Origin of the sequence: Nonomuraea sp. NPDC052116 (genome assembly GCF_040680035.1) — a bacterium.
GTDB lineage: Bacteria > Actinomycetota > Actinomycetes > Streptosporangiales > Streptosporangiaceae > Nonomuraea > Nonomuraea angiospora_A.
The window spans coordinates 169,714-280,998 of the sequence record NZ_JBFAWA010000006.1 but is presented as its reverse complement, the minus strand read 5'-3'; the positions used below and the strand labels follow the sequence as shown (position 1 = coordinate 280,998).

General features: G+C 70.0%; 113 protein-coding genes and 1 tRNA gene (2 of these 114 cut by a window edge). 55 read left to right on the top strand and 59 right to left on the bottom strand.

The window, feature by feature from the left end:
• The 4 genes from efeU to AB0L65_RS13865 form a co-directional block, all read left to right on the top strand.
• Positions 1–737: the 3' portion of an iron uptake transporter permease EfeU gene (efeU, locus tag AB0L65_RS13880; protein WP_364244441.1), read on the top strand. Its footprint begins 97 nt before the window's first position; only the last 737 of its 834 coding nucleotides appear in the window; its start codon lies off the left edge, out of view; the stop codon is at positions 735–737.
• A gap of 11 nt (positions 738–748) precedes the next feature.
• Entirely contained in the window at positions 749–1,894 is a 1,146-nt protein-coding gene (gene efeO, locus AB0L65_RS13875) for an iron uptake system protein EfeO (RefSeq protein ID WP_364244438.1), read from the top strand.
• A 15-nt stretch (positions 1,895–1,909) separates the two neighbouring features.
• Positions 1,910–3,163 carry an iron uptake transporter deferrochelatase/peroxidase subunit gene (efeB, locus tag AB0L65_RS13870; RefSeq protein WP_364244435.1) on the top strand — a complete coding sequence of 418 codons (1,254 nt, stop codon included), beginning with the start codon at positions 1,910–1,912 and terminating at the stop codon, positions 3,161–3,163.
• Between the two features lie 566 nt (positions 3,164–3,729).
• Positions 3,730–4,962 (top strand): ATP-binding protein, encoded by a 1,233-nt coding sequence (locus AB0L65_RS13865; protein WP_364244432.1) that lies wholly within the window; start codon positions 3,730–3,732, stop codon positions 4,960–4,962.
• Between the two features lie 183 nt (positions 4,963–5,145).
• Here the strand turns inward: AB0L65_RS13865 and AB0L65_RS13860 are convergent, their stop codons facing one another.
• Positions 5,146–5,280 (bottom strand): CGNR zinc finger domain-containing protein, encoded by a 135-nt coding sequence (locus tag AB0L65_RS13860; RefSeq protein ID WP_364244812.1) that lies wholly within the window; start codon positions 5,278–5,280, stop codon positions 5,146–5,148.
• A gap of 267 nt (positions 5,281–5,547) precedes the next feature.
• Here AB0L65_RS13860 and AB0L65_RS13855 point away from each other — a divergent pair, with 267 nt between their 5' ends.
• Complete coding sequence (locus AB0L65_RS13855) at positions 5,548–6,033, top strand: hypothetical protein (RefSeq protein ID WP_364244429.1); 486 nt, start codon at positions 5,548–5,550, stop codon at positions 6,031–6,033.
• A gap of 244 nt (positions 6,034–6,277) precedes the next feature.
• On the opposite strand, the gene AB0L65_RS13850 is transcribed toward AB0L65_RS13855, so the two are convergent.
• The 3 genes from AB0L65_RS13850 to AB0L65_RS13840 all read right to left on the bottom strand — a co-directional run bounded on the left by AB0L65_RS13850 (position 6,278) and on the right by AB0L65_RS13840 (position 8,163).
• Positions 6,278–6,496 (bottom strand): hypothetical protein, encoded by a 219-nt coding sequence (locus tag AB0L65_RS13850; protein WP_364244426.1) that lies wholly within the window; start codon positions 6,494–6,496, stop codon positions 6,278–6,280.
• Positions 6,497–6,621: 125 nt separating this feature from the next.
• Positions 6,622–7,083, bottom strand: coding sequence for a hypothetical protein (locus tag AB0L65_RS13845; protein ID WP_364244424.1), 462 nt, complete (start codon positions 7,081–7,083; stop codon positions 6,622–6,624).
• Positions 7,084–7,251: 168 nt separating this feature from the next.
• On the bottom strand, positions 7,252–8,163 hold the full coding sequence (locus tag AB0L65_RS13840) for a hypothetical protein (protein WP_364244422.1): 912 nt from the start codon (positions 8,161–8,163) through the stop codon (positions 7,252–7,254).
• Between the two features lie 112 nt (positions 8,164–8,275).
• Here AB0L65_RS13840 and AB0L65_RS13835 point away from each other — a divergent pair, with 112 nt between their 5' ends.
• Genes AB0L65_RS13835 through AB0L65_RS13810 form a run of 6 tightly spaced genes read left to right on the top strand, consistent with a single transcriptional unit; the run spans position 8,276 to position 14,119 of the window.
• Positions 8,276–9,238: an STM4015 family protein gene (locus tag AB0L65_RS13835; RefSeq protein ID WP_364244419.1), complete on the top strand. Its 963-nt coding sequence runs from the start codon at positions 8,276–8,278 to the stop codon at positions 9,236–9,238.
• Entirely contained in the window at positions 9,238–10,182 is a 945-nt protein-coding gene (locus AB0L65_RS13830) for an STM4015 family protein (RefSeq protein ID WP_364244417.1), read from the top strand. Before AB0L65_RS13835 ends, AB0L65_RS13830 begins: the two co-directional genes overlap by 1 nt.
• Positions 10,183–10,187: 5 nt before the next feature.
• Positions 10,188–11,228 (top strand): STM4014 family protein, encoded by a 1,041-nt coding sequence (locus AB0L65_RS13825; protein WP_364244414.1) that lies wholly within the window; start codon positions 10,188–10,190, stop codon positions 11,226–11,228.
• Between the two features lie 23 nt (positions 11,229–11,251).
• A complete protein-coding gene (locus AB0L65_RS13820; protein WP_364244809.1) occupies positions 11,252–12,043 on the top strand; it encodes an STM4013/SEN3800 family hydrolase in 792 nt (263 codons plus the stop codon).
• Complete coding sequence (locus AB0L65_RS13815; RefSeq protein ID WP_364244411.1) at positions 12,030–13,295, top strand: STM4012 family radical SAM protein; 1,266 nt, start codon at positions 12,030–12,032, stop codon at positions 13,293–13,295. Before AB0L65_RS13820 ends, AB0L65_RS13815 begins: the two co-directional genes overlap by 14 nt.
• Positions 13,289–14,119, top strand: coding sequence for an STM4011 family radical SAM protein (locus AB0L65_RS13810; protein WP_364244409.1), 831 nt, complete (start codon positions 13,289–13,291; stop codon positions 14,117–14,119). Before AB0L65_RS13815 ends, AB0L65_RS13810 begins: the two co-directional genes overlap by 7 nt.
• A 2-nt stretch (positions 14,120–14,121) precedes the next feature.
• Here AB0L65_RS13810 and AB0L65_RS13805 read toward each other — a convergent pair whose 3' ends face one another.
• Positions 14,122–15,393 (bottom strand): DUF6745 domain-containing protein, encoded by a 1,272-nt coding sequence (locus AB0L65_RS13805; protein ID WP_364244406.1) that lies wholly within the window; start codon positions 15,391–15,393, stop codon positions 14,122–14,124.
• Positions 15,393–15,689 (bottom strand): hypothetical protein, encoded by a 297-nt coding sequence (locus AB0L65_RS13800; protein WP_350728630.1) that lies wholly within the window; start codon positions 15,687–15,689, stop codon positions 15,393–15,395. The genes AB0L65_RS13805 and AB0L65_RS13800 overlap by 1 nt, the downstream gene beginning before the upstream one ends.
• 645 nt (positions 15,690–16,334) lie before the next feature.
• Here AB0L65_RS13800 and AB0L65_RS13795 point away from each other — a divergent pair.
• Positions 16,335–16,922: a hypothetical protein gene (locus AB0L65_RS13795; RefSeq protein ID WP_364244403.1), complete on the top strand. Its 588-nt coding sequence runs from the start codon at positions 16,335–16,337 to the stop codon at positions 16,920–16,922.
• 291 nt (positions 16,923–17,213) lie between these two features.
• Here the strand turns inward: AB0L65_RS13795 and AB0L65_RS13790 are convergent, their stop codons facing one another.
• Complete coding sequence (locus AB0L65_RS13790) at positions 17,214–18,002, bottom strand: CGNR zinc finger domain-containing protein (RefSeq protein ID WP_364244400.1); 789 nt, start codon at positions 18,000–18,002, stop codon at positions 17,214–17,216.
• A gap of 28 nt (positions 18,003–18,030) precedes the next feature.
• Between AB0L65_RS13790 and AB0L65_RS13785 the strand changes: the two genes are divergently transcribed.
• Positions 18,031–18,912, top strand: a complete 882-nt coding sequence (locus AB0L65_RS13785) for an arginase family protein (RefSeq protein WP_364244397.1) — start codon at positions 18,031–18,033, stop codon at positions 18,910–18,912.
• 43 nt (positions 18,913–18,955) lie between these two features.
• Here the strand turns inward: AB0L65_RS13785 and AB0L65_RS13780 are convergent, their stop codons facing one another.
• Complete coding sequence (locus AB0L65_RS13780; RefSeq protein WP_364244394.1) at positions 18,956–20,512, bottom strand: DUF4434 domain-containing protein; 1,557 nt, start codon at positions 20,510–20,512, stop codon at positions 18,956–18,958.
• A gap of 96 nt (positions 20,513–20,608) precedes the next feature.
• On the opposite strand from AB0L65_RS13780, the gene AB0L65_RS13775 reads away from it, so the two are divergent.
• Positions 20,609–21,391, top strand: coding sequence for an SDR family oxidoreductase (locus AB0L65_RS13775; protein WP_364244391.1), 783 nt, complete (start codon positions 20,609–20,611; stop codon positions 21,389–21,391).
• Between the two features lie 39 nt (positions 21,392–21,430).
• Here the strand turns inward: AB0L65_RS13775 and AB0L65_RS13770 are convergent, their stop codons facing one another.
• The gene (locus AB0L65_RS13770; protein ID WP_364244389.1) at positions 21,431–21,847 is read right to left on the bottom strand and encodes a VOC family protein; all 417 of its coding nucleotides are present in this window, start codon (positions 21,845–21,847) and stop codon (positions 21,431–21,433) included.
• 44 nt (positions 21,848–21,891) lie between these two features.
• Here AB0L65_RS13770 and AB0L65_RS13765 point away from each other — a divergent pair, with 44 nt between their 5' ends.
• The 7 genes from AB0L65_RS13765 (at position 21,892) to AB0L65_RS13735 (ending at position 28,474) form a co-directional block, all read left to right on the top strand.
• On the top strand, positions 21,892–22,338 hold the full coding sequence (locus tag AB0L65_RS13765) for a MarR family winged helix-turn-helix transcriptional regulator (RefSeq protein ID WP_364244386.1): 447 nt from the start codon (positions 21,892–21,894) through the stop codon (positions 22,336–22,338).
• A gap of 109 nt (positions 22,339–22,447) precedes the next feature.
• Positions 22,448–23,602 (top strand): ABC transporter ATP-binding protein, encoded by a 1,155-nt coding sequence (locus tag AB0L65_RS13760; RefSeq protein ID WP_364244383.1) that lies wholly within the window; start codon positions 22,448–22,450, stop codon positions 23,600–23,602.
• Positions 23,595–24,689, top strand: coding sequence for an ABC transporter ATP-binding protein (locus AB0L65_RS13755; protein ID WP_364244381.1), 1,095 nt, complete (start codon positions 23,595–23,597; stop codon positions 24,687–24,689). The genes AB0L65_RS13760 and AB0L65_RS13755 overlap by 8 nt, the downstream gene beginning before the upstream one ends.
• On the top strand, positions 24,686–25,582 hold the full coding sequence (locus AB0L65_RS13750) for a sugar ABC transporter permease (RefSeq protein WP_364244379.1): 897 nt from the start codon (positions 24,686–24,688) through the stop codon (positions 25,580–25,582). The genes AB0L65_RS13755 and AB0L65_RS13750 overlap by 4 nt, the downstream gene beginning before the upstream one ends.
• Positions 25,583–25,586: 4 nt before the next feature.
• Positions 25,587–26,408, top strand: coding sequence for a carbohydrate ABC transporter permease (locus AB0L65_RS13745; protein ID WP_192790434.1), 822 nt, complete (start codon positions 25,587–25,589; stop codon positions 26,406–26,408).
• 2 nt (positions 26,409–26,410) lie between these two features.
• A complete protein-coding gene (locus tag AB0L65_RS13740; RefSeq protein ID WP_350728620.1) occupies positions 26,411–26,686 on the top strand; it encodes a DUF2160 family membrane protein in 276 nt (91 codons plus the stop codon).
• An 18-nt stretch (positions 26,687–26,704) separates the two neighbouring features.
• Entirely contained in the window at positions 26,705–28,474 is a 1,770-nt protein-coding gene (locus tag AB0L65_RS13735; RefSeq protein ID WP_350728619.1) for an ABC transporter substrate-binding protein, read from the top strand.
• A gap of 53 nt (positions 28,475–28,527) precedes the next feature.
• On the opposite strand, the gene AB0L65_RS13730 is transcribed toward AB0L65_RS13735, so the two are convergent.
• The 6 genes from AB0L65_RS13730 to AB0L65_RS13705 form a co-directional block, all read right to left on the bottom strand.
• A complete protein-coding gene (locus tag AB0L65_RS13730; RefSeq protein ID WP_364244377.1) occupies positions 28,528–29,553 on the bottom strand; it encodes a dienelactone hydrolase family protein in 1,026 nt (341 codons plus the stop codon).
• The gene (locus tag AB0L65_RS13725) at positions 29,543–30,823 is read right to left on the bottom strand and encodes a Gfo/Idh/MocA family oxidoreductase (protein ID WP_364244374.1); all 1,281 of its coding nucleotides are present in this window, start codon (positions 30,821–30,823) and stop codon (positions 29,543–29,545) included. The genes AB0L65_RS13730 and AB0L65_RS13725 overlap by 11 nt, the downstream gene beginning before the upstream one ends.
• 9 nt (positions 30,824–30,832) lie before the next feature.
• The gene (locus tag AB0L65_RS13720; protein ID WP_364244372.1) at positions 30,833–32,116 is read right to left on the bottom strand and encodes an extracellular solute-binding protein; all 1,284 of its coding nucleotides are present in this window, start codon (positions 32,114–32,116) and stop codon (positions 30,833–30,835) included.
• A 46-nt stretch (positions 32,117–32,162) separates the two neighbouring features.
• On the bottom strand, positions 32,163–33,029 hold the full coding sequence (locus tag AB0L65_RS13715) for a carbohydrate ABC transporter permease (protein WP_350728615.1): 867 nt from the start codon (positions 33,027–33,029) through the stop codon (positions 32,163–32,165).
• Complete coding sequence (locus AB0L65_RS13710) at positions 33,013–33,978, bottom strand: sugar ABC transporter permease (protein ID WP_364244369.1); 966 nt, start codon at positions 33,976–33,978, stop codon at positions 33,013–33,015. The genes AB0L65_RS13715 and AB0L65_RS13710 overlap by 17 nt, the downstream gene beginning before the upstream one ends.
• Positions 33,979–34,192: 214 nt before the next feature.
• Positions 34,193–35,146: a LacI family DNA-binding transcriptional regulator gene (locus AB0L65_RS13705; protein WP_364244367.1), complete on the bottom strand. Its 954-nt coding sequence runs from the start codon at positions 35,144–35,146 to the stop codon at positions 34,193–34,195.
• Positions 35,147–35,325: 179 nt separating this feature from the next.
• Between AB0L65_RS13705 and AB0L65_RS13700 the strand changes: the two genes are divergently transcribed.
• From AB0L65_RS13700 to AB0L65_RS13675, 6 genes are read left to right on the top strand one after another with little or no spacing between them, the layout of a single operon-like run.
• On the top strand, positions 35,326–36,216 hold the full coding sequence (locus AB0L65_RS13700; RefSeq protein ID WP_364244364.1) for an NAD(P)-dependent oxidoreductase: 891 nt from the start codon (positions 35,326–35,328) through the stop codon (positions 36,214–36,216).
• On the top strand, positions 36,213–37,085 hold the full coding sequence (locus AB0L65_RS13695; RefSeq protein ID WP_364244361.1) for a 5-dehydro-4-deoxyglucarate dehydratase: 873 nt from the start codon (positions 36,213–36,215) through the stop codon (positions 37,083–37,085). The genes AB0L65_RS13700 and AB0L65_RS13695 overlap by 4 nt, the downstream gene beginning before the upstream one ends.
• Entirely contained in the window at positions 37,082–38,137 is a 1,056-nt protein-coding gene (locus AB0L65_RS13690) for a mandelate racemase/muconate lactonizing enzyme family protein (protein ID WP_364244358.1), read from the top strand. The genes AB0L65_RS13695 and AB0L65_RS13690 overlap by 4 nt, the downstream gene beginning before the upstream one ends.
• Positions 38,134–40,068, top strand: a complete 1,935-nt coding sequence (locus AB0L65_RS13685) for a DUF6807 family protein (RefSeq protein ID WP_364244355.1) — start codon at positions 38,134–38,136, stop codon at positions 40,066–40,068. Before AB0L65_RS13690 ends, AB0L65_RS13685 begins: the two co-directional genes overlap by 4 nt.
• A gap of 56 nt (positions 40,069–40,124) precedes the next feature.
• Complete coding sequence (locus AB0L65_RS13680; protein ID WP_364244352.1) at positions 40,125–41,123, top strand: acyltransferase family protein; 999 nt, start codon at positions 40,125–40,127, stop codon at positions 41,121–41,123.
• A gap of 13 nt (positions 41,124–41,136) precedes the next feature.
• Entirely contained in the window at positions 41,137–42,360 is a 1,224-nt protein-coding gene (locus AB0L65_RS13675; protein ID WP_364244350.1) for an acyl-CoA dehydrogenase family protein, read from the top strand.
• 25 nt (positions 42,361–42,385) lie between these two features.
• Here the strand turns inward: AB0L65_RS13675 and AB0L65_RS13670 are convergent, their stop codons facing one another.
• Positions 42,386–42,976 carry a DUF6879 family protein gene (locus AB0L65_RS13670; RefSeq protein WP_364244348.1) on the bottom strand — a complete coding sequence of 197 codons (591 nt, stop codon included), beginning with the start codon at positions 42,974–42,976 and terminating at the stop codon, positions 42,386–42,388.
• A gap of 74 nt (positions 42,977–43,050) precedes the next feature.
• Here AB0L65_RS13670 and AB0L65_RS13665 point away from each other — a divergent pair, with 74 nt between their 5' ends.
• Positions 43,051–43,599 carry a kinase gene (locus tag AB0L65_RS13665; RefSeq protein WP_364244345.1) on the top strand — a complete coding sequence of 183 codons (549 nt, stop codon included), beginning with the start codon at positions 43,051–43,053 and terminating at the stop codon, positions 43,597–43,599.
• Positions 43,600–43,617: 18 nt separating this feature from the next.
• Here the strand turns inward: AB0L65_RS13665 and AB0L65_RS13660 are convergent, their stop codons facing one another.
• Positions 43,618–44,439 (bottom strand): helix-turn-helix domain-containing protein, encoded by an 822-nt coding sequence (locus AB0L65_RS13660; protein ID WP_364244342.1) that lies wholly within the window; start codon positions 44,437–44,439, stop codon positions 43,618–43,620.
• Between AB0L65_RS13660 and AB0L65_RS13655 the strand changes: the two genes are divergently transcribed.
• Positions 44,438–44,980: a TIGR03086 family metal-binding protein gene (locus tag AB0L65_RS13655; protein WP_364244339.1), complete on the top strand. Its 543-nt coding sequence runs from the start codon at positions 44,438–44,440 to the stop codon at positions 44,978–44,980. The two genes, AB0L65_RS13660 and AB0L65_RS13655, sit on opposite strands and share 2 nt — an antisense overlap.
• A gap of 275 nt (positions 44,981–45,255) precedes the next feature.
• Here AB0L65_RS13655 and AB0L65_RS13650 read toward each other — a convergent pair whose 3' ends face one another.
• From AB0L65_RS13650 to AB0L65_RS13630, 5 genes are all read right to left on the bottom strand, one after another.
• The gene (locus tag AB0L65_RS13650; protein ID WP_364244337.1) at positions 45,256–46,170 is read right to left on the bottom strand and encodes a polyphosphate polymerase domain-containing protein; all 915 of its coding nucleotides are present in this window, start codon (positions 46,168–46,170) and stop codon (positions 45,256–45,258) included.
• A 44-nt stretch (positions 46,171–46,214) separates the two neighbouring features.
• Positions 46,215–46,754, bottom strand: coding sequence for a DUF4956 domain-containing protein (locus AB0L65_RS13645; protein ID WP_355191456.1), 540 nt, complete (start codon positions 46,752–46,754; stop codon positions 46,215–46,217).
• 87 nt (positions 46,755–46,841) lie between these two features.
• Positions 46,842–47,510, bottom strand: a complete 669-nt coding sequence (locus AB0L65_RS13640; RefSeq protein WP_350728600.1) for a response regulator transcription factor — start codon at positions 47,508–47,510, stop codon at positions 46,842–46,844.
• Positions 47,507–48,910 carry an ATP-binding protein gene (locus AB0L65_RS13635; RefSeq protein ID WP_364244334.1) on the bottom strand — a complete coding sequence of 468 codons (1,404 nt, stop codon included), beginning with the start codon at positions 48,908–48,910 and terminating at the stop codon, positions 47,507–47,509. The genes AB0L65_RS13640 and AB0L65_RS13635 overlap by 4 nt, the downstream gene beginning before the upstream one ends.
• Positions 48,911–48,928: 18 nt before the next feature.
• The gene (locus AB0L65_RS13630; RefSeq protein ID WP_364244331.1) at positions 48,929–49,618 is read right to left on the bottom strand and encodes a hypothetical protein; all 690 of its coding nucleotides are present in this window, start codon (positions 49,616–49,618) and stop codon (positions 48,929–48,931) included.
• A gap of 446 nt (positions 49,619–50,064) precedes the next feature.
• On the opposite strand from AB0L65_RS13630, the gene AB0L65_RS13625 reads away from it, so the two are divergent.
• Entirely contained in the window at positions 50,065–50,853 is a 789-nt protein-coding gene (locus tag AB0L65_RS13625) for an SDR family NAD(P)-dependent oxidoreductase (RefSeq protein ID WP_364244328.1), read from the top strand.
• 297 nt (positions 50,854–51,150) lie between these two features.
• On the opposite strand, the gene AB0L65_RS13620 is transcribed toward AB0L65_RS13625, so the two are convergent.
• Positions 51,151–51,816, bottom strand: coding sequence for an alpha/beta fold hydrolase (locus AB0L65_RS13620; RefSeq protein ID WP_364244325.1), 666 nt, complete (start codon positions 51,814–51,816; stop codon positions 51,151–51,153).
• Positions 51,817–51,852: 36 nt separating this feature from the next.
• The gene (locus AB0L65_RS13615; protein ID WP_364244322.1) at positions 51,853–52,803 is read right to left on the bottom strand and encodes a zinc-binding dehydrogenase; all 951 of its coding nucleotides are present in this window, start codon (positions 52,801–52,803) and stop codon (positions 51,853–51,855) included.
• Between the two features lie 80 nt (positions 52,804–52,883).
• On the opposite strand from AB0L65_RS13615, the gene AB0L65_RS13610 reads away from it, so the two are divergent.
• From AB0L65_RS13610 to AB0L65_RS13600, 3 genes are all read left to right on the top strand, one after another.
• A complete protein-coding gene (locus AB0L65_RS13610; RefSeq protein WP_364244319.1) occupies positions 52,884–53,489 on the top strand; it encodes a TetR family transcriptional regulator in 606 nt (201 codons plus the stop codon).
• Between the two features lie 176 nt (positions 53,490–53,665).
• A complete protein-coding gene (locus AB0L65_RS13605) occupies positions 53,666–54,577 on the top strand; it encodes a hypothetical protein (protein ID WP_364244316.1) in 912 nt (303 codons plus the stop codon).
• Positions 54,574–55,581, top strand: coding sequence for a hypothetical protein (locus AB0L65_RS13600; protein WP_364244313.1), 1,008 nt, complete (start codon positions 54,574–54,576; stop codon positions 55,579–55,581). The genes AB0L65_RS13605 and AB0L65_RS13600 overlap by 4 nt, the downstream gene beginning before the upstream one ends.
• Before the next feature lie 16 nt (positions 55,582–55,597).
• Here the strand turns inward: AB0L65_RS13600 and AB0L65_RS13595 are convergent, their stop codons facing one another.
• On the bottom strand, positions 55,598–56,299 hold the full coding sequence (locus AB0L65_RS13595) for a helix-turn-helix domain-containing protein (protein ID WP_364244310.1): 702 nt from the start codon (positions 56,297–56,299) through the stop codon (positions 55,598–55,600).
• Positions 56,300–56,414: 115 nt separating this feature from the next.
• Between AB0L65_RS13595 and AB0L65_RS13590 the strand changes: the two genes are divergently transcribed.
• A complete protein-coding gene (locus tag AB0L65_RS13590; protein WP_364244307.1) occupies positions 56,415–57,572 on the top strand; it encodes an FAD-dependent monooxygenase in 1,158 nt (385 codons plus the stop codon).
• Between the two features lie 18 nt (positions 57,573–57,590).
• Here the strand turns inward: AB0L65_RS13590 and AB0L65_RS13585 are convergent, their stop codons facing one another.
• Positions 57,591–58,286 (bottom strand): class I SAM-dependent methyltransferase, encoded by a 696-nt coding sequence (locus AB0L65_RS13585; RefSeq protein ID WP_364244304.1) that lies wholly within the window; start codon positions 58,284–58,286, stop codon positions 57,591–57,593.
• 84 nt (positions 58,287–58,370) lie between these two features.
• Here AB0L65_RS13585 and AB0L65_RS13580 point away from each other — a divergent pair, with 84 nt between their 5' ends.
• From AB0L65_RS13580 to AB0L65_RS13565, 4 genes are all read left to right on the top strand, one after another.
• Positions 58,371–58,565: a hypothetical protein gene (locus AB0L65_RS13580; RefSeq protein WP_185079465.1), complete on the top strand. Its 195-nt coding sequence runs from the start codon at positions 58,371–58,373 to the stop codon at positions 58,563–58,565.
• A 3-nt stretch (positions 58,566–58,568) separates the two neighbouring features.
• On the top strand, positions 58,569–59,669 hold the full coding sequence (locus tag AB0L65_RS13575) for a histidine kinase (protein WP_364244301.1): 1,101 nt from the start codon (positions 58,569–58,571) through the stop codon (positions 59,667–59,669).
• Positions 59,666–60,298 (top strand): response regulator transcription factor, encoded by a 633-nt coding sequence (locus AB0L65_RS13570; RefSeq protein WP_364244298.1) that lies wholly within the window; start codon positions 59,666–59,668, stop codon positions 60,296–60,298. The genes AB0L65_RS13575 and AB0L65_RS13570 overlap by 4 nt, the downstream gene beginning before the upstream one ends.
• Before the next feature lie 84 nt (positions 60,299–60,382).
• Complete coding sequence (locus tag AB0L65_RS13565; RefSeq protein WP_364244295.1) at positions 60,383–62,929, top strand: tetratricopeptide repeat protein; 2,547 nt, start codon at positions 60,383–60,385, stop codon at positions 62,927–62,929.
• Here AB0L65_RS13565 and AB0L65_RS13560 read toward each other — a convergent pair.
• Positions 62,891–63,097, bottom strand: coding sequence for a hypothetical protein (locus AB0L65_RS13560; RefSeq protein ID WP_364244293.1), 207 nt, complete (start codon positions 63,095–63,097; stop codon positions 62,891–62,893). The genes AB0L65_RS13565 and AB0L65_RS13560 overlap by 39 nt on opposite strands.
• Before the next feature lie 148 nt (positions 63,098–63,245).
• On the opposite strand from AB0L65_RS13560, the gene AB0L65_RS13555 reads away from it, so the two are divergent.
• Complete coding sequence (locus AB0L65_RS13555; protein WP_364244290.1) at positions 63,246–63,959, top strand: expansin EXLX1 family cellulose-binding protein; 714 nt, start codon at positions 63,246–63,248, stop codon at positions 63,957–63,959.
• Here the strand turns inward: AB0L65_RS13555 and AB0L65_RS13550 are convergent, their stop codons facing one another.
• The 3 genes from AB0L65_RS13550 to AB0L65_RS13540 all read right to left on the bottom strand — a co-directional run bounded on the left by AB0L65_RS13550 (position 63,960) and on the right by AB0L65_RS13540 (position 66,366).
• Positions 63,960–64,364, bottom strand: a complete 405-nt coding sequence (locus AB0L65_RS13550) for a helix-turn-helix domain-containing protein (protein ID WP_364244287.1) — start codon at positions 64,362–64,364, stop codon at positions 63,960–63,962. It abuts the gene before it with no gap.
• A 203-nt stretch (positions 64,365–64,567) separates the two neighbouring features.
• Positions 64,568–65,398 (bottom strand): maleylpyruvate isomerase family mycothiol-dependent enzyme, encoded by an 831-nt coding sequence (locus tag AB0L65_RS13545; RefSeq protein ID WP_364244284.1) that lies wholly within the window; start codon positions 65,396–65,398, stop codon positions 64,568–64,570.
• 59 nt (positions 65,399–65,457) lie between these two features.
• Entirely contained in the window at positions 65,458–66,366 is a 909-nt protein-coding gene (locus AB0L65_RS13540) for an MBL fold metallo-hydrolase (protein WP_364244282.1), read from the bottom strand.
• 54 nt (positions 66,367–66,420) lie between these two features.
• On the opposite strand from AB0L65_RS13540, the gene AB0L65_RS13535 reads away from it, so the two are divergent.
• The gene (locus AB0L65_RS13535) at positions 66,421–66,570 is read left to right on the top strand and encodes a hypothetical protein (protein WP_364244280.1); all 150 of its coding nucleotides are present in this window, start codon (positions 66,421–66,423) and stop codon (positions 66,568–66,570) included.
• Here the strand turns inward: AB0L65_RS13535 and AB0L65_RS13530 are convergent.
• A complete protein-coding gene (locus AB0L65_RS13530) occupies positions 66,563–67,408 on the bottom strand; it encodes a helix-turn-helix domain-containing protein (protein ID WP_364244277.1) in 846 nt (281 codons plus the stop codon). The two genes, AB0L65_RS13535 and AB0L65_RS13530, sit on opposite strands and share 8 nt — an antisense overlap.
• Positions 67,409–67,467: 59 nt before the next feature.
• Between AB0L65_RS13530 and AB0L65_RS13525 the strand changes: the two genes are divergently transcribed.
• Positions 67,468–69,039, top strand: a complete 1,572-nt coding sequence (locus AB0L65_RS13525) for an FAD-dependent oxidoreductase (RefSeq protein WP_364244274.1) — start codon at positions 67,468–67,470, stop codon at positions 69,037–69,039.
• Positions 69,040–69,068: 29 nt separating this feature from the next.
• Here AB0L65_RS13525 and AB0L65_RS13520 read toward each other — a convergent pair whose 3' ends face one another.
• The 9 genes from AB0L65_RS13520 to AB0L65_RS13480 all read right to left on the bottom strand — a co-directional run bounded on the left by AB0L65_RS13520 (position 69,069) and on the right by AB0L65_RS13480 (position 82,003).
• Complete coding sequence (locus AB0L65_RS13520; RefSeq protein ID WP_364244271.1) at positions 69,069–70,682, bottom strand: FAD-dependent oxidoreductase; 1,614 nt, start codon at positions 70,680–70,682, stop codon at positions 69,069–69,071.
• Positions 70,682–71,794, bottom strand: coding sequence for a hypothetical protein (locus AB0L65_RS13515; protein WP_364244269.1), 1,113 nt, complete (start codon positions 71,792–71,794; stop codon positions 70,682–70,684). Before AB0L65_RS13515 ends, AB0L65_RS13520 begins: the two co-directional genes overlap by 1 nt.
• The gene (locus tag AB0L65_RS13510; RefSeq protein ID WP_364244266.1) at positions 71,791–72,759 is read right to left on the bottom strand and encodes an acetylxylan esterase; all 969 of its coding nucleotides are present in this window, start codon (positions 72,757–72,759) and stop codon (positions 71,791–71,793) included. Before AB0L65_RS13510 ends, AB0L65_RS13515 begins: the two co-directional genes overlap by 4 nt.
• A 36-nt stretch (positions 72,760–72,795) precedes the next feature.
• On the bottom strand, positions 72,796–73,692 hold the full coding sequence (locus AB0L65_RS13505) for a carbohydrate ABC transporter permease (RefSeq protein WP_364244263.1): 897 nt from the start codon (positions 73,690–73,692) through the stop codon (positions 72,796–72,798).
• Positions 73,689–74,609: a sugar ABC transporter permease gene (locus tag AB0L65_RS13500; RefSeq protein ID WP_364244261.1), complete on the bottom strand. Its 921-nt coding sequence runs from the start codon at positions 74,607–74,609 to the stop codon at positions 73,689–73,691. The genes AB0L65_RS13505 and AB0L65_RS13500 overlap by 4 nt, the downstream gene beginning before the upstream one ends.
• A gap of 78 nt (positions 74,610–74,687) precedes the next feature.
• On the bottom strand, positions 74,688–76,052 hold the full coding sequence (locus AB0L65_RS13495; RefSeq protein ID WP_364244258.1) for an extracellular solute-binding protein: 1,365 nt from the start codon (positions 76,050–76,052) through the stop codon (positions 74,688–74,690).
• Positions 76,053–76,095: 43 nt separating this feature from the next.
• Positions 76,096–77,361 (bottom strand): enolase C-terminal domain-like protein, encoded by a 1,266-nt coding sequence (locus AB0L65_RS13490; RefSeq protein WP_364244255.1) that lies wholly within the window; start codon positions 77,359–77,361, stop codon positions 76,096–76,098.
• Positions 77,358–78,275: an NAD(P)-dependent oxidoreductase gene (locus AB0L65_RS13485; protein ID WP_364244252.1), complete on the bottom strand. Its 918-nt coding sequence runs from the start codon at positions 78,273–78,275 to the stop codon at positions 77,358–77,360. The genes AB0L65_RS13490 and AB0L65_RS13485 overlap by 4 nt, the downstream gene beginning before the upstream one ends.
• Positions 78,276–78,457: 182 nt before the next feature.
• Positions 78,458–82,003, bottom strand: coding sequence for a hypothetical protein (locus AB0L65_RS13480; RefSeq protein ID WP_364244249.1), 3,546 nt, complete (start codon positions 82,001–82,003; stop codon positions 78,458–78,460).
• A gap of 194 nt (positions 82,004–82,197) precedes the next feature.
• Here AB0L65_RS13480 and AB0L65_RS13475 point away from each other — a divergent pair, with 194 nt between their 5' ends.
• Complete coding sequence (locus tag AB0L65_RS13475) at positions 82,198–83,202, top strand: LacI family DNA-binding transcriptional regulator (protein WP_364244247.1); 1,005 nt, start codon at positions 82,198–82,200, stop codon at positions 83,200–83,202.
• A 50-nt stretch (positions 83,203–83,252) separates the two neighbouring features.
• Here the strand turns inward: AB0L65_RS13475 and AB0L65_RS13470 are convergent, their stop codons facing one another.
• Entirely contained in the window at positions 83,253–83,633 is a 381-nt protein-coding gene (locus AB0L65_RS13470; protein WP_350728579.1) for a helix-turn-helix domain-containing protein, read from the bottom strand.
• A gap of 144 nt (positions 83,634–83,777) precedes the next feature.
• Between AB0L65_RS13470 and AB0L65_RS13465 the strand changes: the two genes are divergently transcribed.
• Complete coding sequence (locus tag AB0L65_RS13465) at positions 83,778–84,182, top strand: RidA family protein (protein ID WP_364244245.1); 405 nt, start codon at positions 83,778–83,780, stop codon at positions 84,180–84,182.
• Positions 84,183–84,256: 74 nt separating this feature from the next.
• On the opposite strand, the gene AB0L65_RS13460 is transcribed toward AB0L65_RS13465, so the two are convergent.
• Positions 84,257–85,393: a LuxR C-terminal-related transcriptional regulator gene (locus AB0L65_RS13460; RefSeq protein WP_364244242.1), complete on the bottom strand. Its 1,137-nt coding sequence runs from the start codon at positions 85,391–85,393 to the stop codon at positions 84,257–84,259.
• A 520-nt stretch (positions 85,394–85,913) separates the two neighbouring features.
• Between AB0L65_RS13460 and AB0L65_RS13455 the strand changes: the two genes are divergently transcribed.
• Entirely contained in the window at positions 85,914–86,765 is an 852-nt protein-coding gene (locus AB0L65_RS13455; RefSeq protein ID WP_364244240.1) for an aminoglycoside phosphotransferase family protein, read from the top strand.
• A 193-nt stretch (positions 86,766–86,958) separates the two neighbouring features.
• Positions 86,959–87,360: a DUF1801 domain-containing protein gene (locus AB0L65_RS13450; protein ID WP_364244237.1), complete on the top strand. Its 402-nt coding sequence runs from the start codon at positions 86,959–86,961 to the stop codon at positions 87,358–87,360.
• Positions 87,361–87,728: 368 nt separating this feature from the next.
• Here the strand turns inward: AB0L65_RS13450 and AB0L65_RS13445 are convergent, their stop codons facing one another.
• On the bottom strand, positions 87,729–89,039 hold the full coding sequence (locus AB0L65_RS13445) for an FAD-binding protein (RefSeq protein ID WP_364244235.1): 1,311 nt from the start codon (positions 89,037–89,039) through the stop codon (positions 87,729–87,731).
• On the opposite strand from AB0L65_RS13445, the gene AB0L65_RS13440 reads away from it, so the two are divergent.
• Positions 89,029–89,208: a hypothetical protein gene (locus AB0L65_RS13440; RefSeq protein WP_364244233.1), complete on the top strand. Its 180-nt coding sequence runs from the start codon at positions 89,029–89,031 to the stop codon at positions 89,206–89,208. The genes AB0L65_RS13445 and AB0L65_RS13440 overlap by 11 nt on opposite strands.
• A 34-nt stretch (positions 89,209–89,242) precedes the next feature.
• Here AB0L65_RS13440 and AB0L65_RS13435 read toward each other — a convergent pair whose 3' ends face one another.
• A complete protein-coding gene (locus AB0L65_RS13435) occupies positions 89,243–89,668 on the bottom strand; it encodes a DUF4267 domain-containing protein (protein WP_357738901.1) in 426 nt (141 codons plus the stop codon).
• 26 nt (positions 89,669–89,694) lie between these two features.
• Positions 89,695–90,102, bottom strand: a complete 408-nt coding sequence (locus tag AB0L65_RS13430) for a hemerythrin domain-containing protein (protein WP_364244231.1) — start codon at positions 90,100–90,102, stop codon at positions 89,695–89,697.
• 102 nt (positions 90,103–90,204) lie between these two features.
• Between AB0L65_RS13430 and AB0L65_RS13425 the strand changes: the two genes are divergently transcribed.
• A complete protein-coding gene (locus AB0L65_RS13425; RefSeq protein ID WP_364244228.1) occupies positions 90,205–93,417 on the top strand; it encodes a BTAD domain-containing putative transcriptional regulator in 3,213 nt (1,070 codons plus the stop codon).
• A gap of 291 nt (positions 93,418–93,708) precedes the next feature.
• Here AB0L65_RS13425 and AB0L65_RS13420 read toward each other — a convergent pair.
• A tRNA-Arg gene (locus AB0L65_RS13420) sits at positions 93,709–93,780 on the bottom strand.
• A 116-nt stretch (positions 93,781–93,896) separates the two neighbouring features.
• Here AB0L65_RS13420 and AB0L65_RS13415 point away from each other — a divergent pair.
• The 5 genes from AB0L65_RS13415 to AB0L65_RS13395 all read left to right on the top strand — a co-directional run bounded on the left by AB0L65_RS13415 (position 93,897) and on the right by AB0L65_RS13395 (position 96,525).
• Positions 93,897–94,286: a response regulator gene (locus tag AB0L65_RS13415; RefSeq protein ID WP_364244225.1), complete on the top strand. Its 390-nt coding sequence runs from the start codon at positions 93,897–93,899 to the stop codon at positions 94,284–94,286.
• A gap of 48 nt (positions 94,287–94,334) precedes the next feature.
• Positions 94,335–94,973, top strand: a complete 639-nt coding sequence (locus tag AB0L65_RS13410; RefSeq protein ID WP_364244223.1) for a tetratricopeptide repeat protein — start codon at positions 94,335–94,337, stop codon at positions 94,971–94,973.
• 75 nt (positions 94,974–95,048) lie between these two features.
• Positions 95,049–95,711 carry an AIM24 family protein gene (locus AB0L65_RS13405; RefSeq protein ID WP_364244221.1) on the top strand — a complete coding sequence of 221 codons (663 nt, stop codon included), beginning with the start codon at positions 95,049–95,051 and terminating at the stop codon, positions 95,709–95,711.
• A 36-nt stretch (positions 95,712–95,747) separates the two neighbouring features.
• Entirely contained in the window at positions 95,748–96,050 is a 303-nt protein-coding gene (locus tag AB0L65_RS13400) for a winged helix-turn-helix domain-containing protein (protein ID WP_185071156.1), read from the top strand.
• The gene (locus AB0L65_RS13395) at positions 96,040–96,525 is read left to right on the top strand and encodes a YbaK/prolyl-tRNA synthetase associated domain-containing protein (RefSeq protein WP_364244217.1); all 486 of its coding nucleotides are present in this window, start codon (positions 96,040–96,042) and stop codon (positions 96,523–96,525) included. Before AB0L65_RS13400 ends, AB0L65_RS13395 begins: the two co-directional genes overlap by 11 nt.
• On the opposite strand, the gene AB0L65_RS13390 is transcribed toward AB0L65_RS13395, so the two are convergent.
• From AB0L65_RS13390 to AB0L65_RS13380, 3 genes are all read right to left on the bottom strand, one after another.
• Positions 96,522–97,574, bottom strand: coding sequence for a cellulose binding domain-containing protein (locus AB0L65_RS13390; RefSeq protein WP_364244215.1), 1,053 nt, complete (start codon positions 97,572–97,574; stop codon positions 96,522–96,524). The genes AB0L65_RS13395 and AB0L65_RS13390 overlap by 4 nt on opposite strands.
• A 118-nt stretch (positions 97,575–97,692) precedes the next feature.
• Positions 97,693–98,535, bottom strand: a complete 843-nt coding sequence (locus AB0L65_RS13385) for a universal stress protein (RefSeq protein ID WP_364244212.1) — start codon at positions 98,533–98,535, stop codon at positions 97,693–97,695.
• Positions 98,536–98,547: 12 nt separating this feature from the next.
• Positions 98,548–98,895, bottom strand: a complete 348-nt coding sequence (locus AB0L65_RS13380) for a hypothetical protein (protein ID WP_364244210.1) — start codon at positions 98,893–98,895, stop codon at positions 98,548–98,550.
• Between the two features lie 155 nt (positions 98,896–99,050).
• Between AB0L65_RS13380 and AB0L65_RS13375 the strand changes: the two genes are divergently transcribed.
• From AB0L65_RS13375 to AB0L65_RS13365, 3 genes are all read left to right on the top strand, one after another.
• Entirely contained in the window at positions 99,051–99,446 is a 396-nt protein-coding gene (locus AB0L65_RS13375; protein ID WP_364244806.1) for a CBS domain-containing protein, read from the top strand.
• Positions 99,447–99,568: 122 nt separating this feature from the next.
• On the top strand, positions 99,569–100,075 hold the full coding sequence (locus tag AB0L65_RS13370; protein ID WP_364244207.1) for a SigE family RNA polymerase sigma factor: 507 nt from the start codon (positions 99,569–99,571) through the stop codon (positions 100,073–100,075).
• Positions 100,072–101,169 (top strand): hypothetical protein, encoded by a 1,098-nt coding sequence (locus AB0L65_RS13365; RefSeq protein WP_364244204.1) that lies wholly within the window; start codon positions 100,072–100,074, stop codon positions 101,167–101,169. Before AB0L65_RS13370 ends, AB0L65_RS13365 begins: the two co-directional genes overlap by 4 nt.
• 42 nt (positions 101,170–101,211) lie before the next feature.
• Here AB0L65_RS13365 and AB0L65_RS13360 read toward each other — a convergent pair whose 3' ends face one another.
• The 10 genes from AB0L65_RS13360 to AB0L65_RS13315 all read right to left on the bottom strand — a co-directional run.
• Positions 101,212–102,342, bottom strand: coding sequence for a hypothetical protein (locus AB0L65_RS13360; RefSeq protein ID WP_364244202.1), 1,131 nt, complete (start codon positions 102,340–102,342; stop codon positions 101,212–101,214).
• Positions 102,339–102,839, bottom strand: coding sequence for a SigE family RNA polymerase sigma factor (locus AB0L65_RS13355; RefSeq protein WP_350728558.1), 501 nt, complete (start codon positions 102,837–102,839; stop codon positions 102,339–102,341). Before AB0L65_RS13355 ends, AB0L65_RS13360 begins: the two co-directional genes overlap by 4 nt.
• 78 nt (positions 102,840–102,917) lie before the next feature.
• Complete coding sequence (locus AB0L65_RS13350) at positions 102,918–103,763, bottom strand: geranyl diphosphate 2-C-methyltransferase (RefSeq protein WP_350728557.1); 846 nt, start codon at positions 103,761–103,763, stop codon at positions 102,918–102,920.
• Between the two features lie 17 nt (positions 103,764–103,780).
• A complete protein-coding gene (locus AB0L65_RS13345; protein ID WP_364244198.1) occupies positions 103,781–104,947 on the bottom strand; it encodes a family 2 encapsulin nanocompartment cargo protein terpene cyclase in 1,167 nt (388 codons plus the stop codon).
• A gap of 38 nt (positions 104,948–104,985) precedes the next feature.
• Positions 104,986–106,371: a family 2B encapsulin nanocompartment shell protein gene (locus AB0L65_RS13340; RefSeq protein WP_364244196.1), complete on the bottom strand. Its 1,386-nt coding sequence runs from the start codon at positions 106,369–106,371 to the stop codon at positions 104,986–104,988.
• A 129-nt stretch (positions 106,372–106,500) separates the two neighbouring features.
• Positions 106,501–107,520, bottom strand: coding sequence for an iron chelate uptake ABC transporter family permease subunit (locus AB0L65_RS13335; RefSeq protein WP_364244193.1), 1,020 nt, complete (start codon positions 107,518–107,520; stop codon positions 106,501–106,503).
• On the bottom strand, positions 107,517–108,515 hold the full coding sequence (locus AB0L65_RS13330) for an iron ABC transporter permease (protein ID WP_364244190.1): 999 nt from the start codon (positions 108,513–108,515) through the stop codon (positions 107,517–107,519). The genes AB0L65_RS13335 and AB0L65_RS13330 overlap by 4 nt, the downstream gene beginning before the upstream one ends.
• Positions 108,512–109,528, bottom strand: coding sequence for an iron-siderophore ABC transporter substrate-binding protein (locus AB0L65_RS13325; protein WP_364244188.1), 1,017 nt, complete (start codon positions 109,526–109,528; stop codon positions 108,512–108,514). The genes AB0L65_RS13330 and AB0L65_RS13325 overlap by 4 nt, the downstream gene beginning before the upstream one ends.
• A 10-nt stretch (positions 109,529–109,538) precedes the next feature.
• Entirely contained in the window at positions 109,539–110,414 is an 876-nt protein-coding gene (locus AB0L65_RS13320) for a siderophore-interacting protein (RefSeq protein WP_364244186.1), read from the bottom strand.
• A 100-nt stretch (positions 110,415–110,514) separates the two neighbouring features.
• Positions 110,515–111,285, bottom strand: the 3' portion of a protein-coding gene (locus AB0L65_RS13315; protein ID WP_350728550.1) for an alpha/beta hydrolase. The gene runs 78 nt beyond the window's last position; the window shows 771 of its 849 coding nt (coding positions 79–849); its start codon lies off the right edge, out of view — the gene reads right to left on this strand; it ends in the stop codon at positions 110,515–110,517.

Here is a 111,285-nt window from a genome sequence, read left to right as displayed (position 1 = left end):
ACAAGCTCCCGCAAGTGTGGACGGGAGTCGGCGCGGCCGTCGCGCTGTCCGTGGGGTTCGGGGCACTGCTGACGTTCACCGCCGCCAATCTGGGACACACCGGGCAGGAGCTGTTCGACGCGATCACCTCGCTGCTCGCCGTCGTGTTCGTCACCTGGATGATCTTCTGGATGCGGCGGGCGGCCCGCGCGCTCTCCGGCGAGCTGCGGGGCAAGCTCTCCGAAGCGCTGGAGCTCGGCTCGATCGCGGTGGTCGTGATGGCGTTCCTCGCCGTCGCCCGCGAGGGGCTGGAGACGGCGATCCTGTTCTTCGCCTCCGTGCAGGGCGCCGTCACCACGCCGAAGCCGCTCATCGGCATCAGCCTGGGGCTGCTCACCTCCGTACTCATCGGCTGGGGCCTCTACCGCAGCGCCGTGAAGATCAACCTCACCAAGTTCTTCACCTGGACGGGACTGCTGCTGATCCTCGTGGCCGCGGGCATCTTCAAGTACGGCGTGCACGACCTGCAGGAGGCCAACATCCTGCCCGGCCTGAGCACGTACGCCTTCGACATCAGCGGCGTCATCCCCGCCGACTCCTGGTACGGCACCCTGCTGTCGGGCATGTTGAACATCACGCCCCAGCCCAGCGTCGCCGAGGTCATCGCCTGGGCCTGCTACCTCGTCCCCACCCTTTTCTTCTTCCTGCGCAACACGCGGGTGAAGTCCACGCCGTCGCCCGCTTCCTCCGCGGCCTGAACAGGAGCATCATGCGCACCCCCATCCGCCTGTCCTTCGGGGCGCTCGCCCTGGCGACGCTGGCCGCCTGCGGCTCGGGCAACACCCCCGCCGCCTCCCCCGCCTCCGGCTCCGCCCCCGCCAAACCGGGCAAGATCACCGTGGCGGCGTCCGACACGGAGTGCAAGGTCGGCGCGTCCGAGGTCGCGGCGGGCACCACGACGTTCACGATCACGAACGGCGGCACCAAGGTGACCGAGTTCTACGTGTTCGCCCCCGGTGACCGGGTCATGGCCGAGGTCGAGAACATCGTGCCCGGGCTGACCAGAGAGCTCATCGCCGAACTGCCGGCTGGCGCGTACGAGACCGCCTGCAAGCCCGGCATGGTCGGCAAGGGCATCCGCAACGCGTTCAAGGTGACCGGCGAGCACAAGGCGCTCACCGAGGACGCCAAGCTCGCCGACGCGGTCGCCAGCTACAAGCGCTACATCAAGTCGCAGAGCGACACGCTGCTGGTCAAAACGCAGGAGTTCGTGGACGCGGTCAAGGGCGGGAAGATCGACCAGGCCAAGGAGCTGTTCCCGGTCGCCCGTACGTACTGGGAGCGCATCGAGCCGGTGGCCGAGATCTTCGGCGACCTCGACCCGGCCATCGACGCCCGCGAGGCGGACCTGGCCGACGGCGAGGAGTGGACCGGCTTCCACAGGATCGAGAAGGACCTGTGGATCAAGAAGGACATCAGCAAGGACGGCCCCATCGCGGACAAGCTGATCGCCGACGTCAAGACGATCGTGGACAAGTCGAACGCCGCCGAGCTGACCCCCCTGAACCTGGCCAACGGCGCCAAGGAACTGCTCGACGAGGTCGCCACCGGCAAGATCACCGGCGAGGAGGACATCTGGTCGCACACCGACCTGTGGGACTTCGACGCCAACCTCGAAGGCTCCAAGGCGGCCGTGCAGTCGCTCAGGCCGGTGCTGGAGGATCGGGCTCCCGACCTGGTCAAGACGCTGGACGAGAAGTTCACGGCGGCCGAGGCGGCGCTGGACGCGCACCAGAAGGGCGACGGCTGGCAGCTGCACAACGAGCTGTCCAAGGCCGAGCTGAAGACCTTGTCGGACGCGATCAACGCGCTGGCCGAGCCGATCAGCAAGATCGCGCCGGTCATCACCAAGTAGCGGGAGGGGCCGGCAATGAGCCAGCGGGTGAGCCGCAGGGGACTGTTCGGGCTGGGAGCCGCGGGCGCCGCCGTGGTCGGGGCCGGGGTCGTGGCCGCGAACACACTCTTCGAGGAGCCGCCGGTCGCGCACGCCTCCTCGACCTCCGACCCGTTCCCCTTCTATGGCGAGTACCAGTCGGGCATCGTCACTCCGGCGCAGGACCGGCTGCACTTCGTGGCGTTCGACGTCACCACGGACAAGCGCGCCGAGCTGGTCGAGCTGCTGCAGGAGTGGACGGCGGCGGCCGCGCGGCTCACGCAGGGCAAGGAGGCGGGGTCGTACGGTGCGGTGGGCGGCGCGCCGGAGGCCGCGCCCGACGACACGGGCGAGGCGCTGGGGCTGCCCGCGTCGGGGCTGACGCTGACGATCGGGTTCGGGGCGTCGCTGTTCGACGAGCGCTTCGGGCTGAAGGACAAGCGGCCGGCCGCTCTCGCCGACCTGCCGAAATTTCCGGGAGAGCAGCTCATTCCGGAAATTTCCGGTGGGGACATCTGCGTGCAGGCGTGCGCCCACGACCCCCAGGTCGCCGTGCACGCCATCCGCAACCTGGCCAGGATCGGCTTCGGCAAGGTCTCCGTACGCTGGTCGCAGCTCGGCTTCGGCCGTACGTCGTCCACGTCCCGCTCCCAGACGACCCCCCGCAACCTGATGGGCTTCAAGGACGGCACCAACAACCTCAAGCTGGAGGACGCCGCCCTGCTCCGCGACCAGCTGTGGGCCGCCGCGCAGGACGGCAGCGACTGGATGGCGGGCGGCTCGTACATGGTGACCAGGAAGATCCGGATGGCGATCGAGACCTGGGACCGCACGTCGCTCGTGGAGCAGGAGCAGATCTTCGGCCGGGACAAGGGCGAGGGGGCTCCGCTGGGCAAGAAGGCCGAGTTCGACCTGGTGGACTTCGCGTCCAAGGGGGCCGACGGGCAGCCGCACATCAAGAACGACGCCCACGTACGGCTCGCCCACCCGACCTCCAACAGCAACGCGCACCTGCTGCGCCGCGGCTACAACTTCGTGGACGGCTCCGACGGCCTCGGCCGCCTGGACGCGGGCCTGTTCTTCATCGCCTACCAGCGCGACCCGCGCAAGCAGTTCGTACCGGTACAGATGAACCTGGCCAAGAACGACGCCCTCAACGAGTACATCAAACACGTCTCCAGCGGCGTGTTCGCCTGCCCACCCGGGGTCCGCGACGCCGGCGACTACTGGGGCCGCACCCTCTTCGGATAGCCAGCAGTAGGTTGCGCGGCAGCACCCACCCCTTGCCCAGTTACCGGCTTGGCCTGCTGGAGCCCACCCCGAGCGGTCCTCGCTGCCGCTCGGGCGCCTTCCCGGGGCGCGCCTGACGGCGCACAAGGTCTTCGCAAGGGGCGCTTCCAGTCGGGCCAAGCCCCGACCCCTGTAGGGCTTCGCTCCGCTCAGACGCCCTCGTCAAGGCGCAGGCTTCGCCTGCGCGTTCCGGTCGTCGAAGAGTGGCAGCGTCGGCCAATGCGGGTGTGAATAGCACGTCCGGCCCCTGAACTCCTGGACTGATCCGGAACCGACAACAGCGCCCCGACCCGCCTTTTTGAGCGCCGCAGTGGGCGGGTGACCTGAACACTTCGCTGGGACGCTCTTCGGCAAAGCGCCCACACAGGCATCGGCAGAACGCCCACGCATCTTGCGGCAGAACGTCCACGTAATGTCCGGCAGAACGCCCACACAGCTAGCGGCAAACTGCCCACACAACCGGTTGACCTCCGGTAATCTCCGTCAGTGTGACACAGCCAGCTCTGTTCTCTCGCCGCGCCCAAGCCATGACCCTGGAAGCACTGGCGGACACGCGGGTGGTCGTCGTCAACGGCGCTCGGCAAGTTGGAAAGAGCACGCTGGCGAGCTTGATCGCCAGCCAGGTGGACAACCCCCGCCAGCTCTACCTGGATGACCCTGCGATCCTGGCCGCAGCCGAAGAGGATCCCGTCGGCTTCGTCCGGCACGACGCACTTCTGCTGATCGATGAGATCCAGCGTGCCCCGCAACTACTCCTGCCGATCAAGCACGAGGTTGATCGGGATCCGCGAGCAGGCCGTTATCTCCTCACCGGTTCCGCACGCCTACTGGACCTACGCGATCTGCCAGACGCCCTGCCGGGCAGGACGGAGACCATCGAGTTGTGGCCACTGTCCCAGGGGGAGATCGACAGCGCTCCGGACGGCTTCGTGGATTACGTCTTCACACATGGCGCCGACGTTCCCATGCATCCCTGCTCGCTCCATAAGCCTGACTACGTCGACAGGGCGCTGCGCGGCGGCTACCCGGAGGCGGTCCGGCGGGACCCGGGACGCCGGCGCAACAGGTTCTTCGACTCCTACATAACCGATCTGATCACCAGAGACGTCCGCCAGATCTCCGACATCGAGCGTCCGGCAGAGATGCGCAGGCTTCTCAGCGTCATAGCGGCCCGGATGGGAGGACTGGCGGTGGTCCAGTCGATCGCCGGCGACGTGGGTCTTCCTCGGGTAACGCTCTCCCGCTATTTGGACCTCCTGGAACTGGTCTTCGTGATCAAGCGCATACCGGCCTGGTCGTCGAATCTCACTCGCCGCGCCATATCCACACCCAAGCTGCTCGTCACAGACAGCGGACTCGGCGGCCAGCTCATCGGCATGTCACCCGAACGCGCTAGAGACGTCACCGCCCCCCTTGGCCCACTGCTCGAGAATTTCGCGATCGGTGAGGTGGCACGTCAGCTCACCTGGGCCAACGAACCCGTCCAGCTGTTCCACTACCGAGACCGCGACAAAGTGGAGGTGGACATCGTCCTGGAGCACGCATCCGGCGAAGTGATCGGCATTGAGATCAAAGCCGCCGAAACCGTCCGAGGCGACGACTTCCGTGGACTGCGCCACCTGGCCGACCGGCTCGGAGCAAGATTTCGCGCTGGGTTCGTCCTCTATACCGGCGAACAGGTCCTGCCTTTCGGCGAGCGGCTGCGCGCACTCCCCATGGCATCCTTGTGGACGCTCGGCAACACGACCGAGAAGGAATAGCCGGGTCAGCGCGCCAAAGCACGTATTTCCCTGTACGGGGCGGGCGGATCTGGGGCCGAACCGGTGGCCCCAGATCTGTTGAGCACACCACGAGAGTCACAATCGCCTCCCGGCCTGCCGCCATTACTCGCCCTTCGTACGGACAGCCTCTGGTCCGTTGCTGGAGAAGGGCAGCCCTTGGGACTATCCGCTGGCGCAGCGGGTCGAGCAGAACTGGCGCTTGCCCGGGCGACTGTGGTCCACGAAAGCGTCCTTACAAGGGTCGGCTGTGCAGAGGCGCGGGTGTTCCCAGTCGCCCGTGGCGGCGAGGTCGAGCAACTCGGCGACGGATCGTACGGCGAGCTGTTCAGCCAGGTCGGGCACCATCCGGAGCGGTGAGCCGCTGGCGTGGTATTCCACCCGCGTCCTCCACCACCAGCGGTCCTCGTTGCCGCTCGGTCGCCTTCCTGGGGCGCGCCTGACGCGCACCATGATCTGCCTGAGTCGTTGGTGTGCGATCACCGCACCCACCTCGCAGAACGGCCCGACACCACCGCTCCGTTAATGGTTGTACGTCCCGGGAGCCGGCCTGGAACCATGACGGCCATGAAACGAGTCGTGATCCTGGGGCGTGGCGGTTCAGGAAAGTCGACCCTCGCAGCCCGCCTGGGCACAATCACCGGACTCCCCGTCATCGAGCTGGACAAGCACTTCTGGCGGCCAGATCTTGAAGCGACCCCTCCCGACCAGTGGGCTGCCATCCAGGGTGAACTCGTTCGGGCCGAGACTTGGATCATGGACGGCGACCTCGGTCCCTACGACGTCTTGGACGTCCGACTCCAAGCGGCGGACACCGTCATCCTGCTGGACTTCTCGTTCTGGCGCTGCGCCTGGCGAGCGATCCGACGCTCTCGGGAACGCGCCGACTTCTGGTTGTGGGTATGGGCCTACCGGCGCCGGAGCCGACCGCTTCTCCTCACGGCGATCGCGACTCACGCCGGTGATGCGAAGCTGCACGTGATCAGGAATCCGTACGCGCTGAGACGCTTCATAGCCCAGGTCACGGCCGATCAGGTCTCGGGCCGACCGTGAATACATCCATGGCAGCCGAGCACCAGTGCCACACCCACTTGCCCGCTGCGCCGGGGCGTGTGGTCAAAGCATTTCTGGCCAGAAGCGTGAAAACCTCGGACGCGGATTTCGAGACTGACGTCGCGGCAGCCCGCAAGGCGATCAATGACGAAGACGGTTCCCTAAGCGTCCCCAAAGAGGAATTTGGCCAACTGGGATCGCTCAGATCGCCGTAGAAGACGCGGATCCGAGTCCGGAGGCCTGGTCAACGTCTCTGGTCCGTCTGCTTTGGGTGTCCTGTCCCAGCACGCGTGATCCACAAGGTGCGTTCCTCGTCGTCGATCGCGTACCACAGCCGACCACCGGACGTGGCTTCGTACTGCCACTGTTCGAGTGCTGCGCCGGCCACTTTCACGATGCCGAGCGCACCTTTGAGCGGGTGCTGGCGGCAGTCCACACGTCGAGGATCGCTGGTGATGGCCACCCATGCCCGGTCCAGGTTTTCCGGAGCCTGAGCGAGCAGATGTGTCCACCCCTCGGCGGCACGCCGATCGGCGAATCGAACGCGCCATGGGTTGGGACGCGGAACGTCGTCTCCCCGGCCTCCCATCAGGAATCGTCTTTCGGGCGTGCGACCTCAGGCCCGTCGCCGGGGAAGGGTCCCTGCAACTCGTCGGCAAGGCGCGGATCGCTCCAGATCACCGCGGTGGAGCGCCACGAGGTCAACGACCTCCCGAACGGCAGCAACTCCCCCGTGTCCGCGCCCGCCATCAAGTGGCTGAGCAGCTCACGTACACACTCCTGGCGTTCCGTTTCGGGCAGCCAGGTGAGCCAGGGAAGCTCCTCCGCGAGGACTTCCTCCGCGAGTGCGCTGTTGCGGCGGGCCACGATGGCCAGCGCGCGAGCGGCGATACGCAGGCTGGTCATCCCCGCCTGGAATCGCTCGGCGCGCATCAGGATGAGGTTCTCGTCATCGCGTCGTTCGAGGATGACATCGGCGTTGTCCAGTGTGGGAAGCACCTCTGAGGGGCCCCTGAGGAACGCGCTGTACGGAAAGCTCTTGGTCGTCACCTCAACAGGTTATCTGAAGTAGTTCAGATGTCGATCCCATTGCTCTGGCGGTCGCCGCCGTGGCCAGGATGGTGGTAGGGCGGGTGAGGCCCGGCGGGCCCCGCCGGAACGTTTCCGGCTTCGTCCACCGCGACGTGATGGACATGCCACAGGACGTACACCTTCACGCTACTCATCCCCGTCGAGGTCGAAGGCGACGTCGGCGAGCCGGACCGTTCGCACCTCCGAGTCGTCCAGGAGCTTGCGCACGTCGGCGAGTTCCCAGCTGTCTACGACAAGCCCGTACACGAAGCCTTCCAGGGCCGCCGCGTCGAGCCACCCATAGTCCAGCATGAACGCGCTGAGATCGTATCCCTCGTCGAGCTGCCCGACCCACCTGCGGAACTCCGCCAGTGCCGGCTCGGGCTCGGTCTCGCACTGATAGGTGAGTTCGCCCTGGAGGAGGTCCTCGGTCATGTCGCGGTTCCAGACGACCGCGTTCAACGGGGGATCGTTGCTGGAGTCGTCGTAGTCGGACCAGGACGGGGCGTAGACGTAGGAGACGTCCCGTCCTCCGCAGATCTTGTGCCTGCGGTTGAAGGCGATGAGCCGCTCGCTGGTCATCGGCTCCGCGAACTGCACGACCGCGACCGCGTCGAGCGTCTGGGGAAGCGCGTCGATGGTCTTCCGAACATCTGCCGGGACGACTTCGGGGTCCGCCTCCAGGACGGAGATCGCGGAGGAGAAGCTGCCGGACGGCCCGTCGAGGGAGGGGGCCCGGACGGTGCCGAACCAGTTCGGCGTGATCTCGTACTCCTTCCAGCCCGCGCTGAAACCGGCCCGGCGCGCTTCGCCCCGCAGGGTGTAGGTGGTGTTCAGCAGCCATCCGGCGTCGCCGTGACCGTCCGACAGGCGTTTGTCCGGGTTCGCGACGCGGGCGGCCGTGCCGTACACCAGGGCCGTCCGCTCGTCGGCGTAGTCGACGAACACCCACAGAACCCGGTCGATCGCGCTCAAGGCCAGGTACAGCGCCGTGGTGACGGCCAGGACCTTGATGAGGGACCGGGTCACGTACGCCCAGTCGGGCTCCCTCACGTTCATCGGCACGCTCCTAGATCAAATCGGGTACGGCGCACCATAGCCGGTGGGACGGAAGTGTCGGCAGGGTCTGGTAGGACAGGACGCGTCAGGCCCCCCGACCCGAGGATCATCCGTGACCGACGACGACAATCCGAGCTGCTCGGACCGCTACACCGGCACCTACGCCGGCCTGCCCGTGGCCGAGGTGCCCGAGGACGAGGACGGGCCGTGGCCCGACGCCGGTTCCGTGGCGTGGCGGCTCAGCGCCGGCTGGGACGGCAGCCGCATCGCCGAGTGCTTCGACCGGTTCTTCGCGCACGTCGACACCGCGAAGGTCACGGCCATCGTGATCGGCGCGTGGGAAGACTGCTATAGCGACAGCAGCGCGCCCATCGTCCGCCGCCTGGCCGACGAGGCCGGCCGGCTGCCCGAGCTGCGCTCGCTCTTCCTCGGTGCGATCTCGTCGGAGGAGTCCGAGATCTCCTGGATCCAGCAGTCCGACATCACGCCGCTGCTGGAGGCGTACCCGAGGCTTGAACGGCTGGAGGTGCGCGGCGGCTCCGGTCTCCGGATGCGGCCGGTGCGGCACGAGGCGCTGAAGAAGCTGCGGTTCGAGTCGGGCGGCCTGGACGGCTCGCTGGTCCGCGCCGTGGCCGCCAGCGACCTGCCCGCGCTGGAGCACCTGGAGCTCTGGCTGGGCGTCCCCGAGTACGGCGGCGACGGCAACGTCACCGACGTCGATCCCATCCTCAGGGGCGAGCGGCTGCCCGCGCTGCGTCATCTGGGGCTGCAGGACAGCGAGATCCAGGACGAGCTCGCCGCCGCCGTGGCCACCGCGCCGATCGTGGCCAGGCTCGAGACGCTGCGCCTGTCGATGGGCGTGCTCACCGACGCCGGGGCGGAGGCGCTGCTCAGCGGCCAGCCGCTGACCCATCTGCGCGTGCTCGACCTGCACCACCACTACATGTCCGACGAGATGATGCGGCGGGTGACCGAGGCCCTGCCCGGGGTGGAGGTCGACGTGTCCGAGAACGAGGAGCCGGACGTGGACGAAGAGGACGGCGAGACGTGGCGTTACGTGGCGGTGGACGAGTGATGCGGGAGTTCGACGAGCAGCCCAGCCACTACGAGACCTACGACCGGAGCTACGCCGGCCTGCCGGTGGCCGAGGTCCCCTGGCAGGGCGACGACAAGCCGCCCGAGGCCGGGTCCGCGGCCTGGCGGCTCAGCGCCCACACCTACGACGACGGCCTCCCCGACCACATCGCCGAGTGCTTCGACTGGTTCTTCGAGCACATCGACACCTCGCAGGTCACCGCCGTCGTGATCGGCAGTTGGGAGAACCCCTACGGCGGCGACAGCAGTCACCTCGTCCGCCGCCTGGCCGACGAGGCCGAAAGGCTGCCCGAGCTGCGCTCGCTCTTCCTGGGCGCGATGTCGCCGGAGGACTGCGAGATCTCCTGGATCCAGCAGTCGGACGTCACGCCGCTGCTGGAGGCGTACCCGAAGCTGGAGCGGCTGGAGGTGCGCGGCGGCACCCGTCTGCGGTTCTCGCCGGTGCGGCACGAGTCGCTGAAGGTGCTGCGGTTCGAGACGGGAGGGCTGCCGGAAGAGGTGGTTCACGGCGTCGGCGCGTGCGACCTGCCCGCGCTGGAGCACCTCGACATGTGGTTCGGGGTCGACGAGTACGGCGGTGACGCCACGGTCGGCGACGTCGCCGGGATCCTGGGCGGGGAGCGGTTGCCCCGGCTGCGCCACCTGGGGCTGCAGAACAGCCAGCTCCAGGACGAGCTCGCCGCCGCCGTGGCCACCGCGCCGATCGTGGCCGGGCTGGAGACGCTGAGCCTGGCGATGGGCGGGCTCACCGACGCCGGCGCGGAGGCGCTGCTCAGCGGCCAGCCGCTGACCCACCTGCGCCGGCTGGACCTCTCTCACCACGACATCGGCCTCGAGATGAGGGCCCGCCTGACCGCGGCGCTGCCGGGCGTCGACGTCGACCTGTCCGGCCCGGGCACGGGCTACGTGGCCGTGACGGAGTGAGTGGCGTGCGGTTCGCCGTGGCCGGGACGCCCGGGGATCGGCGGGTGACGATGTTCCGGGACGCCGCGGTGGCCGCCGGGCTGGCTGAGCCCCACGTGATCCCGTGGCGGGACGTGCTGGCCGGGCGGGAGATCGGCGCGCCTGAGGGTTCGTTGCTGCGCGTGGACTCGCCGGGTGAGGACGCCGGGGCCGACGAGCTGCTGCGCGGGCCCGGGGATCCCGCGCGCGTCGGCGGCGGGGCGGCCTGGTTCAAGGCGTTCACGGCGGGGCTGTCGCGGGTGGCCGCCATCCCGGGTGTGCGGCTGCTCGGCGACGTCGAGGAGATCTCGGTGATGTTCGACAAGCGGCGCTGCCACGCCGTGCTGGCCGGGGCGGGGGTGCCGGTGCCGCCCGCGTTCGAGGCCGGTTCGTACGACGGGCTGCGGGCGGAGATGGAGCGTCACGGCTGGTCCCGGGTGTTCGTCAAGCCCGCGCACGGTTCGTCGGCGTCCGGGGTGATCGCGTTCCAGGCGCACGGCGACCGGGTGCGGGCCGTCACGTCGGCGGCCTGGGTCGAGGGGGTGCTGTGCAACTCGCTGCGGGTGCGCACGTACACCTCCGCCGGTGACGTGCGGCGGATCGTCGACTTCCTCGCCGGCGACGGGCTGCACGTCGAGCGGTGGTTTCCGAAGGCGTCCACCGGCGGGAGGGTGTTCGACCTGCGGGTGGTGACCGTGGCCGGGGTCCCGACGCACGCGGTGCTGCGGGCCGGCCGCAGCCCGATGACCAACCTGCACCTCGGCGGGTCGCGGGGCGATCTGGACGCCGTACGGTCGCGGCCGGACCTGTGGGAGCGGGTGCTGGAGGCGTGCTCGCGGGCGGCGGCCTGCTTTCCGCGGAGCCTCAGCACGGGGGTGGACGTCATGGTGGGGGCGGATTGGCGGTCGGTGGCGGTGGCCGAGGTGAACGCGTTCGGGGATCTGCTGCCGGGGTTGGGGGATCTCGCGGGGAACGGGCGTGACACGTACGCCGAGCAGGTACGCGCGGTCCTGGCGGGGGCGTGGTGAGCACAGGCGAGCCGGCGTTCGACATGAACGGGATCGTGGGGAGCCACGACATCCTCCTCGTCACGCTCGACACGCTCCGCCACGACATCGCGGTCGCGCTCGAGGCCGCCGGGTTGTTGCCGAACCTCCTGCCGCCCGGCGTGTCCTGGGAGCGGCGACACAGCCCGGGCAGCTTCACGTACGCCGCCCACGCCGCCATGTTCGCCGGGTTCCTGCCCACTCCGGTGACCCCGGGGCCGCATCCCCGGCTGTTCGCGGCCACGTTCCCGGGCAGCGAGACCACCGGGGGCCGTACGTGGGTGTTCGACGCGCCCGACCTGCCCGCCGGGCTCGCGCGGGCCGGTTACCACACGGTGTGCGTCGGCGGCGTCGGCTTCTTCAACAAGCTGACCCCGCTCGGGTCCACGCTGCCGAGCCTGTTCGCCGAGAGCCACTGGGAGCCTGCCTTCGGCGTGACGAACCCGTCGTCGCTGGAGCGCCAGATCGACCGCGCCGAGGAGGTGCTGACCGGCCGGCGCGAACCGGTCTTCCTGTTCGTCAACGTGTCGGCCCTGCACCAGCCGAACCACTTCTACCTGCCGGGAGCCGCCGGCGACTCGCTGGAGAGCCACGCGGCGGCGCTGCGGTACGTCGACCGGCACATCGGACGCCTCTACGCGCTGATGCGCCGCCGCCGTCCGTGCCTGGTGATCGTCTGTTCCGACCATGGCACGGCGTACGGCGAGGACGGCCACGTCGGCCACCGGATCGGCCACGAGGTGGTCTGGACGGTCCCCTACACCGAGTTCGTTCTGGAGAGCAATGCGGCCTTATGAGGGTTACGTCTACGCCTATCCGCACAAGACCGCCTACCGGCCGCTCGATCCGCGACCACGGCTCAAGGAGGTGTGGGCCGGGGAACGGCCGGGCGCGTTGTACGTACACATCCCGTTCTGCGAGATGCGCTGCGGCTTCTGCAACCTCTTCACCCGCACCGGCGCCCCGGAGGAGCTGGTCGCGGCCTACCTCGACGCGCTGGAGCGCCAGGCCGCCCAGGTGCGGGACGCGCTGGAGGAGACCGCGTTCACCACGGCCGCGTTCGGCGGCGGGACGCCGACGTACCTCAGCGCTCGCGAGCTGACCCGGCTGTTCGACCTGACCGAGCGCACGATGGGGGTGGATCTCGCCCGGATCCCGCTTTCGGTGGAGACCTCCCCCGCCACCGCGACCCCCGACCGCCTGTCCGTCCTGGCCGAGCGCGGCACGTCCCGCGTCTCGATCGGCGTGCAGAGCTTCGTCGACGCCGAGGCCCGCTCCGCCGTACGCCCGCAGAAGCGGGCCGAGGTGGACGCGGCCCTCGACGCGATCAGGGCCTCGGGCGTGCCGGTGCTCAACATCGACCTGATCTACGGCATCGACGGGCAGACGCCGGAGTCGTGGCTGTACTCCCTGGACACCGCGCTCGGGTGGCGGCCCGAGGAGCTGTACCTGTACCCGCTCTACGTCCGGCCGCTGACGGGGCTCGGCAAGCAGGGCCGGGCCTGGGACGACCAGCGGCTCGAACTGTACTGGGCCGGGCGCGAACACCTGCTGGCCGCCGGGTACGAGCAGGTTTCGATGCGGATGTTCCGGCTGCCCGGCACGGGTTCGACCACCGGCTACTGCTGCCAGACCGACGGGATGGTGGGGCTGGGGTGCGGGGCGCGCTCGTACACGAGCGAGCTCCACTACTCGTTCGAGTATGCCGTTGGGGCGCGGCACGTGCGCTCGATCATCGACGACTACGTGCGGCAGGACGAGTTCGACCTGGCCAACGTGGGCTTCTCCCTGTCGCTCGAGGAACGCAAGCGGCGGCACCTCATCCAGTCGCTGCTGCAGGGGGACGGGCTCTCGCGGCGGCTGTACGCGGAGCGGTTCGGCGGCGACGTGCTGGCCGACTTCGCCCTGGACGAGTTCGGCGAGTGGCTGCTGGCGGACCCGGCGACGGTCCGGCTGACGCCGGAGGGGCTGGCGTACTCCGACGCGATCGGGCCCGCCCTCTTCTCGCCCGAGGTCAGGCGGCTCATGGAGGGGTATGCGGCGTGCTGACCATCCTCTACCGCGGGCCCCTCGCGAGCTGCGACTACGACTGCTCCTACTGCCCGTTCGCCAAGCGGCGCGACAGCCCCGAGCAGTTGCGGGCCGACCGGGAGGCGCTGGAGCGGTTCGCGGGCTGGGTGGGCGAGCAGCCGTTCGAGGTGTCGGTGCTGTTCACGCCGTGGGGTGAGGGCCTGGTCAGGTCGTGGTACCGCCGGGCCCTCGTGGAGCTCTCCTGGCTGCCCAACGTCGCCAAGGTCGCCATCCAGACGAACCTGAGCTGCCGTACCGACTGGCTCGCCGAGGCGTCGGACCGGGCCGCGCTGTGGGTGACGTATCACCCGACGCAGGTCGCGTACGACCGCTTCCTCGGCAAGCTCCGCTCGCTGCCGGTGCGCCACAGCGTCGGCATCGTCGGCGACCCCGCGCACCTGCCGGACGCGCGGCGGCTGCGGTCGGACCTGCCCTCGGAGACGTACCTGTGGGTGAACGCCGAGGAGGGCCGCCTCTACACCGACGAGGAGGCGGCCGAATGGTCGGCGATCGACCCGCTCTTCCACGTCAGCCGCTTCCCGCACCGGAGCGCCGGGCTGCCGTGCCGGACGGGCGACAGCGTGATCTCGGTGAACGGCGACGGCACCGTGCGCCGCTGCCACTTCATCCCGGAGGTGCTGGGCAACCTGTACGACGGCTCGTACCGAGCGGCGCTGCGGCCCCGGCCCTGCCCCGCCGCGGCCTGCGACTGCCACATCGGCTACGTGCATCTGGAGCCGCTCGGCCTCTACGACGTCTTCACCGGCGGCGTCCTCGAACGCATCCCGGCGGTCTGGCCCTGACCTCAGGTCTCGCGCTCGGGCCGGTAGTCCTCCTCAGTGACCCCGAACGTCCACGCGACGCCCTCCCGCGCCCGCTCGACCCACGGCGGCACCCTCAGGAAGTAGGTGCGGCTGGTGCCGTCGGGCTCGGGCGTGGAGTTGACGACCTCCACCATGGCCAGCGGTTCGTCGTCGGAGAGCTCCACCCGCCACAGGACGCCCGTCTCGTCGGAGTGCACCGGCTTGGCCCCCGACTCGGCCAGGTAGCGGTCGAGGCCGAAGTGCTCCAGCATGGCCCGGCGCAGCTCGGCGTTCTCCTCTTCGCGGATCCGCTCGACGGTCAGCTCGCGCATCGCGGCGCCGAAGTCGGCGGGAACGGGCATGCCGTGCCAGGCGTGCAGCGCGAACCCGTCGGGGTAGGACAGGGCCGGGCCGACCGCCCGATGCAGCCGCCCCACATCGTCGAGGTGCAGCTCGGCGGGGCGCTCCGTGACGATCGCCAGCCGCTCGAACGGCCACCACCAGCCGGTGCACTCGGCCGCCCGCTTGAGCCCGTCGAGCCCGTCGAACGCCGACAGCCAGGGGGCGTCGTGCTGCCCCAGCACCGCGTCGAGCGTCACCCGCCGCAACGCCACACCGACCTGACCGGCCTCACCGCCCAGCTCGGCGATGCCCCGGCGGATGTCGTTGACCAGCCGGTTGACCTGCGGCCAGAGCCGTCCGCCGGTCTCGTCCCACAAGGCCGCCCAGCCGACGGGGCCCAGCTCGGCGTAGGCGGCCGCCCTGGCCCGCTCCCACGGCACCGTACGGACCGCGCCCCGCACCGACCGGCCGGGATCCCCGTACGACTCCCACGACCTGAGCGCCTCCCCCACCGCCCGACGCAGCTCTGGTACGCCCTGGTCACCGGGCTCCTGTTCGTCGGAGCCGCTCTCGCCGCGCGGATCGCGCATCACGGCGCGGCCATCCCCACTCGTTGACCTGGTTGACGAGCCACCGTCGCCCGCCGACCCGGTTGATGAGCCGTCCCCGCTCGGTGATCCGGCCGGCGAGCCGCCGTCGTCCGGTGAGCGGTGCGGCAGGGCCCCCAGTCCGGCCTCCTCCAGGGCGCGGCGCACCGCGTCGCCGCCGGTCAGCCAGGCCGCCGCGACGGCCCCGGCCGCGGGCGAGGGCAGCACGAGCACGTGCTCGGGCTCGGCCAGCCCGGCCTCGCGGTACGCCTGCCGGACGGCCGCCTCCGGGTCCTCGCCCGGCCCGGTGGCCACGGCCACCTGCTCCCACGTCAAGGTCGTCATCAGTCGGCCACCACCCGGTAGGAGCCGGGCACGTATTCACGCTGCCTGATCACCCTGTACCAGCCCTTGGGCAGCGAGATCGCGGCATGCTCCTCGTGCACGAGCCGCCCGCCTTCGGGCAGGTGCAGGAAGCCGCCGGCCAGGGTGCCGGGGCCGGGGATCGCGTGGCAGTGTCCGGTGGCCTCGCCATAGGCCAGAACCAGCCGCCCGCGAGCGTCCCGCGGCTCCGGCCGCAGCGTGCGCGGGGCGGACTCCTCCGGCACGGGCATGATCAGGATGTCGCCCTGTCGATACATCGACCAACCTCCATCGTCGGGGGGATGATCGAAAGCTATCTACCCTGACCGACAATTCCCGGTGCCCGGGACGCCGCGCGCCCACGCCCGCATGCGACCGGATCCCACGTCGGCAACACACCACGCGGTCCGCAACCACCGGACGGAGACAGGACACCGAACCGGGGCGATGGCGAGCCGACGGCGGCACCCGGCCACCCCCTGGTCACCGGACCCCTGCGAGGCGGACCCGCCTTCGTGGCGCGGTTCGCGCAACACCGGGCCGCCCTCGCCCAGGCAAACCGTGCGCGCTTCGACACATCTGCCTGAACTTAGAGTCATCGAGTGATAACGTTCCGCGCATGCCCTCCTCCCAGCATGAGGCGCTCCATCGCATCTTCCGCGACAAACCAGAGCTGTTCGCTCATGCCTTCAAGATCCTCAACATCGACTTCCCGACCCCTGCCGAGGTCGCTGTGGTCGATACCGACCTGACGGAAATAGCGCCGATTGAGCGGCGCGCCGACACGGTGATGATGTTCACCTCCCGGTGGGGGTCCAAAACCGTGGTGATCATCGAGTCGCAATCACGCATAGACGACGACAAGGCGTCCGCGTGGGCCTACTACCTTCAGCCACGCGCACATCAAGTTCGACTGTCCCGTCATGCTCCTCGTGACCTGCCAGGACAAGGCCACGGCCACGTGGGCCCGCGAGCCGAAACGGATCGGCCTGCCCGGCTTCCCGTGCTTGATCGTCTATCCCATAGCGCTCGGCCCTGACAACGTGCCTCAGATCATCAACCCGGCCGAAGCGTGCGAAGACGCGGTGCTCACCATGTTCTCGGCACTCACACATGCGCGTTCACCCAAGGTCAATGCGATACTGGAGGCCCTGGACGTCGCGCTGACCGCGGTCGACACCGACACCGCCGCATACCTCGCCGAACAAACGGAAATAGGCCTCGGAAACACTAAAGCCCGGCAGATCTGGAGATCTCTGATGGCCATGCAGAACTATCGATTCAAATCCGAGTTCGCGGAGATGCTCCGGGCCGAAGGACGAGCCGAAGGACAGGCCGAAGGTGAGGCTCGTGGCGAAGCGAAGTCCGTGCTGAAGATCCTGGAGCAGCGCAACATACCCGTCTCGGACTCCATCCGGGAGAGAGTCCTCGCATGCACCGACCTCGCCCTCCTTGAGAGCTGGCTCGTCCGATCACTCAAAACCACCACCGCCGAAGAGCTCTTCGATTGAAGATCCCAGCTCAGCTGAAGCCCAACCGCCCACAGCTGGGATACCTGAACCCCCTCCATCACACCGTGCGTGGTCACTCGCGCCAACGGCACCCCTGCGCATCCGGCGACGCGCCACGACAACGCGATGAGCAGGCGGCGCGACCAGACGACCTTCTCCAGCGGACCTCATGGAGGCGTTCGCGCCCGACATCATCCCGCTCCCCCGTAGAAGATCCAGCGCAAGATCGGCCAGATCACCGCCGGACCGGTACACGTGCCGGTCGCCTGGATATCGCCGTATGCCCGAGGCTCAGCGGCGGCGGGCGCGGGAGGCGGCGGCGTGGGCGCGGTTGGCGCAGCGGGTCGAGCAGAACTGGCGCTTGCCCGGGCGGCTGTGGTCCACGAAGGCGTCCTTGCAGGGGTCGGCCGCGCAGAGGCGCAGCCGTTCCCAGTCGCCTGTGGCGGCGAGGTCGAGCAACTCGGCGACGGATCGTACGGCGAACTGTTCGGCGAGGTCGGCTCCCTCCGGTGCGGTGAGGCGCTGGCGTGGCGCGCCGTCCGACTCCTCCACCACCACCCGGATCGGCAGCTCGCTCGCCCACCGCGCCAGGGCGCGCGTCCGATCGGAAGGGTCGCAGGACAGCACGGCACGCAGCCGCTCCCGGACCGCCCGCACCGCCCGCAACTCCCTCGCGTCCGGCCCGTCGGCTCCCGCCGGACGCTCGCTCGGCCCGCCTTCGAGCGGCTCCCCCACCGATTTCAGCCCCGGCCCCGCCTCCGGCGACTGCCCCGGCCGCGCCCCTTGCGACTCCCCCAACTGGGCCTCCGATGACCGCTCCGGCCGGGTCTCCGGGGAAGGTGCCCCCGAGGTCTCCAACGACGACCCCGGCCGCGCCTCCGGTGACGCCACCGGCCGGAGGGCTGGGGACGGGGCCGGGAGTGCGGGTGGGAGTCCGGTGGGGGCGGGTGACAGGTCCAGTTCGTGGCAGAAGCGGTGCAGGGCCGCCGTGTCGGGCAGGCGCTCCGGGTCGTCCAGGTACTCGTCCCACGTGTTGGCCAGATCCAGTGCCACAAGACCCGTTTCAGCGAACTGGCGCATCCATCCTCCCTCTGTTACCGTCACGACTATGAACAGAATAACCCCTGACAGGCACCTGACGATCCTCGACGCCCCGTCCAATCTCGGCCTGCGCCCGCTCGCCCCCGACACCATCCCCGGCTGCTACAAGGCCCCCTGGGCGCTGCGGAACGCGGGCCTCGTGCAGCGGCTCGGCGCCGCCGACGCGGGGACGCTGGTCCCGCCCCGCTATGTCGCCACCTGGGAGCCCGGCAGCGGCGTGCGCAACGGCCCAGCCATCGCCTCCTACACCCGCAGGCTCGCCGACGAGGTGACCGGCATCCGGGCGGCGGGAGGGTTCCCGGTGCTGCTCGGCGGCGACTGCTCGATCCTGCTCGGCCCCGCCCTCGCCCTGCGCCGGAGCGGGCGGTACGGAGTGGCGTACCTGGACGCGCACGCCGACTTCCGGCACCTGGGCAACAGCCCGCACGTCGGGGCGGCGGCCGGGGAGGACCTGGCGCTGATCACCGGGCGCGGTGACGACTACCTGGCGGACATCGACGGGCTGCGGCCGTACGTCAGGGACGAGGACGTGATCGTGATCGGGGTCCGGGACGAGGAGGACCTGCGGGACATCGCGGACAGCGGCATCGCGCACCTCCCGGGCACCGACATCTCCCTCGACGACGCGAGCAAGGTGCTGGTGCGTGACGAGCTCGACGGGTTCTGGATCCACGTGGACGCCGACGTCCTCGACCCGTCCGTGCTGCCCGCCGTGGACTCCCCCACCCCGGGCGGGCTCGACGCCGCGCAGCTCACCGAGCTGATCCGCGGCCTGGCGCAACTGCCGGGAGCCGTCGGCCTGGAGGTGACGATCCTCGATCCCGACCTGGACGAGGACGGCAGCCAGGCCACCCTGCTGGCGGACATCCTCGTGTCGGCGCTGACCTAAGGGGCTGACCTAAGGGGCTGACCTGAGGGGCTGACCTGAGGGCCTAACGGATCGCGTAGCCGCTCGTGCTGGAGTGGCCGGTCTCGTTCGTGGCGGTGATCGAGGTCCAGGGGCCCGTGGGTACGTACGGGGCCCACGCCGACTCCAGCCGCCCCCGCCCGTACCACTCCTGCCTGACCACCGCCCCCTGCGGGTCGAAGCGGAGCGTCCCGCCGCGCAGGTTGTAGCCCTCGACGAGGATGCCCTGCCGCCCGTTCATCTCCTTGCGGGTGGCGCCGACGATGATCGGCTGCCGCCAGCCGTTCACGATGTCGTCGGCCAGTGAGGGCGTGTCGAAGCGGGCCTGGCACGTGAAGAACGGGTCCCACCCATAAGAGATGATTTTTCCGGCGTAGGTCCCCGCCGCCATCACCTGCGAGTCGATCCGGCCCTTCGTGGTACGCCCCCGCAACGGCAGCGGATCCACCCGCCCGCACTCCCCGTCCACCGGCGTCGGCTCGAACCCCTCCACGTTCACCCACAGCTCCACCCCGGACGGCACCCGCCGCGCCGCGGCCTCGATGTAGTCGCGCGTGGACCCGTAGTACGCCCGGGCATTGCTCACAGCCCCGACCACCGGCATCAATCGCGGAGCGACGGGCGCCGCCTCCTCATGAACCCCGTACACCGGCACCTTCCCCGTCCCCCGCCCGTCCTGCACGGCGACGGCCATGGGCGCTCCGGCCCGGGTCGCGGCGATGTCCGCCAACCCCTTCTCCACCTGCCCGGGCGGGAACCCGCGCCCCCTCCGGGCGTCGATGTACGGGCTGACCACGATCTTCTTCCCGGGCAGGGCCGCGGCGACGACCGCGTGCTGGGCCGCGTACAGCTCGATGATCGGATCCTTCGGCCCCCGCCCCCGCATGGCCAGCTCGAACGACTGGTACACCCCGCCGAACGCCGCCGACCTCCCGAACCGCTCGCGGTAGTCGGCCAGCACCCGCGCGGTGAAGGCGCTCAGCGCGGGGGTGTGCGCGGTGTCGGGCTCCCACGGCTTGCCCTCCTGCTGCGGCGCGGCGGGCAGCCCGGGGAACACCGTCATCCCGTACGCGGCCGCCTCGGTCATCAGGTTGCCGAGCCCGTCGCCGTCCGTGGAGACGAGCACGAGATCCTGGACGGGGTCCGCGCAGGACCCGGCCAGCGAGACCCGGTAGAAGATCCGGCCCCGGCTCTCGATCCGCCGGTCCAACCCCGGGCAGCGCAGCAGCCCCTTCCCGAATTCCTCGCTGGTCACGTACGTGTAGACGTGACGGACCCCGGGCACCTCGGCGCACGGCCGCCCGTCCACGAGACAGTCGGCGAAGACGGGATCCTCGCGGGCGCTGAACCTCGGCCCGAACGTGATGAGCGTGTCGCCGCCGATCGCGTGGACGGCCTCGACCATGCGCCGCGTCACGCACGGATCGGCGCGGGGGATGACCCAGTAGCCGGTGACGGCGTACGGGGCGACGACCCGGGTGTCGCGCGACTGGCACTCCTCCACCCCGGAGGAGTCGCCGGGCACGACCAGACTCGCCACGAAGGCGCCCGCCACGACCAGCCACAGGATGATCCGGTGCACCCACGCCCCTTCCACGCCACCCCAAGCCTACGCATCCGGCGCGCCGTGCACGTGTCCCGGCGTGACCTCCGGCACCTGATCACCGACAATGACAACGTGCGCATCGATCTCAGCGGCAAGACCGCGCTGGTCACCGGCTCGACGCAGGGCATCGGGGCGGCCATCGCCGAAGGGCTGGCGTTGGCGGGGGCCCGCGTCGGGATCAACGGCCGCACCGAGAGCTCCGTCGCGATGGCGATGGAGCAGATCGGTGTCGGCGACCTGATCGAGGCTCCCGGCGACGTGACTTCGGACGAGGGCTGCGCGGCGGTGCTGGACGCGCTGCCGCAGGTGGACATCCTGGTCAACAACCTGGGGATCTTCGGGGCCAGGCCCGCGCTCGAGATCGACGACGCCGAGTGGCGGCGCTACTTCGAGGTCAACGTGCTGGCCGCGGTCCGGCTCACCCGTACGTACCTGCCGGGCATGATCGAGCGCGACTGGGGCCGGATCCAGTACATCGCCAGCGACTCCGCCGTGGCCATCCCCGTCGAGATGATCCACTACGGCATGACCAAGACCGCACTGCTGGGCGTCTCCCGGGGGTTCGCCAAGGCGGCCGCTGGCACGGGGGTGACGGTCAACTCGGTGCTCGCCGGGCCGACGCACACCGGGGGCGTGGAGGAGTTCGTCTACCAGCTCGTGGACAAGGAGCTGCCGTGGGAGGAGGCGCAGCGGGCGTTCATGCGGGAGCACCGGCCGCAGTCTCTGCTGCAGCGCCTGATCGAGCCCGAGGAGATCGCGAACATGGTCGTCTACCTCAGCTCGCCCTTCGCCTCCGCGACCACGGGCGGCGCGGTGCGGGTGGACGGCGGCTACGTGGACTCGATCCTCCCGTGAAGACCTCCTCCGAAGACCTCCCCTGAAGATCTTCCATGATCAGTACGACTGGAGCTCGATGAGGTTGCCCTCCGGATCGCGCAGGTGCGCGGTCCGCAGGGTGGGCGCCCAGTCGGGGCGGTCCTGGGGCGGGGCGACGACCGTGGCGCCGTGGCGGGCCAGGCAGTCGGCGGCCATGTCGACGTCGTCCACCTTCATGACCAGCATCGACGCGTCCTGAGCCGTGTTCTGAGCCGTGTCCTGAGCCGCCTGGGGCAGGTCCGCGGTGCCGACGGCGGCCGCGAGCCGGTCCCGGCCGAACAGGACCAGCCCGGCCTGCCCCTCGATGTCCCAGTTGGCGTATCCGGGCAGGACCTTCACCGGCTCGACGCCGAGCAGCTCGCGCAGCACGGCCTGGTAGAAGGCGGCGCAGGTCGGGAAGTCACGCACCAGCAGGCGGGGGTAGAGCGCGTCCATCGGAGGGCCTCCAGCGAAAAATAGTGGGTGACTACCAATTATTGGTGACAACCTACACTAAGGGCATGGACCTGCCGCCCACCCTGCTCGCGATCACGACCTTCGTCCTGCACAAGGTCGGGGTGGGGAGCCGCCGCGCCGTGGCGGCCCGGCTGGCGGACGAGGCCGGGCTGAGCCTGTGGCAGTTCGCCGTGCTGGCCACGCTGGCCGACTCCGGACCCGCCGCCCAGCGCGAGATCGGCGGCCGGCTGGGGCTCGATCCGAGCGACATGGTGCGCCTGATGGACGAGCTGATCGGCGCGGGGCTGGCCGAACGCGACCGCGACCCGGCCGACCGGCGGCGCTACCGGGTCTCGCTGACGCCCGCGGGCCGCGACGCGCTGGAGCGGGGGCGGGCCCTGGTGGAGCGCGTGGAACGGGAGACGCTGGCGCCGCTGACGGCGGACGAGCGAGAGCGACTCCACGAGCTGATCACGAAAATCTTCAGATAGCGGCGATGAACAGGGAAAAAGCCGCCGGAGTGATAGGTCCGGCCGTTCACGGCTGTCCCGACATCGAATCGTGATTACTCAACCGTCACATTCTGCACAGCAACACCACATGCCCTCTTTGCACACAGTTACAGATCATGTTAGATGGAGGCGAGCAGAGAGGACCGGCACAGTGACGCTGATTCTCGATGGCGTCTTCGTACGGCAGCGCGGGGAGACCTGGCTTGACGACGTTCGCCTGGAATTATCCAACGGAATGACCACACTCGTCGGCCCGATGACCGCGGGAAAAACGACATTGATGCGCGTCGCCGCCGGACTGTTACCGCCGGATTCGGGCCGCGTCGTGGTCGATGGAAAAGACGTCACCGCGATTTCGGTGCGGAAACGCTCGGTCGCCTTCGTCTATCAGCAATTCATCAATTACCCCTCCCTGACCGTCCACGAGAACATCGCCTCTCCCCTCCGCCTCGACCCGAAGTTCCGGGGCGCGGGGATCGACCGCCGGGTGCGCGAGGTCGCCGAGCTCATGGGCATCGCGGGGCTGCTCGACCGCCGCCCCGCCGAGCTGTCGGGCGGCCAGCAGCAGCGCACCGCCATCGCCCGGGCGCTGGCCCGGCCCGTGGACCTGCTGCTGCTCGACGAGCCCCTGGCCAACCTGGACTTCAAGCTCCGCGAGCAGTTACGCGCCGACCTGAAGACCATGTTCGCCGACTCCCCCGGCGTGGTCCTCTACTCCACGGCCGACCCGAACGAGGCGCTGACGTTCGCCGCCCCGACCGTGGTCCTGGGCGAGGGCAGGATCCAGCACGTCGGCGACGTGGCCGGGATGTACGCGCACCCGCCGACGCTGGCCGTGGCCGCCACGCTCAGCGACCCCCCGCTCAACCTGCTGCCCGGCGTCGTACGCGACGGCCGGATCGAGGTCCTGGGCACGTCGTTCCCCGCGCCCCGCGCGCAGGCGTCGGGCCGCGAGGTCATGCTCGGCATCCGCCCCCACCAGGTGAGCATCGAGCGCGCCGGTCCGGGGGCGCTGGAGCTGCCCGCCGAGATCAGGCTGGCCGAGGTGACCGGCAGCGCGACGTTCGTGCACCTGCTCCTGCAGGGGAGCGTGCACCTGGTCGCGCACCTGACGGGCACCCGGCTGTTCACGCCCGGCGAGTCCGCGGTCGCGTACGTGGACCCGGCCCACGTCTTCGTCTTCGACGAGGACGGCGGGCGCCTGCTCGCCACCAGCGCCGCGGAGGTCGACCTGCATGGCTGACATCCGCCTGGAAGGCGTGGGCCACAGCTACGACGGCGGCGAGACCTGGGCGCTCAAGCCGATGACCTGGACCTGGCAGAGCTCCCGGGCGTACGCGCTGCTCGGCCCGAGCGGCTGCGGCAAGACCACACTCCTGAACATCATCTCCGGCCTGCTCACCCCCACGGTGGGCCGGATCTTCTTCGACGACCGCGACGTCACCGACGTGCCCACCTCGGGCCGCAACATCGCGCAGGTCTTCCAGTTCCCGGTCCTGTACGAGGAGATGTCGGTCTACGACAACCTCGCCTTCCCCCTCCGGAACCGGAAATATCCGAAGAAGGAGATCGACGAGCGGGTCCGCGAGGTCTCCCGGCTCCTCGGCCTCGACCACCTGCTCGGCCGCAGGTCGCGCCGCCTGGACGCGGGCCGCCAGCAGATCGTCAGCCTGGGCCGCGGCCTGGTGCGCTCCCAGGTGGCGGCGGTGCTGCTGGACGAACCGCTCACCGTGGTCGATCCGGCGCTGAAGTGGACACTGCGCAGCAAGCTCAAGGAGATCCACCGCGACACCGGCCACACGCTCGTCTACGTCACGCACGACCAGACGGAGGCGCTGACGTTCGCCGACGAGGTCGTGGTACTCAACGACGGGGCGATCGTGCAGGCGGGCGAGCCGGCCGAGCTGTTCCTGTCGCCGGCGCACGAGTTCGTGGGGCACTTCATCGGCTCGCCCGGCATGAACATGCTCCCGGCCGAGATCGTCGGCGACGTCGTACGCGTCGGCCAGGCGGACGTCGGCCTGGTCGCCGACGAGCTGCCTCCCGGGCCGGTCAGGATCGGGGTGCGCCCCGAGTTCGTCGAGATCAGCGGCGCGGGCCGGTCGCCGGGCGTGCCGGCCACGGTGACCGGGATCGACCGGATGGGCGCGTACGACCTGGTCCACGCCAGGGTCGGCGAGCACCCGATGATCGCCAGGACCGAGGCGGGCTCGCCCTACCGGCCCGACTCGGTCGAGTTCCTCCACTTCCCCGCGGACCGGACGTTCCTGTTCCGGGACGAGGTCAGGTGCGGCTCCCTCGCGCCCTTGAGCGGAAGGGGTACGGCGTGACCGAGGTCCAGGAGGAGCCGCGGGCCGCGGACCTGAAGCGGAAGGACAACCGGGCCTGGTTGCTGGTGCTGCCGGTGGTCGTGTCGGTGGCGTTCACCGCCGTGATCCCGCTGATGACCGTGGTCAACTTCTCCGTGCAGGACGTCTTCAACCCCAATGACCGGATCTTCGTGGGCCTGGACTGGTTCCGCTCGATCTCGCGCGACCCGGAGGTGCGCTCGGCGTTCGTGCGGACGCTGCTGTTCTCGGCGCAGGTGCTGCTGCTGGAGATCCCGCTCGGGGTCGCGCTCGCGGTGGTGATGCCGCGCCGCGGCTTCTGGGTGTCGGTGGCGCTGGTGCTGGTCGCGCTGCCGCTGCTCATCCCCTGGAACGTGGTGGGCACGATCTGGCAGATCTTCGCCCGCGGCGACATCGGGCTGGGCGGCTGGACGATCAACAACGTCCTCGGGATCAACTTCAACTACACGCTGGACTCCACGGACGCCTGGATCACGGTCCTGGTCATGGACATCTGGCACTGGACGCCGCTGGTGGCGCTGCTGGCCTACGCGGGCCTGCGCTCGATCCCGGAGCCGTACTTCCAGGCCGCGCAGATCGACGGCGCGTCGGCGTGGGCCACGTTCCGGCACATCCAGCTGCCCAGGCTGCGCGGGGTGCTGACGATCGCGATCCTGCTCAGGTTCATGGACAGCTTCATGATCTACACCGAGCCGTTCGTGGTGACGGGCGGCGGCCCGGGGAACGCCACGTCGTTCCTCAGCATCCTGCTGTCGAAGATCGCGGTCGGGCAGTTCGACCTGGGCCCGGCCGGCGCGTTCTCGCTGCTCTACTTCCTGATCGTGCAGATCCTCTGCTACGTCTTCTTCACCGTGCTGACCAGGTCGGGGAGGTGACCCGATGGCCAGGCGCACCGAGCGGCGACTCCCCTGGGCACGGACGGTCTTCTGGCTGTACGTGGCCACGCTGATGCTGCCGCTGCTGTGGATGTTCGGCATGTCGATCCGGCCGAACGAGGACATCCTCGGCAGTTTCTCGCTCATCCCGCAACGCGTGACGTTCGACAACTACGCCACTTTCTTCTCCGACTCCTCCTGGTATTCGAGCTATCTGAACTCCATCATCTACACCTCGATGAACGCGGTGATGTCGCTCGTCGTGGCGCTGCCGGCGGCGTACGCGTTCTCGCGGTTCCGTTTCGCCGGGGACAAGCATCTGTTCTTCTGGCTCCTGACGAACCGCATGGCGCCGCCGGCGGTGTTCCTGCTGCCGTTCTTCCAGATTTACCAGAGCGTCGGGCTCTTCGACACGCACCTCGGCGTCGCCATCGCGCACATGCTCTTCAACGTGCCGCTCGCCGTGTGGATTCTCGAGGGCTTCATGTCGGGAATTCCCCGGGAAATAGACGAGACCGCGGCGATCGACGGCTATTCGCTGCCGCGTTTCTTCATTCGCATATTCCTGCCGATGATCCGGTCCGCGATCGGCGTGACGCTGTTCTTCTGCTTCATGTTCAGCTGGGTCGAGCTGCTGATCGCCAGGACGATCACCTCGGTGAACGCCAAACCGATCGCCGCCACGATGACGCGGACGGTGAGCGCGGCAGGCGTGGACTGGGCGCTGCTGGCGACGGCGGGCGTGCTCACCATCGTCCCCGGCGCGATCGTCATCTGGTTCGTCCGCAACTACATAGCCAAGGGATTCACCATGGGGAGGGTCTAGGGATGCTGGAGTGGATGGTCTGGACCGTCCCGACGGCCCTGGTGTTCGCCGGGCTCGCCCTGCTGCTGGTCGTCATGGCGGTCTGGGCCCGCGTCTCCCCTCCCGTGGCCAGGCGCGGCTTCCTGCGCATCGAGACCGACCGTGGCGACCGGCTCTACATCGGCCTGATCAGCGCGGCCGTCGTGCTGGCCGGCTGGATAGCTGTCACCGACCTGTCCATGTGGCTCGCACTCGGTTGCGCGCTGCTGGTGGCGGTCGTGATCGGGATATGGGGCTAACAGAGGAGGAGCCGAGCGATGAGGCATCGGGCAGGCAGGTCCGCGGCGGTAGGTCTGGCCGCGCTCGTCCTGGTAGTGGCCGGCTGCACGCAGGGCGCGAAGAAGCCCACGAGCGATTTCAAGGAGTCCGACGGCAAGGCCGCGGCGCAGCGGTGGGTGACGGAGGAGTTCACGCCGAGCACCCTGTCCAAGGACCAGCAGCTGGCGGAGATGGACTGGTTCATCAAGGCCGCGGCGCCGTACCGGGGCATGCAGATCAACGTGGTCTCCGAGACGATCACCACCCACGAGTACGAGTCTCAGACACTGGCCAAGGCGTTCACCGAGATCACCGGGATCAAGATCAAGCATGATCTGATCCAGGAGGGTGACGTCATCGAGAAGCTGCAGACCCAGATCCAGGGCAACCAGAACATCTACGACGCGTACGTCAACGACTCCGACCTCATCGGCACCCACTCGCGCGGCGACTACGTCTTCCCGCTGTCCGACTACATGGCCGGCGAGGGCAAGAACGTCACCTCGCCCACGCTCGACCTGGACGACTTCATCGGCATCAGCTTCACCACCGGCCCCGACAAGAAGATCTACCAGCTCCCCGACCAGCAGTTCGCGAACCTGTACTGGTTCCGCTACGACTGGTTCACCGACCCGGAGATCAAGAAGCAGTTCAAGGCCGCGTACGGCTACGACCTGGGCGTCCCGGTCAACTGGGCGGCCTACGAGGACATCGCCGACTTCTTCACCAACAAGATCAACGGCAACGGGACCATCGACGGCAAGAAGGTCTACGGCCACATGGACTACGGCAGGAAGGACCCGTCGCTGGGCTGGCGCTTCACCGACGCCTGGCTGTCCATGGCGGGCAACGGCGACCCCGGCATCCCCAACGGCCTGCCGGTGGACGAATGGGGCATCAGAGTCGAGAACTGCCGTCCGGTCGGCTCGTCGGTCACCCGCGGCGGCGACGTCAACGGCCCCGCGGCGGTCTACGCGCTCACCAAGTACGTGGACTGGCTGAAGAAGTACGCGCCCCGGGAGGCCGCGGGCATGAACTTCAGCGAGGCGGGCCCGGTCCCGGCGCAGGGCAACATCGCCCAGCAGGTCTTCTGGTACACCTCGTTCACGGCCGACATGACCAAGCCGGGCCTGCCGGTCGTCAACAGCGACGGCACGCCCAAGTGGCGCATCGCGCCGAGCCCGCACGGCGCCTACTGGAAGCAGGGCAACAAGCTCGGCTACCAGGACGCCGGCTCGTGGACGCTGCTCAAGAACACGCCGCAGGACCGCCGGGCCGCGGCCTGGCTGTACGCGCAGTTCGTCACGTCGAAGTCGGTGTCGCTGAAGAAGTCGATCAAGGGCCTGACGTTCATCCGCGACTCCGACATCCGCAGCGACTTCTTCTCCGAGAACTCCAAGAAGTACGGCGGGCTCATCGAGTTCTACGCCTCGCCGGCCCGCAAGCAGTGGACCCCGACCGGGACGAACGTCCCCGACTATCCCAAGCTCGCCCAGCTCTGGTGGCAGAACGTGGCCACCGCGGTGACCGGTGAGACGACCGCCCAGCAGTCGATGGACAACCTGGCCAAGCAGCAGGACGAGATCCTGGCCCGGCTGGAGCGGCGCGGCTACGGCGGCAACTGCGCGCCGAAGCTGAACCCGGAGCGGCCCGCCCAGTACTGGCTCGACCAGCCGGGCGCGCCCGCGCCGAAGCTGGCCGACGAGCGGGGCAAGCCGGAGACGCTCGACTACGACAAGCTCATCGCCACCTGGAAGTCGGGTAATTAGTCCCGTTCAGGAGCGCCGCCGCCCGGGGGCAGGTCCCGGGCGGCGGCATTCTCCTAGGCCTTCAACCGCTGAGCCAGCCAGTCGAAGGCCTGCTCCTGCCTGGTCACGTCGAAGCTGTGGGGCACGTCTGCCCACACCGCCTCGTAGGCGTCAGGAGCCTCGCGATAACGTTCCTCGATCATGGTGTGCGCCCGGCGCATGCCCGGCTCGGGGAAGAGCTCGTCGCGCAGGGCGTACTGGACCATGAGCGGCTCGGGCGCGCGGGCGGCCACCAGGTCGGGCCAGTCGCCCAGACGCGGCAGCCCCGGCGGCCAGAGCATCCAGGTGTGCTTCTCGACGTACCCGTCGATCATGTCGCGGTAGGACGAGACCATCGCGGCGACCACGACGGCCCGCATGTCAGGGTCGAACGCGCCGAGCAGCGCGGCCCGCAGGCCGCCTCCGGAGAGCCCGACGCATCCGACGGTGCCCACGTCGGGCCTCGATCGGAGATACGCCGCTGCGGCCAGGTCCTCGCCCGCCGCCACGCCCGCGAAGGACGTGCCGAGCGCGGCGCAGTACTTGGCGACCACGTGCTCGTGATCCCTGGCCGCCGTGTCGTAAGCGCCGGGCTCGTCGACGCCGAGCGGGAAGCGGCGGCTGCCCCAGGTGAGCACGTCGGGGGCCAGCACCACGAAGCCGCGCCGGGCCAGCTCGTTCGCGTACGCGCGACCGCCGTAGAGCCGCTCGCGGACCCGCTGGACCTCGAGGGATGGCCCGGAGGGACCGTCGGCGATCTTCTCCTTGCCCACCCACTTCATCCCGCCGTGGCAGTGCAGCGCCACCACCCCGGGCAGCGGCCCGGCCGCGTCAGCGGGACGCAGGAGGTAGGCGTGGGTGCGCGGCCCGAACCCCACCGACCAGGAGAGCTCCTCCCCGGCGAGGTCCCCGTCCGTCCACGAGCGCTCGACCCGCACGTCACCGGCGGCCAGGTCGAGCACCCCCATCGCGGCGCGCGCAGCCCGCCGCAGCTCGGGCCCCGGAAGAGACGGGTACGGCCCGAACTGCGCGGCGGCGACCTCGGCCAGCTCAGCGAACACGCGTGCCGTCGTCCACCAGGTGCACCGGCTCGCCGGTCGCGGCCGACACGTTGGCCGAGTGGCCGGTCAGCACGCTGCGGATCCCGTCGCGGTAGCCGGCCTGCCGGGCCAGCGGGTCGTCGCCGGGGCCGCGGAAGACGTCGTTCAGCAGCAGCCGGTCGCCGCCGCCGTGGCCGCCGGCGCCGCTCTCGATCGGCACCTCCTCCGCCTCGCTCCAGTGGCGGTGCAGGGTGAGCTTCTCCCAGGAGTCGGCCTTGTGCTTCTTGGAGGCGGAGCTCGGGTCGATGGCCGCGTGCGGCGGGGTCCACGCCCGCTCGACGACCTCCAGCTCCAGTCGCCCGCCCGTGCCGTTGAACGCCACCCGGTAGCCCTCGGCGGGCGCGTAGGCGTTCAGCGCGTAGGTGAGCACGGCGCCGTTGGTGTAGCGGACCATCACCGACATGGTGTCGTCGATGGTGATCCCGTCGCCGAAGACGTCCTGGTCGCGGAGGTAGCCGTCCTCGTGCTCGGCGTCCAGGTAGAGCCGCTTGAGCCTGGGGTCCTTGGAGATGTCCAGGATGAACGGGTCCGTGCCGAGGCCCGGGGCGCCCTGGCCCCGCGCCGGGCGGTCGGTCAGGCCGCGCTCGCGGGCGTTGTCCGAGCCGTAGAAGCGCAGGTCGGCCTGGGCGAAGACGGTCTGCGGGGCGGCGGCCAGCCACCAGTTGACCAGGTCGAAGTGGTGGGTGGACTTGTGGACGAGCAGCCCGCCCGAGTTGATCCGCTCGCGGTGCCAGCGGCGGAAGTAGTCGGCGCCGTGGATGGTGTCGAGCGTCCACTCGAAGTGCACGGACGTCACCCGGCCGATCGCGCCCTCCTGCAGCAGGCGGCGCACGGCCGAGTTACGCGGCGAGTAGCGGTAGTTGAACGTGACGATCAGCTTGCCGCTGCTGCGCTCGGCCGCCTCGGCGATGGCCGCGCAGCCCTCGGCGTCGACGGTCAGCGGCTTCTCCACGATGACGTCGCGCCCGGCGTCGAGCGCCGCGCACACGTACCGGGCGTGGGTGGCGTCGACGGTGGTGACAATGACCGCGTCGGCGAGCTCGAGCACCTTGTCGAACTCATCGGGCGCGAAACGCGGCACCTCGTGACCGATCCGCTCGACGTAGTAGTCCATGCGGGTCCGGTTCGTGTCGCACAGGGCGACGATGGTGCCGGCGTCGCGCCACTCCCCGAGCAGCGCGTCGACATACATCTGCGCACGATGCCCGAGCCCGACGAACGCGTACTTCATGTCTCTCCTTTAGCCTGCGATCGAGGCGTTGGCCTCGGTGATGAACTTCTGCGCGGCGTCGTCGGGGGTCATCCTGCCGAACAGGACCTCCTCGGAGTAGCGCGTGAGGATGTCTTCCATGGCGCTGGCGCCCTTCGGCGGAGCGGCCGGCGGGTCGGCCAGCTCGCCCTTGACCTTGTCGAGGAACTCCAGCGTCTTCTTGTCCGTGGGCGGCAGCTTGTCCTTGACCGCCGCCAGCACCTTGGAGCTGGCCGGCAGGCCGCGGTCGCTGAGGATGATCCCGCCCGCCTCAGGGTCGTTGATCATGAAGTCGATGAACTTGGCGGCCTCGGCCGCGTGCTCGGACTTCGACGAGGCGGTGTAGAACATCGCGGGCTGCAGGAACATGCCGCCGGTGGTGGCGCCCGGCAGCTTCGGCATCCGGAGCAGGTCCACGTCCTTGCCGGACTTCTTGGCGATGCCGCCGAGCTGGTTGCTCCACCACATGCCCATCGCGCCGGTGCCGGTGGCCAGCAGCGACTGGTCCACGCTCTGGGCGCCGATCTCGGCGGTCTTGGCGGCGTCGGGCGAGCCCTTGGTCTTGATCAGGTTCTGGTGAGTGGCCCACCAGGCCTTGATCGTCTCGGGTGAGACGCCGATCTTGTTGCCGTTGTAGAAGGGCTCGCCCTTCTGCGCGGCGAAGATCTGCAGGTAGGCCGGGTTGAAGCTCTGCTGCGTGCCGTAGATCTTCCCGGCGCTCTTCTCGCTGACCTTCGACGCCAGGTTGACGTAGTCGTCCCACGTCCACTTGGTGTCGTCGGGGAGCTTCTGCCCCGCGGCCTCCAGCTCAGTCGGGCTGACGACCAGGGAGAAGGCGTTGACGCCGGTGGGGATGGCGAACTGCTTGCCGTCGATGGCGCCGGTGGCCAGCACCTTGGGGTCGATGTCGCCGGTGTTGACCGTGCTGGCCAGGTCGGCCAGCGTGCCGCGGTCGGCGTACTCGCGCAGGCCGCGGATCTCGAGGGTGATGACGTCCGGCGCGTCGCTGGCCGCGACCTTCGTGGACAGCGACTCGTAGTACGCCGCGAAGTCGGAGAACTCGCCCTCGACGTCGATGGTCGGGTTCTTGGCCTCGAACTTCTTGATCGCCTCTTCGGTCATCTGCTGCCGCGCGGCGCTACCCCAGTAGGAGAAGCGCAGCTTGATCTTGCCATCGGCGCTTTCGCCGCCGCTGCCGCTGCCGCAGGCCGCGGTGACCGCCAGCATCGCGGTGGCGAGCAATGCCGCCGACCACACCTTCTTGCCAGAGCTCACGGCTCTACCTCCTAGGGGTTTTCCTCTTGTTGGGGGGTGAACGGAACTACTTCAGACCGGTCGTGGCCACGCCACGGATCAGGTACTTCTGGCCGGCCAGGAAGAAGCCGAAGATGGGACCGAGCGCGATGATCGACATGGCGAACATGGGTCCCCATTGCGAGTCGCTGCTGGCGTCCAGGAACGTGCGCAGCGCGACCGGGACGGTGAAGTTGTCCGGGTTGTTGAGGTAAAGGAGCTGGCTGAGGAAGTCGTTCCAGGTCCAGATGAACGTGAAGATCGCGGTCGTGGCCAGCGCGGGCAGGCAGAGCGGCATGACCACTCTGATGAAGATGCGCCAATAGCCCGCTCCGTCGATCTCGGCCGCCTCGTCCAGCTCCCTCGGCAGCGTACGGATGAACTGCACCATGAGGAAGACGAAGAACGCGTCCGTCGCCAGCACCTTGGGCATCACCAGCGGCCAGATCGTGTTGATCAGGTCGAGCTTCGAGAACATGATGTACTGCGGCACGATCACGACGTGGTGGGGCAGCATGATCGTGCCCAGCATGATGGCGAACCAGAGCTTCTTCAGCGGGAAGTTCAGCCGGGCGAAGGCGTAGGCTGCCAGCGAGCAGGCCACCAGGTTGGCCACCACGGACAGCGCGGTGACGACCGCGGAGTTCCACAGGTAGTAGCCGAAGGGGTGCTTCAGCGCCGTCCAGCCCTCGGTGTAGTTCTCGAACGTGACCTGGCTGGGCCACAGCCCCGGCTCCCGGAAGATCAGCTCCTCCGGCTTGAGCGAGCTGGAGATCATCCAGAGCAGCGGATAGAGCATGACCAGGCCGAAGCCGATCAGCAGGATGTGCTTGACCACCGGCCCGCCCTTGAGGGGGCGGAACAGCACCGGGAGCGGCCTACTTGGTGTCGCCATAGAAGACCCAATACTTAGACGCGAGGAAGTTCACTCCGGTCAGGGCGGCGATGATGAGCAGCAGGACCCACGCCATCGCCGCGGCGTAGCCCATGTCGTAGCTCTTGAACCCCTTCAGATAGAGGTAGAGCGTGTAGAAGAGGGTGGAGTCGGCCGGGCCGCCCTTGCCGTTGCTGACGATGAACGCCTGCGTGAACGACTGGAACGACTTGATGACCTCGAGCACGAGGTTGAAGAAGATGATCGGCGTCAGCAGCGGCAGCGTGATCGAGCGGAACTGGCGCAGCGTTCCGGCGCCGTCCACCGCCGCCGCCTCGTAATAACTGCTGGGGATCTGACGCAACCCGGCGAGGAAGATGATCATCGGGGCGCCGAACGTCCACACGTGCAGGAGGATCAGCGTGCCCAGCGCCGTGTCGGGGTCGCCGACCCAGCCGGGCCCCTGGATGCCGAAGATCGACAGCGCCGCGTTGACCAGGCCGTCGGCGCCGAACACCTTGCGCCAGAGGATCGCGATCGCGACGCTGCCGCCCAGCAGCGAGGGCAGGTAGAAGATCGAGCGGTAGAACGACAGCCCGCGCAGCCCCCGGTCGAGCACCAGGGCCAGCGCCAGCGCGAAGGCCAGCTGCAGCGGGACCGACACGACCACGTAGATCGTGGTCACCTTCAGCGAGGACATGAACCTCTCGTCCTCGGTGAACATCTTGACGTAGTTGTCCAGCCCGACCCACTTGGCCTCCTTGAGGAGGCTGTAGTCGGTGAAGGACAGGTAGAGCGAGGCGATGATCGGGCCGACCGTGATGACAAGCAGGCCGACGAACCAGGGCGCCAGGAACAGGTAGGCGGCCCTTGCCTCGCGGCGGGCGCGTAGGGAGCGGGGTCCGCCTCCGCCGGCCTGCGTGGCCGGTTCGCGCGGGGCTCGGGTCTTCACCGCCACCGTGTCAGCCATGACGGAACTCATTCGTCATTCACGGACCTTCCGGCGAGATGTGAATGGATAGCGCTTTCCTATAGCTGGCGGGAAAGTTACGTCAACCCTTTGCAGACGTTACATAGCCGTTACCGATATATCGTTACGACGTTTTCCCAGGTAGAGAGCCTGCCCGCCCGAGAAGTCAGATGAATTCGCTGCTCAGTTAGTACAACCGTTTGCAGCCGACCCGCTACCGTGGCGGAGCAGTGGAGTCCCTGATCACCAGGCGCGTCTCCAGCGAGGTGGTGGCCGTGACCTCCTGGATGAGCAGATCCACGGCGAGCCGGCCGGCCGCGGCGGTGGGCATGGCGACAGTGGTGAGCTTGGGGCGGTTCAGCCGTCCGGAGACGATGTCGTCGATCCCGATCACGCTGACGTCCCGCGGCACGCTCAGCCCCAGGTCACCGAGCCCTTCGATGAGCCCGATCGCCACCAGGTCGTTGTAGGCGAGCACGCCGGTCGCCCCGGAGTCCCGCACCCGCCGCGCGGCGGCGAGCCCGCCCCGCTCGGTGGGCGCGTTGGGGCCGATGACGACCAGCTCGACCCCCTCCACCTGTTCGGCGGCCGTACGGATCTCCGCGCTGGTCCACGAGCCGGCCGGGCCCGACACGAGCGCCACACGGCGGTGCCCGAGCCCGGTCAGGTGCTCGACCGCCAGCCTGGCCCCGTGGCCGACGTCCATCAGGACCGTGGCGGCGCCGCGCAGCCGCCGGTTGATCACCACGAACGGCACCCGCGCGGCCAGCCGTTCCAGCGCCTTGTTGGACGAGCGCGGGCTGCACAGCACCAGGCCGTCCACCTGTTTGGAGAACGCCTGCACCAGCTCCTCCTCGGTGGCCGCCTCCTCGTCGGTGTCGGCCACGAACAGGTGGTAGTCGCGCTGCCTGGCCGCCGAGTGGGCCGCCTTGATCAGCGGGGGGAAGAACGGATTGGCGATGTCGGCCACGATCAGGCCGAGGTTGTGGGTGCGGCCCGTCGTGAGCGCCCTGGCCGCCCGGTTGGGGCGGTATCCCAGCTCCTCGGCCACCGTGAGCACCCTGGTACGGGTGGCCGCGTTCACCATGTGCGGTGCGGAGAACGTCCGCGACACGGTCGATACATGGACACCGGAAGCCCGGGCCACATCACGAATCGTCACTGTCACAGTCGCCCACCCTAACGCAACCGCTTGCAGAATCCCTGAGTAGCATGAAAGCGCTTGCCGCCCCGTTGCATCAGGAAACCCCTGCTCCAGCGAGGGGGTCGAAATCACCCCTTGACGACCTCGCCCTGAGGACACAAAGGTTTAGTGCAACTGTTTGCAGTCTTGAAGGAGCCCTCACGGTGAGCAGAGTCCTCGTCACCGGAAGCGCAGGACGCCTCGGCCGTAGCGTGGTCACCACGCTCGCGGCGGCCGGGCACGAGGTCATCGGCGTCGACCGAACGCCCGGCACGCCATCCGAGGCCGCGATGGCCTTACCGGCCGATCTCACGGACACGGGCGAGACCTTCGAGGTCATCGCCAGGTTCCGGCCCGAGACCGTGATCCATCTGGCCGCGATCGCGACCCCGTTCAGCCTCCCGGAATCGGTGATCTTCAAAGTCAACACCCAGCTCGCGTTCAACGTCTGCGAGGCGTCCGTCGCGCTGGGCGTGCGCGGCGTGGTGGTGGCCAGCAGCCCCACTGTCATCGGGTACGGCGCCCCCGGCGGCTGGGCGCCCGCGTACCTGCCGATCGACGAGGACCACCCGGTGCGCCCGTGGAACGCGTACAACCTGTCCAAGGTCACGGCAGAGCAGACCATGAAGGCGTTCGCGCTGGCCGGGACGACCAGGATGGCCGCGATCAGGCCATGCTTCGTCATCCCGCCCGAGGAGTGGGCGGGCGCGCCCACCCAGTCGGGCCACACGGTGCGCGAGCGCCTCGACCGGCCGGAGCTGGGCGGGGTCTCGCTGTTCAACTACATCGACGCCCGCGACTGCGCCGACATGATCACGGTGCTGGCGGGGGCGCTGCCCGAGCTTCCCAACGGCGAGGTGTTCTTCGCCGGGGCCGCGGACGCGCTGGCCCGCAAGCCGCTCGCCGACCTGCTGCCCCAGGTCGTGCCCGGCACCGAACCGTTCGCCGCCGGTCTCACCGGCACCACCCCCGCCTTCTCGATCACCAAGGCAGAGCGCCTGCTCGGCTGGCAGCCCAAGCGGAGCTGGCGTACCGAACTGAAGGAAGCTGAATGAACCTGAGCGGTGTGCTGTTCTTCCCCGTGACCCCCTTCGACGCCGACGGCCGGCTCGCCGAGGAGGTGCTGGCCGAGCACATCCGGCAGGGCATGGAGCATGGTCCCGGCGGCGTGTTCGTGGCGTGCGGCACCGGCGAGTTCTCGGCGCTGTCGGAGGCCGAGCACGCGCGGGCGGTGCGGGTGGCGGCCGAGGTCGTGGGCGGGCGGGTGCCGGTGTTCGCGGGCGCGGGCGGCCCGCTCGGCACGGCGCTGAACCAGGCGCGGGCGGCGCGCGAGGCGGGCGCCGACGGGCTGCTGCTCATGCCGCCGTACCTGGCGCAGGGGCCGGGGCACGGCTTCGCCGCCTACGTGGCCGCGGTGGCCGCGGAGCTGCCGGTGATCGTCTACCAGCGGGGCTCCGTGGTGCTGGAGCCGGAGGCCGTGGTGGAGCTGGCCGGGACCCCCGGGGTGATCGGGCTCAAGGACGGCGTCGGCGACATCGACCGGATGCAGCGGATCGTGCTGGCGGTGCGGGAGGCGTACCCGGACTTCCTGTTCTTCAACGGACTGCCGACGGCCGAGCTGACCATGCCCGCCTACCGGGGCATCGGCGTGGAGCTGTACTCCAGCGCGGTGTTCGCGTTCGCGCCGGAGATCGCGCTGGCCTATCTGAACGGCGACGAGCGGCTGCTCACCGGGTTCTACGCCCCGCTCGTACGGCTGCGCGGCAAGGTCCCCGGCTACCCGGTCGCCCTGGTCAAGGCCGGGGTACGGCTGCGCGGCCTGGACGTGGGCGCCGTCCGCCCGCCGCTGGTCGAGCCGACCGACGAGCACCTGGAGGAGCTGGAGGCGCTGATCAAGACGGGGCTGGAGCTGGCCGCGTCATGACGATCGCCGACCTGCGTACCTCGCTGCGCACGGCCCCGCTGCCGCGACCCTGGGGCGCGGACGTGCCGGCCAACCACGTGATCGTGTGCGAGGTCACGCTGGAGGACGGGCGGACCGGCACCGGGTTCTCGTGGACGCCGCAGATCGGGGCGCACGCCGTGCAGGCGCTGCTCGACCACGACCTGCGGGAGGCGCTGATCGGGCTGCCCGCGCACCCCGAGGTGGTGTGGGACCGGCTGTGGCGGCACCTGCGCGAGGCGGGTCCCGGCGGGATCACCACGATCGCGCTGGCCGGGATCGACCTGGCGCTGTGGGACCTGCGCTGCGGCGACAGCGGCCTGACCGACGTGCTGGGCCGCCGGCGTGACGAGGTCCCGGTCTACGGCAGCGGCGTCAACCTGCACTACCCGCTGGAGGAGCTGGTGGAGCAGGCGCGGCGCTGGGTGGCGGCCGGGTACCGGGGCGTCAAGATCAAGGTGGGCCGGCCCGACCTGGCGGAGGACGTGGCCAGGGTGGCCGCCGTGCGCGAGGTGATCGGGCCCGACCGGCTGCTGATGATCGACGCCAACCAGCGGTGGGACCTGCACCGGGCCAGGCGGGCTCTTTCCGCGTTGCGGGAGTTCGGGCTGCACTGGATCGAGGAGCCGCTGCCCGCCGACGACGTGGCCGCGCACGTGGAGCTGCGGCGCTCCATCGACGTGCCGGTGGCGGTCGGGGAGAACGTCTACACCACCTACGGCTTCCGTGACCTGCTCGCGGCCGGGGCGTGCGACATCGTCCAGCCGAACGTGGTGCGGGTCGGCGGGATCACGCCGTTCCTGCGGATCGTGGAGCTGGCCAGGACGTACGACGTGCCGGTCTATCCGCATCTGCTGAGCGAGGTGTCCGGGCAGCTCGCGCTGTCCCTGCCGCTGCCGGTCATGGCGGAGGACGTGGAGGACGCCTCGTTCGCGGCCCTCGGGCTGCTGGCGGAGCCGTACCCGGTGCAGATTTCCGACGGGGTCCTGCGGGCGGGCGCGCACGCGGGGCTCGGACTGAGGTGGTCGCGATGAAGGTGGTACTCGCTGGTGCGCACGGCCATGGGCGGCACCATCTGGGCAATCTGCGCAGGCTGGCCGACCAGGGGCTGATCGAGCTGGCCGGGATCTGCGACGTGGTGCCCGTCGAAGTGGACTTCGGCTCGCCGCTGCAGTCGCCCGACCTGGGCGAACTCCTCGCGAAGACCGGCGCGGAGATCACGGTCATCTGCACGCCGATCCACACGCACGCCGACCTCGCGGTGACCGCCCTGCACGCGGGATCCCACGTGCTGCTGGAGAAGCCGCCTGCGGCGAGCCCTTCCGCGCACGCCCGGATCGCCGCGGCGGTGGCGGAGACGGGGCTGGCCTGCCAGGTCGGCTTCCAGTCGCTGGGCTCGGCGGCGGTCCCCGCGCTGCGCTCGCTGATCGCCGACGGCACCATCGGTCGCGTACGCGGCATCGGCGGCGCGGGCGCCTGGGAACGGCCCTCGACCTACTTCACCCGGTCGGCCTGGTCGGGCAAGCGCCGGCTCGACGGCGTGGACGTGGTGGACGGCGCGCTGACGAACCCGTTCGCGCACGCCGTCGCGACCGCGCTCGCCCTGGTGGACGGCCCTGTCGCGGGGATCAAGACCGAGCTCTACCACGCCCATCCGATCGAGTCGGACGACACGTCCTGCCTGCGGATCCGTCTCGACGACGGCTTCGTGATCACGATCGCGGTGACGCTCTGCGCGACCGGCCGGAGCGAGCCGTACCTCGTCGTGCACGGCGACGCGGGTCGCGCCACGCTCGTCTACACGCAGGACCGGCTCAAGGTCGAGCTGCCGGACGGCGCGGTCACGACGACCGCGTACGAGCGCACCGACCTGCTGGAGAACCTCATCGACCATGTCCGCACGGGCGCCGAGCTGATGGTGCCGCTGTCCGCCACGGAGACGTTCACGCAGGTGCTGGACGCGGTGCGGCTGGCTCCCGAGCCGCTGCCGATCCCGGAGCGCTACCAGGACGTCGAGCGGGACGCCGCGTCGGGCGAGGTCACGCACCGGTTCCTGCCAGGCGTCGCCGACCTGACGGCCCGCAGCGCCGAGACGCTGTCGCTCTACTCGGAGCTGGACGTCCCCTGGGCCCGGGTGGAGCTGCTGGCCTCCGGGCGGGCGGTGGCCTCGTACGAGCTGCGGCCCGACCTGCCGGCCACCGACTCCCCGCGGCCCTACCTCCACAGGGTGCGGACGCTGGGCGGCGTCGAGGTCACCGAGGTGCGTCCCGAGGACCACGTGCACCACCTCGGGGTCGGGGTGGCGATCTCCGACCTGGGCGGGGCGAACTTCTGGGGCGGCCGCACGTACGTCAAGGACCAGGGGCCCGCCTGGCTGGACGATCACGGCACGCAGCGGCACCTGTCGTTCTCCCGGCTCGACGACTCAGGCTTCGTCGAGCACCTGGAGTGGGCGGGGCCCGGCGGGCGGCCGGTGGCGCGCGAGGAGCGGACCGTGACGGCCCGGCCGTTCGGGGACTTCTGGGCGCTGGACTTCGCGTTCACGCTCACCAACCTCACCGGCGCGCCGCTGGAGGTCCGGAGCTCGGCCACCAAGGGGCGCGTGGGCGCCGGGTACGGCGGCTTCTTCTGGCGCGCCCCCGGCACCTCCACCGCCCGGATCGCGCTCCCCGGGGACGAGGAGGCCGTGCACGGCAGCCGCGACCCCTGGGTCGCCCTGTCCGGCACCACGCCGGAGGGTCAGGATTGGACGCTCGTCTTCGTGCAGCCGGACGGCGACCCGTGGTTCGTGCGGGTCGAGCACTATCCGGGGGTCGGGCAGGCGCTGGCCTGGGACCGGCCGCTCGTCGTCGAGGACACGCTGACCAGGCGGGTCGTGACGGCGGTGGTGGACGGCAGGCTCGACGCCGCCGCCGCGTCCGCGCTGGCGGACACGGTACGCGAAGCGACACCGGCCCTTCGGTAAGCCCTCACTCGGCGTTTCCTGGCGGTTACGCGTTCGGTGGCTAGGGTGCGTGATCTGTGACCTCTCCCGCCACTGTGGACACCCGGCCCGTGACCGCCAGGGACCCGTTCTTCGACAACGCCAAATACCTGGCCATCCTGCTCGTGGTGTGCGGTCACCTCATCGAGGACCAGCGGGACCACCCCCTCGCCCACGCGCTCTACTTCTACGTCTACGTCTTCCACATGCCGCTGTTCATCGTGCTGAGCGGCTATCTGTCGCGCCGGTTCACGTTCTCGGCGGGGAAGGCGCGCAAGCTCATCTCCACGCTGGCGGTGCCGTACCTGATCTTCGAGGTGGCGTACTCGCTGCCGCGGCTGATCCTGTACGGGAAGTTCGAGCTGACCTTGCTGGATCCGTACTACCTGACCTGGTTCCTGCTGTCGTTGTTCCTGTGGCGGCTGTCGACGCCGGTGTGGCAGCAGCTCAGGTGGCCGCTGGCGGTCGCGGTCGTGCTGTCGCTGCTGACCGGGATGAGCGCGCTGCCCGACGAGCTGGCCATGAACCGGACGTTCGCGCTGCTGCCGTTCTACGTGCTCGGGCTGATGCTCAAGCCGGAGCACTTCGCGTGGCTGCGCAGGCCGTACATGCGGCTGACCGGCTTCCTGACGCTCGGGCTGGGGCTGGCGGCGGCGTTGCTCGTGCACGACCAGGTGCCGACGGAGTGGATCCGGTGGCGGCTGTCCAACTCGGCGCTGCACGTGGACGACCTCACCGGCACGGCCGTGCGGCTGGGGCTGCTGGTGGCCGGGGCGGTGCTGGTGGCGGCGTTTCTCGCGGTGACCCCGGCGCGGCACACGTGGTTCAGCGATCTGGGCTCGGCCACCATGTACGCGTACCTGCTCCACGGGTTCGTGGTCAAGGTCGCCGAGCGGTTCGAGCTGGGCGTGCCTTTGTCGATCCTGCTCGGCGTCGCCGCCGCCACCCTGCTCTGCACGCCGCCGGTGCGCAAGCTCTTCCACTGGGCCGTGGAGCCGCGCATGTCCTGGGCCTTCACGCCGCTCCGCCGGCCGTGACACGGTGGCGGGTATGGCCATCGACTTCACCCTCGCTCCCGAGCACGAGGAGATCCGCAAGCGGGTCCGCGCCTTCATCCAGGGGACCGTCATTCCCGCCATGGAGGAGGTGAAGGAGGCCGACCGGGACGCCTACCTCCGTACGATCTTCCGGCTCCGCTCCCAGGCCAAGGCCGAGGGGCTGTGGCTGCCCCACATGCCGAAGGAATGGGGCGGCATGGGGCTGGGCCACGTCGAGCTGGCCATGGTGCAGTCGGAGGCGGCCAAGACCCGCGTCGGGCCGTGGGTGCTCAACTGCATGGCCCCGGACGAGGGCAACATGCACACCCTGCTGCACTGGGCGACGGACGAGCAGAAGGAGAAGTACCTGCGGCCGCTGCTGGAGGGCACGCAGATGTCCTGCTTCGCCATGACGGAGCCGGAGGTGGCGGGCTCCGACCCCACCCTGATCCGCACCACGGCCGTCCGGGACGGGGACGAGTGGCTGATCAACGGCCACAAATGGTTCATCTCCAACGCGCGCCGGGCCAACTTCGCGATCCTCATCGCGCGAACGGAGCCGGACGTGCCCGAGGGCTCGCGCGGCGCGAACACCGCCTTCCTCGTCGACCTCCCCGACCCGGGCTGGAACGACGTACGCGAGGTCGAGACGATGCACGGCTCCACGGGCCACAGCGAGATCGTCATCACCGATCTCCGCGTGCCCGACGGCCAGATCCTGGGCGGTCGCGGCAACGGCCACCGCCTCGGCCAGTACCGCCTGGGCCCGGCCCGGCTCGCCCACTGCATGCGCTGGATCTCCCAGGCGGAGACGGCCCTGGACATGATGGTCGAGCGCGCGCTCAACCGCTACAGCCACGGCTCGCTGCTGGCCGAGAAGCAGGGCATCCAGTGGATGATCGCCGACTCGGCCATGGAGCTGTACCAGTGCAAGCTGATGGTCCTGCACGCCGCATCCAAGATCGACAAGGGTGAGGACTTCCGTACGGAGGTGTCGATGGCCAAGCACTTCGTGGCCAACAGCCTCAACCGGATCGTGGACCGGGCGATCCAGGTGCACGGCGCGCTGGGCTACTCGACGGACACGCCGCTGGCCGGCATGTTCCAGCACGCCCGCTGGGCCCGCTTCGCCGACGGCGCCGACGAGATCCACCAGATGCGCATCGCCGAACGCACCATCGCCGCCTACCGGGCCACCGGCTCCACCAACTCCGCCACCGGCGGCCTCCCCCTGTGACGGACGGTCGTCACCCGGGGCGGCTTCAGACGGTCGTCGGCCGGGGAGCCGGCATCGTCACGATCTCCCGCTCGTAATAGGCCCGGAAGTCCTCCCCGGCCGCGAACAGCTTGTCGAGCTCGCCCCGGCACGCCGCGATCACATCAGGGTCGTCGATCCGCCTCGCGCCGCTGTGGGTCCCGCAGGCGTCGTACGTCACCTCGTACATGACGGACGACCCCAGCACGACGAGCTCCGGCAGGCGCCGGTCGATCTCGAGGTCGGACACCTCCGCCGCGTCGAGCACCCGCACCTGCTCGGCCACGTCCACCCGCAGCGCCAGCACGTGCATCTCCCACTGCAGGTACGGCGTGACGGGTTGCTCCACGATCCGGATCCGCCGGCAGGGGTAGACCCTGCCCCGGCCCCCGTCACCCGTGTCGTCGACCAGCTTGAGCGAGCGTTCCCAGTCGCAGTCCATCATCGCGAGCCAGCTCGGCTCCCCGGCCTCGAAGCGCTGAATACGCTGGAGTTTCCAGAACACGTCATCAATATTCCGGAAATTCGGCCAGAAATCGTCAAGATATCCGTCCGCACTTAGCAAGACTCCCGATATCTCGTGAATGCGCTCAAGCATATGACGACCGTACCCATCAGATTCGCGACGTGAACCCGTGAGCAGCGGCTACGCTGGCCGGGATGCTCACACAATTGATCGTCCTGCGCGGCAATTCCGGCTCGGGCAAGACGAGCGTCGCCCGCGCCCTCCGCAAGGCGTACGGCAGGCGCGGCCTCGCGGTGGTGAGCCAGGACGTGCTGCGCCGCGACATCCTCCGCGAGCTCGACGTCCCGGACGGCGTCAACATCGGCCTCATCGACACCGTCACCCGCTACGCGCTCGACCACGGCCACCACGTCATCCTCGAGGGCATCCTCACGGCCGGTAGGTACGCCCCGATGCTCCAGTCCCTGCGTGAGGACTTCCCCGCCCGCAGCCGCTTCTTCTACCTCGATGTCCCCTTCGAGGAAACGCTCCGCCGCCATGCCACCCGCCCGCAGAGCGCGGAGTTCGGCCCGGACATGATGCGCGAATGGTACATCGAGCGGGACCTGCTGCCCGGCGGCTACGAAACCGTCATCGATCAGAACAGCTCGCTCGATGAAACGGTACGACAGCTGCTCTCCGAAACACTCGAATGCGCAGAAACCAGCAATTACCAGAAATCCACCCGAACCCCAGCAAATCACCTCATCGACTAATCGCTTATACGCCCGTGCCTATCCTCTGCGGCGGGCGTAGGCCGCGGGTGGCATCCCGACCGCGGCGGTGAAGTCGCGGGTCAAGTGAGCCTGGTCCGTATAGCCGAGTTCGACGGCCAACGTCGCGAGGTCGAGCCCTTCATAAACCCGCTCCGCCGCCTCGTGCAGCCGGAAGCGGCGGATCACCCATTTGGGACCGATGCCGACATAGTCCCGGAACAGCCGCTGCAACGAGCGCACCGACCGCCCCGATCTGGCGGCCAGCTCATCGACCCTGGTCAGGGAGACCTCGTTCTCGGCCATCTCCACCAGCGCCGCGACCTCTTCGGCCAGCGGATCCCGCTCCGGCCCCAGACTCAGCAGGAACCTCTCGACCAGCCCGATGGCGTCCCGGGCATCGGGCTCGGCCAGAACCTGCTCGACCAGCGAGGCGCCCGCCGCGCCGTACATCTCGCCGATCTCCACGAAACGGTCGGTCCACTGCGACACCGGACCGCCGAGGAACGGCCGGAAGCCGCCCGGGCGGAAGCGCGTGCCGAGCACGCGGCCGCTGCCCCGCATCGTGTACGAGAACCCGCCCTTGATCACTCCCGCGAACTGGTGGAAGTCCGTGGTGATCGTCATGTTCACGGTGGGGTGGGAGACGATGCGCTGTTCGTACGGCTGGGCGAGGTCGGTCCACGTGACGACCCAGAAGTGCTCCACAAACGCCGCAATCTCCGCTGATGGCGCCTGTCTGAAGAAATCGAAGGCGTCGAGCCCCGCGTACGGGTCGACCCAGCCGCGCTGTCGCGTTTCTACAAGCCGCGCCTGGGTCAGGCGGGGCATCATGGCTGCCATGGACGACATGATGCCGCTGATGACGCGCGCCACCGAACGGACCGCGGGATTGGTCCGCGCGGTGCGGCCCGAGCAGTTCGGTTCCCGTACGCCCTGCGCGAAGTTCGACGTCAAGGACCTGATCAACCACCTCGAGTGGGTGGCGGACCTGTTCGAGTCGCTGGGCCGCCAGGGGGAGAGGATCGAGCAGGAACCGTACGCGGGCGACTTCCCCGAGCGCGCGGAGCGCACGCTGGCCGTCTGGTCCCGCCCCGAGGCGTGGGAGGGCACCAGCCCCGCCATGGGCCTGCCGATGACCACGCTGGCCCACATGTACCTCGTCGACATGGTCGTACACGGCTGGGACCTGGCCAGAGCCACCGGCCAGGACTACGAGCCGGACGCTGAGACCGTCTCGCGGGCACTCCACTTCACCGACCAGATGGCGGAGATGGGCCGGCAACGCGGCGCCTTCGGCCCACCGGTAGACGTGCCGGACAGCGCCCCGCAATTCGACCGCCTCCTCGGCATCATCGGCCGCGACCCCGCCTGGACCCCGTAAGCCGCTCCACCCTCGACGAGCCGCCGCCGCAACGAAGGGAGACACACCAATCCCCCCGCCCGCCGAACCGATCCGAACGCGACGCCCCCTCTCGCCGAACGAACCGGCACGCGGCGATCCCCCCTCCCGCCGACGCAAACCGTCGCATGGCGCCCCCTCTCTTCGCACGGCGCCCCCTCCCGCCGAGGCAAACCCACACGCAGCGATCCCTCCACCCGCCGAACCAAACCCGAGCACGGCAACCCCCTCCTACCGCACCAAACGTGGACACCGAATCACCCCTGAATGCCGATGCCGAGGCCGCTGCCCCTCCCCCCGGCGTGTGTTCCCCGAGGCGTCGCCCACCGCCCTCCCCGTGCGGCCGCCTGGCCCCAGCACCCTGCCGAGCCCCTGGACACCAGGCGTTGGGCACCCGATTCGGGCCGATGGACGAGATAGCGCTGCAGCACCGGGTGCCAGCGGTTGGCGGGCAGGTTCCGGAGGGCCGCGACGGCCAGGCAGTACTTGCTCACGCTGACCGGCCGCACCCCCAGCCCGCGCAGGACCTTGTCCACCAGCGCCTTCCCGTCGGCGGACTTCGACTCCAGCAGCACCAGGTCGCGGCGCGCCGGTGCGCTGGAGCGCCCGTCGTGGCAGAGCAGGCCCGTGTCGCAGGTGAGCCTGGCCGCGCCCGAGGGGTCGATGAAGGTCACCCGCTTGTAGTCGGTGGCCAGCACCGGCCCCAGCGTCTCCGGGGCGATGAGGTGTAGCTCGGCGAGGAGGGTGTCGCGCACGAAGTCGAACGCCTCCCGGGTGAGCGTCCGGCTCGGCGCGTCGTCGTACGGGATGCGGTGTTTGTCGGTGCTGCCACGGGTGCCGTTGAGCTTGAGCTCCAGCCACCGGCCGCCCCCGTCCAGGTAGGTGCGGGTGCGCAGCTTGAACCTGCGCCGCCGATCCTGCCGGTGCTGGTGGAAGGTGAGCAGGTCAGGCGTGTCGAAGTACGTCGATGTGTAGCGGAACTGGCGTCGTGCCCCGATGCGCAGCACGGCGAACCGGTCTCCCAGCTCGGCCGCGAGTGCCGCCATGGTGGCGGCCGTCACGATGTATTTGCGATCGACCCGGCTCATCAGCTCCGGCACGTCCTCGAGCCCGATCGGCGCCACCTCGGCCGCGATCCCGGCCAGCAGCACGTCCGCGTCCAACTCACCCATCACCACACCTCCACCACCTTCTGCATGACTCCGGCTCACGGGGTTCAGCGGACGCCGGCCCGTTGGGGAGGGGCCACGTAGCGGACGTCGACCACCGTTATGTCGCGGACGTAGTCGATCTGGGTGACCACGTAGTGGAGGACGTGTGCCCGCAGGCGGCTCTCCAGGTCGACCCGGAGCAGGTCCGGGTCCGAGTGGACGACGTCCAGGGTGATGACCTGGTGGCGGGTACGGCCGAGCAGGGCCGGGTGGTCGGCGACGTACATCACCACCAGCAGGACGCCGTCCAGCAGGAGGGCGGTCAGCGGCCACGCCCCCGCGATGCCGTTGACCAGGCCCAGCACGATGGCGATGAAGTAGTAGGCGATCTCCTGCTGGGTGATCTCGCTGGAGCGGAGGCGGATGATCGACAGGACGCCGAACAGGCCGAAGCCGACGGCGACGTCGACGCGCTGGACGAGCAGGAGCGAAACCACCGCGAAGATGCCCACGTTGAGTGCCACGTAGGCGAAGAGCAGGTCACGTCGATGATGTCGCCGGTAGTAGAGGCCATAGGCCAGGGCGACGATCGACGCGAGATCCATTACCAGTCCGGCTGTCACGGCGCTCCCTCCGTCGGTGCTGCTGAGAACAGCTTTTCGGAACGGGGTGAAGCGGGGGTGAGGTGATGATTAGGCGGCTCTCATGCGGTAGCCGGTGCCGCGGACGGTCTCGATGCGGTCGGCGCCGATCTTGCGGCGTAGGTAGCGTACGTAGACGTCCACCACGTTGGAGCCGGGGTCGAAGTCGAAGCCCCACACGTGGCTGAGAAGCTGTTCGCGCGTCAGGACCTGGTCGGGATGCCGGCAGAAGATCTCCGCCAGCGCGAACTCCCTGGTCGACAGGTCCACCGCCCGGTCCCCGACGTACGCCCGCCGCGTACGCAGATCCAGCGACAGATCCGACACCCGCAGCACGGTCACCTCCGGCGTGCGGTCGGCGCGCACGCGCAGCCGCAGCCGCACCCTGGCCAGGAGTTCCTCGAAGGCGAAGGGCTTGGCGATGTAGTCGTCCGCGCCGCCCTCAAGCCCTGCCACGGTGTCGCTCACGCTGTCGCGGGCGGTCAGGATGATCACCGGCATGGCCACCCTGGACTGCCGCAGCCTCCGCAACACCGTGAACCCGTCGCTCAGCGGCAGCCCGATGTCCAGGATGAGCAGGTCGAACCCGCCCGCGCAGGCCAGGTCGTACGCCGCGACCCCGTCCGTGACCACGGCGGTCACGAAGCCGTTGGCCCGCAGCCCCTTCTCCACGAACGACGCGATCCTTGCCTCGTCCTCGGCGATCAGTATCCGGTTCATCCCAGCCTCCAGAGCTCCCACAGCGGGATGGACATGACGAAACGGGCTCCGCCGCCCTGGGCCTCCGTCACCTTGACGTTGCCGCCGTGGGCCTCGGCGATCGATCTGACGATGGCCAGGCCCAGACCGGCGCCTTCGTACGTCACGGTGCGGCCCGCGCCGCGCACGAACCGTCCGAAGATCCGCTCGCGCTCCGCGGGCGCCACCCCGGGGCCGCTGTCGCGTACCCACAGCTCGACCCACCCGTCGCGGACGGCGGAGCCGACGGCGATCAGGTCGTCGTCGGTGGTGTGGCGGACGGCGTTGGCCACGAGCTGCATGAGCGCCTGCGTGAGCCGCTGGCGGTCGGCGGGCACGCGGGCCTCGGCCACCTCGTCGACCCGCCAGCGCCGGTTACCGAGCGCGCGGGCCTTGGCGACGACGCTGACCGTGAGGTCGGCCACCTCGACGTCGTGTATGTCGAGAAAGCCCGGCTGCTCCGCCTTGGCGAGGGTGAGGAGGTCTTCGACGATGCGGTTCATCCGGTCGAGCTCGTCGGTGACCAGGGCGAGCGTCTCCGCGCGATCGCGCGGATCGTCTCCCATGAGCTCCAGGTGGCCGCGGACGACGGTGATCGGCGTACGCAGCTCGTGGCCGGCGTCGTCCATGAAGTGCCGCTGCACGACGAAGGCGTTCTCGAGCCGGTCGAGCATGTGGTTGAACGTCGCGGCCAGCGCGGCCACGTCGTCGTCGCCCGGCACGTCGAGCCGGCGCGTGAGATCGGTGGAGTCGCTGATCTGCTCGGCCGTCTGGCTGATCAACCGGACCGGCGCCAGGACCCGCCCCGCCACGAACCACCCGGCCGCCCCCGCTAACGCCAGCGCCGCGAGCGCGGACAGCCCGAGGACCCGAACCGCGTCCACGATCTCGTCGCGGTGGCGATCGTAGAGGATCGCCACGACGAGGTGGCCCGGGCGGGGGTCGGGCTTCACCGTCACCGGGATCACCGCATAATGGACCGTTCCTTTCGGGCTCTCGATCTCACCGCCGCCGGGCTTGACGGCCGTGGCCAGCCGCGCGACCAGCGCGTCGTCGATGTCGAGGCGTACGGGTGGCGGGATCGCGGTGATCTTGTGCGCCTTGCCGTCGACGATGCTGAAGAACGTCTCCCACCTGTCGGGCGCGTTGAGCGCCAGATATCCCGTGAGCAGCTCTCCCACGTCGGTGATCGTGCGGCCGGTCTCCGGGTCGCGCGCGGTCGCGGCGTACCGGCGCAGCTTCTCCGCCTCGTTGCTGAGCTCGAGGTTCGTACGGTCGTCGAGACGAGCCAGCAGGATGGTCCAGGTCGCGAAGATCGAGACCGCGAGGGCGAGGCCGACGACGGCGAGCATCCAGCCCACGATCCGGGCACGGGCGCTCACCCGCATTCGATCGCCTGGTCAGTCGTCGCCGTCATCGTCGTCTCCACCGCCACCGTCGTCGTCATCATCGTCACCGCCGCCCGGTCTCGGCGCCGGCGGTCTGACCGGCTCGGCCCTGGTCTGGCGCGGGGCGGGCCGCACGGCGGTCCCGCGCGCCGCGGCCTCGTCGCCGTCGCGCGACCCGGTGGCCCTTGCGGGTCTCGGGCCGGTGCTCGTGCCGACCTTCGGCCTGGTGCTCGCGGTGGGTTTCGGTTTCACGCCTGTGGTGGGCTGTGGCCTCACCCCGGCCGCGGGCTGGGACCCGGCGTCGGCGGCCGGCCGGGATCCTGCGTCAGCGGCAGGCTGGGATCCGGCATTCGTGGCAGGCCCGGACCTGGCATCGGCGGCCGACCGTGACGCCGTGTCCGTGGCGGGCGGTGGCGTCGTGCCCGCGGTGGGCTCCTGTTTCGTGCCTGGGGTGAGCTCCGGTCTCGCGCCCGGGGTGAGGCCTGGTTTCGCGCCCGGGGTCGGCGGGCCGGAGCCCGGCCCGGGGGCGCCGCTCCCCGCGGGGGCCGACATGCCGGCCTCGCCCAGCGCGGGCGTGTGTGACACCACGACGGCCTCGCCCAGATCGGGCTCGCTGTCGGCCGCGCGCACCAGCCCCACCGACATGAACCCCGCCATCGCCGCGGCCAAGGCGAGGAGGACCAACGTTCCCCGATGCTTCATGACCTTGACCTTGACGCCCTTCGAGGAGACCACGCTGAAGCCCAGATGAGAAACCTCTCATCTGATCACGCCGAGCCGCAGTAGAATCACGCTCTAATTGCTGGGGTTCGTCGCCCATACCGCCTCTTCTCGGGCGGGGGTTTCCCACGGGAGGCGTTCAGGGTGGGTTCGCCTTCTCGGGCAGGGTTCCCGGCGGGAGGCAGTCAGGGTGGGCTCGCCTTCTCGGGCGGGGGTTCCCGACCGGAGGCGTTCAGGGTGGGTTCGGCTTCTCTGGCGGGGTTCCGGCGGGAGGCAATCAGGGTGGATTCTGCCTGGGAGGTCGAGCTTCGGCTGAAGCGGTCAGAGGCGGTCGAGATACGCAAGGGCGGAGTCGTTCCCGGCAAGGGCGGGGCGGTGGAAGTGCCTGCCCGGCACGGCGGACGTGCTCGGGACCGGAAGGAGTGCAGATGCGGGTACGGGACAAGGTCGTCGTCGTCACGGGTGCGGCCGGTGGGATCGGGAGGGCGATGGCGCTCAGGTTCGCCGCCGAAGGAGCGGCCGGGGTCGTCGTCGCGGACCTCGACGAGGCCGGGGCGATCGCAGTGGCCAAGGAGATCGGTGATCGCGCCACCGCAGTACGCGTGGACGTGTCCTCGGAGCCGGAGGTGGCCGCCCTGGCCGAGACCCCGTTCGGGCCGGTCGACCTGTTCTGCTCCAACGCCGGCATCATCGGGGGTCACGGCCTGGACGCCCCCGACCAGGAGTGGAGCCGCCTGTACGCGGTGAACGTGCTGGCCCACGTGTACGCCGCCCGCGCCGTCGTGCCCTCCATGATCGCCCGAGGCGGCGGCTACCTGCTGAACACCTGCTCCGCCGCGGGCCTGATCAGCTGCCCCGGCGACGCCCCGTACGCGGTGACGAAGGCGGCGGCGATCGCGTTCGCCGAGTGGGTGGCCATCCACTACGCCTCGCGGGGCATCAAGGTCAGCGTCCTGTGCCCGCAGGGCGTGCGTACCGGCATGCTGGAGCAGGGGCTGGAGGAGGACCATCTGACCGCGAGGGCAGTGGCCGCCTCGGGCACCATCCTCGATCCGTCGGACGTGGCCACCGCGGTCGTCGAGGGCCTCGAAGCGGAGCGCTTCCACATCTTCCCGCACCCGGAGGTGGCCGAGTTCGTCCACCGCAAGGCCGAGAACCCTGACCGATGGCTGGCCGGAATGTCGCGCTTCGTGGACTCCCTGACCTCTACCCCCTGACCCCGACCCCCTGACCCCGACTCTCCGGCATCGACTCTCGGACATCGGATTACCGAGCCGCGGATGCCGGGCGCCGATCGCGCACGGAGCACCCGGCTGCGATCGGCGATTCGGCTGCTGGGGGTTCGGCCGTCAGCGGTTCGGCGGTTCATCCGTCGGCGGTTCGTCCGCCGGTGGTTCGGCGGTCGGCGGTTCGACGGCCAGCGGCTTACGTTGGAGGAGTTCGAGCGGCGGCCGAGCGGGATGCTCGGTGATCGCACGTTCGGCGAGGCCGCGCCGAACGGTCCGGTGGACGTGCTAGGCGACGTCGAGCAGGATCTCCAGCAGGTCCTGTGGTGCGTCGCGCATGAGGTTGTGCGCGCTGGCCACCGCGTGCGTAGTCCACGCGGGGTCGTGGCGCAGCCGCTCGTAGACGGATGTGAACGGCGACTCCCCCTCCCATCCCGCCGCGTACACGTACTCCCTGCGGCGCACGTGCGCGAGATCCCCGGCGAGCCGGAGCGGCTGGAGCAGCGAGGCGATCGGATGGGCCGTGGCGCGCGGGTCGAAGAACGGCAGCGGCCGGGTCGCGTAACCGCTGTCCACCACGTCCACGTACCATCGCCGCTCCTGATCGGTGACGAGGCTCCAGCAGGAGTCCCCGTGGCCGGGCACTACGGCGTCGAGGTAGACCAGGTCGCGCACCCGCTCGGGCGCGCGGTCGGCGGCCCCGGTGATCACCATCCCGCCGTAGCTGTGGCCGACCAGGATCGCTTCGGTGAGGTTCTCGGCGGCCAGGACGCCGGTCACGTCCTGGATGTGCGTGTCGAGGTTCACCCCGCCGGTCAGCAGGTGGCTGCGCTCGGCGATGCCGGTCAGGGTCAGCGGGTACGCGCGATGCCCCCGGCTCCGCAACTGCTCGGCGAGCTCGTCGAAGCACCAGCCGCCATGACACATTCCGGGGATCAAGACAAATATCGCCACAAGTCCGGATCCTAACAGAGATCGAACCGATCGGTTCTATCTTGTCGGGTCGAGGACGAGCTTGCCGACGGTCCGGCGGCCGCGCAGGTCCGCGTGCACGCGCCGTACCTCCGACATCGGGTGGTCGCCGCCGTGGACCACGCGCAGCTCCCCCGCCGCGACCTGCCCGGACATCTCCATGTACGCCTTGCCGAGGACCTCCGGGTACGCGAGGGCGTTCATCAGCCAGAAGCCGCTGACCGTGGCCGAACGGCGCTGCAGGTCACGCGGCGGCACCGGGGCGGGCTCGACCCCGCCCGCCATCCCGTAGTAGGCGAGCCTGCCGAACGGGGCCAGCGCGGCAAGGCTCTGGTCGGTGACGCGGCCGCCCGTCATCTCCAGGACCACGTCGACGGGTTCGCCGTGGTTCGCCGCCCGCAACGCCCCGGTGAGGTCGTCCGCCGCGGGGTCCACGGCGGCGTCCGCGCCGAGGGACAACGCGAATTCGCGCTTGTCCGGCGTGCCGGCCGTGGCGATGACGCGGGCGCCGCGCAGCTTGGCCAGCTGTACGGCCAGCGAGCCGACCCCGCCCGCCGCCGCGTGGACGACCACGCTCTCCCCCGGCCGCACCCGCGCGATGCGATTGATCAGCCACCAGGCGGTCAACCCTTGGACGAGCAGCGCGATGGCGGTCACGTCGTCCACCCCGTCGGGCACCGGGAAGGCGCTGTCCTCCGCCACCACGGCCTTCTCGGCGTACCCGCCGTCGGAGATCATCGCGGCCAGCCGTCGCCCGTCCGCGGTCCGGCCGACGACCTCGATCCCGGGGATCAGCGGCAGCGTGACGGCGGCGATGTAGCGGTTCTCGCGCAGGAGCGCGTCGGCGAAGTTCACCCCGCATCGCGCCACGTCGATGAGGACCTGACCGGCTCCCGGCCGGGGCTCGGGCACCTCTCGCACGGCCACGACCTCGGGCCCGCCGAACTCGGTTATCTGCACCGCTCGCATGTCCAGCTCCTTGGAATGGAGTACCTAAGTGGTACTGCGTACCATAATGGATCGAAGTACAGGACGACTAGACTGAGGCGGTGCCCCGATCCACCCTCCGCGCCCGCAACCAGCAGCGAGCCCGTGACGAGATCGTCGCGGCCGCGTACGAGCTGTTCGCCGAACGCGACTACGCCGGCGTGACGGTCGCGGACATCGCCGATCGGGCCGGGGTCGGCCGCACCACGTTCTTCCGCTATTTCGGCGACAAGCAGGAGGCCGTCTTCGCCGGCGAGGAGGAACTGCTGGACGACATCGCCCGGCGACACCGCGAGCTGCGGCTCGACCGTCCGCCGTCGCTGCCGGAGGCGCTCGCGCTGCTGCGCGACACCGTGGCGGCGGTCTGCGCATGGGCGACGCGGGACACCGACCGCTACGTCCTGCGCGAACGGCTGATCGCGGCGAACCCCGAGCTGGACGACCGCGCGGCCCGCAAACAGCGACGCCTCGTCGAGCTGGCCGGCGAGCTCCTGCGGCAGCAGGGCGCCTCGGCGGAGACCGCCGCGCTGGCCCCGCAGGTGGCGCTGGCCTGCTACAAGGCCGGCCACGAGGTCGCGGCGGGCGACCCGGCCGCGCTGTGGCCGAGCGTCGGTGCGGCCTTCGACCAGCTCGGCGTCACCTCAGGCACTGGGCCGCCCCAGACCTGAGGGCTCGGCATCCCCTCAGACGCCGAGCGGGACCCGACCTGAGGGCTGGAGACGGTGACCGTCACGCCGCCCTCCGGGGAACGTCGCTTTGAGTAAGGGGGTACTCATGCGATCCCAGCCGGAGGAGCCGATTCTGGGGCTTGATGAGGGATCGGCGACGCGCTCCAGGAGGATCCATGACGCCATCGCGGGCACGCATGCTCATCATGGCCGGAATCCTCGGCCTCGTGGCGGTCCTCGGGATCGCCTGGCTGGCCGGCGTCGCCACCGGCAACGGCGCGGAGCCGGTGGCCGGCACCGGGACGAACGCCACCGCGGACGCCCCGGACGGCTCGGCGGACGCACCCGACGACGGTACGGCAAGCAGCGCGCCCGACGACGGCAGCTCGGCGACCGGAGTGCCCGACGGCTCGACCGGTCAGGGCAAGGATGCCGACGGGCAACCGACCGGCGACAGGTCCACGCCTCCGGGGACGCGCAACAACCGCCGCAGCGTCCACTGGAACGGCGTGCACCTCGACGGCTCCCCCGGCGACGACGGTTGCGTCACCATCATCAACAAGACCTCCACCGTCGGGACGATCGAGTCCGTCTCCTTCACCGTGCAGTCGGGCCCCGGCCGCGCCACGGCCCGATCGGCCCCCGGCCACTGCGACCCCACCGGCGACCCCTTGTGCCAGGGGGTCCAGCTGAGGGCCGGTTCCCAGTGCCTCGCGGGCGCGATCATCACGGGCGAGGCCTCTGACCGCCCGTACGTCATCCAGGCGGTGGTCCACTTCCGCTACCTGTGCGTCAACGTCGAGGACGCGCCCTGCGACCAGGTCCGCGACTGGGGCGGCCCGCCGCCGACGGCGGAGACGCCGGTGGAGGTGACCGGCCAGACATCCAACAACGTTCCGCAGTTCTCGTACTACATCGGCGATTCGGGCACCTCCTCCGAGGAGTCCCCGACGCCGTCGCCGAACGACGACACCGGCACCTCCACCGACGACTCGGGCACCTCTCAGGAGGACTCGGACTCCGGATCGCAGGACGACGGGCCGGATACGGCGGATGACGGCACGACCACGGCTCCGGAGGGAGAGTGACCACCACGCACGAGCCCGCAAGCAAGACCGCAACGGGGCAGGAGCCGACGACCGAGCGGGGGACGGCACCCGAGCAGGAGACGGCGAGCGCGCAAGAGACGACACCCCGGCAGGAGACGGCGAGCGCGCCGGAGGCGGCATCCGGGCAGGAGGCGGTTTCGGCGCGGGTGCGGCAACTCGCCGAGGCCGTAGGCCCCACCACGCTGGCGACCGCGCTGCTGATCTACTTCGGCTACGTCGCAACCCGCGCCCGCTTCGACTACTTCGGCATATCCCTCGACATGACCGGCCTGTCCAACCAGAGCCTGCTCCTCGACGGCCTCGAAGTCGTGCACGTCCCGGCCGCCCTGATCTGCCTCGGCGCGCTGCTGGTCATCGCCGTCCACGCCACCGTCTCCCGGCAGCTCGCCCGCCGCCCCGGCGACACCGTCAACACCTTCCTGGCCGCCGGCTTCACGCTCGTCGGACTGCTCCTGATCGGCCGCGCGATGATCGGCATCTTCCTCGGGGACGCCGACACCAGCGTCGTCATCGGCGCGACGCCGCTCGCGCTGGCGTCCGGCCCGGCCATGATGGCGTACGGGATCCACGTCCACGGCAAGAACCGCGGCCGCCCGCTCATGTCACCCCGCCTGGCCAGGAACGGCGTGCTGAGCGTGCTGGGCCTGGCCGTCGCCGGCCTGTTCTGGGCCTCGACCACGGTCGCGTGGGCCTACGGCACCGGCCGGGGCGAGCAGGACGCGCACGACCTGCCCAGACGCGCCGAGGTCATCCTCGACATGAAGGAGCCGCTGCAGGACGTACCTCCCGGCATCACCCATATCCGGCTGAAGACCACCGGCAAGGACGCGAGCTTCGCGCACCGCTACCGCGGCTTCCGGCTCCTGCTCGCCTCCGGCGGCCGGCTGTTCCTGGTCAATCCGGAGTGGAAGCTCGGCCGCGACCAGACGATCGTGGTCCCGTACGACAACGGCATCCGCGTCCAGCTGATCTCCCAGCCCTGACCAGCGCGCCGGCGCTCTACCCCTCGGGGATGCCGGACTCGGCGCGGTCGGCGTCGATCACGTCGCCGAGCAAGGTGACCACGGCCGCGGCGACGTCCCGCAGTGTGGCGTCGGGGACTTCGGACTCGGTCTCGAACGCCCGCCGGACGGTACGAGAGAGCAGGTCCGCCCGCTGCTCCCGGCCGTCCGAGGCGCCCCCCGCCCGCAGGAACCCCTCGAACGTCGCCTGGTAGGCGAACCCGAGCTCATCGACGCTCATGTCGTCGCGGAGCAGGCCGTGCTCGGCGAGCAGCCCCAGGTAGTCGCGGGCCATGGCGCCGTGCCGCTCGTCGCGGGCCAGGTCGGGGGAGCTGGTCAGCTTGCCGACCAGGTCGGGGTCGGCCAGGAGGAAGCTGAGCAGCAGCGGCCGGTTCGCGATGGCCAGGAAATAGGCACGCGCGAACCGGTGCAGCAGGCATGCCCGCGGATCCTCCCGGAGCGCCTGGCGCAGCTCGTCCATCGCCCGGAGCACCTCACGCGCGAAGACCGCGCCGAACAGCAGCTCCCGGGTCTTCCAGTGCAGGTAGACGGTCCCCTTGCCGATGCCGGCCCCGGCGGCCACGTCGTCGATGGTCACCCGCCGGTAGCCGTGGCGCAGCAGCAGCTCCGCCGCCACCTCGAGGATCCGCGCTGCCCGTTCGGCTCGCTGCCGCGGGTCTCGGAGTCGTTCGGCGCTCACCCGCAGACCATATGACCAAATGCGAAATCTGGTCAACTCACTAACTAGCGATTGACTAACTTTCAAATCGCGTCATATGGTCACGTCGAAACCACAGCAACCCGAGGAGTGAGTCATGAAGACAGTCCTGATCTCCGGAGCCGGCATCGGCGGCACCACGCTGGCGTACTGGCTGGCGCGGCACGGCTTCCGGCCCACCGTCGTCGAGCGCGCCACTGGCCTGCGCTCCAGCGGCAACCCCGTGGACGTCCGCGGCCCCGCCGTGACCGTGGCCGACCGCATGGGCGTGATGCCGCGGCTGCGCGAGGCGGCCACGCAGGTGACGGCGCTGAGCTTCGTCAACGCCTCCGGCCGCCAGGTCGGGCGGGTCAACATGCGGGCGCTGCGGCAGGCGTCCGGCAGCCGGGAGGTGGAGGTGACGCGTACCGACCTGGCGGCCATCCTGTACGAGGCGAGCCGCGACTCGGCCGAGGTCCTGTTCGGCGACACGATGACCGCGCTGAGCCAGGACGGCGACGGCGTGGACGTCACCTTCGAGAAGGCCGCGCCGCGCCGGTTCGACCTCGTCGTCGGAGCCGACGGGCTCCACTCGACGACCCGGCGGCTGGCCTTCGGGCCCGAGTCCGCGTTCGTCCGCCACATGGGCCTCTACGTCGCGACGATGCAGCTCGACGGCCCGGCCGGCAACCAGCGGGACGTCGTCCTGCACAACGCCCCCGGCCGGCTGGCCTCCGTCCACCCCGTCCACGGCCGCGCCCTGGCGGCCTTCATCTTCCGTCACCCGGAGGTGCGGGGCTTCAACCACCGCGACCTCGCGCAGCACAAGCGGATCCTGACCGACGCCTACGCCGGTGACGGGTGGCGCGTGCCCGAGCTGCTGGACCAGGTCCGCGCCACCGACGACCTCTGGTTCGACTCCGTCAGCCAGGTGCGCCTCGACTCCTGGGCCAAGGGTCGCGTGGCGCTGCTGGGCGACGCGGCCTCGTCGGTGTCGCTGTTCGGCGACGGCTCCACCCTGGCCATGGCCGGCGCCTACACCCTCGCCGAGGAGCTGGCCGCCACCCCCGCCGACCCGCGATCGGCCCTCGCGCGGTACGAGGCCGAGCACCGCACCCTGGTGGACCCGCGCCAGGGGAACGTCGCGACGGCCGCGGCCATGATGGTCCCCGCCACCCGCGCCGGGATCGCCGCACGCAACCTGGCGAGCCGCTTCTGGCCGACCGCGGCAGCCGCCTCATGGGTCCGCAACCGGCTCACCCCGGTGGCCGTCTGAAGAACCCCGCGGCCGCGGTCAGGGGCGTACGAGCCTGACGGCGAGGAAGGACGGCCGCTCGTTCAGCTTGTCGTAGGCGGCCTCGTCGATCTCCCGCAGGGCGGCCACCGGACGCGGCTCGACGACCCGTTCCAGGACGAACCCGGCGGCCAGCAGCTCCCCCAGGAAGACCTCCAGCGACATCCGCTGGAAGTGGATCGAGAACGGGCCGTCGCCCACGGGAAGCTCGACCCAGTCGGCGGCGTGGTACGAGCCCCCGAAGTGCTGCCAGTCGGCGGTCGGATGGCCGGTCGAGACCACGAGCCACCCTCCCGGCCGCAGCACCCGGCGCAGCTCGCCAAGCAACTGCGCGCGACGGGTGACGTGGGGATACACCAGCGCGCACACGGCCCCGTCGAACGACGCGTCATCGGCGAAGTCCAGCGGCTCCTCCAGATCGCGCAGAAGGAGCTCGGCCCGCTCCCCCACCCGGGCCCGCGCGTGGCCCAGCAGCGCAGCGCTCCCGTCGACACCGACCACCTCGGCCCCGCGAGCCAGCAGCTCGGCCGCGTAGTGCCCGGCTCCGCACCCGACGTCGAGAACCCTCGCCCCGGCGAGGTCACCGGCGAGCTCCAGCATCGCGGGCCGGTCGACGTAGGCGTTGTACGGACTCGTGGTGGCATGCTCGGCGAACTGGTCTCCGAGCGCGCCGTGGTAAGCGGTCTCCGGGGGCATCAGCCCATCATGACAGCGCCTCCACCCTGCTCTCCACCCTTCGGAGGTGTCGCTCCACCCCGCCCCGTCCCTACCGTCCCAGGTATGGACAAGCACTCTGGACGGCCGGGCAGCCTCTGGCTCGAACTGCTGCACCGGCTCCTGGACGCCAACGGGGGAAAGATGAACGGCAAGTTCCTGCTCGCGATCGTCGTCGTGGCGCTGCTGGTGGTCGTCGGTTTCGTGGCCTTCCGGCTTATCTTGGTGGACATGATTCTGACCTTGAAGGACTCGCGCTAGGCGATGCGAGAGGTGTGGGGGCGGGTCGTACGGCTCCTGGCGGCCGACGACCCCGAGACGGGGCGCCTGGTCAGGCTGCTGCTGAGCCTGGTCCTCGCCTGGTCGCTGGTGGCCGCCGAGCCCGATCGCGTCCCCGCGCTGCTGTGGTCCGCGCTCGGCGTGTCGATGGCGTGCTGGCTCGCCTTCGTCCTGCTCGACGGCCGGTTCCCGCGCGTGGCCGTGGCCGCGCTGGCGGCGGGTTCTGCGGTCGCGGCGTCGGTGTCGGGGTCGGTCGAGCCGGCGCCGACGGTGTTCGTGTTCGCGATGTTGCTGCTGTTCGCGGCGCACATGACGCCGAGCATGGCGGCGATCGCCGCGGTCACCGCGACCGACCTGGTGCTCATGGTCGGCAGCCTGCTGTGGTGGGAGCAGCCGCGATCGGCGATCATGGTCCGCGGGACGGTCGTGATGCTGACCGTGCTCTTCGCGCTGCAGCGGCGCCAGTACCGGCAGGCCCAGCACGACCGGGCCAGGGCCATGGCGCTCGACGAGCGGACCCGCATCGCCAGGGAGCTGCACGACGTGCTCGCGCACTCCCTCGGCGCCCTGGGGGTGCAGCTGGAGGTCGCCGAGGCCATGCTCACCGAGCGGGGCGACGTGGAGGGGGCGGTGGCGCGCATCCGCAGAGCGCGGGCGCTGGCCAGGGAAGGGCTGGTCGAGGCCCGTTCGGCGGTGGCGGCGCTGCGTGAGGACGTGCTGCCGCTGCCCGACGCGCTGAGCCTGCTGGTCACCGAGCACCGCAGGGACCACGAGGTGCCGGCCGAGCTGCGTACGACGGGCACGCGGCGGCCGATCACCCCGGCGGCGGAGGTCTGCCTGCTGCGTACGGCCCGCGAGGCGCTCACCAACGCCGCCAAGCACGCGCCGGGCGAGCCGGTCACGGTGGAGATCGGCTACGGTGAGGGCGCCGTCCGGCTGGTGGTGCGCAATCCGTACGCGGCCGCGGCGCCGTCATCCGGGCACGGGCTGCAGGGCATGCGCGAGCGGCTGGCGCTCGCGGGCGGGACGCTGAGCGCGGGGCCGTCGGGGGGCCTGTGGGAGGTACGGGCGGAGGTGCCGGAATGAAGGTCCTGGTCGTGGACGACCAGCAGCTCATGCGCGAGGGCCTGGTGGCGCTGCTGGACCTGGTCGACGACGTGGACGTGGTGGGCGACGCCGGAAACGGCGAAGAGGCCCTGCGCCTGGTGGCCGAGCTGCGTCCCGACGTCGTGCTGATGGACCTGCGCATGCCCGTGATGGACGGCGTCGAGGCCACGCGGCGGATCGCCCGCGCGCATCCGGAGGTGGCCGTCGTGGTGCTGACGACGTACGACGACGACCGGTCCGTGGACTCCGCCCTGCTGGCCGGGGCCTGCGGCTACCTCACCAAGGACGCCGGGCGCGCGGAGATCGCCGCCGCCCTGCGCTCGGCCGCCGCCGGGCAGTCGACGTTCTCGGCCGCGGTGTCCCGCCGGCTGGTGGACGCGCTCTCCCGTGCCGCGCCGCCGCCGGTCTCGGCGTGTCCCGACGGGCTGACCGTACGGGAGGTCGAGGTGCTGAGGCTCGTCGCCGGGGGGATGAGCAACGCGGAGATCGGCTCGGCGCTCTTCATTGCGGAGACGACGGTCAAGACGCACATCAACAACGCCTTCGCCAAGATCGGCGTACGCAACCGCACGGAGGCCGCCGCCTACGCGCGCGACAGCCTCCTGTAGCGCCTGCGCCAGGGCCAGCGGGCCGATGGAGAATGACATAGGCTCGTTCTCGATCCGGACAGCTGACCATGGGGAGATGGGTTCATGCCGTCAGGAGCACGCGACGGCGCCGAGGCGGGCCGTCCGGTCGGGGGGCCGGGCCTGGGCGCGTTGTTACGGAGCTGGCGTGAGCGGGCGCTGCTGACCCAGGAGCAGGTGGCGGCGCGGGCGGGGCTCAACGTCCGCACGGTTCGCCGGTTGGAGGCGGACGAGCTGCGGCGGCCGCGCAGCGCGTCGGTGCGCTCGCTCGCCGAGGCGCTGGGCCTGGACGCGGCGGAGGTGTCCGTTCTGACGCGCGCCGCGAGCGGCCAATCAGAAAGCGCGCGGCCGACACCGCGGCAGTTGCCCGCCGACGCGGCGGCGTTCATCGGCCGGGCACGGGAGCTGGCCGTTCTCGACGACGTCGGTGACGCCGCCACGGTGGTGGTCACCGCCATCGACGGCATGGCGGGGGTGGGCAAGACCGCGCTGGCCGTGCACGCCGCCTATCAGCTGGCTCCGCGCTTTCCCGATGGTGATCTGTTCGTCGACCTGCACGGCTACACGCGGGGCATGCCCGCGGCGGACCCGGCCGACGCGCTGGCCCGCGTGCTGGAGGTGCTGGGCGTGCCCGGGGAGACGATTCCGCAGCACCTCGACGACCGGGCCGCGCTCTATCGCAGCGTGCTGGCCGACCGGAAGATGCTGATCGTCCTGGACAACGCCGCCGACGAGGCCCAGGTGCGGCCCCTGCTGCCGGGGGCGGGCGGCTGCCTGGTGCTGGTGACGAGCCGGCGGCGGCTGGTCGGGCTGGACGACGCCCGTATGGTGTCGGTCGACGTTCTGCCGCTGGCGGACGCGATCGCGCTGTTCACCGGCACCGCCGGCGAGGAGCGGGTCGCGGGGGTGCCGCGCGAGGTGCTGGCCGCGGTGGTACGGCGGTGCGGGCTCTTGCCGCTGGCCATCCGCCTGGCCGCGGCCCGGCTGAAGACCCATCCGGCCTGGAGCGTACGGCACCTGTTACAGCGGCTGGAGCAGCACCAGCACCCGCTGAGCGAGCTGCGCGCCGGGCAGCACAGCGTCACCGCCGCGCTCGACCTGTCCTACCAGGAGCTCACCGCCGCCGAGCGGCGGGCGTACCGGCTGCTGGGGTTGCACCCCGGCATGGACCTCGCGCCCGACGCGGCCGCCGCGCTGCTGGCCACCACCGTCAAGCGGGCCGCGACGCTGCTGGACCGGCTGCTGGAGGTCCACCTGCTGCAGGAGCCGATCCCCTGCCGCTACCGATTCCACGACCTGATCAGGACACACGCCGCCGAACGGGCCGCCGGCGAAGAGTCCGAGTCCGACCGGCGCGCCGCCTCGGCGCGGCTGCTGAACCACTACAGCCGCGCGGCGTCGGCGGCGATGGACCTCCTCTATCCCTACGAGGCGGACATGCGCCCGCGTATCGCGCCGGACGAGGTGGCGCCGCCCGCGGTGGCCGACGCCGCCGCGTGGCTCGATGCCGAGCTGTCCAACCTGCTCAGCCTCGCGCAGCTGGCCGCCGAGCAAGGCTTCGCCGAACACGTCCGGCACCTGTCGGCCACCCTGCACCGGTGCCTGCGCACCCGCGGCCGGTATGCCGAGGCCGAGACGCTCCTGGAGCGGGCGCTGTCGGCGGCCCGGGCGGCCGAATACCGTACGGGCGAGCTGGAGGCCCTCCTCGGACTCGGCGAGATCCGTCAGATGCGGTGCCGGTACGAGGCGGCTCTGGAGGACTCCTCCCGCGCCCTGGCCATCGCCTGCGCCATCGGTCATCGAGCGGGCGAGTTACGGGCGCTCAACGGCATCGGCATGGTCCGCGGGTTCCAGGGGGAGTACACGCGGGCCGCCGAGCACTTCGAGCAGGCGCTGGACATCGCCCGGGCGATCGGTCACCGTACGGGTGAGCTGGACGCGTTGATCGCCGCCGGCAACGTCCACCGGATCATGGGATGGTACGACACGAGCGCCGACGAGCTGGCGCGGGCGCTCGTCATCGCCCGCTCGATCGGTCACCGCACCGGCGAGTTACGGGCGCTGCTCGGCATCGGCTTCATCCACCTCGGGCAGGGCGCGCACGGCCCGGCCACCGACTACTTCACGCTGGCCCTGGGCCTGGCCCGCGGCACCGGGCACCGGCTCGGCGAGCTCGACAGCCTCAACGGCCTCGGCCACCTGCACCGCTTCCAGGGGCGGTACGAGGAGGCGTACGACTGCTACGAGCAGGCCCTGCGCCTGGCCTGCGAGATCGGCAACAGCAACTGGCAGTTCGAGGCCCTCCACGGCATGGGCCGGCTGCAGCATGCCCGCGGCCAGGCCGACCAGGCGCTCGACTGCCACCGCCAGGCGCTGGACCTCGCCTCGGACCTTCACCAGCCGAGCGACCAGGCCCGCGCCCACGACGGCCTCGCCCACGCCCACGCCGCGCTCGGCCGGCCCGACCACGCCCGGCGCCACTGGAGCGAGGCCCTGACCATCATGTCCGTCCTCGGCATCGACCGGACCGAAGAGACAGGGGTGGACGCCGAGAGCATCCGCGCCCACCTGGCGTCAGCCGAGTCGCATCAGCTGCCCGCGGCCGGCCCGTAGGCGCAGGGCGGGGCCGTGCTGGCAGGTCGTGTAGCTGAAACTGACGCCGGCGGTCCCGCTGATCAACGTCAGCCGTCCGGTGGCCGCGTGCGCCGTGCCCGTCGTGCCCGCCACCGTGATGCAGGCCAGCGCCGACCCGGTGAGCAGTGCTTTCGTCATCGATTTCATGACGCGAGTGTCGATTGCCGCTGCCTGAACATCCAGGGCAATAACCGGCTATTTTCCGGACATATCACGGAAGATCTGCAACTTTACCGTACCGAGATATACCGATTTCGCTACTGTCGCATCCATCACATACGAGAGGAAAACCTGGATGCGCCGCTTACCCACGGTTCTCGCCGCCGCGCTCGCCGCGACCTCGCTCCTCCCTGCCTCCGCCCTAGCCCAATCCGGCCGGAGCAAGGAGAGCACCGCGGCCACCCGCGCGTCGGCGAAAGCGACCAGCGGTAAGGCGACGTTCTACGAACTCCGCTCCGGGGGCGGCAACTGCTCCTATCCGTCGCCTCCCGCCGGCGATCTCTACGTCGCGCTCTCCCGCGGCGAGTACCGCGCCGCGGCCGCCTGCGGCGGCTACCTGACCGTCACCGGGCCGAAGGGCTCCGTGCAGGTCAAGGTCGTCGACCAGTGCCCGGAGTGCCCCGCCGGGCACATCGACCTCAGCCGCAAGGCCTTCGCCCGCGTCGCGGACCCCGGCAGGGGCCTGGTCGGGGTCACCTACAGGCCGGCCGCCAACCCGAAGATCGGCAAACCGCTCTCCTTCCGCGTCAAGGAGGGGTCGTCGCAGTGGTGGCTGGCCCTGCTGGTCAACAACCACGGCAACCCGCTCACCTCGGTCGAGGTGAAGACCGCCGGCGGCGCGTGGCGCAAGCTGGCCAGGGCCGACTACAACTACTGGATCGCCGAGTCCGGCGCGGGCCGGGGCCCCTTCTCCGTACGGGTCACCGACACCCGCGGCCACCGGGTCACCGCCAACGGCGTCCGCCTGGCTCCCTCCGCCGTCCAGCACACCACCACGAAGATGTACTGATCAGCCTTGGGTCTGAGGATCCGCCGCGGGCCGGTGGCCGGCCAGCCGGAACCGATTCCGGTACGCCGACGGCGCCACACCGAGCACCCGCAGGAACGCCTGGCGCATCGTCTCCTGCGAGCCGAAGCCGCACGCCTTGGCGATCTCCCGCACGATGGCGTCCCCGGACTCCAGCCGGGCCTGCGCCGCTTCGACCCGGAGCCGCTCCACGAACTGGGCCGGCGTCGACCCCAGCTCGCGCCGGAACAGGCGGGTCAGGTGACGCTCGCTGACGGCGAGGCCGGCGGCCATCGTGGCGAGGCGATGGTCCGCGGACAGGTCCGCGGCGACCAGGTCGAGCGCCCGGCGTACGGTCGGGTTGCGGGGCGCGGGAGCGGCGCCGCGAACTCGGCGCAGGCGTCCCAATGGGTCGTGGCCCGCCGGCCGTCGAGCAGCCCGGCCTCGGCGAGCAGGAACGCGCCCGTGCACACGGACACCACCCGCCGGGCCCGCGGCGCCGTCACGTCCCTCCTGCTCCTCACCCGCCTGCACGACCGGCAGCTCGCGCGCCTGCGCCGGGATTGACAGGAAGAGTCCACAAAAAGCGCCGCGCTCACGGTCCGGTCGTTTTAGGCGACGACGGCGAGCAAGGTCGTCATGGCCGCGGTGAGCTCCGGGTCGCCGCTCGGGTTCGAGCGTGCGCGGGCCCCCTCGACGCTGATGCCTCTGGTCGCCAGCCGCCAGAAGGTGTCCTGGTCCATCGAGACCCGCGCGGCCGGGCGGTCGCCGGGCATCACCGGCTGCCACCGGCCGCCCTGCCAGGCCACGCTCCACTGCCCGCCGGCCGCCCCGAGCACCTCCAGGTGAGCCACTGTCCCCTCAGGGCGTTCGTACGTCCTCAGGGTGTGCGGCAGGGCGCGCGCGAAGAGGTCCAGCACCGGCGCCATGAGATCGGGCTGCGTGGCCCCGGGCCGGGAAACCGCGTCGCGGACCTGCTGCTGGTGCACCCAGAACTCGGTGTATTCGCGGCCGATGTCGAGCCAGGCGGGGCTGTCGAGGTCCGTGGCGGCCCAGGACACGTTCAGGTCGGCGGGCGCCCGCAGGTCGCGTGCCGCCCAGAGGGCGTCCAGCTGCGGCCCCAGGTGCTCCAGCAGGTCGATCAGCAGTTGCGGGCTGAGCTGGCGGCCGGCCCGGACGAACTCGTCGTTGGTCCGCGCGAGATAGGCGGGAAGCGTCTCGTCGTCGGCGAAGACGGCGCCCCCGTACCCGTCGCGGCTGCCCGACAGGCGCCGCATGTAGTCGTTGAGGACGTGACAGACCACGTCGTGCACGTCCCAGCCTGGACAGATCGTCGGTTTGGCCCAGTCCGCCGGGTCCAGGGCTCGCAGCAGGTCCAGCATGGCCTGCCGCTCGCGCGGGAACAGGGGGCGTACGTCGATGACCGAACCGAAAAGCGTCATGACGTGACCCTATTGAACCGCCGTATCCAGGGAGAACTCGTTTTCGAGCTGCCATCCGGTCAGTCCATGAAAGCGCTCCATGCGACGGCGTTGAGGTTGTCGGCGAGGAAGATGTCGGTCCCGCCGAGGCGCTTGTCCCACGACGCCGGCATGAGCTCTGCCGCACGTGCGACGACCGCGTCCATCCAGACCTTGAGCCGGGCCTGCCGATTGTCGTCCGGCACACCGGCAGCGGCGGCGGCCTCCCTCAGGTCCACCTCGCGCAGCGCCTCGGTGGCGGAGGTGCGCAGGTCGCGGATGTACTCGCGATGCGTCTGGACGTCCTCAGGAGTGCCGAAGAGGGCCATGTGACCCGAGACGACGGTTTCGAAGTCGTATTCCAGCATGAGGTCCATCGCGGCGAAATACGTGGGGACGTGAGGGGTGAAGAGAAGACGGAAGAACGGCGCGTTCTTGACGGTGAAACTGTCGATCGCCGTCAGGATCCGATGTTCCGGGAGGTGGATGAACAGATTGCCCGGCAGGTGCCAGTCTCCTTTGTACTCGAGGACGAACCGCTCTCCGTCGATGTCCAGCTCGCTTCTCGTTCCGCCGAAGGTTTCGGTGGGCAGAGGCCGGTTGCCGTCGTGCGCCTCCTTGATGAATTGGGCGGTACGGTCGTGGGCGATGATCTTCAGATCGTCGCGGGCCAGCAGGTGCGCGGAGCCGATGTGGTCGGCGTGCGCGTGGCTGTAGATCAGGTGGGTGATCGGCTTCGGCGTGACCTCCTCGATCCCCGCCGGCAGGTTTCCGCCCAGGTCCAGCGGGGCGTCCACGACGACCACGCCTTTCTTGGTCACCAGGAACATGGTGTTCACCATCCCGCTGGTGATGCCGTAGGCACCGCCACCCAGCTCCGTGACGAGATAACCGGAATCAGGGATTTCCGGTCCTCGCGCGAACTCCGGCACAGGTGCGAATTCGTTCATGGAAACCTCCTGGTGAACAGAGCCCTCCGTAACCCACCTATCCAGGAGAGGGCCATGCAGTCACCGACCTGCCTGCACGACCTGCTGGTCTCGACCCTCTGTACCGAGGGGCTCGACGGATCCCGCTGGGTGGCCGAGGTCAACGGCTGGATCGCCATCGTGCCGGCGCACGGCCACGGCGAGTTCCCGCGCTCGATCACCTGATGGACGGGCTCCCCGCGCGATATTCCGAAGGCGACTGACCGGTGGTGGCTTTGAAGACTCGGCTGAGGTAGAACGCGCTGCGATATCCGCACCGTTCGGCGATGGTCTGCAGGGTGAAGTCGGTCCCGGTCAACAGCTCCCGTGCCTTCTGCAACCTGACGCCACGAAGGTACTGGCCCGGTGTGACACCTCGAACGTCCCGGAAACGTCGCGAGAGCAGCGAAGAACTGACGCCCAGCGTCCTCGCGAGGTCGCCGAGTGAAAGATCCGGCGAGGTGAAGCACTCCAGGATGAAGGCGATCGCCTTACGCACCAGGACGTCCTCCCGCACCTCTCCCCGCGTCCGCTCCCAAAGCAGGGTGATGAGGACGTCGTCGACCACATGCGCCGCGACCATCTCCGCATCCAACCTCTGATGGCCTTCATCGGAAGCGGACTGCGCGGATTCGAGAAGTGCGAGGTCGGCGCGCAGGCGATCGACGTCGCGCAATCGACTGCAGCCGATCGGCGGCTCCAGAGCGGTCAGGAATCGCGCGAAGAAGAACGACGTCGGCGTTTTCATCTGCCGCCGTAACGTGCTGCCCGGCGGGCTGATGACGACATCGCCGAAGTACGCCTCGCCCCGAAGCCCGGCCTCACCCACCGCTCTGGTTCTGTGCGCCGCTTCATCCTCGACTTCATAGAAGAACGTTCCGTTCCTCGCCAGCAGCATGCACCACCCCTCGTACGTGTCAGAACCGAAACTGAACTGCGGCCGCCGAGGTGCCAGAAGGTAACCGTCAAGCCCCATCCCATGGCCTCTCATCAAAATGTGCATGATCTCCATCAAAATCGCCATTCCGTGGTCCTGCGCAGTCCGAAAAAATATGGGGACCAATCTCGAACAGGACGGAATCGATGACGCTGAGGGCCGATATCTGCGTGTACGGGGGAACGCCCGCAGGCTGTGTCGCCGCCATCACGGCACACCAGGAGGGCAACTCCGTAATACTCGTCGAGCCAGGCCGTCGCCTCGGAGGAATGCTGGGCTCGGGCATCAAACCGCTCCAGGACTGCCCCCTTCCCGAGGCTGTCGGAGGACTGACGAACGACGTTATCTTCCGCTTCGGGGACCATCCCCCGGACATCGTGCGCGGGTTCCACGAGTGGCTTGCCGAGGCCGGCATCAAGGTGATCTTCGAGCACCGCGTCCGCTCGGTGACGCGAAACGGCGACCATATCGACACCGTCCAGCTTGAGCCTTCACCGCCGAGCAAATGGGGAGTGCCGCCGCCGGCATCCGAATCGGAAGAGCCTTTCAGCATTTCGGCGTCGATTTTCATCGACGCTTCTTACGAAGGCGACCTGATGGCCCTCGCAGAGGTTCCCTATCGAACCGGACGCGAATCACGCCAGGCGTTCGGCGAGGCACCGGCCGGCGTCGGTCACATCACGAACTGGACGCCGATCGACCCCTACGTCGTACCGGGCGACCCCACCAGTGGGCTCATCCCGCTCATCGACGAGGACCACGGACTGCCGATCGGCTCGGCGGACGGCTACACCCAGGCATACAACTTCCGTTTCTATCTGACGGCGGACAAGCGTCACAGGGCTGAGATCACCGCGCCGGACGACTACTCACCCGACACATTCGAGTTGGTCCGCCGCTACGTCGAGCACATCAAGTCCGTGAGCACGAGCACCGGCGACCAGCTGGACAGACTCCGAGCCGTGTTTCCCGGATGGCTCAATTCAGGTGAATACAACTACCAGCGCGCCTCCCTGGTCACGAATGCGCCCGTCGGCGTGAGCCACGACTACCAGGACGGCGACTGGAACGTCCGGTCGCGGATCTGGCGCCACCACATCGACTATCTCCGCGGCCTGCACCACTTCCTCTCGACCCACCCTGAGGTGCCCGAGGAGTTCCGGCGAGAGACGGCCGCGTACGGCTTGGACGCCGGCGTCTTCCCGGAGACCGACGGGTGGCCGCACCAGCTCTATGTACGGGTATCCCGGCGCCTCAAGGGCCGATACACCCTTACCCACGCGGATGTGTTGAACCAGGGCGATCCCGCCGATGCCATCGGGCTCGCCCTCTTCGGCGTGGACGTGTACCCGGCCCGGCGCATCGCTCAACGCGATTCCGCAACAGGGCGCCTCGGGGTGGCGACCGAGGGTGACATGTTCATCGGCGGACACATGGGAACGGGCCGGCCATACCCCATTCCTTACCGGGTCATCACGCCGCACAAGAGCGACTGCGCGAATCTGCTCGTGCCCGTCTGCCTGTCGGCGACGCACATCGCGTACGCGGCCACCCGCATGGAACCGGTCTTCTGCGTACTCGCGGAGTCGGCTGCCGTCGCGGCGACGTTGTCGATCCGGAACCAGGTTGCCGTTCAGGACATCGACCCCGAGCAGCTTCGGAAACGCATCACCGAAAGGGGCCAGATCATCGCCTGGAGCCCCCACGAATCCGGGTGAGAAACGGCCGGCTCCCATGCCGGGGGAACTCAGCTCGCGGACCGACCGGTGCGGATGTCGTCGGGCCACTCGAGAGTGACACCGAGGTCATCACGAAGACGTCGCTGCAGGCGGCGGAGGCTCGCCGGATCGGCCCGGAGCTGCGCCGGTGTCTGGGCCGTCTCGGCGACCTGGGCCGCCAGAGCGCCGACCGCCTCGCCGATGGACCATTCGACCGGATGCAGCCGGTACGCGCCGTTGGCGACATGGGTGGTGCCGATGTTCTTGTTCGCGGCGACGAGGTTGTCGACGTCGACCGGGATGAGGGCTCCGAGCGGAATCTGGAACGGGAAGCAGTCGATGTCGACATAGCCTCGGCCGGAGGTGCTGGGATGCAGGTCGATGCGGTAGTGGCCGATGCCGACGCTGTCCTCGAAAAGGGCGCTCCCCTCGCCGGGCCCCCGCATCTCCACCCCGATGTGCGCCTCGGTCACCCGGAGCAGGGGACGGATCCGGCGTGATTCGCGAATGTACACCTCCTTCGCCAGGCCATCCGAGGTACCCGTGACATCGCCCCTGGGCCGCAGTTCGGGATAGCCGGTGCCACCGTCGTGGCGAGGGGCCTCGGTCTGCATCCAGTGGACGAAGCTACGGGTGAGGGAGCGCGCCTCCGCCAGCGCCTGCTCGCGCTCCTCCGCGCTCACGCCGAGCAGCGGACGCTCCCAGTAGTCGATCTGCGGCCAGTTCACCAGCGTGATCTCGCCACCGGGAAAGCTCGGGTCGAGGTTCTGCCGCGACAGGATCCGGCGGTAGTGCCACAGGTCGTCGGCGCCTGTGTGGACGGCCTGCTCGGGCGAGTGGGCGAACAGCGGCCGCCACCGCACCGCACCCGTATCAGGCACGATGTCCTTCCAGGACAGCTGCGGGCCGGGCCAGCGGGAGTCTACGGTGTCGCGCCAGTGCTCATAGTCGCCGGGTCTGTCGATGGTGTGGTCTTCGCCGTCGCGATATTCGAGTGCCACGCACCAGGTGACCGCCTGCTGATCCCGTGGATCCGGCTCCGGCGGTGCGTGGAGTTCGCCGGTGTCGTCGCGCGACTCCGCCCCGATCGTGAAGAACATGCCGGCCTGCTCCAGGAGGTCGCCTTCTTCGGTGGCGTCGGCCACGAGGCGGGCGGTCACCTCGACGAGGTCGCCTTCCCGGCTGCGCAGCCGTACGTTGGCGATCTGCCGGTCGCGGCGGTCCACGTTCACCACGTCGTGTTCCCGCAGCACGGTGATCGCCCCCGAGGCGAGGTGCGGAGACAGCAGCTCCTCGATCGCCAGCGCGCCCACCCTCGGTTCGTGACAGAGCCGCGAGACGTTGCCCCGACCCGGATTCAGCTGCGGGTCCGCGGCCGCGTCCGGCGCAAGCGGATAGAGGCGGCGATAGTGGGCGCGGACGGTCTCGCGGAGCTCGCGGTACGAGGTCGAGCCGAGCTCGGTCTCGATCCACCGGTGCTCGTCCGGCGGAACCGCCTGCGTGGTCAGCTGGCCGCCGAGCCAATCCGACCGCTCGGCGAGCACCACCCGGATGCCGAGGCGCGCCGCCGTCAATGCGGCGGCGACTCCCCCGAGCCCTCCTCCGACGACCAGAAGGTCCGGGTGAAGCGTACGCTCGCTCATCACATGCCCCTTTCATGAACGATTGCGGGTCCGACGGTCGCCTCCATGCGCGCGAACCAGCCTTCGGCGAAATCGATGTCAGGCGCCCGTCCAGCGGGCAGGACGATCGTCGGCTCCGCTGCCGCCGGTCCGCGTGGCCGGTCACGCAGTTCCGCGACCACCTCGGCCACCCGTGATCCGATCGGTTTCATCCGTCCTTCGGCGTCTATGAGGCCCAGGCCGTACTCGAGCTCGTCGAAGCCGATGAAGCGGCGGCTGATGTCGTGGGACGCCCACCAGGTGACGGCGCCCAGTCCGGGGATCGCGGCGGCACGCCGCAGCATCCGCTCGGCGAAGTCCGCCACGGCCACGTCCGTGAGCCAGAGCGGGGAAACCCCCAGCTCCTGGATCCACACCGGCTTGCCCGCGGCGCCGGGAGTCGCGCGGGCGACCTGCGCGAGATAGTCGGGGACGGCCCAGGCGCGCTCCTCCCCGACCCGGGCCAGCGCACCGGTGAAGAACGGCCACGCGTGCACCGGGACGAGATCGCACGCGCCGGCCACGAACTCCCGCCCGATCGGGGCGTCATCGCTCATCCACGGCACATGGTCGACTCCCACGGTGACCGGTACGGAGGCCGCACGCGCGGCGTGGAGCATCCTCGCGGCCCAGGCCTCGCCTTCGCCTGGCTTGAGATGGCGCATGAGGACGTTGGGCTCGTTCGCGACGTCGACGCACCAGAGCGCCGGGTGGCCTTCGACCGCTCGCGAGACGGCGCCGACGAGCAGTTCGGCGGCGCTGACGGCCGCGGCGTCGGTGAAGGGATCGACGTCCTTCAGCCAGGACGGCCGGAAGTCGAAGCCGCTCAGCCAGCCGTTCAGCACGGTCACGCAGACGTCGAGCCCGCTCTCCGCCGCACGGTCGAGCAGGCGGACGAGGCCGCGCAGCGCGCGCGGCGACACCCAGGACGGGTTGGGCTGGAAGAGCGGCCACAGGCACTGCACGCGCACATGGTCGAACCCGAGCGAGGCGATCTGGTGGAGATCCTCCGCGAACGCGTCGTCATCGTCCTCTGCCCAGGCGTACCACCAGTTCTCCCGTGGCAGGTAGTTGACCCCGAAGCGCGCGCTCATGCCTGTGCCGTCCCCGTCAGGAGGGCGACCTGCCGCGGCCATTGGCCGGCGGCTCCGCCTTCGTGGCCGTTGAACGAGTACACAGTGATCTCCTTGGGGCCCGCGTAGGCGTTGAACGCGGCGAAAACCGTCGACGGAGGGCAGGTCTGGTCCATGAGCGCGACCGAGAACAGGGCGGGAGCGGTGGCCTGGGCCGCCAGATTCACGCCGTCGAAATACGAGAGCGTGTCGAAGACCCGCTCGGCGCTCTCGCGGTGCACGGCGAGATAGCGCGTGATCTCCGCGTACGGCTCGCGGTCGGTCAAACCGACGGCACGCTCGAAATGGCACAGGAACGGCACGTCGACGAATACGCCCACGAGGTCCTCCGTCAAGCCCGCGGCGGCGAGCGCGATGCCGCCTCCTTGGCTCCCGCCGGACACCGCCACGCGGGTGGCGTCCACGGACGGGTGCCGGCGCACCGCATCGACTGCACGCACGGCGTCGGTGAACAGCCGCCGGTAGTAGTACGTCCCGGGATCCTCGATGCCGCGGGTCATGACACCGTTCGCCGCCGGTCCGGACCCGTGCGGGTCGGGAGTGGCCCCGCCGACTCCCCAGGTGGAGCCCTGGCCACGCGAGTCCATCACGAAGCACGCGTATCCGGCGGCGACCCATGGAAGATACTCATGCGGCAGTCCGCGGCCTGCCCCGTAACCCAGGAACTGCACGACGGCGGGGTGGGGCCCGTCGCCGGGCGGCAGGAGCAGCCAGCCGGCGATCGGGTCGCCGGCGAACCCCGGGAAACGCACGTCGAGGACGTGGCATCCGACGAGCGGCGTCGTGGCCGGGGTGAAGTGCGGATCTCCGCCCGCCTTCCGGGCGTCGGCGAGCGTCTGCCGCCAGAAGGTGTCGAAGCCGGCGGGGACCCGGACCTCTGGCCGGTACGCGCGGAGCTGGTCGATGGGCAGGTCGAAGTGGGGCATCGGTGTCCTTGCTGCGGGTGCGGACGGAGCGCCGGCTCAGCCCTTGAGCGCGCCGGCGTTGCCTGCCGCCTGCAGGAACTGGCGCTGGAGGGCGAGGAAGAGACCGACGGGGATGATGACCGAGATGAAGAGCGCGGCCATGAACTGCGAGAAGTCGATGGAGCTCTGCAGCCTCGGCAGCGCGACCGAGATCGGCTGGTCCTGCGGGTTCGGCAGGACCAGCAGTGGCCAGAGGAACTCCTTGTAGGAGCCGACGAGCGTGAGGAGGCTGACGACGCCGAGGATCGGGCGTGACATCGGCAGGACGATGGAGAAGAACATCCTGAAAGGTCCAGCTCCGTCGATGCGGGCCGCGTTGAAGAGCTCCCGGGGGATGTTGGCGAAGAATCGCTGCATGAGCAGCACGTTGACGGCGTTGGCCGAGGACGGGAGCCACACCGCCCACATCGAGCCCAGCAGGCTGACATGGACGAGCGGAATGTCGATGACGGTCAGGTAGAGCGCCACAAGGGAGATCACGCCGGGAATGAACAGGGTGGCGAGGAGCGCCGCGAACACGGCCTTGGCGTACTTCGGCCGGAGAACCGCCAGACCGTAGCCGCCGGTCGTGGCGACGAGGAGCCCCAGGAACAGCGACCCGGCCATGAGCGCGAGCGTGTTCCAGAAATATCGCCCGAAGTCGACGCGTGTCCACACCTGAACGAACGAGTCCCAGTGGATGCCGCCGGGCCACAGGGAGAACGGCGCCGACAGCGTCTCGGTGGTGGTCGACGTGGCGGCCTTGAAGAGCCAGAAGAGCGGGCCCGCGCAGAGGATCACGAGGCCGGCGATGACGAGCGTGCCGATCGCCGCGACCGAGACGCGGACGACAGGTCTGCGACGATCGAGGAAGGAGAGGATGCCGCGTTCGGATGTGCCGGTTTCGGTGGTCATGAGGTGCTCCAGCGTCTGGTCGCCCAGAGGTACACGGCGGACAGGGCCGAGAGGACGACTGCCAGCAGGACGCTCAACGCGGTGGCTCGGCCGTAGTCGCCGGAGATGAAGGCATAACGATAGATGAGCATCAAGATCGTGACTGTGCGGTTCTCCGGACCGCCGTTCGTCATGATGTACGGCTCGGTGAAGACCTGGAACGTGCCGATGACCTGGAGCAGGAACATCACCAGAAGGACGCCGCGCATCTGGGGCAGGGTGATGTGCCAGAACCGGCGCGACACCGCTGCTCCGTCGGCCTCGGCGGCGTCGTACAACTCGGTCTGGATGCTCATCAGCGTCGCCAGGTAGATGATCGTGGCGGTGCCGAACGACGCCCACGTCGCCTGCAGCACGATCGACGGCATGGCCAGATCGCCGTCGTTCAGCCAGGGGACAGGGCCGAGGCCGAACCAGCCCAGGACGGTGTTGAACACCCCCTTGGGGCTGGGGTCGAAGAACGCCTTCCACAGCAGCACGGCGACGACCGGCGGGAAGATCACCGGCAGGTAGACGAGGGCGGACGCGATCCTCCGCATGCGCCGCAACTCGCCGATGAACACCGCCAGAAGCACCGGGACCGGGAACCCGATCACGAAGGCCAGGATCGAGAACCACAGGGTGTTCCAGGTCGCCGTCAGCAGAAGAGGGTCCTTCAGGACGCGGGCGAAGTTGTCGAGCCCGACCCACTCGGAGGTGAGGAAGTTCGTGCGCTGCAGGCTGAGCAGCAGGGAGCGGAGAATCGGCCACCAGGAGAACAGCCCGAATGACGCGAGAAGGGGGATGAAGAAGATCAATGTCGAGAGTCCGCCGCGGCGGACCCAGCGCACGACACCGCGCGAACGCTCTGTCGTCGGGGGAATGGTTGCGTCCGTCATCGTTCCGGAGGCGCCTTTCTGCACTGTCGCCCCCGTCGCACCGGCCGGAGAGAGGCCGGCGCGACGGGAGGCGACGGTTCAGCCCGCGTCGATCGCGGACTGGACCTTCTTCTGAGCGTCATCGAGCAGGGCGGTGATGTCGGCGTCCCGTCGGGTCAGCACCGCCTGCACGACGTTGTCGAGGATTCCGTACGTCTCCTGCGCCTTCGCCGCCGGTTCGGGCACGAGCGGCAGCGTCTTGGCCGAGTCGAAGTACGCCGCAAAGTGCTCGCGCGGCACGTTGACGTAATCCTTCACCCACGTCAGATACCGGTCGGTGGTGGCCTGGTCGAAGAGCGGGAGCACCGGTGCGCCCACCGGCAGCTTGTCGGCAGAGGCGGCCTTGGCGCCCGTGACGGCCGCCTGTTCGTTGTTGTACTTGTTGAACTCGGCGAACTCGATCCACTTGAGCGCGGCCTTGATCTCCTCCGCCGAGGCCCGCGGATTGATGATGGCCACGGACCCGCCGCCCAGAGTGCCGAGGCCCCCGGGCGCCTGCGGCATCGGGGCGAGGCCGAAGTCGTCCGGCTTCATCCCGAGAGACTGAACGACCGGGGTGTACGTGTCCGCGCCCTGCACGATCATGCCGACCTTGCCGCTGGCCAGGGCGTTCGTGATGTCCTTGTACCCGATGAGGAAGTCGGACCCGAAGGTGTCGTCGTCCCAGCGCAGGGAGCGGTAGAACTCCAGCGCGGCGCGGGTGGCGTTGTTGTTGACGTTGGCCTGCTTGCCGTCGTCCGACTGGATCTTGCTCCCGAAGGCGTAGCTCATGGTCGTGAGCACCCAGCCTCCGGTGTTGTCCTTGGTCATGGCGCCGAAGCCCTGCGCGCCGGTCTTGGCATGGATGGCCTTCGCGGCGGCCCGCACCTCGTCCCAGGTCTTCGGCGGCGCGTCGGGGTCGAGCCCGGCCTTGGTGAACAGGGCGCGGTTGTACAGCAGCCCCATGCTGTAGGCCTGGACGGGAACGCCGTAGATACGGCTGTCCGGGCTCGTGGCGACCTTCAGGATCGACGGGTTGACCCGCTTGACGGCGGCGTCCGCGCCGACGTGGCCGGTGATGTCCGCGGCCTGCTGCCGGGCGATGATCCCCTGCATCTCCGTGAAGGGCACGTAGAACACCGTGGGCAGTTTCCCGCCCGCGACCAGCGCCTGGAAGGTGTTCACGTCGAACGAGGACTCGTCACCGGTGACCGTGATGCCGGGGTTGGCCTTGGTGAAGTCGGTGATCTTGCGCTTGAACGCCTTGAGCTGATCGGGGTTTTCCTGCGTGGGCTGACCGGCGACGGTGATGGAAACGGAGCCGGGCTGCGACGGGCTCTCGGCGCCACAGCCCGTAGTGAGAGCGAACGCCGCAGCACTGGCACTGAGGGCGGCAGCAAATTTCCGGACATCTGTGGGGGGCATGGGTCTCCTCAGTACTTTGTGCTGGTGTTGTCGCGGTCTGCGGTCAGGGGGCGATGAGTCCTCCGTCCAGGCCTCGGACGCGGGCAGCCCAGGCATCGTGTCCCGACAGCCCCGCGGGGTGGCGGGCGGCGGCGGACTCGTCGAGATCGATGCCCCAGCCGGGAGCTTCGTTCGGGCGCAACCAGCCGTTCTGGATGCGCAAGGTACCTGGGAACACTTCGTGCACGGGTTCGCCGTACACGTGCCCTTCCTGGATGCCGAAGGCCGGGCTCGTCACGTCGAGCGCGACGTTGGCGGCGGCGCCGATCGGCGAGGTGTCGCCTGGACCGTGCCAGGCCGTACGGACGCCGACGAGCTCGGCGGCTGCGGCGATCTTGCGCGCGGCGGTCAGCCCGCCGATGTCCGACACATGCGAGCGGATGAAGTCCACGCCGCCCCCGAGGACCAGGCGTGCGGCGTCCGTCACCGACGTCGTCAGCTCGCCGACCGCGATCGGCACGGGCGAGGCGGCACGCACCTCCGGCAGGCGATCCCAATGCTCGGGGGCGATGACGTCCTCGAGGAAGAAGAGCCGATAAGGCTCGAGCGCGCGGGCGAGAACGACCGCCTGCTTCGGGGTCAGCCGGGAGTGCACGTCGTGGAGCAGCTCGATCTCCTCGCCGAAGCGCTCACGGGCGGCGGCGAACAGCTCCCGCGTACGCCGCAGGTACTCCGGCACGCGCCACCCGCCCGGGTACGGCGCGGACGCCTCGGTGACCTCAGCCGTCGGAGGAGCGCCGTAGGTGCCACGCCCCGACTGGCCGACCTGGAGCCGGATGTGCCGCAGCCCGGCTTCGCGGAGGCGTTCGGCCTGGTCGAGGGTCTCCTCGATCGACGACCCGCCCGCGTGCAGGTACGTGTCGGCGGCGGCGCGTACCTTGCCTCCCAGCAGCTCGTGAACGGGTCTCCCTGCCCGCTTGCCGGCGATGTCCCACAACGCCTGGTCGAGCCCGGAGATCGCGTTGTTGCCCACCGGCCCCTCACGCCAGTAACCGGAGAAGCGGGCCAGCCGCACCAGGTCTTCGATGTCACCGGGGTATCGCCCGACGACGAGCCTGGCGAGATGATCCTCGACGTACGAGGCGACCGCGCGCCACCGCTGCGTGTACGTGGCGCAGCCGAGCCCGTAAAGGCCGTCGTCGCTGGTGGTCACCTTCACGACCAGCAGCGGGATGCCCTCGGGGGCGGTGGCGATCGCCCGGACGCCCGTTATGCGCACGTCGTCGGGCGCGTCCCACGGCTGTGCGAATGCCGTCGTGTCGTCGCTCATGCCGGCGTCTCCTGGAAGGTCGCGTTGATCGGGCCGCTCGGGTCGCCGAGCCGGTGCCGCGGCACCCATCCGAGGACGCGGCGGGCGGCAGTGGTGTCGATGGGGGCGGTGCGGCCCGGGAAGTCGCGGCGGCGTTCGCTCGTGGGGACGAAGCGATCGAGCAGGAGGTCCGTCGGCTCCCCCACGATGGTGTCCTCCGCCGCCAGGAGCAAGGTGTGCATCCCGGAGATCGGGTGCGTCAGCCCGCGCAGCACCGCGTCCAACGCGTCGGCCATCGCCAGGTACGCCCATCCTTCCCGGGCGAGACGCGCCTGCTCGACCGGGTTCCGGCTCAACCGCGCGGCGACCTCCCGCAGTTCGGGAAGATCCCTCACCAGCGGGAAGCGCAGCGCCACCACCGTGATCCCCCAGCGGCTGTGCGCCCAGGCCCCGGTCTGCTCATCGACCCACTTGGACAGCGAGTACGCGTCGTCATGCGCGACCGGCGACAACTCGTCGAGCGGGTAGTAGGCGGGAGTGAGATCGTGCCGGTTGAAGGGAACGCCGAACGCGTTGATCGAGCTCGCGATGACGGCGCGGCGCACGCCGACCTCGCCGGCGACGTTCAGCACGGTGAAGGTGGCCGAGGTGTTGCCCACGAACACCTCACGCGCGGTCCCCAGGCCGGGGTGCGGTATGGCGGCGAGGTGCACGACGGCGTCCACGTCCTCGAGCGCCTGCCGGACCAGAGTCTCGTCGGCGGCGTCACCGGTGAACACCCGGTCGGCCCGCGACGGCCCTGACCATGCGGTCGAGAGTGCCGTCACGGAGATGCCCGCACTCAGCAGTGCCTCCACGACCGGCCGGCCGATGGTGCCGTCCGCACCGGTGACCAGCACGCGCGCGGGCTTCACGGGCGAGGCGGAATCAGTCAAGAGCAGTCCTAAAGATCTCAGCAAAGTCAGTTGCGAAACCGCTTTCGTAGCAGACCATAAGATCGCGGAGCGTGTCAATCACCGCGTTATCCCGTATCGGCCGCCGAATTCGCGGTTTTCAGGGCGCGCGCCATCCCGGGTTCGCCTTTCTGGGGCGAACCCGGAACGGCCCTGCCAGGCGTTCAGACGCGGCAGGTGACTCGCCGGTAGTCGAGCTCACGGTCCTGATAGGCGAAGTTCCCGCCGGCGTCCAGGTACGACGCGGAGACCACCGCGGTGCCGCCGGCCAGTTCCTTGCCCGTGCCGGAGAACGTGTGCAGGACCGCACGGCCCGGCGCGACCCGCGGGTACGCCTTCTCGCCGAGCGGCGTCACGAGGCGGAGGTCGACCGGCACCTTCTCCTGGTTCACCGCCACGACCGTGAGGCGCGGCGGGGACGACAGGCAGGACGACAGCGCCGTGGCCTTCACCCTGACGTTGCCCGCGGGGGCTGCCAGCAGGCGCAACGGCCGGAACTTCGCGGGGTCCTTCGACTCCGCCACGCCCTTGCCCCACGTGCTCCATCCGCGCCGGCCGGCGCCGTCGTTCTCGTTGACGGCGACGGTCGCCGAGAAGATCCCGTTGCCGGGATTCACGCCGATCGCGCCGAACGGGACGGACAACTCGTACGTGGTCGTCTTCGCGGCTTCGTCACGCGTCACCGCCGACGCGAGCCCCTCGGTCGTGGCGTTCGCGGGCAACCAGCGCGCGAGGTCCACCGGGCCGGCGCCGGTGAGGGCCGTGCCGATCTCGCTGACCGGTACGGCGCCTTCGCCGGGCCATCCCGGCGTCGTACCGAGCTGGACGCTGTCGCCCTGCCAGATGTTCATGGCCCGAGCGGGCTGGGCGTGCGCGTTGTCGGTGATCACGGCGGTCACGTACAGGCGCCCGGTGTCGTGGGTGAGCCAGAGACGGCCGCTGTGGTCCTCATCGCCCGCCCAGCCGCTGATCACCTGCTCGGCCGCACCGAGCGTCTGCGCAGGAAGGACCGCTACGGCATCGTCGAGCTTGCCGTCCACCCGCACCGGGCGGAACGCCACATCGACCGGATCCGCGCCGACGAGGGTCCCGCGCGCGGTGGCGGTCGCGTCACCGGTGGCGGTGGCGGACCAGGCACCGAGTTCGGACAGCGGCACGTCGACGGAGACACTGTCGTCGCCGGCGACAGTGGTGCCGGGCAGCGCCCGGCCGCTCGACGAGCCCACGGTCCAGTCGATCCCGTCGATCTTGACAGGTTCGGCGCCGCGGTTCACGAGGGTGAGGCGCAGCAGGCCGGCCCCGGTGGCGTTGAGCGCGTGCGTACCGGTGAGCCCGAGCCGGGCCACCACGTCGGCGGTCGCCGCGAGAAGCCCGACCGTGCGATCGCCCTCGCGGACCTCGGCGGTCCAGGTACGCGTGCCCACGCCCGCCGGCGGCAGCGTGACGGCGACCGACCGGGTCTCACCCTTCGCCACCTGCGCCGACGTCGTGCCGGCGCCGGTTCGCAGGGACACGTCCAGCGCCCGGTCCCCCGCGGTGACCGTCCACTTCGCGGCAGGCGCGAGCCCTTCGATGGCCTGGCCGACCGTGAGCGCGTACGGCGACTGCGCGGACACCTCTCCCACCTCTCCGGTGAGATACACCGGGTCCTTGCCCACGGCGACGTGAACCCGGCCGTCGGCGTCCGGCCGCAGCGTCGCCTCGGCGCCGTAGAGGTCGGTCACCTTGACCTCGCCCGCCGCCTTGATGCTCCAGGTCTCCGGCTTCAGCGCCCAGAGGGCCTGCATGCGCGTGGCGGCGGGCTCGCCGGGGCGGGCGCCGAACTCCACGCCGTAGCGCCCGCTGCCGAGCGCCAGCACCTGCCGGACCTCGCGGTCGTCGGTCTGGCGCGTCAGGATGCCCTGCGCGACGAAGGCCGGCTTCGGCGTGTACGCGCCTCGGGGGTCGTTCTCGTTGCGGATGATGCCGAAGCGGTGCTCGGGGTTCTTCGGGTCGGTGCCGTCGTCCTTGAAGTCGTAGACGGTGTACTTGCCGATCCCCTTGCCGAGGGCCAGCAGTTCCGCACGGGACAGATTGCGGGCCTGCGACTTCTCGTCGGCTCCGAGCGGCGTGTCGGAGGTGTGCCATCCGTGCTCGCTGAGCCAGATCGGCATGTCGCGGTGCCCGGCAGCGTCGAGTTTCGCCCGGATCACCCCCACGTGATCCATGAACGACTCCGGCTCGGCGGCGAAGTCGTAAGGGTGCGTGGTGAACGCGTCGAGGTCGTCGAGGCCGCCGGCGGCGATGAAGTCGTCCACCCACTTGGACCATTCGTCCATCGGGGCCAGCGCCGGGCCGGCCAGCTTCGCGCCGGGATGAGCCGCGCGCACACGGTCGGCGGTCGTCGCCAGCAGCGCCGCGTAGTTCGCCGCGGTCGCGCCGGCGGGCCCGGTCCGGTCGCGCAGATTCCACTCGTTCCACACCTCGTAGAAGGTGTCGTCCGTCCCGAACGTGGCGACCGAGACGTCGGCGTAGTTCGCGAACGCGTCCCGCCCGGCCTGCGTGGCCGGCGCCTCGCCCTCGTGGTAGAGGCTGTTGCCGTACGCGAGGATGTCGAAGAACTGGAGGTTGTTCCTCGACAGCGCGGCGGTGTACGCGTCCACCTTCGCGGGGAAGTCGATCGTGCCCTTGACCTTCTCCGCCTGGGCCCAATAGGCCTCGTCCCGGGCGAAACCGGCTCCCGCGTCGGCGATGAGCGGGATCGTGTCGGTGGACCAGGCCTGCCCGTAATGCGTCGCAACTCCGATGCGCTCCTCGCGCGCGTCGGACGCAGGGAGCACCGACACGTCGGTGCCGCCCGCGACGCGGCGACCGTCCGGCTGCACGGCCACGAGGTCGACCGAGTACCAGCCCGTGGGCAGTTCGCCGAGCGTCAGCGTGCCCCCCAGCTGCGAGGTCTCCTTCGCACCGGAGGTCACCACCGCGTTGTCGACGTCGCGTACGGTCCACTCCAGGGACTTCGCCGCGGTGTGGACGCCGAACGACACCTGCTGCCCGGTGGTGAACGCGTTACCGGTCGTCGTCGGAACGATCGCGAGGTCGGGCGCGGGGCCCCGCACGGTCACGTCGTCCACGTCGATCGTCGCGGCCGGGCCGTTGACGACGCGGAACGCGTCTACCAGGAGCGACAGGTGCTTGAGCGGCCCGTGCCAGACGCCGTCGTTCGCACCGCCCCAGTGGATGTACTCCGCCGCGCCGGCCGGGGCGAAATCACTCACGGTGACGGTCTGCCACTGCGATCCGGGAGCGAGGGGGCGAGTCTGCTGGTGCGCCTGCCCGGTGCTGTCGATCATCCGGACGACGATGCCCTTCAGCTGGGTGCTGCGCAGGGCGAAGGTCAGCGAGCGAGCGTCGATCGAGGGGATGCCGCGTGCCAGCTCCGCGGTCCCGCTGGGCGCGTTCACCTGGAGACGGGCGGCGCCGCTGCCGCTCGCCGGCGCGTCCGAGGTCACGGTCAGCGACGCGGTCGTGCTGCCGCTGGTCGCCGTGAACCAAGGGGTGACGCCGTTCTCGAAGTCTCCGAGTACGACGTCGCCCGGTGCGGCCTGGGCCGGTGTGGCCGGTGCGACGAGTGTCGCGACGGCGACACCGAGCGCGACCAGCCCGGAGACGACCGCTCGGCGTAATGGACTCCCTGTCAATCGGCGGGCGGGGGTGGGGCCAATCGACATGCTCACTCTCCTCGCTGGACGGCGACCTGACCATGGTTGCGAAACCGATTTCGCAATGGCCGAAGTGTGAGCGGCGGCCAAGGTCACTGTCAAGGCACACTTTCCGGACGACGCGCACGCCCGGGGACGCCCCCGGCCTCCCCCGTGCCTCCAACCGGAGCGGGTCATTGACGCGCCTTCGGTACAATCGGCCGGTGCCGTCCAACCGCAAGGGCAGTGTTCGGCTGAGTGATGTGGCTGCGATTGCAGGAGTGTCGCTCTCGACTGCCTCGAAAGTGCTCAACGGAACGGACCGGATTTCCGAGGCGACGCGCGCGCGGGTGCTCGCCGTCGCCGAACGCCTCGACTTCAGGCCAAATGCGCTCGCGCGTTCCTTCGCGCTGGGCCGCAGCCGCACGGTCGGCGTGCTCACCCACCGCGCGGACAGTACGTTTTCCGGGCCCGTGGTCATAGGCGCGGTCCTGCAACTCGGCAGGCTCCAACAAGCCGCCCTCGTCTTCGACGAAGACGTTCTCGTCCATCGCGAGATAACCGAAAGCATCCGCCAGTTCCAGGCTCGCCAAATTGACGGACTCATCGTCATCGGGGACGGGCACGAGCGCCGATCACCGTCGATCACGCACCATTTCACCGTGCCGGTGACATACGCCTTCGCGGCCTCCGACCACCCCGAAGACGTCGTCTTCCTGCCGGACAACGAGGGCGCGGGAGCTCTCGCCACCCGCCATTTGATCGAACGCGGGCGCACACATATCGCCCACCTCACCGGCAGTCCGTCGAGTATCGCCGTAGGCCTGCGGGAGCGCGGCATGCTCAACGCGCTGAATGAGGCCGGGCTCCGCCCTGCCGCTCCGACCCGTTATGGCTCCTGGGGCGAGGGGTCGGGAGTCAAGGCCATGCAGGAATTGCTCGAGTCCGGCGCGAAGGTCGACGCGGTGTTCTGCGGTAATGACCACATCGCCCGTGGCGTACTCGATGTCTGTGAGGCCAAGGGTCTACGCGTACCTCAGGATCTGGCAGTTGTCGGAGTCGACAACTGGGAGGGAATCATCGTCGACCAAGGGGTCCGGCGGCTGACGACAATTGACCTCGAGCTCAGGTCCATGGGACAACTCGCCGCCGCGAACGTTCTCGCCGACGACCGCACTCCGGGGGAACATTACGTCCCTCCCACACTCGTGCTCGGCCCGTCGTCTTAATCACGTATTTTCCGCCCCTGATCCGGTTGATCGGGCTGCCAGCCGCCAACCTACGCGTCGAAGCCGCGGCGGGCGGCCTCGATGTGGCCGAAGTACTGGTGGGTCCAGCCGCAGATCAGGTCGACCGTCGCCCGCAGGGCCTGGCCCGGCTCGGTGAGGGTGTACTCCACCCGCGGCGGCACGGTGGGGTACACCTTTCGCTCGGCCAGGCCGTTGCGCTCCAGCATGCGCAGGTTCTGGGTGAGCATCTTGTGGCTGATGCCCTCGACCTCGTCCCGCAGTTCGCTGAAGCGCAGGGTGCGCTCGCCGAGCGCCTCGATGATCAGCAACGCCCACTTGTTGGCGACATCCGAGAAGATCTCCCGCGCCAGGGAGTCCGCGCGCCTCAGATCCGCCTCATCGGACGAGCCCATGAACTGCTTGGTCACCATCTGGTTCCCCAGTCACTGAAAAGTTCGTTCTTCCACGTCAGCGAACACTCTCCTATGGTTTCTCAGTAACCGCAAGAGACCACGAAGCCAAGTTGTCCGCTTTTGCGCTCACCCGACGCAACGAAAAGACCGATGGGAAATCTCATGGCCGTCTCGCTCATCAACCCTGACCAGCATGTCCGAGTCCCGATCTACCACCACGTCGCGGTGGCGACGGGCAGCAGGCAGGTCCACATCGCCGGACAAGTCGCCTGGGACGAGAACGGCGAGCTCGTGGCACCGGGCGACCTCGCAGGACAGGTCGCCCAGGTCTACCGCAACGTCGCGAAGGCGCTCGACGCGGCAGGAGCGACATTCCACGACGTCGTCCGCTTCACGTGGTATGCCGCAGGCTGGAAGAGAGAGATGTACGACGCCTTCAACGCGGGAATCGAACAGGCGGCCCTCGAGTTCGATCTCGCCACGCCGCCGCTCGCGCTGATCGGGGTCGACGTCCTCTTCGAGCCCGGCATTCTCATCGAGGCCGAGGTCACCGCCATCATCGATTGAGGGACGTAGCTCCGGATCCGGGCGGCGGCCGAAAGCGTCACCGCCGTGCCGGCGTCATGCGGGGCGTGTCAGCGTCAGAGGAGGCCGGCGTCGCGAACCTTCATGGCGACGTGGACCCGGTTGTCGGTGCCGAGTTTGGCGAAGATGCGGGTGATGTTGGCCTTCACGGTCGCCACGCTGACCGACAGGCTCGCGGCGATCTCGGCGTTCGAGGCGCCTCTTGCCACCTCGATCGCGACCTCCCGCTCCCGCTCGGTGAGCACGGCCAGCTCCGCCGGCGCCCGCGGCCGGCGCGGCTTGTGGCCGCCGGTGGCGGCGGCGATGACCTGGCGCGCCACGCTCGGCGACAACACCGGCTCACCCCGCGCCACGAGGCCGTCCTGCTCCGGCATGCGGATGTCCATCAGCACGACGTCGGGCCGCAGGTCGCGGATCACGTCCATGGCCTGCTTGCCGTCCCCGGCCTCGCCGGCCAGGTCGAGATCGGGCTCGCCGCCCAGGATGAGGCGCAGCCCCGTGCGCACCATCGGGTCGTCGTCCACGATCACCACTCTGATCACGGGTTCAAGCCTCCCACGGCAACCGGGCGTCCAGGATAAATCGCCCATCTCGTACGGCATGCGTGAGCGTGCCACCGGCCATCCGGGTCCGTTCCGCCAGCCCCACCAGGCCCAGCCGCCCCCGGGCCCCGTGGGACCGCCGGGCGGGGCCGCGTTGCTCACCCGGATCCGCAGGCCCTCGCCGGGCCGTCCGCCCAGCTCGGCCGGCACGGGGCTGCCCGGCGCGTGCTTGCGCGCGTTCGTGAGCGCCTCCTGCACGATCCGGTACGCGTGCCGCCCCGTCTGCGCCGGCAACGCGTCGCGGCAGGAGATGGCGTCGTCCACCTCGACCCGCTGCCCGGCGGCCCGTACCTCGTCGAACAGGGCATCCAGGTGCGCCAGCGTCGGCTGCGGAGGCGCGAGGCCGTCCTCGCGCCGCAGCGTGCCGAGTACGGCGCGCAGCTCGTTGAGCGACTGGTGCGCGTTCTCCTGGATGGCCAGCGCGGCCTCGCAGGTCTGCTCGGGAGACAGGTTCTCGCGGTACGCCAGCCCGCCCGCCAGCAGCGCCAGCAGCGAGATCCGGTGCGCCAGCACGTCGTGCATCTCCTGGGCGATCTTGAGCCGCTCCTCCAGCTTGGCCTGTTCCACCCACTGCGCCTGCGCCGCGACCACGGCGGCCTGCCGGGCGGGGCGGGACTTGGACGTGGGAAGCCGCCGCCCGCCTGGTCACGTCGGTGCCGGCCTGGATCGTCATCCCCGGCGGGCTCGGGGTTCTGCGCGTCGTCAGAAAGGACGTGACCTGACGTGACCTGGACTGGTCTGCCCTGTCAGAGGTACTGGAAGTACTCAGAACCCCCGAGGCGAGCGAGCACATCCGGCAAGCGCCAAGACCATCTACCAGGCCCTGATCGTGATCGGCTCCGCCCCGGACAAGCGCGCCCCGACCCGCCTGGCGCAGCGCAACGGGACCGACCGCGCACACTGACCACCACCGCGGGCGATCTGGAACCGGCCATCCCCCAACTGCGCACCGGATCGATCTCGGCAAGCACGCGAGCGCCCGTCCGGTCGGCCAGGCCGGGCGCAGCCGGACTTCGCGCCACCGCGGCTCTATCGACAACTTGGTATGGTGCGCAGGTTGCACCGCTTTGGAGAGTACGGCAGCGCTCAAGGGAGAGGACACCAGGCGACGATGCAGGCGTCAGAGGTCCCGCGTGCGGTGGCCGCGGCCATGTCGACCGCCTCCTCACTCGGCCTGACGGCCGACGACGCGATCGTGCTTCATGACTCGAACAAGCTCACTCTGCGTCTGCTGCCTTGTGACGTCCTGGCCCGGGTGGCGCCTGTAGCGCATCAGGTCGCACAGTTCGAAGTCGAGCTTGCTCAGCGGCTCGCCGACTCCGGGTGCCCTGTGGCTGCTCTCGAGCCTCGGGTGGAGCCACGCGTCTATGAGCGTGATGGCTTCGCCGTCACGCTGTGGACCTACTACGAGCCCGTGACACCTCAAGAGATCTCACCAGCCGACTACGCAAATGCGCTCCAACGGCTGCATACCGGCATGCGCGAACTCGATGTCCCGACGCCGCATTTCACGGATCGAGTCGAGCAGGCGCAACAACTCCTGGCGAACCGCGACCAAACTCCGGCGCTCGCCGACGCGGACCGGGAACTGCTCGGCGACACGTTACGAAGCCTGAGACGAGTGATCGGCGAGCGCGGCGGCGTCGATCAGCTGCTGCACGGCGAGCCGCACCCGGGCAACGTGCTCACCACGAAGAACGGGCTCCTGTTCATAGACTTCGAGACGTGCTGCCGTGGGCCTGTCGAATTCGACCTCGCCCATGCACCCGAAGAAGTCAGCGAGCACTATCCGGGTGTCGATCAAGACTTGCTGCGCGAGTGCCGGATCCTCGTGCTGGCGATGATCACAACATGGCGCTGGGATCGAGGCGACCAACTCCCCAACGGGCGCCGGCTGGGCCAAGAGTGGCTCAGCCAGATCCGAGCAGCGCTCGATCGCAAAGGGCTGGATACCCACGGCTGATCACGGGCCTCCGAGGTCGTAGCCGACCCCCCCTTTGCGATCTTGCTAGCAGGGGGCACGCCCGTGGTACTGGGGTTCGCGACGGCCGGGATCGGGGGTCCCACTGTGCCCACCGCCATTTGTCGCACCGGCGTGGGAACATGACGCCATGGCGACCTCAAAACAGCCGGTGACAGTCCCGACCGACGCCAGCGTGGACGATTTCCTGGCCGCAGTCTCTGACGAACGCCGGCGGGCCGACGCGGAGCGCCTCGGCACGATTCTGTGCGAGGTGACCGGTGAGCCGGCGGTGATGTGGGGCCCCAGCATCGTCGGCTTCGGCAGCTACCGCTACACCTACGCGAGTGGGCGCACGGGTGACTGGCCCTTGGCGGGCTTCTCACCGCGCAAGCAGCATCTCGTCGTCTATTTGGTGGGTGGGTTCGAGGAGCGGCACGCGTCCGTGCTCGCCCGGCTCGGTCCGCACAAGACCGGAAAGGGATGCCTCTACCTGAAACGGCTCGACGACGTCGACGAGAGCGCGCTGCGCGAGCTCATCGACCGCACGGTGCGGGTGCACAAGGGCGTTGACCGGGCCGCCGACCGCGGACAATAGCGGTGTCTCATGACTCCGGACTGAGCCGTACACCTCGCATCTCAGGTAACTGAGCGGCACTCGCCGGCTCACCGACAAGGAGACCTGAACGACTTTCGTCCTGGCGGGCACGGGCTGCGGTCGAGTCGCCGTCGCAGCTGCGGCGCCGTGCGCGCAGTTCGCAGGCGTCCGCGGTGACGTTGCCGGCTGCGCTGTTGGTGGAACGGGAGGTCACCGATGTGCCGGCGGATCCGCTGATCACCACGGTGCACCGGAAACCCCTCATTGCGCGAGTCCTTCACAGTGCTCGCGGCGACATCTGTCACGCGAGTGTGGTGCGGCCCCGCCGCCCCGGTGGGCGGAGGAGCCGTGACCTGCTGGGAACTGATCTATCCGAGCACCGGGTAGTTCGCGCGGAACACGTTGTACGGGTCACGGGCCCGCTTGATCTCCCGCAGCCGCGCGAGCGCGCTGCCGGAGAAGGACTTCTCCGCCGTGTCCCCGGGGGACAGCAGGGTGTACGGCTTGCGGCCGCTGACATAGGCCTCCAGGTCGGCCACGACCTCGGCCTGCCTGGCGCGCGTCGCATCGGCCGCGTGCGGCAGGCCGAGCCCCAGCAGGCCGAGCAGGTACGGCTCAGCCACCGCGCCGCTCGCACCGGCCCCGCCGCCCGGCTCGGCGAGCGCCCCGCCCAGGTGCCTGATCTGCAGGTTGATGAGCGGTTCGACCGGCTTGGCCAGCAGGAGCTCCACCGCGTCCGCGTCCAGGCCGGTGAGCAGCTCCGCACGAGCGATGGATGGGGCCGGATCGGTGGGCTCGGCGGCGATGCCGCCCAGGTCGGCAATCGGGACGACGCCGCGGCTGTCGGAGATCGCGCCCTCGATCTTGTCGAGGCGCACCAGCAGGTCCTCCCCCTGAGCCGCCTCACCCAGGTAGGCCAGATCCAGCGTGACCATCGGCGGCGCGCCGGGTGGCTGGAGCCGGTTGATCCAGACACTGAGCTCACGCGGCGCCTCGGCGGTGAGCTCCAGGAACGCGTCGTACACCTCCCTGGTCCGGTGCTCCGGCCAGATCACGCGCCCGCCGTACAGGACTGGCGCGGGATACAGCTCGAGTTCGAGGGCGGTAACCACCGCGAAGTCCCCGCCACCGCCGCGCAGCGCCCAGAACAGCTCGGGATCGGACTCGGCGGTCACCCGGCCCGGCTCACCATCGGCGTCCACGATGTCGATGGCCCGCACGCTGTCGGAGGCGAAGCCATACTTGCGGCTGAACCAGCCGACCCCACCGCCCAGCGTGTAGCCGGTCACGCTGACCCCCGGCGCGCTGCCGGACAGGCCGGTCAGGCCCAGCGGACCGGCCGCCGCCAGCACCTGCCCCCACTTCACGCCCGCGCCCACCCGGGCCACGCGCTCCTGCGCGCGTACCTCCACCTCGTTCAGCAGGCCGGTACGCAGCAGGATCAGGCCTTCCACATCACCCGAGGCGCCATGCCCGCTCGGCTGCGCGGTCACCGTCATCCCCGCCCGCCGCGCGTAACGCACGAGCGCCGCCACGTCATCGGCATCCGCGGCCTCCGCCACGGCCGCCACGGGCTGCCTGACGGTCAGGTTCCACGCGGTGGCCGCCTGTTCGAAGCCGTCGTCATCGGGCAGGAGCACGCGCCCCTTGAGGACACCGCGCAGATCGTTGATCGTCATCGTCGTCTCCTTTTTCGAGCTCTCACAAATGCGGAGGAACACCGTGCTGTTCTGGCCCGGCTCGACCGGCTGCTGGATGGCGGAACGCGTCGAAGAGCTTCGGCCGCCGGACCGCAGGAGCGCGCTGATCGCCGGCATCACCGCGGCGGTGGCGCCGTGGATGCCGTAGGCGACCGCCCTGGGACCGTTGCCGCTCAGCACGATCAGGCGGGCTGCGGGGCGGGTGTCGCCGGAGCGGCCGCGACCTTGCGGGTCTCGCGCATCATCAGCAGGCCGTTGACCACCATCAGCGTCGCGGTCAGGCCGTGGACGCCGAGCGCGGTGGCCACGGAGCCGTGGTGGGCCAGCACGGTGGTCATGTCGCCGTACGCGGCGAGGGCCTCCACCAGCAGCACCCAGCCCAGCGCCCGGCGGTGGCCCGTCACCAGCAGGATGCCCAGGACCAGGGCCAAGACGACGTCGCGGATTCCCTTGATGATCAGGAAGCCGTCGCCGTCGCCGGACGGCCAGCTCGGCAGGCCGAACCCCGGCGCCGTCGTCTCCGGGCTCAGGATGAAATCCGTCCCGAACCAGAGGATGAAGAGGATGAAGGCGGCGGCCAGGACGGTGTTGATCTTCTTCAGTGACATCGTTCTTCTCCTGCGAGGGGGTCTGGTCAGGCGGCGCGGACGCGGCTGATGTGGCGGGCGTAGCGGTAGCGGCCGATGATGTGCCAGATGCCGCGCACCGGAGCGGGAAGGGCGGACAGGAACGTGGCGCGCTCGTCCGCCCCGGCGGCGGCCTCCCAGGCCGGGACCGCGGCGTCCAGCCTGGTCAGCGTGGCCGCGACGCGCTCGTGCTGTGCCTCCATGCGCAGGACGATGTCGGCCTCCAGATCGACCCGGGACAGCAGCGGCGGCCACAGCAGCTCGTCCTCGCCCTCGTGATGGTTGTGCAGGCCCAGCCGGTATATGCGGAAGTGGTCGGCGATCACCTTGGCGCGAGCGGTGTCACCCGGGGCGACGGCCGCGACGAGCTCCATCCGCAGCCGTGACTCGCGGCGAAGGACGGTGTTGACGCTCATCTGTTCCTGCCCTTCATCGGTGGCGATGCGTTCAGGCTGCTCCCGGGTATTTGGAGGGGACTTGGAGCCGATTTGGAACCGTCCACGTACGATGTCCGAATCATGGTTTTCATCCGGGTGCTGGGCTCGTTCGCGACCGAGGTGAACGGTGCGACCGTTCAGCTCGGCGGGCCGCGGCAGCGGGGCGTGCTGGCGTTGCTGGTGGCGGCGCGTGGGCAGGTCGTGCCGGTCGATCGGATGATCGAGGATCTGTGGCGCGGGGAGCCGCCCGCGCGGGCGCTGATGTCCTTGCAGGCGTATGTGTCCAACCTGCGTCGGCTGCTGGAGCCCGGGCGCCCGCCGCGCACGTCGGCCCGGCTGCTGGTGAGCGCGTCGCCCGGCTATGCGCTGCGGCTGCCGCCGGAGTCGGTGGACGCGTGGCGGTTCGAGGACCTGCTCGACCAGGCCCGGGCGGTCACCGACCCGCGTGCCGTCCGGTCTCGGCTCGCCGAGGCGTTGGGGCTGTGGCAGGGACCCGCGTTCGCCGAGGTCGCCGACGAGCCGTGGGCCGCCGCCGAGACGGCCCGGCTGAACGAGCTGCGCCTGGTCGCCACCGAGCTGCACGTCGCGGCGGGTCTGCGAATCGGCGACGCTGCCGCGGTGGTCCCCGAGGCCGAGCGGCTCACCCGCGATGAGCCGCTGCGCGAGGAGGGCTGGCGGCTGCACGCCCTGGCACTGTGGAGCAGTGGCCGCCAAGCCGACGCGCTGGCGACGCTCCGCCGCGCCCGCGGCATCTTCGCCGAGGAGCTCGGGCTCGACCCCGGCCCGGACCTGACGGCGTTGGAGGCGGCGATCCTCACCCAGCGCACGGACGTCCTGCGCGAGACCGTGCCCCCGCCACCGCCGACCGCACCGCTGCCGCGGCCGGCTCCGATCACCGAGGCGCCGTTCGTCGGACGCGAGGCGGAACTGTCGGCACTGGTCACGGCCGCCGCCGAGGCCGTCACCGACGGCGCCCGCATCGCCCTTGTCACCGGCGAGGCCGGGCTCGGCAAGTCGACGCTGCTGGAACACCTGGGCAGGCGGCTTGAACGTGACGGATGGCTGGTCGCCGTCGGCCACTGCCCCGAGGTCGACAGCGCGCCGCCCGCGTGGGCCTGGACCGAGGCGCTGGGAGCCGTTGCCGCGGCCACGCCCCCGGGCGAGTTCGCCGACGGCCTCGCGCCGCTGCTCACCGACACCGAGCCGGTGAACGCGGACGCCACCGCGGGACGGTTCCGCCTGCGCCAGGCCGTGTGGAAATGGCTCGCGGCGGTCGCCGCGGAACGCCCGGTCGCCGTCGTGCTGGACGACCTGCACTGGGCGGACGCCGCCACGCTGGAGCTGCTCGGCGGCGGCCTCGGCCTGCGGGCCCCGATCCTGGTCGTCGCCGCGTACCGCGCGGACGAGATCGGGCACCTCACCGAAACGCTGGCCTCCCTCGCGCGCGCCACGCCCCTCCGCCTGGCGCTGCCGGGGCTGAACGACGAGGCCGTCGCGGAGCTCGTACGGACCGAATGCGCGGCCGACGAGGAGACCATCGCAGGGATCGCCGAACGCACCGGCGGCAATCCGTTCTATGTGCGCGAAAGCGCCCGGCTGCTGAATGGCGAAGGCGCGCTGGTCGCCCTCTCCGAGGTCCCCGAAGGCGTACGGGACGTCCTCCGCCGCCGGCTCGCGCGCCTGCCCGAGGGAGGCGTGTCCATTCTCCGGCTGGCCGCGGTCGCAGGCCGGGAAAGCTCCGTGGACGTCCTCGTAAGGGCCGCCGACACCGACGAGGACGGCGTGATGGACGCGCTGGACGCGGGTATCATCGCCGGGCTGCTGAACGAGCCCGCCCCCGGACGCGTCCGCTTCGTCCATGCCCTCGTCAGGGACACGCTCATCGCCGACCTCAGCCGCCTCCGCACAGCCCGCATGCACGCCCGGATCGCCGCCGCTCTTGAAGGCACCCACGACATCGCGGCGCTGGCCCACCACTACGCGCGCGCCGGCTCACCAAAGGCCGTCGGCTACTGCGTCCAGGCCGCCGAGCTTGCCGAGGCCCGCTACGCCCACGACGTGGCCGCCGCCCTCCTCACCGACGCCGTCACCAACTCGACCGGACCGGACGAACGCGTCGAATTGCTCGGCAGGCTGCTGCGCGCGCAGATCCGGGCGGGAGCCGTCGGAGCCGCCCGCGAGACACGCCGTGAGGCTGTGGAGTACGCGGAGTCCCTGGGCCGCGACGACCTGATGATCGCCGCATTCACCGCGTGGACGGAGCCGACCACCTGGCAGGCCCGTATGTACGGCACGGTCGACCGGTCCATCGTCGACCGCCTGAGCCGCCTGCTGAAGCGCGACCTGACCCCTTCGGTGCGGTCCCGGCTCCTGATGGCGTACGTGGACGAACTGGTCGGCGAGGACGACCCGACCGTTCTGGAGGCAGCGCAGGAGGCACTCGACCTCGCCACCGGGCCCCGGCTGCGGGCCGCGGCACTCCAGAGCCTGGCCCGAGTCCACGGCGACGCCGAGCTCTGCCGAGAGCTCGTGGCGATCGGCACCGAGCACGACCTGCCCGTCTACCGCGTCACCGGGCTGATCAACCTTGCCACCGTCGCCGCCGCCGCCAACGACCCGGTGACCATGCACCAGGCGACCACCGAGGCCCTGGACCTCGCGCGCACCTACCGGATGCGCGAGGCGATCGCCGTCACCGAGATCACGCTGGCGACCCTGGCGCTCGTCGAAGGCCGATTCGCCGACGCCGAACTCCTCTACATCAAGGCCGACGAGGGCATGCAGCGCGCCGGATCGGTGCACGCCACGGGCTTTCTCCAACTCGCCCTGGCCACGATCTGGCTGAACGACGGCACGCTCGGTGCGCACCTGGACGACGTGCGCGCCCTCCACACCGTGCTCGGCGCCATGACCTCCGACCTGCTCGCGCTCGCCCTCCACGCCAACGGCCTGGACACCGAAGCCCGCGAGGTCCGCGCGTCATCCAGCCCGATCCGCCCCGACTTCTTCTTCACCTTCCTCACAACGTTGCGCGCGATGGCCATCGTCGCCCTGAACGACCGCGACGCCGCCGAGGAGATCTACGCGACGCTGCTTCCGCACCGCAACGACCCCCCGGCGGGCGCCGCGAGCCTGGCGGTGGCGCTACGCCCGGTCGCCCACACCCTCGGCGAGCTGGCCCTCCTCCTGGGCCGCACCGAGGCCGCCGCCCACTTCACCCAGGCCGCCACCATCGCCGCCCAGTGGAACGCACCCCACTGGGCCGCCGAGGCCCGGTTGCGAACGACCACCTAGCCTCCGCCCACGGCGCCGCACGCCTGTGACACAAAAGGTGCAGGACGCCTCCAACGCTGCCGGCCGCCCATGATCGCGAGGCAGAGGCCTCCAGCTCGGCGCGGCGACCTCGCGCAGCTCGTTCATCCCGATTCGCTCCCGCACCATCCCGCCGACCCGCTCGTCGGCGATGGCGGGATCGATGAGCAGCGGCACATGCTTGCCATCGGCGGCATCGAGTGGCACACCCCGGAACGCAGAAGGACCTGCGTTTCCGCAGGTCCTTGCCCATCTTTCGATGGAGATCTCGAGTGCCCCCTGTAGGATTCGAACCTACGCACCCGGCTCCGGAGGCCGGTGCTCTATCCCCTGAGCTAAGGGGGCTCGACGAGTGATAAGGCTATCAGCATCTCGGCACCACTCGGCACACGATAAAGGTCCTTGAACACATCCAGCGAAAACCACTCGTGACGACCCCACTACAGGTTACCTTGGCGCCCGTGGGCGAGGTTCTTGGGAAAGTACTGGTCGTGGACGACGACGAGGTCATCCGGCAGCTCATCGCGGTCAACCTGAACCTGGAGGGGTTCGAGGTCTCGACCGCCACCGATGGGCAGGACTGCCTTGATCGTGTGCTCGACGTCATGCCGGACGTCATCACGCTGGACGTGATGATGCCGTGCCTGGATGGATGGACGACGGCGCAGAGGTTGCGGACCGAGGAGGCCACCAGTCACATCAAGGTGGTGTTGATCACGGCGCGGGCGCAGGACGATGATAGGCGGCGGGGGTTGGGGATCGGGGTCGACGCTTATCTGACCAAGCCGTTCGATCCGGCCGAGTTGATCCAGGTCGTACGGGATCTGGCGACGGCGGCCGGCAAGGGATAGGGGCGGCCCGATTTCCTCGCTCCCCCGGATCTGATGGGAGTGGTGGGCATGGACGGGCGGCTTGAGCGGGCCAAGGAGCTCTATGAGCGGGCCGTTTTCGGCGGGGATGTGGCCGGGCTGGAGGCCGCCGATCGGGGGCTGGACGGCGTGGAGGCCGATCTTGCGCTGGTTCGAGGGCGGATCATGCACGGCCGGTTTCTCGATGGGCAGGGCGAGCAGGGCGACGAAGAGCTGAGGCTGTTCGAGAGGGCCGCGGAGCTTTACCGCGCGCTCGGCGATGTCCGGGGTGAGGGTGAGGCGCTGCTCTGGGTGGGGACCTTCCATCAGGTCGTCCGCGGGGACGAGACGCCCGCGGCGGCGGCTCTGGAGCGGGCCCATGAGCTGGCGACGCAGGCCGGCGACAAGCTGACCCTCTCGTACGTCCTGCGCCACCTGGGCATCGCCGAGCACATGGCCGGGCGGCTGCCGGCGGCGCGCGAACGGCTGGAGGAGTCCGTACGGCTGCGCCGGGAGCTCGGGTTCATGGCCGGGGTGGCGGCCAATCTGGTGGGGCTGGCGTATATCGCTGCCGCGGAGGGGCGGCGTGACGACGCCGTGGCGGTCCTGGACGAGGCCGCTGAGATCGCCGGTGCCGAGAAAGCGGCAACCGTGCTGGCGTGGGTGGAAGAGGCCCGAGGCCAGTTCTAGCCGGCCGCTTCTTTTGTGAAAAGTTTGCGTACGGTGGGCCGTAGCGTCCCCTCCCGAGCCTAGGAAGGTCCAACCGTGCGTAGCTCCATTTTCGGCAATCTCGAGTCCCAGCAGTTGCCACCCGGCTTCGCGCTCCAGAACGGCAAGATGCTGCGCGTGCAGCTGCCGCACGAGGTCCTGGCCAAGCAGGGCTCCATGGTCGCCTTCCAGGGGCAGATGGACTTCGACTACGAGGGCGGCGGGCTCGGCAAGCTGTTCAAGAAGGCCGTGACGGGCGAAGGCGCGTCCCTCATGCGCGTACGCGGCGAAGGGCTGCTCTACCTCGCCGACAACGCCGACGACATCCACCTGTTCTACCTGGAGAACGAGGGGATCACCGTCAACGGGCGCAACCTGCTGGCGTTCCAGCCGCAGCTCACCTGGGACATCCAGCGCGTGCAGGGGGCCGGGATCGCGGCGGGCGGGCTGTTCAACACGACCGTCACCGGGACCGGGTGGGTGGCGGTGACCACGCACGGCACGCCGGTGCTGCTCGATGCCGCCCGCATGCCCACGTACGCCGACGGCCAGTCCGCCGTGTGCTGGAGCACGGGGCTGCACGTCGGCGTCAACCGGACGATGAAGGTGGGGGCACTGATCGGGCGGGGCAGCGGGGAGGCCATGCAGCTGGCGTTCAGCGGGCAGGGGTTCGTGCTGGTGCAGGCCAGCGAAGGGGCGCCCGTCGTGACCCAGTCCTAGGTAGACAGGTAATTAGCTAATTGCCATAATACCTTTGTGCTGGACGTCGACCTGGTCAAGGCACTGGCCAATGACAAGCGGCTGCTGATCCTCGATTGGCTGCGTGATCCCGAGCGCCACTTCCCGCCGCAACGCGACGGCGACCTCGTACGCGACGGAGTCTGCTCGCTCTTCATCGCCGAGAAGCTCGGCGTGAGCCAGCCCACCTGCGGCGAGCACCTCAAGGTGCTCGCCAAGGCGGGCCTGATCCGCGGCAAGAAGATCAAGCAGTGGGTGTTCTATCAGCGCGACGAGGACCGGATCGCCGCGGCGAAGGAGTTGTTGAGCAGTGGCTGGTGAGCTGTACGAGCGGCTGATCTCCGAGATGGACGCCGCCGGCGCCCGCTACCGGGTGATCGAGCACGCGCCGGAGGGGCGGACCGACGAGGTCAGCGCCCTGCGCGGGCACGACGTCGCGCAGGCCGCCAAGTGCCTCGTCGTGATGGTCAAGATCGGCAAGAAGCAGACCCGGCACGTGCTGGCCGTCGTGCCCGGCAACGCCCGGCTCGACCTGCAGGCGGTCAAGTCGCTGCTGGACGGCACGTACGTGGCCTTCGCCGCCAAGGACAAGGCCGAGGAGCTGGCCGGCAGCATGAGCGGGACCGTGCTCCCGTTCAGCTACGACCCCCGGCTCGAGCTGATCGCGGACCCGACGCTGCTCGACCAGCCCGAGCTGTACTTCAACGCCGCCAGGCTCGACCGGTCCGTCGCGCTGGCCACCGACGACTACGTGCGGCTGGCCGAGCCCAGAATGGCCCCCATCACCCTCAATTAGGAGCAGGTGGGCGTGGGGGCGGCGTTCGTGCCGCTCCACGAGGCGATGAAGCCGAACGTGGTCGAGGCCCCCGGCGCGAGCGAGCCGTTCCAGGCCACGTTGCGCACGGTCACCGCGGAGCCGTTCGCGCTCAGCGTGCCGTTCCAGAGCTGGCTGATCCGCTGCCCGTTCGCGAACGTCCACTGCACCGTCCACGCGCTCATGGCCGAGGCGCCGGTGTTCTTGACGGTCACCTCACCCTGGAAGCCGTCCTGCCACTGGTTGGCGTTCTTGTACGTCGCCGTGCACCCGCCACCGGGAGTGGGGGTGGGGGTGGGAGTGACAGTGGGCGTCGAGGTGGGGGTGATCCCCGACAGGGCGTTCACCAGGGGCGGGTACCACTTGTCGGACATCTTCTGGTCACCGGTCGAGTTCGGGTGCACGCCGTCGTAGGTGTCCGTGCTCGTGCTGAACCCCGTCCACTGGTCCACCACCGTGATCGGCGACTGCTGCGTGGTGGTCGCGGCCGCCCAGGCGGGGATGGCGTTGTTGAAGTTCACGGCGCGCTGACCGCAGTCGGCGCAGGTGGACGGGTTCATGGGGATGATCTTGGCGACGAGGATCTTCATGTTGGGGTTGCTGGCCCGCATCTGGTTCACGAGCGTGGTGAACGCGCTGAGGATCGTCGCCGGCGCGATGTTGCTCCACACGTCGTTCGTGCCGAGGTGCATCACCACGATGTCGGGCTTGGTCGCGGAGAGCCAGCCGGGCAGCTGGCTCTGGTTGGCGATGTTGGTGGCCAGGTAGCCGCCGTGGCCCTCGTTGTCGCCGTCGTACGAGACACCGCAGCCCTGCGGCGGGAGGGTGCCGACGAAGTCGATGTTGGTGTAGCCGGTGCTCTGGAGCCGGTTCCAGAGCAGGGCCCGCCAGCAGCCCGGAGAGCCGGTGATCGAGTCGCCCAGGGGCATGATCCGGGTGGCGGCGGCACCGCTGGCCTGCGTGGTCGTCGCGAATAACACCGCCGCGGCGAACGCCAGCATCGCCGCCAGCAAGGTGCTGGTCCTGCGCATCGTCTGCTCTCCCGTCGTAGCCTGCGCAGATCGTAAGGACGGCGCCGGTACGACGGGAAGGCGGCGAGCCCAGCGCGAGGCGGCGACCTGCGCGAACGCCGGGATCGGCGTGTAACTTTCAGACCCGGTCCCGGCGGACCACGGCGAGCGGGCAGGGGGCGTGGTGGAGCATGGCCTGGCTGATCGAGCCCATGAGCATCCCGGCGAACTGGCTGCGCCCGTGCGTGCCGACCACCAGCAGGTCCGCCTCGGCCGCCGCCTCCCGCAGCACCTCGACGGGGTGGCCGTGGACGACCTCCGCCACCACCTCCACCCCCGGATGCCGCTCGCGGTGCCCCGCCAGGAGCTCGTCCAGCTCGCGCGACAGGTCCAGCTCGCTGTCGCGGTCGGCCGGCTCGAACCCGCTCGGATGCGGCCAGGCCCACGCGTGTACGGCGCGCAGCCTCGTACCGCGCAATTCGGCCTCGGCGAACGCGAAGCCCAGCGCCCGCACGCCCCCGGGAGAACCGTCGACCCCCACCACGATCTCACCGCGCGGGGTCGAGGGGCGGGCGCGTACCAGGACGACGTCCGTGACCGCGTGCGCGGCGATACCGTACGCGACGGACCCCACCAGCAGCCCGCGCACGCCGCCGACGCCCCGGCTGCCCGCGACCAGCAGTTCGGCGTTCTCCGAGACCTTGACCAGGGCGGAGCGGGGGTCGCCGGGCAGCAGGACGGTCTCCACCGTGATCTCCGGACGCTCCCGCAGCGCACGGTCCCGCGCGGAGATCAGCACCGATTTCGCGCCCTCGCGCAACCACCGTCCGACCTCGGCGTAGTGGCCGTCGATCTCCTCGCACACCCATTTCGGAACGGCGTGCGCCACGGTAAGCGGCACCTGTCTCAGCGCCGCCTCCGTGGCGGCCCAGCCGGCGGCGTCCAACCCGGTTCTCGAGCCGTCAACGCCGACGATGATCATGGAACTGGCTCCTCAGGCGAAGGCGTAGCACTCCACCTCGGCGCGGCGGTACGTCAGCCCCGCGGAGACGGATTCGCGAACGCACTGGCGTTCGGCCTTACTGAGCTTGAGCGTGCCGCATACGGTCACGCCGGAATACGTGCGACAGTCGAGTGTCTTGTCGTATTTGCCGATGCGGTACATCTCCTTGACCGCCTCACGGCACTTCGCCTTGCCCTGGTCGGCATAGCGGCACTGGGAGATGAGGGTGTCGTACTGCTGCTGACTCACTTCTCGTTGGGCGGTACCGTCTCCGAAGGCGGCGGTCACGCCGGACGTGGCCATGACCACGAGTCCTGCGACAGCGGCGATCTTTTTCATATGTCCCCTGATGGGAGCATACCGCCCAGGGCCCTCGCCAAACCTCGTGCGATCTCCCGCAGGCGGGGTAGGGCTCAGATTGAAGATTCCTTCGACCTCTCTCGGAGGAGGTAGAAATGGGCACATCGGGAGTCGGAAAAACAGTCCAGGACGTGATGCACCGCGGAGCGCAGTGCGTCGGCGAACACGACAGCCTCCGCACGGCCGCGCAGATGATGCGTGATCTGTCGGTCGGCGCGTTGCCGATCTGCGGGGACGACGACCGGCTCAAAGGGATCATCACCGACCGTGACATCGTGATCAAGTGTTGCGCCGAGGGCAAGGACATCGACCAGACCACCGCGAGCGAGCTCGCCCACGGGCTGGTCTGGGTCGACGCCCGCAGCAGCGTCGAGGAGGCGCTGCAGAAGATGACGCAGCACCAGATCAAGCGGCTGCCCGTGATCGAGAACCACCGGATCGTGGGCATGGTCACCGAGGCCGATCTGGCGAAGGAGCTGCCGGACAACAAGCTCGCCGAGTTCGTCCACCGCGTCTACGCACCCGCGTAAACGCGACCTATCAGATGCGAGGGGGTTCCAGAGCGGGGCCCCCTCACCATGCGAAAGTAGAGACGGATGTGCAACCTTTCGTCCCCGGGCCGCATTGGTAAGGGGCGAGAGGAGACAGCACATTGGATCGTCACGACGGCTTTCGCGAGTTCGTGCTCGCCCGCCAGCAAGCGCTGATGCGGACCGCGTACCTGCTCGTGGGGGACGCCCACCTTGCCGAGGACCTGCTGCAGAGCGTCTTGACCAAGATTGTGAAGCACTGGCCCAAGCTGGCCAAGGAGGGCAATCCCGAGGCATACACGCGCAAGGCCCTGGTCAACCAGTACCTGGCCTGGCGCCGCCGCCCCCGGCCCGAGGTGCTGAGCGCCGCACCGCCGGAACAGGCCGCCTCCCATGACAACGCCACGCTCGACCGGATCGTCCTGCGTCAGGCGCTGGCCAAGCTGACCCGCAAGCAGCGGGCGGTGATCGTGCTGCGCTACTGGGAGGACCTCACCGAGGCGCAGACGGCCGACGCGCTCGGCTGCTCGATCGGCACCGTCAAGAGCCAGACCCATCATGCCCTCGCCCGCCTGCGCGCGCTCGCGCCCGAGCTGGCTGACCCGTACCTTCAGGAGGTAGTTCGATGACCAGGCTGCGCGAGGCGCTGAGCGGTCTCGCGGAGGAGGCACCGCTGGTTAGCCTGGCCGACGCGGCCATCGCCAGCCACCGGCGCAGGCGGCGCACCACGATGGCGGCGACCACGGTCGCGACCGTCGCGGCGCTGGTGGCGTCGGTGGCGGTCGGGACGGTGGTCTGGCCCCGCGGGGCCTACCCGGCCGCACCGCAAAGCGCGGACACGGTGGCCGACCTGCCCGACGGGAAGGTGGGGGCGGTCGAGTACGGGTACGAGACGCCCTGCGACGTGTCCAAGGACCAGCAGGTCATCAACTGCCGCGTCCAGGAATGGCGGGTGGTCACCCGCGCCGGCACGACGTACCGGGTGCCGCAGGCGCTGGCATCCACCCGCAAGGGCGGTTACAGCCCCATCGCGATCAGCCGGGACGGGCGCATGCTCGCCTATTACAGCCGCGCGGCCCAGGCCCACGTGGTCCGCGACCTGACGACCGGCGCCGTGTCGACCTCCCCCTTCAAGGTGAAGGAGGAGCAGATCCAGATCGGCACCCAGCTCGTCGTCTCCGACGACGGCCGGTACGTGGGTTTCGATCCGCGCGTGGGGAGCAAGAGGGACACCGGGCTGCTGATCGACGTGCGCACCGGCAAGACGGTGCGGGTCCCCGACAACTTCGAGATCATCAGCATCAAGGGCGGCGTCGCCGAGCTGCTCCGCTACGTCAAGACCGACATGTGGCTGATGCCCGTCACCGGCGGGGGCAAGCCGGTGCGCTTGGACGGCACGTTCATCCTCTTCAGCGAGATCGCTCCGGACGGCCGCACGGTGGTCGCCCGCGACTACAAGGACAAGGAGCCGGCGCTCACCGTCCTCGACGCCAAGACCGGGCGGATCGTGCGGAAGGTACCGATCCGCGGTCTGCCGAAGGGCGGCGGCTTCCACGGCGCCACCATCTGGCAGAGCCCGTCCGAGGTCGTGATCCTCGGCGACGGCAAGATTTCCGGCACGTATGCGGTCAACATCGAAACCGGGAAGGCTCGACGCCTGACCGACTTCGCCAGCGGGCCCCGGAACAGCCTGGTCCTGCCCGGAAAGGCCGCCGGGAAGTAGCCGCGAGGGCGAGACAGCTCTCGCCCTCGCCTGAGGTGGAGATCACCGGATCCTGGCGAGGTCGATGATCACGTACTGGTCCTTGAGCGCATAGGACACCAGGCCGCCGTCGAGGATCCCCGGCTCCACCCCGGTCATCCGGCCCTCGACGCTCGGCCGCAGGCCCAGGTCCCCCTGCCTGCCGGTGGCCAGGTCGAGCAGCACCTGACCGCCTGCGGGACCAGGCGGATCGGCGGCGAGGAACCGGTCGTCGCCCAGCCCGAGCACCGAGGAGCCGGGCAGATCCCGTTCGCGCGAGCCGTCGCGCAGCCGGTAGAAGCGCGTGTCGTCGGGCCTCATGCCGACGCACGTCGTCACGCCGCACCTGACGTACCTCTCCCCCGGCCGGACGACCGCGTTGCTCGCCTGCCCGGTCTCGGCGTTGAGCAGCTCCCGGAAGCTGGGCTCGCGGTCCTGCGTGAGCTCGCTCGGGGTCCCCACCCACGGCCAGCGCAGGATGTGGTGCCGCTCCGCACCGGCGACGGGGGTCACGCGCCCGCCCCTCAAAGGGAACGTGAAGACCCCGCCTTTGACCAGTGAGAACGCCACCCGGTCGCCGGCCACGGCCAGCTTCTCGCTGCGCGCCCTGACCGGGCCGCCGGTGTCGATGGCGGCGGGCTTCCCGCCGGAGACCGGCACCGACCAGAACCGCGTGTGGTCGTCCTTGTCGATCGTCTGCCAGACGATCCGGCCCGCGCCGACCGTGAAGGCGTACGCGGAGGGGACGTCCGCGATCTTTCGGGTCCGGCCGGTGCCGAGGTCGTAGGCGTAGATGGCGTCGGCCCGCTCGCCGCTCTTTTCCGTCCACAAGAGCACCGTTCGGTCGTCGATGAAGATCGCCGGAAGGAAGTCCGGGAGGCCCGGGAGCTGCCGGGGAATCTTCCAGACCGCGCCGGGCCAGACCGTCTCGACGGGTTCGGGCAGCTTGGTCTGCGCCACCTGCGCCCCGTCGATGCCGCGTACCGTCAGGCCGGCGATCACCATGGCGACCGCCGCCACCAGCGCCTGCGTACGCGTCCTGCGGCGGCGGGAACGGGCCGCGATCCGGCCGGGGAAGCCGGTCGGGGCCTGCGGCGCCCCCTCGGCGGCACGGCCGAGCACCCGGCTCAGGTCGTCTTCCAGATCCGTGCTCATGGAGCGCTCCTCCTCGCGGGCGTGCGGTGGGCGATCGCGGAACGGAGCTTGGCCAGGCCGAGCGACGCGTGGCTGCGTACGGTCCCCTGGGAGATGCCGAGGACGCCGGCGATCTCCGAGTCGTGGAGCTGCTCGTAGAAGCGCAGGACGAGGACGGCGCGCTGCTTGCGTGGCAGCCCTTCGAGCGCCTGCCAGAGCTCCTGGTCGGCGTCGGAGGGCAGCACGTCCTCGATCGGCGTCTCCGGGAGGGCCCAGGCGAGCTGCTCACGGCGGCGGCGCCGCCAGGCGCTGATGTGCAGCCTGGCCATGATCGCCTTGGTGTAGCGCTCCGGGTCCTCCTTCCTGCGCACGCGCGCCCACGCCCGGTGCAGCCTGACCAGCGCCTCCTGCGTCAGATCCGCCGCGTCGTGCGGATTGCCGCTCAGGGCGTAGCCGTAGCGCAGCAGCGCGTTGGCGCGTTCGGCGACGAACTCCGCGAACCGGGGGTCGTCTTCCACTTACCATCGCCTTTCCGTGATCGGTCTCCCCTCAGACGGACTTGGCGGTGGATTTGTTGAATGGAGGGGGAATCACCGTCAGATGCGGTCGGCGGCGATGAGCAGATACTGGAAGCTGCCGTCCTTGTACGCGTCGAGGAACGCCTGCTCGATCCCCGTCGCGAGGTGGGTCTTGGCGCGCAGCTCCCAATAGGGAATGGTCGCGGCGGTGAGGTCGATGACGTCGATGGGGACGAGGCGGTTGGCCGCCATCTCCTTGAAGTAGGTGCTGCGGGGGTGGATGTCGCAGATGTAGTGGGCGTTGATCTGGCTCACGGCACGCGAGGGCAGGCCGTAGGCGTCGTTGTAGCAGCCGGTGATGCACACGTACCGGCCGCCGCGGCTCAGGAGGCGGGCGTGCGCGGCGAACAGCAGCGACAGCTCGACGTACATCGTGCTCTCGTTGTTCCAGATCGCCTGGAACGTTCCAGGTTCGAAGCCGGTGTCGAGCATGTTGCGGAAATGGAAGCGCACCTTGTCGGACACACCGCGCTTCTCCGCCTGTTCGTTGGCGAAGGCCACCTGGGACTCGGAAATGGACACGCCGTCGACCTGGCAGCCGTACCTGCGGTTGACCAGGAGGCTGGAGCCGCCGCGGCCGCAGCCGGCGTCCATGGCCCGGTGCTCGGGCCGCAGGGCGCCGAGCTGGCCGATGAGGAGGTCGGCCTGCGCGTGCTCGAGCCGGTGCAGCTCCTCGATGATGCGTTTCTCGCGGGTGTCCTCCGGGCCTTCAAGGACCGACCAGTCCACCTCGCCGATGCCATAGTGGTGGTGGTAGATCCCGTCGACCTCACCCAGGCGGAGGTTGACCGGGTTCTTCTCGGTGTTCCAGTAGTCGGCGACGGAGTGCTGGTAGTAGGTGCTGAGTACGGGACTGGCCGTCATCGGCAATGCTCCTCTCTCTAGGACTTGTAGCGGCTGGTGGTGTCGTGCCATTCGACGCAGCCGGCCATCCAGCCCTGCGCCCCGCGCAGGAACCGCTTCAGCTCGAGGGACGGTACGGCGTCCAGCGCCAACCGGCTGGCCTCGAAACCTCTGACGAAGTCGTTGTGCATGGACACGGCGCGTTCGGTCGCCTCACGGATGGGGCAGCCCTCCTCGGCGGCGATCAGCAGGATCACGTTGGAGTCGGGGAGCTCGTCGGCCGCCTCCCTGGCGACGGAGTGCAGGTCGTTGACGAGGACGCTGGCGGTGCCCGCCTGCATGAGCGCAGTGTGGAACCTCCTGTCGAAGAAGAGATTGGCGGGGAGTTCGTACGCGCCCACGATGTCGATGAGCGTCATGGACGTGTAGAAGCTGTCGTGCTGCCGGGCCGCGAGGTAGCGCCACACGGGCGGCGGCGTCTCCAGGTAGCGCCAGGCTGCGTAGGCGGCCCAGCTCACGTACATCTGGGAAGTGATGTTGCAGATCCGCATGACCTGCGACGGGGTGGCGTGGCGGGTGATGTGGCTGACGGAGGCCCGCAGGGAGACCAGGACGGGGTCGGCCTCGATCGCCTCCTCGAGCTGGCGCGTGTAGTCGCCCGCGGGCGGAGGCGGGTCCATGGCCGAGGTCACGAGGGCGAGCCGCGGCGGCAGCTCCGTCGGCGTGGCGCCCAGCTCGGTCTCGTCGGCGTAGTAGTCGTCGGCCGCCCACCAGGCGGCGTTGGTCTGCGCCGCGATCAGCAGCAGGTCGGGGTCGTCGGCGTCGGGGTGGGCGAGCATGGCCAGCCGCCCGTAGCCGGTCGCGCCGAACTCCTCCATGCGCCCCTCGTGCAGGCCGATCCGCTCCGCCCACGCCACCAGCCGCCGGTCAACCTCGTCGCCCAGCTCCTGGTCGTTCCTGACGAGCTCGGGGCAGTAGAGCGGCGGATAGGTCCCGTCGCCCCACTGCCGTTCCCGGTAGGGCAGCGGGGCGAGACTGTGGCGGTAGGCGGCGCTGCGCGCCGCCTGCGCGGGATCCATCGGAGCGGGCCTGGGCGGCTCGTGCCCGTCCCTTTCGTCGGGCCTTGGCACGGGATGGCGGTCGAAGAGCGGCAGGCGCAGCGCGGAGGTGCCCAGACCGGTGGGACCTGCTGCGATCTCGGGCATGACGCGCCCCTTCCTGGAGTCGAGCCGGAGTCGAGCGGTCAGGAGCGCGGCGCGGAGACGTCGACGTTCTCGAGGATGCCGATGGCGTCGGGCACCAGGATCGCCGCCGAGTAGTAGGCGCTGACCAGGTACGACATCACAGCCTGGGAGTTGATGCCCATGAAGCGGGCGTTGAGCCCCGGCTCGTGCTCCTCCGGGAGGCCGGTCTGGTAGAGGCCGACGACCCCCTGGTCCTCCTCCCCCGTGCGCATGGCCAGGATGGAGGTGGTCTGGTGCTCGGAGATCGGGATCTTGCCGCAGGGGAAGATCGGGATGCCGCGCCAGGCCGGGATCTCGTGGCCATCGACGTCGGCGCTGCCCGGCACCAGCCCGCGCTTGTTGCACTCCCGGAAGAACGCGGCGATCGCCTTGGGGTGGGCGAGCAGCATCTTGGTCTTGCGCCGCATGCTGATCAGGTCGTCCATGTCGTCGGGGGTCGGCGGGCCGGACCAGGTGCTGATCCGCTGGTCGTAGTCGGTGTTGTGCAGCAGGCCGAACTCGCGGTTGTTGACCAGCTCCCACTCCTCGCGCTCGCGGATCTCGTGGACCGTCAGGCGCAGCTGCTGTTCGAGCTGGCTCATGGGGTCGTTGAAGAGGTCGGCCACGCGGGTGTGGACCCGCAGGATGGTCTGCGTGACGCTGAGCTCGTACTCGCGGGGCCGGATGTCGTAGTCGACGAACGTGCCGTCGATGACCGGCTCGCCCACGTGCCCCGACGCGAGCGCGACGGCCGCCTCGCCGCGGCGGTTGACCGGCTTGCGCGTCTCCTCCAGGTAGCGGACGACGTGCTCGCGCAGGGCGGGGGTGTCGCCGAGCAACTGCTGGATCTCGTGGCGCGGCGCCACCAGGATCGTGCCGGAGGTGGCGGCCCTGACCGTGAACGGCCATCGGGGGCTCTCCTGCACGAGCGCGTCGTCGCCCAGGTGCGCGCCGTCGGTGATGACGCCGAGGAGCTGCGCGTCGCCGTACGCGCCGTCGGCCAGCCGTTCGAGCCGGCCGTGGGCGATCACGTACGTGTCGGTGACCGGCGTGCCCGCCGCGGCGATGACCTCCCCCGCCTGGAACTCCCGCGGCGCGAACGTCGAGGCGATCGCCGCCAGCGCGTCGAGGTCGTCGAAACCGCGCAGCAGGGGGAGCTCCTGGAGCGTCTGCGGGACGATGAGCACGTCGTCCGCCCCGTTGAGCACCACGCTCACCCGGCCGCGCCCGATGTGGTGCGTCAGCCGGCGGTTGACCCGGTAGGTGCCGCCGCGCACGTCGACCCATGGCAGCCTGCGCAGGAGCCAGCGGGAGGTGATGGCCTGCATCTGCGGGCGCGTCTTGGTGGTGGTGGCCAGGTTGCGCGCGGCCCGGGTGTCCAAGCTCAACCGAGGCTCCGTCGACATGTTCCCTCGCAATCGCTCGCCTGTGACAGCAGATGTCCGTGAGGCATTCACCACTGAACGTAGTCAGGCTGACACAATCCGTAGAGTGTCTTGATGGTCACGTACTGCTAACCCCGCTGCGGTAGCGATCTAACGGCGGCGGGAGCGGGCCAGGAGCCACAGCAGGAGGGGCGCTCCCAGCACGCCGGTGACCACGCCGACCGGCAGTTCGACGTCCGGGATCAGCAGCCGCGCCACGACGTCGGCGGCCAGCACGATGAACGATCCGGCGAGCCCGGCGGCCAGCGGCGGCGGCCAGGCGGTGCGGGCCAGCCGCTGCGCGATCTGCGGCGCGGCCAGCGCCACGAACGCGACGGGACCGGCCGCCGCGGTGCCGAACGCCACCAGCGCCACCCCGGTCAGCATCAGCGTCAGCCGCGCCGCCTGCACCGGGGCCCCGAGCACGACGGCCACCTCGTCACCGAGCTGCAGCGCCCGCGTCCAGCGGCCGAGGAGGAGCGCGGCGGGCACGAGGACGGCCAGGGCCGGCGCGAGCGGCGCCACGTGGCCCCAGTCGCGCCCGTTCAGGTTGCCGAACAGCCAGCCCAGCGCCTGCTGCGCCTGGAAGTTCCCCGTGGTGACCATGAGGTACTCGGTGGCGCTCGTGCACATCCACGACACGCCCACCCCGACGAGCACGATCCGGTAGCCGCTCGCGCCGCGCCGCCAGGCCAGCAGGTACGTCAGCAGCGCCACGACCACCGCGCCCGCGAAGCCCAGCACCTGGAGCCCGCCGGCACCCATGACGATCCCCGCGACCACGGCCAGGCCCGCCCCCTGGGTGACGCCGATCATGTCGGGGCTGGCGAGCGGGTTGCGCGTCATCGTCTGGAACAGCGCGCCCGACACCCCGAAGGCGGCGCCCGCCAGCAGCCCGGTCAGCGCCCTGGGCAGGCGCAGCTCGCCCACCACGAACGCGGTGCCCTGGTCGCCCGCGCCGACGAGCGCCCGGATCACCTCGCCGAGGCCGAGCGGGACCTCGCCGAGCCCGATGCCCAGGCAGAAGGCCAGGAACGCGGCCCCGGCCAGAGCCAGGCAGACCACGATGACGCGCGGGCGCAGCACCCCGGAGACGGGCGGCACGGACAACCTGAAGGTCAGCTGGGTCATAGCTCCGCCAGGTGCTTACGCCGGGCCAGCACGACGAAGAACGGGCCGCCGATGAACGCCACCAGCAGCCCCGCCTGCACCTCGATCGGCGGCGCCACCACCCGGCCCACCACGTCGGCCGCGATCAGCAGGCAGGGCCCGAGCAGCGCGGCCAGCGGCAGCAGCAGCCGGTGGTCGGTCTCGGAGCCGCCCAGCCGGGCGACGAGCCGGGCCAGATGCGGCACGACCAGCCCGACGAAGACCACGGGCCCGATGGCCGCCACGGCGGCCCCCGTCAGCAGCATCACGGCCGCCGCCGCCCGTACCCGGACCAGACCCACCCGGCGGCCCAGCCCTCTGGCCACGTCGTCGCCGAGCGCGAGGCTGTTGAGCGCGGGCCCGCAGGCCAGGGCGAGCGCCGACCCGGCGAGCACGAACGGCAGGAGCTGCGGCAGCACGTCCGCGCCCGTGCCGGACAGCGACCCCGCCGACCAGAACCGGTAGCGGCCCAGCGACTCCGGGTCCACGAGCACGAACGCGCTGGTCACCGAGCTCAGCAGGAACGTCACCGCGACCCCGGCGAGGGCCAGCTTGACCGGCGTGCTCCCGTCGCGCCCCAGCCCGGCCAGCGCGTAGACGAGGACGCTCGCGACCAGCGCCCCCGCGAAGGCGAACCAGACGAATCCGGCCAGCGCCGAGACGCCCAGCACGCCGATGGACACGACGACCGCGAACGCGGCCCCGGCGCTGACGCCGAGCACGCCCGGGTCCGCGAGCGGGTTGCGGGTCAGCGCCTGCATGAGGGCGCCCGACAGGCCGAGCGCCGCCCCCGCCAGCACGCCGACCAGCGTGCGCGGCACCCGTACCGACCAGATCACGTCGAGGACGTCGCGGTCGGTCACGGTTCCCGCCAGCGCGCCAACCACCTGGTCGGGCGGGATCTGGCGGGCGCCCAGCGAGAGCGACAGCAGGCAGACCAGGACGAGCGCGCCGGCCGACAGTGCTAAAGGTCTCACGCCTTGGTCGCCGGGTCGCCGTCGGCGGCCGCGGCGAGCCGCGGCACCAGCCCGTCGAGCATGTACGGCAGGCTCAGCACGGTCACGAAGGAGACGGCGTTGCCCTGGTCGGTGTTCTCCTGCAGGAAGACCTCCCGGCCCTCCTTCACCACGCCGAGCCCCTTGTAGACGCTGTCGGCGTGCAGCGTGCCCTGGTCCTTGGCGACGTCGGCGGAGCTCCAGACGATCACGCCGGTGTCGACCAGGTCGAGGCGCTCGCGGCTGATGTTCGCGCCGAACTTGTCGCCGATCGCCTGGTCGAGGCCGTCGGGCAGCTTGAACCCGAGCGAGGCGAGCAGGCGGGAGCGCGGGTCCTGGCTGCCGAAGACGAAGTAGCCCTCGTAGACGGTGGCCATCAGCGCGGTCTTGCCCTGGAACTCCGGATGCTCCTTCCGCACCTGCGCGAACCGGTCCTCGACCTGCTTGACCAGCGTGTCCGCCTCGGTGGCGCGGCCGACGGCGACGCCGACCCTCCTGGTGAGCTCCTGCCAGGGGATGCCGTAGTCGATGTACTCCTTGGGCTGGGCCACGGTCGGCGCGATCTTCGACAGCGTCGTGTACTGCTCCTGGGTGAGGCCCGAGTAGAGGGCCAGGATCAGGTCGGGCTTGAGTGCCGCGATCTTCTCGAACTGCGGGCCGCTGCCGGTGTCCTTGAGGACCTGCGGGAGGGACGCGGTGCCCAGCTCGTCCTTGGCCCAGGGGCCGATCGCGCCCGGGTAGTCGCCGATCCACGTCGTGGCCCCGACCGGGGTGACGCCGAGGGCCAGCAGGGCGTCCTGTTCGAGCAGGCCGACGGTGACGATGCGCTTGGGGGCGGCGGGGACGGTGGTCTCGCCGTACTTGTGCGCCATCTTGACGGCGGCGGCGGCGGAAGAGGAGGAGGCGGCGGGTCCCTGCTGAGCGGCGGGGGCCGTCGAGCCGCAGCCCGCGATGGTGATCAGGACGAGTGCCACGAGGGCGAGTGTGCGGGTCATGGAACGCTCCTCACTCGTTGTGCTCGGCGCGGCCCTGGCGCCAGTAGCCCATGAAGGCCACCGCGCGCCGGTCCATGCCGCGCTCGGCGACCAGGTATCGCCGCAGGGACCTGATCACCGCCGCCTCGCCGGCCAGCCAGGCGTACAGCGGCTCCGTGCTCTCCTCCTCCGGCACCTCCCACAGCTCCTCCACGTCGACGTCCACGTCGTCGAACGTGTCGGGCACGGGCAGCGGCGGCAGCAGCCGACCGGCGGCCGACCGCAGGGCAGGCTCCAGCAGGGTGCCGCGCTCGGCGTCGCCCCTGGCCAGCCACTCGACCTTCACCTGGCTGGCCGTCCGGACCTCCAGGAAGTCCTGCTCGCAGGGCACCTCCATGAGCGCCGTGCCCGTGAAGCCGTCCGGGAGCCGTTCGAGGATGGAGCAGATCGCGGGGACCGCCGTCTCGTCGCCGGCGATCAGCACCGTGCCGGTGCCGGCCGGCGGCTGGAACACCACGTTCCCGTGCGCTTCGGGGTGCCGCGCGTCGCCGCCGAACAGCACCGCGACGTCATCGGGCCGCACCTCCTGCGCCCACCGCGCCACCGGCCCGTCGCCGCCGGGGTGCATGACCACGTCGACGTCCACCTCGCGCTCGGCCTGCCTGACCAGCCTGGCCGTGTACGTGCGGATGGGGTTGCGCCTGTCGTCGTCCAGCTCGCGCCACCGCGGGAACCAGTCGGAGCCGGTGGGCAGATGGGCGAGGCCGTGACCGGGGAGGGGGAGGATGAGCTTGATCCGCTGGTCGTAGCCGTTGTCGGCGAATATGCCCAGGTCCTCCCCTGTGAAGGTGACCCGGAGGAACGATGGGCTCAACCGTTCCAACCTGGCCACACGCACGTCGAACATGCGATAGGGCTCCACCAGCGCCAGCCTCCCGCCGCAACCATTAGGTGAGGCTAACCTAACCCATCACGATCGCGAACGCCACGCCGGGCCCGCGTCCCGGTCAGCGGCGCAGAAACTCCCGCAGGTGGGCGAGCAGGGCCTCCGGGCGTTCCTCGGCGATGAAGTGCCCGCACTCGGGGATCTCGGCGGCGGTGACGTCGGCGGCGTACTCCCGCCAGATCTCCTCCGACGGCAACCGCGCCGGCAGCCCCACCGACCCCCACAGGGCCAGCACGGGCATGGTCAGGCGGCGCCCCGCGGCGGCGTCCTCGTCGTCGAGCGCGAGGTCGCGCTCGTGTGCCCGGTAGTCGTCGAACCCGGCGCGCAGGGCCCCCGGACGGCCGAACGCCTGGACGTAGACGTCGACCGCCTCGGCGGGCAGGCCGTGCCGGTTGTACGTCCAGCGCTCGAAGAAGTACTCCAGATAGCCCCGGACGTCGTGCCCCACCAGGCGTTCGGGCAGGTCGGGCTGCAGGTGGAAGAGCCAGTGCCAGTAGCCCGCGGCCACGGTCGCGTCCAGGCGGCGGAACATCTCGCGCGTGGGGACGATGTCCAGCACCGCGACCTTGCCGACCTGGTCGGGACGGTCGAGCCCCCAGCGGTGGGCCACCCGCGCGCCGCGATCGTGCCCGACGACCGCGGCCCGCCCGAACCCGAGCGCGTCCACCAGCTCCGCCATGTCCGCGGCCATCCGCCGCTTGTCGTAGCCGCCGGCCGGCTTGTCGCTCAGCCCGTACCCCCGCAGGTCGGGGGCCACCACCGTGAACTCGGCCGCCAGCGGCTCGACGATGTGCCGCCAGCAGTGACCGGTCTGCGGCCAGCCGTGCAGCAG

Bases quoted from the DNA above. Each gene is read 5' to 3' on its own strand.
- efeO (WP_364244438.1), top strand. From the start codon at position 749: ATGCGCACCCCCATCCGCCTGTCCTTCGGGGCGCTCGCCCTGGCGACG.
- efeB (WP_364244435.1), top strand. From the start codon at position 1,910: ATGAGCCAGCGGGTGAGCCGCAGGGGACTGTTCGGGCTGGGAGCCGCG.
- AB0L65_RS13865 (WP_364244432.1), top strand. From the start codon at position 3,730: ATGACCCTGGAAGCACTGGCGGACACGCGGGTGGTCGTCGTCAACGGC.
- AB0L65_RS13855 (WP_364244429.1), top strand. From the start codon at position 5,548: ATGAAACGAGTCGTGATCCTGGGGCGTGGCGGTTCAGGAAAGTCGACC.
- AB0L65_RS13840 (WP_364244422.1), bottom strand. From the start codon at position 8,163: ATGAACGTGAGGGAGCCCGACTGGGCGTACGTGACCCGGTCCCTCATC.
- AB0L65_RS13830 (WP_364244417.1), top strand. From the start codon at position 9,238: ATGCGGGAGTTCGACGAGCAGCCCAGCCACTACGAGACCTACGACCGG.
- AB0L65_RS13820 (WP_364244809.1), top strand. From the start codon at position 11,252: ATGAACGGGATCGTGGGGAGCCACGACATCCTCCTCGTCACGCTCGAC.
- AB0L65_RS13815 (WP_364244411.1), top strand. From the start codon at position 12,030: ATGCGGCCTTATGAGGGTTACGTCTACGCCTATCCGCACAAGACCGCC.
- AB0L65_RS13805 (WP_364244406.1), bottom strand. From the start codon at position 15,393: ATGACGACCTTGACGTGGGAGCAGGTGGCCGTGGCCACCGGGCCGGGC.
- AB0L65_RS13800 (WP_350728630.1), bottom strand. From the start codon at position 15,689: ATGTATCGACAGGGCGACATCCTGATCATGCCCGTGCCGGAGGAGTCC.
- AB0L65_RS13795 (WP_364244403.1), top strand. From the start codon at position 16,335: ATGCTCCTCGTGACCTGCCAGGACAAGGCCACGGCCACGTGGGCCCGC.
- AB0L65_RS13790 (WP_364244400.1), bottom strand. From the start codon at position 18,002: ATGCGCCAGTTCGCTGAAACGGGTCTTGTGGCACTGGATCTGGCCAAC.
- AB0L65_RS13785 (WP_364244397.1), top strand. From the start codon at position 18,031: ATGAACAGAATAACCCCTGACAGGCACCTGACGATCCTCGACGCCCCG.
- AB0L65_RS13770 (WP_364244389.1), bottom strand. From the start codon at position 21,847: ATGGACGCGCTCTACCCCCGCCTGCTGGTGCGTGACTTCCCGACCTGC.
- AB0L65_RS13760 (WP_364244383.1), top strand. From the start codon at position 22,448: ATGCCCTCTTTGCACACAGTTACAGATCATGTTAGATGGAGGCGAGCA.
- AB0L65_RS13755 (WP_364244381.1), top strand. From the start codon at position 23,595: ATGGCTGACATCCGCCTGGAAGGCGTGGGCCACAGCTACGACGGCGGC.
- AB0L65_RS13745 (WP_192790434.1), top strand. From the start codon at position 25,587: ATGGCCAGGCGCACCGAGCGGCGACTCCCCTGGGCACGGACGGTCTTC.
- AB0L65_RS13740 (WP_350728620.1), top strand. From the start codon at position 26,411: ATGCTGGAGTGGATGGTCTGGACCGTCCCGACGGCCCTGGTGTTCGCC.
- AB0L65_RS13735 (WP_350728619.1), top strand. From the start codon at position 26,705: ATGAGGCATCGGGCAGGCAGGTCCGCGGCGGTAGGTCTGGCCGCGCTC.
- AB0L65_RS13725 (WP_364244374.1), bottom strand. From the start codon at position 30,823: ATGAAGTACGCGTTCGTCGGGCTCGGGCATCGTGCGCAGATGTATGTC.
- AB0L65_RS13715 (WP_350728615.1), bottom strand. From the start codon at position 33,029: ATGGCGACACCAAGTAGGCCGCTCCCGGTGCTGTTCCGCCCCCTCAAG.
- AB0L65_RS13710 (WP_364244369.1), bottom strand. From the start codon at position 33,978: ATGGCTGACACGGTGGCGGTGAAGACCCGAGCCCCGCGCGAACCGGCC.
- AB0L65_RS13695 (WP_364244361.1), top strand. From the start codon at position 36,213: ATGAACCTGAGCGGTGTGCTGTTCTTCCCCGTGACCCCCTTCGACGCC.
- AB0L65_RS13690 (WP_364244358.1), top strand. From the start codon at position 37,082: ATGACGATCGCCGACCTGCGTACCTCGCTGCGCACGGCCCCGCTGCCG.
- AB0L65_RS13685 (WP_364244355.1), top strand. From the start codon at position 38,134: ATGAAGGTGGTACTCGCTGGTGCGCACGGCCATGGGCGGCACCATCTG.
- AB0L65_RS13675 (WP_364244350.1), top strand. From the start codon at position 41,137: ATGGCCATCGACTTCACCCTCGCTCCCGAGCACGAGGAGATCCGCAAG.
- AB0L65_RS13670 (WP_364244348.1), bottom strand. From the start codon at position 42,976: ATGCTTGAGCGCATTCACGAGATATCGGGAGTCTTGCTAAGTGCGGAC.
- AB0L65_RS13655 (WP_364244339.1), top strand. From the start codon at position 44,438: ATGGACGACATGATGCCGCTGATGACGCGCGCCACCGAACGGACCGCG.
- AB0L65_RS13660 (WP_364244342.1), bottom strand. From the start codon at position 44,439: ATGGCAGCCATGATGCCCCGCCTGACCCAGGCGCGGCTTGTAGAAACG.
- AB0L65_RS13650 (WP_364244337.1), bottom strand. From the start codon at position 46,170: ATGGGTGAGTTGGACGCGGACGTGCTGCTGGCCGGGATCGCGGCCGAG.
- AB0L65_RS13645 (WP_355191456.1), bottom strand. From the start codon at position 46,754: ATGGATCTCGCGTCGATCGTCGCCCTGGCCTATGGCCTCTACTACCGG.
- AB0L65_RS13640 (WP_350728600.1), bottom strand. From the start codon at position 47,510: ATGAACCGGATACTGATCGCCGAGGACGAGGCAAGGATCGCGTCGTTC.
- AB0L65_RS13630 (WP_364244331.1), bottom strand. From the start codon at position 49,618: ATGAAGCATCGGGGAACGTTGGTCCTCCTCGCCTTGGCCGCGGCGATG.
- AB0L65_RS13625 (WP_364244328.1), top strand. From the start codon at position 50,065: ATGCGGGTACGGGACAAGGTCGTCGTCGTCACGGGTGCGGCCGGTGGG.
- AB0L65_RS13615 (WP_364244322.1), bottom strand. From the start codon at position 52,803: ATGCGAGCGGTGCAGATAACCGAGTTCGGCGGGCCCGAGGTCGTGGCC.
- AB0L65_RS13605 (WP_364244316.1), top strand. From the start codon at position 53,666: ATGACGCCATCGCGGGCACGCATGCTCATCATGGCCGGAATCCTCGGC.
- AB0L65_RS13590 (WP_364244307.1), top strand. From the start codon at position 56,415: ATGAAGACAGTCCTGATCTCCGGAGCCGGCATCGGCGGCACCACGCTG.
- AB0L65_RS13585 (WP_364244304.1), bottom strand. From the start codon at position 58,286: ATGCCCCCGGAGACCGCTTACCACGGCGCGCTCGGAGACCAGTTCGCC.
- AB0L65_RS13580 (WP_185079465.1), top strand. From the start codon at position 58,371: ATGGACAAGCACTCTGGACGGCCGGGCAGCCTCTGGCTCGAACTGCTG.
- AB0L65_RS13575 (WP_364244301.1), top strand. From the start codon at position 58,569: ATGCGAGAGGTGTGGGGGCGGGTCGTACGGCTCCTGGCGGCCGACGAC.
- AB0L65_RS13570 (WP_364244298.1), top strand. From the start codon at position 59,666: ATGAAGGTCCTGGTCGTGGACGACCAGCAGCTCATGCGCGAGGGCCTG.
- AB0L65_RS13565 (WP_364244295.1), top strand. From the start codon at position 60,383: ATGCCGTCAGGAGCACGCGACGGCGCCGAGGCGGGCCGTCCGGTCGGG.
- AB0L65_RS13560 (WP_364244293.1), bottom strand. From the start codon at position 63,097: ATGAAATCGATGACGAAAGCACTGCTCACCGGGTCGGCGCTGGCCTGC.
- AB0L65_RS13555 (WP_364244290.1), top strand. From the start codon at position 63,246: ATGCGCCGCTTACCCACGGTTCTCGCCGCCGCGCTCGCCGCGACCTCG.
- AB0L65_RS13545 (WP_364244284.1), bottom strand. From the start codon at position 65,398: ATGACGCTTTTCGGTTCGGTCATCGACGTACGCCCCCTGTTCCCGCGC.
- AB0L65_RS13540 (WP_364244282.1), bottom strand. From the start codon at position 66,366: ATGAACGAATTCGCACCTGTGCCGGAGTTCGCGCGAGGACCGGAAATC.
- AB0L65_RS13535 (WP_364244280.1), top strand. From the start codon at position 66,421: ATGCAGTCACCGACCTGCCTGCACGACCTGCTGGTCTCGACCCTCTGT.
- AB0L65_RS13530 (WP_364244277.1), bottom strand. From the start codon at position 67,408: ATGGCGATTTTGATGGAGATCATGCACATTTTGATGAGAGGCCATGGG.
- AB0L65_RS13525 (WP_364244274.1), top strand. From the start codon at position 67,468: ATGACGCTGAGGGCCGATATCTGCGTGTACGGGGGAACGCCCGCAGGC.
- AB0L65_RS13520 (WP_364244271.1), bottom strand. From the start codon at position 70,682: ATGAGCGAGCGTACGCTTCACCCGGACCTTCTGGTCGTCGGAGGAGGG.
- AB0L65_RS13515 (WP_364244269.1), bottom strand. From the start codon at position 71,794: ATGAGCGCGCGCTTCGGGGTCAACTACCTGCCACGGGAGAACTGGTGG.
- AB0L65_RS13510 (WP_364244266.1), bottom strand. From the start codon at position 72,759: ATGCCCCACTTCGACCTGCCCATCGACCAGCTCCGCGCGTACCGGCCA.
- AB0L65_RS13505 (WP_364244263.1), bottom strand. From the start codon at position 73,692: ATGACCACCGAAACCGGCACATCCGAACGCGGCATCCTCTCCTTCCTC.
- AB0L65_RS13500 (WP_364244261.1), bottom strand. From the start codon at position 74,609: ATGACGGACGCAACCATTCCCCCGACGACAGAGCGTTCGCGCGGTGTC.
- AB0L65_RS13495 (WP_364244258.1), bottom strand. From the start codon at position 76,052: ATGCCCCCCACAGATGTCCGGAAATTTGCTGCCGCCCTCAGTGCCAGT.
- AB0L65_RS13490 (WP_364244255.1), bottom strand. From the start codon at position 77,361: ATGAGCGACGACACGACGGCATTCGCACAGCCGTGGGACGCGCCCGAC.
- AB0L65_RS13480 (WP_364244249.1), bottom strand. From the start codon at position 82,003: ATGTCGATTGGCCCCACCCCCGCCCGCCGATTGACAGGGAGTCCATTA.
- AB0L65_RS13470 (WP_350728579.1), bottom strand. From the start codon at position 83,633: ATGGTGACCAAGCAGTTCATGGGCTCGTCCGATGAGGCGGATCTGAGG.
- AB0L65_RS13465 (WP_364244245.1), top strand. From the start codon at position 83,778: ATGGCCGTCTCGCTCATCAACCCTGACCAGCATGTCCGAGTCCCGATC.
- AB0L65_RS13455 (WP_364244240.1), top strand. From the start codon at position 85,914: ATGCAGGCGTCAGAGGTCCCGCGTGCGGTGGCCGCGGCCATGTCGACC.
- AB0L65_RS13445 (WP_364244235.1), bottom strand. From the start codon at position 89,039: ATGACGATCAACGATCTGCGCGGTGTCCTCAAGGGGCGCGTGCTCCTG.
- AB0L65_RS13435 (WP_357738901.1), bottom strand. From the start codon at position 89,668: ATGTCACTGAAGAAGATCAACACCGTCCTGGCCGCCGCCTTCATCCTC.
- AB0L65_RS13430 (WP_364244231.1), bottom strand. From the start codon at position 90,102: ATGAGCGTCAACACCGTCCTTCGCCGCGAGTCACGGCTGCGGATGGAG.
- AB0L65_RS13425 (WP_364244228.1), top strand. From the start codon at position 90,205: ATGGTTTTCATCCGGGTGCTGGGCTCGTTCGCGACCGAGGTGAACGGT.
- AB0L65_RS13410 (WP_364244223.1), top strand. From the start codon at position 94,335: ATGGACGGGCGGCTTGAGCGGGCCAAGGAGCTCTATGAGCGGGCCGTT.
- AB0L65_RS13390 (WP_364244215.1), bottom strand. From the start codon at position 97,574: ATGCGCAGGACCAGCACCTTGCTGGCGGCGATGCTGGCGTTCGCCGCG.
- AB0L65_RS13385 (WP_364244212.1), bottom strand. From the start codon at position 98,535: ATGATCATCGTCGGCGTTGACGGCTCGAGAACCGGGTTGGACGCCGCC.
- AB0L65_RS13380 (WP_364244210.1), bottom strand. From the start codon at position 98,895: ATGAAAAAGATCGCCGCTGTCGCAGGACTCGTGGTCATGGCCACGTCC.
- AB0L65_RS13375 (WP_364244806.1), top strand. From the start codon at position 99,051: ATGCACCGCGGAGCGCAGTGCGTCGGCGAACACGACAGCCTCCGCACG.
- AB0L65_RS13365 (WP_364244204.1), top strand. From the start codon at position 100,072: ATGACCAGGCTGCGCGAGGCGCTGAGCGGTCTCGCGGAGGAGGCACCG.
- AB0L65_RS13360 (WP_364244202.1), bottom strand. From the start codon at position 102,342: ATGAGCACGGATCTGGAAGACGACCTGAGCCGGGTGCTCGGCCGTGCC.
- AB0L65_RS13350 (WP_350728557.1), bottom strand. From the start codon at position 103,763: ATGACGGCCAGTCCCGTACTCAGCACCTACTACCAGCACTCCGTCGCC.
- AB0L65_RS13345 (WP_364244198.1), bottom strand. From the start codon at position 104,947: ATGCCCGAGATCGCAGCAGGTCCCACCGGTCTGGGCACCTCCGCGCTG.
- AB0L65_RS13340 (WP_364244196.1), bottom strand. From the start codon at position 106,371: ATGTCGACGGAGCCTCGGTTGAGCTTGGACACCCGGGCCGCGCGCAAC.
- AB0L65_RS13335 (WP_364244193.1), bottom strand. From the start codon at position 107,520: ATGACCCAGCTGACCTTCAGGTTGTCCGTGCCGCCCGTCTCCGGGGTG.
- AB0L65_RS13325 (WP_364244188.1), bottom strand. From the start codon at position 109,528: ATGACCCGCACACTCGCCCTCGTGGCACTCGTCCTGATCACCATCGCG.
- AB0L65_RS13320 (WP_364244186.1), bottom strand. From the start codon at position 110,414: ATGTTCGACGTGCGTGTGGCCAGGTTGGAACGGTTGAGCCCATCGTTC.